This is a genomic window from Bradyrhizobium sp. 149 (assembly GCF_023073915.1).
GTDB lineage: Bacteria > Pseudomonadota > Alphaproteobacteria > Rhizobiales > Xanthobacteraceae > Bradyrhizobium.
The window spans coordinates 114,752-206,378 of the sequence record NZ_JADPKK010000004.1 but is presented as its reverse complement, the minus strand read 5'-3'; the positions used below and the strand labels follow the sequence as shown (position 1 = coordinate 206,378).

75 protein-coding genes and 3 pseudogenes (1 of these 78 only partly in view) are annotated in these 91,627 nt (G+C 64.1%); 41 read left to right on the top strand and 37 right to left on the bottom strand.

What is annotated here, in order from left to right; all coding sequences use genetic code 11:
• Positions 1-154: 154 nt before the first annotated feature.
• From IVA88_RS01235 to ugpB, 10 genes and pseudogenes are all read right to left on the bottom strand, one after another.
• The gene (locus IVA88_RS01235; protein WP_247495481.1) at positions 155-877 is read right to left on the bottom strand and encodes a GntR family transcriptional regulator; all 723 of its coding nucleotides are present in this window, start codon (positions 875-877) and stop codon (positions 155-157) included.
• A 4-nt stretch (positions 878-881) separates the two neighbouring features.
• Complete coding sequence (gene hpxZ / locus IVA88_RS01230) at positions 882-1,274, bottom strand: oxalurate catabolism protein HpxZ (RefSeq protein ID WP_247495480.1); 393 nt, start codon at positions 1,272-1,274, stop codon at positions 882-884.
• A 1-nt stretch (position 1,275) separates the two neighbouring features.
• On the bottom strand, positions 1,276-2,670 hold the full coding sequence (locus IVA88_RS01225; RefSeq protein WP_247495479.1) for an AtzE family amidohydrolase: 1,395 nt from the start codon (positions 2,668-2,670) through the stop codon (positions 1,276-1,278).
• 7 nt (positions 2,671-2,677) lie between these two features.
• Positions 2,678-2,857: a DUF4089 domain-containing protein gene (locus tag IVA88_RS01220; protein WP_247495478.1), complete on the bottom strand. Its 180-nt coding sequence runs from the start codon at positions 2,855-2,857 to the stop codon at positions 2,678-2,680.
• Between the two features lie 19 nt (positions 2,858-2,876).
• Entirely contained in the window at positions 2,877-4,616 is a 1,740-nt protein-coding gene (locus tag IVA88_RS01215; RefSeq protein WP_247495477.1) for an ABC transporter ATP-binding protein, read from the bottom strand.
• Between the two features lie 94 nt (positions 4,617-4,710).
• On the bottom strand, positions 4,711-5,610 hold the full coding sequence (locus IVA88_RS01210) for an ABC transporter permease (protein WP_247495475.1): 900 nt from the start codon (positions 5,608-5,610) through the stop codon (positions 4,711-4,713).
• A gap of 62 nt (positions 5,611-5,672) precedes the next feature.
• Positions 5,673-6,686: an ABC transporter permease gene (locus IVA88_RS01205; RefSeq protein WP_247495474.1), complete on the bottom strand. Its 1,014-nt coding sequence runs from the start codon at positions 6,684-6,686 to the stop codon at positions 5,673-5,675.
• A 209-nt stretch (positions 6,687-6,895) separates the two neighbouring features.
• On the bottom strand, positions 6,896-8,518 hold the full coding sequence (locus IVA88_RS01200; RefSeq protein ID WP_247495473.1) for an ABC transporter substrate-binding protein: 1,623 nt from the start codon (positions 8,516-8,518) through the stop codon (positions 6,896-6,898).
• A 205-nt stretch (positions 8,519-8,723) separates the two neighbouring features.
• Positions 8,724-9,143 (bottom strand): annotated as a pseudogene (locus IVA88_RS01195) (aminoglycoside 3'-phosphotransferase/choline kinase family protein); the annotation flags it as partial.
• A 154-nt stretch (positions 9,144-9,297) separates the two neighbouring features.
• Positions 9,298-10,638 carry a sn-glycerol-3-phosphate ABC transporter substrate-binding protein UgpB gene (gene ugpB, locus IVA88_RS01190; protein WP_247495472.1) on the bottom strand — a complete coding sequence of 447 codons (1,341 nt, stop codon included), beginning with the start codon at positions 10,636-10,638 and terminating at the stop codon, positions 9,298-9,300.
• Between the two features lie 185 nt (positions 10,639-10,823).
• On the opposite strand from ugpB, the gene IVA88_RS01185 reads away from it, so the two are divergent.
• The 10 genes from IVA88_RS01185 (at position 10,824) to IVA88_RS01140 (ending at position 22,019) form a co-directional block, all read left to right on the top strand.
• A complete protein-coding gene (locus IVA88_RS01185; RefSeq protein ID WP_247495470.1) occupies positions 10,824-11,819 on the top strand; it encodes a TRAP transporter substrate-binding protein in 996 nt (331 codons plus the stop codon).
• Between the two features lie 54 nt (positions 11,820-11,873).
• Positions 11,874-13,904, top strand: a complete 2,031-nt coding sequence (locus IVA88_RS01180) for an ATP-binding protein (RefSeq protein WP_247495469.1) — start codon at positions 11,874-11,876, stop codon at positions 13,902-13,904.
• Positions 13,874-15,619, top strand: a complete 1,746-nt coding sequence (locus tag IVA88_RS01175) for a DUF3369 domain-containing protein (RefSeq protein WP_247495468.1) — start codon at positions 13,874-13,876, stop codon at positions 15,617-15,619. The genes IVA88_RS01180 and IVA88_RS01175 overlap by 31 nt, the downstream gene beginning before the upstream one ends.
• 10 nt (positions 15,620-15,629) lie before the next feature.
• Positions 15,630-16,367, top strand: a complete 738-nt coding sequence (locus IVA88_RS01170; protein ID WP_247495467.1) for a response regulator — start codon at positions 15,630-15,632, stop codon at positions 16,365-16,367.
• 280 nt (positions 16,368-16,647) lie between these two features.
• Positions 16,648-17,259, top strand: coding sequence for a sigma-70 family RNA polymerase sigma factor (locus tag IVA88_RS01165; RefSeq protein WP_247495466.1), 612 nt, complete (start codon positions 16,648-16,650; stop codon positions 17,257-17,259).
• 445 nt (positions 17,260-17,704) lie between these two features.
• Positions 17,705-18,403, top strand: coding sequence for a cytochrome c biogenesis CcdA family protein (locus IVA88_RS01160; protein ID WP_247495465.1), 699 nt, complete (start codon positions 17,705-17,707; stop codon positions 18,401-18,403).
• Positions 18,404-18,434: 31 nt separating this feature from the next.
• The gene (locus IVA88_RS01155; RefSeq protein ID WP_247495464.1) at positions 18,435-19,001 is read left to right on the top strand and encodes a thioredoxin family protein; all 567 of its coding nucleotides are present in this window, start codon (positions 18,435-18,437) and stop codon (positions 18,999-19,001) included.
• Between the two features lie 85 nt (positions 19,002-19,086).
• Positions 19,087-20,061 (top strand): hypothetical protein, encoded by a 975-nt coding sequence (locus tag IVA88_RS01150; protein WP_247495463.1) that lies wholly within the window; start codon positions 19,087-19,089, stop codon positions 20,059-20,061.
• Positions 20,062-20,327: 266 nt separating this feature from the next.
• On the top strand, positions 20,328-20,921 hold the full coding sequence (locus IVA88_RS01145; protein WP_247495462.1) for a L,D-transpeptidase: 594 nt from the start codon (positions 20,328-20,330) through the stop codon (positions 20,919-20,921).
• A gap of 60 nt (positions 20,922-20,981) precedes the next feature.
• On the top strand, positions 20,982-22,019 hold the full coding sequence (locus tag IVA88_RS01140) for an amino acid ABC transporter substrate-binding protein (RefSeq protein WP_247495488.1): 1,038 nt from the start codon (positions 20,982-20,984) through the stop codon (positions 22,017-22,019).
• Between the two features lie 261 nt (positions 22,020-22,280).
• Here the strand turns inward: IVA88_RS01140 and IVA88_RS01135 are convergent, their stop codons facing one another.
• Complete coding sequence (locus IVA88_RS01135; RefSeq protein ID WP_247495461.1) at positions 22,281-23,420, bottom strand: acyl-CoA dehydrogenase family protein; 1,140 nt, start codon at positions 23,418-23,420, stop codon at positions 22,281-22,283.
• Between the two features lie 126 nt (positions 23,421-23,546).
• Positions 23,547-24,749, bottom strand: coding sequence for an acyl-CoA dehydrogenase family protein (locus tag IVA88_RS01130; RefSeq protein ID WP_247495487.1), 1,203 nt, complete (start codon positions 24,747-24,749; stop codon positions 23,547-23,549).
• A 147-nt stretch (positions 24,750-24,896) separates the two neighbouring features.
• Here IVA88_RS01130 and IVA88_RS01125 point away from each other — a divergent pair, with 147 nt between their 5' ends.
• Positions 24,897-25,439 carry a carboxymuconolactone decarboxylase family protein gene (locus tag IVA88_RS01125; RefSeq protein ID WP_247495460.1) on the top strand — a complete coding sequence of 181 codons (543 nt, stop codon included), beginning with the start codon at positions 24,897-24,899 and terminating at the stop codon, positions 25,437-25,439.
• 93 nt (positions 25,440-25,532) lie between these two features.
• Positions 25,533-26,027, top strand: a complete 495-nt coding sequence (locus IVA88_RS01120; RefSeq protein ID WP_247495459.1) for a VOC family protein — start codon at positions 25,533-25,535, stop codon at positions 26,025-26,027.
• A gap of 87 nt (positions 26,028-26,114) precedes the next feature.
• Here IVA88_RS01120 and IVA88_RS01115 read toward each other — a convergent pair whose 3' ends face one another.
• On the bottom strand, positions 26,115-27,362 hold the full coding sequence (locus tag IVA88_RS01115; protein ID WP_247495458.1) for an MFS transporter: 1,248 nt from the start codon (positions 27,360-27,362) through the stop codon (positions 26,115-26,117).
• Between the two features lie 141 nt (positions 27,363-27,503).
• On the bottom strand, positions 27,504-28,751 hold the full coding sequence (locus IVA88_RS01110; protein ID WP_247495457.1) for an MFS transporter: 1,248 nt from the start codon (positions 28,749-28,751) through the stop codon (positions 27,504-27,506).
• 218 nt (positions 28,752-28,969) lie between these two features.
• Between IVA88_RS01110 and IVA88_RS01105 the strand changes: the two genes are divergently transcribed.
• Positions 28,970-31,036 (top strand): prolyl oligopeptidase family serine peptidase, encoded by a 2,067-nt coding sequence (locus tag IVA88_RS01105; RefSeq protein WP_247495456.1) that lies wholly within the window; start codon positions 28,970-28,972, stop codon positions 31,034-31,036.
• Between the two features lie 114 nt (positions 31,037-31,150).
• On the opposite strand, the gene IVA88_RS01100 is transcribed toward IVA88_RS01105, so the two are convergent.
• Complete coding sequence (locus IVA88_RS01100) at positions 31,151-31,822, bottom strand: DUF938 domain-containing protein (protein WP_247495455.1); 672 nt, start codon at positions 31,820-31,822, stop codon at positions 31,151-31,153.
• A 272-nt stretch (positions 31,823-32,094) separates the two neighbouring features.
• On the opposite strand from IVA88_RS01100, the gene soxX reads away from it, so the two are divergent.
• The 10 genes from soxX to IVA88_RS01050 all read left to right on the top strand — a co-directional run bounded on the left by soxX (position 32,095) and on the right by IVA88_RS01050 (position 39,691).
• Positions 32,095-32,448: a sulfur oxidation c-type cytochrome SoxX gene (soxX, locus tag IVA88_RS01095; RefSeq protein ID WP_247495454.1), complete on the top strand. Its 354-nt coding sequence runs from the start codon at positions 32,095-32,097 to the stop codon at positions 32,446-32,448.
• Between the two features lie 37 nt (positions 32,449-32,485).
• Positions 32,486-32,971 (top strand): thiosulfate oxidation carrier protein SoxY, encoded by a 486-nt coding sequence (gene soxY / locus IVA88_RS01090; protein ID WP_247495453.1) that lies wholly within the window; start codon positions 32,486-32,488, stop codon positions 32,969-32,971.
• A gap of 15 nt (positions 32,972-32,986) precedes the next feature.
• Positions 32,987-33,298, top strand: coding sequence for a thiosulfate oxidation carrier complex protein SoxZ (gene soxZ, locus IVA88_RS01085; RefSeq protein ID WP_247495452.1), 312 nt, complete (start codon positions 32,987-32,989; stop codon positions 33,296-33,298).
• Positions 33,298-34,161, top strand: a complete 864-nt coding sequence (gene soxA, locus IVA88_RS01080; protein ID WP_247495451.1) for a sulfur oxidation c-type cytochrome SoxA — start codon at positions 33,298-33,300, stop codon at positions 34,159-34,161. Before soxZ ends, soxA begins: the two co-directional genes overlap by 1 nt.
• Positions 34,158-34,463, top strand: a complete 306-nt coding sequence (locus IVA88_RS01075) for a hypothetical protein (protein WP_247495450.1) — start codon at positions 34,158-34,160, stop codon at positions 34,461-34,463. The genes soxA and IVA88_RS01075 overlap by 4 nt, the downstream gene beginning before the upstream one ends.
• Before the next feature lie 55 nt (positions 34,464-34,518).
• Entirely contained in the window at positions 34,519-36,270 is a 1,752-nt protein-coding gene (gene soxB / locus IVA88_RS01070) for a thiosulfohydrolase SoxB (protein ID WP_247495449.1), read from the top strand.
• A complete protein-coding gene (locus IVA88_RS01065) occupies positions 36,267-36,725 on the top strand; it encodes a hypothetical protein (protein ID WP_247495448.1) in 459 nt (152 codons plus the stop codon). The genes soxB and IVA88_RS01065 overlap by 4 nt, the downstream gene beginning before the upstream one ends.
• Before the next feature lie 272 nt (positions 36,726-36,997).
• Positions 36,998-38,035, top strand: coding sequence for an MBL fold metallo-hydrolase (locus IVA88_RS01060; RefSeq protein ID WP_247495447.1), 1,038 nt, complete (start codon positions 36,998-37,000; stop codon positions 38,033-38,035).
• 88 nt (positions 38,036-38,123) lie between these two features.
• The gene (locus IVA88_RS01055; protein WP_247495446.1) at positions 38,124-38,294 is read left to right on the top strand and encodes a hypothetical protein; all 171 of its coding nucleotides are present in this window, start codon (positions 38,124-38,126) and stop codon (positions 38,292-38,294) included.
• 188 nt (positions 38,295-38,482) lie between these two features.
• Complete coding sequence (locus IVA88_RS01050) at positions 38,483-39,691, top strand: MFS transporter (protein ID WP_247495445.1); 1,209 nt, start codon at positions 38,483-38,485, stop codon at positions 39,689-39,691.
• A gap of 80 nt (positions 39,692-39,771) precedes the next feature.
• Here the strand turns inward: IVA88_RS01050 and IVA88_RS01045 are convergent, their stop codons facing one another.
• Positions 39,772-41,082, bottom strand: a complete 1,311-nt coding sequence (locus tag IVA88_RS01045; protein WP_247495444.1) for an MFS transporter — start codon at positions 41,080-41,082, stop codon at positions 39,772-39,774.
• A gap of 180 nt (positions 41,083-41,262) precedes the next feature.
• On the opposite strand from IVA88_RS01045, the gene IVA88_RS01040 reads away from it, so the two are divergent.
• The 4 genes from IVA88_RS01040 to IVA88_RS01025 are packed head-to-tail and all read left to right on the top strand — an operon-like array spanning position 41,263 to position 45,861.
• A complete protein-coding gene (locus IVA88_RS01040) occupies positions 41,263-41,916 on the top strand; it encodes an ABC transporter ATP-binding protein (protein WP_247495443.1) in 654 nt (217 codons plus the stop codon).
• A complete protein-coding gene (locus tag IVA88_RS01035) occupies positions 41,913-44,375 on the top strand; it encodes an ABC transporter permease (protein WP_247495442.1) in 2,463 nt (820 codons plus the stop codon). The genes IVA88_RS01040 and IVA88_RS01035 overlap by 4 nt, the downstream gene beginning before the upstream one ends.
• Entirely contained in the window at positions 44,365-45,447 is a 1,083-nt protein-coding gene (locus IVA88_RS01030) for a lipocalin-like domain-containing protein (RefSeq protein ID WP_247495441.1), read from the top strand. The genes IVA88_RS01035 and IVA88_RS01030 overlap by 11 nt, the downstream gene beginning before the upstream one ends.
• A gap of 27 nt (positions 45,448-45,474) precedes the next feature.
• Positions 45,475-45,861 carry an MAPEG family protein gene (locus IVA88_RS01025; protein WP_247495440.1) on the top strand — a complete coding sequence of 129 codons (387 nt, stop codon included), beginning with the start codon at positions 45,475-45,477 and terminating at the stop codon, positions 45,859-45,861.
• 86 nt (positions 45,862-45,947) lie between these two features.
• Here IVA88_RS01025 and IVA88_RS01020 read toward each other — a convergent pair whose 3' ends face one another.
• From IVA88_RS01020 to IVA88_RS01010, 3 genes are all read right to left on the bottom strand, one after another.
• On the bottom strand, positions 45,948-47,141 hold the full coding sequence (locus IVA88_RS01020) for an ABC transporter substrate-binding protein (RefSeq protein WP_247495439.1): 1,194 nt from the start codon (positions 47,139-47,141) through the stop codon (positions 45,948-45,950).
• A 167-nt stretch (positions 47,142-47,308) separates the two neighbouring features.
• Positions 47,309-50,473, bottom strand: a complete 3,165-nt coding sequence (locus IVA88_RS01015) for a multidrug efflux RND transporter permease subunit (protein ID WP_247495438.1) — start codon at positions 50,471-50,473, stop codon at positions 47,309-47,311.
• On the bottom strand, positions 50,470-51,687 hold the full coding sequence (locus tag IVA88_RS01010; protein WP_247495437.1) for an efflux RND transporter periplasmic adaptor subunit: 1,218 nt from the start codon (positions 51,685-51,687) through the stop codon (positions 50,470-50,472). The genes IVA88_RS01015 and IVA88_RS01010 overlap by 4 nt, the downstream gene beginning before the upstream one ends.
• A 281-nt stretch (positions 51,688-51,968) precedes the next feature.
• Between IVA88_RS01010 and IVA88_RS01005 the strand changes: the two genes are divergently transcribed.
• The 7 genes from IVA88_RS01005 (at position 51,969) to IVA88_RS00975 (ending at position 60,345) form a co-directional block, all read left to right on the top strand.
• Positions 51,969-53,123, top strand: coding sequence for an iron-containing alcohol dehydrogenase (locus IVA88_RS01005; RefSeq protein ID WP_247495436.1), 1,155 nt, complete (start codon positions 51,969-51,971; stop codon positions 53,121-53,123).
• A gap of 18 nt (positions 53,124-53,141) precedes the next feature.
• Positions 53,142-54,692 carry an AMP-binding protein gene (locus IVA88_RS01000; RefSeq protein ID WP_247495435.1) on the top strand — a complete coding sequence of 517 codons (1,551 nt, stop codon included), beginning with the start codon at positions 53,142-53,144 and terminating at the stop codon, positions 54,690-54,692.
• Between the two features lie 169 nt (positions 54,693-54,861).
• Entirely contained in the window at positions 54,862-56,460 is a 1,599-nt protein-coding gene (locus tag IVA88_RS00995) for an ABC transporter substrate-binding protein (protein WP_247495434.1), read from the top strand.
• A 35-nt stretch (positions 56,461-56,495) separates the two neighbouring features.
• Positions 56,496-57,443, top strand: a complete 948-nt coding sequence (locus IVA88_RS00990; RefSeq protein WP_247495433.1) for an ABC transporter permease — start codon at positions 56,496-56,498, stop codon at positions 57,441-57,443.
• 9 nt (positions 57,444-57,452) lie between these two features.
• A complete protein-coding gene (locus tag IVA88_RS00985; RefSeq protein WP_247495432.1) occupies positions 57,453-58,346 on the top strand; it encodes an ABC transporter permease in 894 nt (297 codons plus the stop codon).
• On the top strand, positions 58,346-59,353 hold the full coding sequence (locus tag IVA88_RS00980; RefSeq protein WP_247495431.1) for an ABC transporter ATP-binding protein: 1,008 nt from the start codon (positions 58,346-58,348) through the stop codon (positions 59,351-59,353). Before IVA88_RS00985 ends, IVA88_RS00980 begins: the two co-directional genes overlap by 1 nt.
• Entirely contained in the window at positions 59,350-60,345 is a 996-nt protein-coding gene (locus IVA88_RS00975; RefSeq protein ID WP_247495430.1) for a dipeptide ABC transporter ATP-binding protein, read from the top strand. The genes IVA88_RS00980 and IVA88_RS00975 overlap by 4 nt, the downstream gene beginning before the upstream one ends.
• Before the next feature lie 20 nt (positions 60,346-60,365).
• Here IVA88_RS00975 and IVA88_RS00970 read toward each other — a convergent pair whose 3' ends face one another.
• The 7 genes and pseudogenes from IVA88_RS00970 to IVA88_RS00940 all read right to left on the bottom strand — a co-directional run bounded on the left by IVA88_RS00970 (position 60,366) and on the right by IVA88_RS00940 (position 68,477).
• Complete coding sequence (locus tag IVA88_RS00970) at positions 60,366-62,342, bottom strand: acetyl-CoA carboxylase biotin carboxylase subunit (protein WP_247495429.1); 1,977 nt, start codon at positions 62,340-62,342, stop codon at positions 60,366-60,368.
• Positions 62,339-63,955: a carboxyl transferase domain-containing protein gene (locus IVA88_RS00965; protein ID WP_247495428.1), complete on the bottom strand. Its 1,617-nt coding sequence runs from the start codon at positions 63,953-63,955 to the stop codon at positions 62,339-62,341. Before IVA88_RS00965 ends, IVA88_RS00970 begins: the two co-directional genes overlap by 4 nt.
• A gap of 107 nt (positions 63,956-64,062) precedes the next feature.
• Positions 64,063-64,929 (bottom strand): 3-keto-5-aminohexanoate cleavage protein, encoded by an 867-nt coding sequence (locus IVA88_RS00960; RefSeq protein ID WP_247495427.1) that lies wholly within the window; start codon positions 64,927-64,929, stop codon positions 64,063-64,065.
• A gap of 108 nt (positions 64,930-65,037) precedes the next feature.
• Entirely contained in the window at positions 65,038-65,838 is an 801-nt protein-coding gene (locus tag IVA88_RS00955; RefSeq protein ID WP_247495426.1) for an AraC family transcriptional regulator, read from the bottom strand.
• Positions 65,839-65,965: 127 nt separating this feature from the next.
• Entirely contained in the window at positions 65,966-66,622 is a 657-nt protein-coding gene (locus tag IVA88_RS00950; protein ID WP_247495425.1) for a glutathione S-transferase family protein, read from the bottom strand.
• Positions 66,623-66,684: 62 nt separating this feature from the next.
• Positions 66,685-67,223 (bottom strand): annotated as a pseudogene (locus IVA88_RS00945) (acyl-CoA dehydrogenase family protein).
• Between the two features lie 117 nt (positions 67,224-67,340).
• Positions 67,341-68,477 carry an acyl-CoA dehydrogenase family protein gene (locus IVA88_RS00940; protein WP_247495424.1) on the bottom strand — a complete coding sequence of 379 codons (1,137 nt, stop codon included), beginning with the start codon at positions 68,475-68,477 and terminating at the stop codon, positions 67,341-67,343.
• 264 nt (positions 68,478-68,741) lie between these two features.
• Between IVA88_RS00940 and IVA88_RS00935 the strand changes: the two genes are divergently transcribed.
• Both IVA88_RS00935 and IVA88_RS00930 read left to right on the top strand, forming a co-directional pair.
• Positions 68,742-70,274, top strand: coding sequence for a long-chain fatty acid--CoA ligase (locus tag IVA88_RS00935; RefSeq protein WP_247495423.1), 1,533 nt, complete (start codon positions 68,742-68,744; stop codon positions 70,272-70,274).
• Positions 70,275-70,319: 45 nt separating this feature from the next.
• Positions 70,320-70,602, top strand: a pseudogene (locus tag IVA88_RS00930) (ABC transporter substrate-binding protein); the annotation flags it as partial.
• Positions 70,603-70,619: 17 nt separating this feature from the next.
• On the opposite strand, the gene IVA88_RS00925 reads toward IVA88_RS00930, so the two are convergent.
• Complete coding sequence (locus IVA88_RS00925) at positions 70,620-72,134, bottom strand: hypothetical protein (protein WP_247495422.1); 1,515 nt, start codon at positions 72,132-72,134, stop codon at positions 70,620-70,622.
• A gap of 47 nt (positions 72,135-72,181) precedes the next feature.
• Complete coding sequence (locus IVA88_RS00920; RefSeq protein ID WP_247495421.1) at positions 72,182-72,952, bottom strand: helix-turn-helix transcriptional regulator; 771 nt, start codon at positions 72,950-72,952, stop codon at positions 72,182-72,184.
• Between the two features lie 183 nt (positions 72,953-73,135).
• Here IVA88_RS00920 and IVA88_RS00915 point away from each other — a divergent pair, with 183 nt between their 5' ends.
• The 5 genes from IVA88_RS00915 to IVA88_RS00895 all read left to right on the top strand — a co-directional run bounded on the left by IVA88_RS00915 (position 73,136) and on the right by IVA88_RS00895 (position 80,582).
• Positions 73,136-75,397: a marine proteobacterial sortase target protein gene (locus IVA88_RS00915; protein ID WP_247495420.1), complete on the top strand. Its 2,262-nt coding sequence runs from the start codon at positions 73,136-73,138 to the stop codon at positions 75,395-75,397.
• Between the two features lie 119 nt (positions 75,398-75,516).
• A complete protein-coding gene (locus IVA88_RS00910) occupies positions 75,517-76,086 on the top strand; it encodes a class GN sortase (protein ID WP_247495419.1) in 570 nt (189 codons plus the stop codon).
• A 148-nt stretch (positions 76,087-76,234) separates the two neighbouring features.
• Entirely contained in the window at positions 76,235-77,215 is a 981-nt protein-coding gene (locus IVA88_RS00905; RefSeq protein ID WP_247495418.1) for a glycosyltransferase family 2 protein, read from the top strand.
• A 159-nt stretch (positions 77,216-77,374) separates the two neighbouring features.
• Complete coding sequence (locus tag IVA88_RS00900) at positions 77,375-79,594, top strand: acetate--CoA ligase family protein (protein WP_247495417.1); 2,220 nt, start codon at positions 77,375-77,377, stop codon at positions 79,592-79,594.
• A gap of 157 nt (positions 79,595-79,751) precedes the next feature.
• Positions 79,752-80,582 (top strand): MlaD family protein, encoded by an 831-nt coding sequence (locus IVA88_RS00895; RefSeq protein ID WP_247495416.1) that lies wholly within the window; start codon positions 79,752-79,754, stop codon positions 80,580-80,582.
• Between the two features lie 4 nt (positions 80,583-80,586).
• Here IVA88_RS00895 and IVA88_RS00890 read toward each other — a convergent pair whose 3' ends face one another.
• The 9 genes from IVA88_RS00890 to urtA form a co-directional block, all read right to left on the bottom strand.
• Positions 80,587-83,658, bottom strand: a complete 3,072-nt coding sequence (locus IVA88_RS00890; protein WP_247495415.1) for an autotransporter domain-containing protein — start codon at positions 83,656-83,658, stop codon at positions 80,587-80,589.
• A gap of 326 nt (positions 83,659-83,984) precedes the next feature.
• Complete coding sequence (locus IVA88_RS00885) at positions 83,985-85,025, bottom strand: aliphatic amidase (RefSeq protein ID WP_247495414.1); 1,041 nt, start codon at positions 85,023-85,025, stop codon at positions 83,985-83,987.
• A gap of 41 nt (positions 85,026-85,066) precedes the next feature.
• Positions 85,067-85,441 (bottom strand): zinc ribbon domain-containing protein, encoded by a 375-nt coding sequence (locus IVA88_RS00880; RefSeq protein WP_247495413.1) that lies wholly within the window; start codon positions 85,439-85,441, stop codon positions 85,067-85,069.
• An 88-nt stretch (positions 85,442-85,529) separates the two neighbouring features.
• Complete coding sequence (gene fmdA, locus IVA88_RS00875; RefSeq protein ID WP_247495412.1) at positions 85,530-86,759, bottom strand: formamidase; 1,230 nt, start codon at positions 86,757-86,759, stop codon at positions 85,530-85,532.
• Between the two features lie 27 nt (positions 86,760-86,786).
• Positions 86,787-87,476, bottom strand: a complete 690-nt coding sequence (gene urtE, locus IVA88_RS00870; protein WP_247495411.1) for an urea ABC transporter ATP-binding subunit UrtE — start codon at positions 87,474-87,476, stop codon at positions 86,787-86,789.
• 11 nt (positions 87,477-87,487) lie between these two features.
• On the bottom strand, positions 87,488-88,243 hold the full coding sequence (gene urtD, locus IVA88_RS00865) for an urea ABC transporter ATP-binding protein UrtD (protein WP_247495410.1): 756 nt from the start codon (positions 88,241-88,243) through the stop codon (positions 87,488-87,490).
• 10 nt (positions 88,244-88,253) lie between these two features.
• Positions 88,254-89,396 (bottom strand): urea ABC transporter permease subunit UrtC, encoded by a 1,143-nt coding sequence (gene urtC, locus IVA88_RS00860; RefSeq protein ID WP_247495409.1) that lies wholly within the window; start codon positions 89,394-89,396, stop codon positions 88,254-88,256.
• A gap of 18 nt (positions 89,397-89,414) precedes the next feature.
• Positions 89,415-90,341, bottom strand: a complete 927-nt coding sequence (urtB, locus tag IVA88_RS00855) for an urea ABC transporter permease subunit UrtB (RefSeq protein ID WP_247495408.1) — start codon at positions 90,339-90,341, stop codon at positions 89,415-89,417.
• 149 nt (positions 90,342-90,490) lie between these two features.
• Positions 90,491-91,627: the 3' portion of an urea ABC transporter substrate-binding protein gene (gene urtA / locus IVA88_RS00850; protein WP_247495407.1), read on the bottom strand. 123 nt of this gene lie beyond the right edge of the window; 1,137 of the gene's 1,260 nt are visible here — the last part of the coding sequence; its start codon lies beyond the right edge, outside the window — the gene reads right to left on this strand; it ends in the stop codon at positions 90,491-90,493.

The following is a 91,627-nucleotide window of genomic DNA, read 5'->3' as shown; positions in this document are numbered from 1 at the left end:
GTCTCATGGCAAAGGGCAAAGCCCACAACGCAGCACTGATCGCCTGCGCCCGTAAGCTCCTGATCTATGCCAATACTGTCGTACAACGCGGCACGCCCTGGACCGAAAAAGCAGCCTAGCTCTTAATGGTTGCTACGGCATAGAATGCGTCATCCTACACCGAAACCGCGTAGATCTCGTACTCTCCGCGGACCAGCTCGATATGGGCGCGCATCGCGGCGGCGGCGCCCTGCTTGTCGCCGCGCATGATGGCGACGACGACGCGGTCGTGCTCGGCTTGCGATTTGGCGAGGCGACCGAGATTGCGGAACTGGGCGCGGCGGAACGGCTGCACGCGCACGCGCGTCGCCAGCGTGATCTCGGCGATGTAACCGTTTTGCGAGCCGGCATAGATCGCGTTGTGGAAGCGCTCGTTGACCTCGTGGAAGCGATCCGGATTACCGGCGTAGCTCAAGACCCGCAGCTCTTCATGGATCGCTTCGAGGCCGTGGCGCTCGGTGGCGGTCATGCGCTCGGCGGCGAGGGCGGCGCACATCGCCTCGAGCTCCGCCATCGCCTCGAACATGCTTGTCAGCCGCTCGATCGAGGGCTGCGCCACCACCGCGCCGCGATGGGCGCGCGCTTCGACGAGGCCGCTTGCCACGAGCTGGCGCAGCGCTTCCCGCACCGGCGTGCGGGAGACGTTGAAGCGGCGCGCGATATCGGTCTCGTCAAGCGGCGCGCCGGGCGCCAGAGCTCCGCGCACGATCTCGTCGGCGAGTTGGAGGCGCAGCTCCTCGGCACGCGTGACTTTGTGCACGCTGGGTTGCGCCCGATCGACGCGCGGTACCATCGGCTCGGCCGGCAGTGTTCCGGACGGAAAATCGTCAAGCGTCATACGATCAGGTCTCTTTCGACTCGTCGATGATGCTGACATGGGCCGCGACGACGCGCCAGCCCTCCGGGAATTTTACCCAAGTTTGCATCTGCCGGCCGACCCTACCCGGCATCGTGTCGCGATAGAACAAGGTGGAGGCCACCGCGGTGTCGCGGCCATAGCTGGTGATGACGGTTTTCGCCCTGCGGCGGTTGAGGCCGATCGGCGAGCGCCCGGCACGAAAGCCGGCGATCGCCTCATAGCCGTAGAGGTTCTCGCCAATGCCATAGCGCAGCGTACGGGCATCGTTGCGGAAGAGCTCGCCGAGCACGGCGACGTTGTTGGTGATCAGCGCCTGCTCATAGCGCTCGAACGCGGCTTTGACTTCCGCGATCACGTCGGGGAGATCGATCTCCATCTCAAAATCCTCTTGGGCTGGGCACGGCGACGACGCCCATCTTCTCCAACGCGTATGCAACGCGTAGCGCGATGTCCTCGCGCCATGGCGCGGCGATGATCTGCACGCCGATCGGCAGCGGCTCGAGCGGCACCGGCACGGCGACCACAGGCAGGCCGATAAAGGAGATCGGCTGGGTGTGGATACCGATATTGGCGCGCACCGGCAGCTCGACGCCGTCAAGATTGAAATTGACCTGGCCGAGCTTGGGCGCGGTGCATGGCGTCGCGGGCGCAAGCAACACGTCGACAGACTTGAACATCTCGGCAAGTTGCGCGCGGTACCAGCGGCGGAATTTTTGCGCGCGGTCGACCAGCGGCGCGGGCACCATGGCGCCGGCGATCAGCCGGTCGCGCACGGCCGGGTCGAAATCGTTCGGCCGCTTGCGCAGCCGATCGAGATGCAGCGAGGCGCCTTCGGTGGTGGTGATGACATAGGCCGCCGCGCGGGCGCGCGCGGCTTCAGGCACGTCCACCACCCGCGTCGCGCCCAGCGCCTTGGCGACGCGGCCGACGGCTTCGACCGCTTCCGGAAACAAATTGGTCTGGAAGTAGCCGCCGGCGATCGCGATGCGCAGGTCCGAAACCGGATTCGCAAGCAGCGGCGTCGTCGGCTCGAGGCCACGCGTGGTGCAGGCGGCATCGTCGGCATCCGATCCCTGCATGGCGTCATAGGCCAGCGCGAGATCGGTGGCGGAGCGCGCGAACGGACCGAGATGATCGAGGCTCGCGACGAACGGAAACGACCGCGCGCGCGACAGCCGGCCATAGGTCGGCTTCAGGCCAAAGATGCCGCAGAACGAGGACGGCACGCGGATCGAACCATTGGTGTCGGAGCCGAGCGCGATGGGCACCAGCGCGCCGCCGACGGCGCTGCCCGAGCCGCCGGAGGAGCCGCCGCTCATCCGCGTCGTGTCATGCGGATTGCGCGAGGGACCGTCATGGACGTTCTCTCCGGTGAAGTCATAGGCGTATTCGCCCATGTTCAGCGCGCCGACCAGCACGGCGCCGGCGGCTTCCATCCGCTCGATCAGCGTGGCATCGCGGCTGGCCGGTGCGCGGTCGCGGTTGATTTTCGAGCCGGCGCGCGTGGCGAGGCCCGCGACGTCGAACAAATTCTTCACCGCGAAGGGCACGCCGGCGAGCGGGCCGACCGTCTTGCCGGCGGCGATATCGGCATCGATCGCGCGCGCTTTGGCACGGGCGCGATCGGCGGTGATGTCGGTGAAGGCGTTGAGGATGGTGTCGTGCTGCTTGATGCGCGCGAGGGCCGCCTCGGTCGCATCGAGCGCGGACATCTTGCGGCCGGCAACCGCGCTTGCGATCTCGGAGGCCGTCATCTCTGGCTTGGTCGTCATGGCGGCGTCAGACAGTGTACACGGGCGCCGGCTCGGTCTCGTCCGGCAGCGCGAATTCGTCGACGAGACGGCCGAGCCGCAGCGAGACCTCGAGATTGGCGCGAATGGACGACCTCCAGGCCTCCTCGACGGGCAACGCCAACGCTTTGGTGACAGCGTCGATATAATCGTCCAGCGGTTCGGCCATCACGCTCCCAAACAATCTTTCAGTGCGCTCTTTGTGTCTGCAACGGCGGATGCGGGATCGCCGTCAGCAGCTCCTTGGTGTAGTCGTCCTGCGGATCGCTCAGAACCTGCTCGGAAGAGCCTTCCTCGACGATTCGACCCGACCGCATGACAATGACACGATCGCACAACAAGCGCACTACGTTCAAATCATGCGAGACGAACAGATAACTCATACCTAACCGCGCCTTGAGGTCCTGGAGCAGATTGAGGACCACGGCCTGGACCGAGACGTCGAGCGCCGCGGTCGGCTCGTCCAGGATGACGAGTTTCGGGTGCAGGGCGATGGCGCGGGCGATGCCGACGCGGGCCTTCTGGCCGCCCGACAATTGGTGCGGGAAGCGATCCAGCAGATTGTGCGGCAGGCCCACCATGGTGGCCAGCTCCTCGCAGCGGGTGCGGAGCGCGTCGCGTCCCCTGATGTCGCCGAGCTGCATGATGGGATCGGCGATGGCGCGCACAGCAGTGAAGCGCGGATTGAGGCTGTCGGTCGGATCCTGGAACACCATCTGGATGCGGCTGCGCTGCGGCAGCCGGGCAAAACCGGCCGGCGCGATGGCGCCGATGTCTTCGCCGTCGAACTGGATCAGGCCCGAAGTCTGGTCCAACAGCCGCATCACCATCATCGACGTGGTCGATTTGCCGCAGCCGGACTCGCCGACCAGGCCAACGCTCTCGCCATGACCGACCGAGAAGCTGATGCCGTCGACGGCGCGGAACACGTCCGGCTCGACCGGCGGCTTGCGGCCGAACAATTTGCCGAGCGTGGCCGTGGCGCCCTGGCGGGGATATTCCTTGACCAGCTTGTCGATGAGGAGAAGGGGCTGCTTGCGGCTAGCGGGGACAGCAAGGCTCTCCGCTGGGGCGCTGCTTGACGCCGTCGATGGACCCGCCTCCTCCTCCGGCAACAGATCCCGCAAGCTCACGCCGAGCCGCGGCGTCGCGCGCATCAGCTTCTTCGTGTAGGGGTGCTGCGGGTTGGCGAAGATGTCGGCGGCCTTTGCGGTCTCGACCACCCTGCCCTTTTCCATCACCACGACGCGGTCGCAATAGGCTGCGGCGAGGCCGAGGTCGTGCGTGATCAGGATGGTGGACATCGCCTTGCGCTTGGTCAGCTCGACGATCAGGTCCATCACCGCCTTCTGCGTGGTGACGTCCAATCCAGTCGTCGGCTCGTCCGCGATCAAAAGCTGCGGATTGCAGGCGAGCGCGAGCGCGATGACGACGCGCTGGCACATGCCGCCGGACAGTTCGAACGGATAGACGTGGTAGCGCTCGCGCGGGCGGGCGATCTTGACCTGCTCCAGCGCCTCGATCGCCTTCTCGCCGCGGTCCGAAACCATGGCCTGCTGCACATGGGTGCGGAGCACGTCCTCGATCTGGTCGCCGACTTTCCGGATCGGGTTCAGCGCGGCGCGCGGGTTCTGGAAGATCATCGAGACTTCGCGGCCGCGCAAATCGCGCATCTGGTCTTCGCTCGCCGCCTTGACGTCGATGCCCGAGAACATCACCGAGCCCTCGGCGATCCGCCCCGCACGGTCGAGGATGCGCATCACCGCATAGGACGTCACCGACTTGCCGGAGCCGGACTCGCCGACGATCGCCAGCGTCTCGCCCTTGGCGACCGAGATGTTGACGTGCTGCACCGCCTTGACGATGCCGCGGCGGGTGGTGAATTCGACGGTGAGGTCCTGGACGTCGAGCAGGGGCTGGGCGGTCATGGCTGCCTCCCGTCACTCAAAGGGTCGAAAACAACCCCATGCACAGTAGAAAGGGGCTTGAAATCATTGGATAATTTTAGCGGGACATTTGCCATCACGTCCTCCGCTGGGGATCGACGATGTCGCGCAGGCCGTCGCCAAGGAGGTTGAAGCAGAACACGGCGATCATCAAAGCGAGGCCCGGGAATAGCGCGATCCACCATTCGCCGGAGACCATGAAGCCCGCGCCTTCGGCGACCATGATGCCCCATTCGGCCGTCGGCGGACGGACGCCGAGGCCGATGAAGGACAGGCCGGCGGCATTGAGGATGGCGTAGCCCATGGTCAGCGACATCTGCACGATCATGATCGGCATGATGTTGGGCAGAATATGCACGAGAAGAATGCGGAATTCGCCGTTGCCCGACAGCCGCGCCGCCTGAACGAAGCCGGCATTGCGGCGCACATTGGCTTCGGCGCGCGCGACGCGGGCATAGAGCGGGAAATTCACGATGGCTGTCGCCAGGATGATGTTCTGCACGGTATTGCCGAGCGCTGCGACGATGCCCATCGCCAGCACGAACAGCGGAAACGCCATGATGGTGTCGGCGATCCGGCCGACGATGCGGTCGGTCCAGCCGCCGAAATAGCCGGCCGCGATGCCGGCGAGCCCGCCCATCAGGAACACCAGCGCGACGGAGGCGACCGCGATGAACGTATCGAGCCGCGTCGCCACCACGACCCGGCTGAAGATGTCGCGGCCGAGCTGGTCGGTGCCGAACCAGTGCGCGGCCGAGGGCGGCTTCAGCGATGCCGCAGTGTCGGACGCCAGCGGATCATACGGCACCACATAGGGACCGAAGACCGCGGCAAGGAGGATCACGATCAGCAACGCGAACGCAAAACCCGTGACCTTGTTCTCGCCAAGCACGTAGCGGGTCTGGTCGAGCAACGCGACGAACCCTGACGTCCGCGCGGGACCGACAGGTTCAACAGCAGGCGCAACAGAACTCATGACTCTATCCTTTTGAGCATGATCTGATCGGAAAACCGGTGCCCACTTTTCCGGATCATGCTCTACCCTTCCAGCCGCACGCGCGGATCGATCACGCCATAGAGAATGTCGATCACGAGATTGAGCAGCACGTACATCACGGCCATGGTGAGCACGAAACCCTGCACGGGCGCGAAGTCCGACGAGATCAGCGCCTCGACCGCATAGGAGCCAATGCCGGGCCAGGCGAACACTTTCTCCACCAACACGTTGGCCCCTAACAGGAACGAGAACACCATGCTGAGCGTGGTGATGACGGGGAGCATTGCGTTGCGGAACGCGTAGGTGACGATGACGGTCGCCGGCGACAGGCCGCTGGCGCGCGCGGTGCGCACGAACTCCGACGACAGCACCGCCAGCATCGAGGCGCGCGTCATGCGCGCGATCGGCGCCAGCGAGAAGATCGCAAGCGTCGTCGCCGGCAGGATGAGCTGGCTGCACGCCGAACGGAACGCCTCGAAATCGCGCGCGATCAGGGTGTCGATCAGATAGAAGCCGGTCACCGCCGGGGGCGCGCTGTAGAACACATCGAGCCGGCCGAGCGGCGCGGGCGACCAGCCGAGCCGGAAATAGAAGACATAGACCAGCACGAGGCCGGTGAAGAACACCGGCAGCGAGACGCCGGCCGTCGTCGTGACCCGACAGAGATGATCGACCCACGATCCCGGCCGGGTCGCCGCCAGCACGCCGAGAGGGATGGCGATGACGACCGAGACGATGAGGCCGAGCAGCGTCAATTCGGCGGAGGCCGGCAGGCGGTTGCGGATCTCGGCCGCGACCGGCTGTCCCGTCGTGAGCGAGTTGCCGAAATCGCCATGGGCGAGATCGTTGGTGTAGCGGAAGAACTGCTCGATCAGCGGCTTGTCGAGGCCGAGCTTTTTGCGGATCTGCTCGACGGCTTCTTTCGTCGCGGCGGGGCCGGCGAAATATGCGGCGGGATCGCCAGGCAGCGCGCGGGTGAGCAGGAAGGTGACGATGACGACCCCGATCAGCGAGGGAATCGCGAACATCAGGCGCTTGCCGATCATAGTCAGCATCGGACGACGCTCCTGGATGACGTACGAATCTCGCGAGCGGACAAAAGCGTCGCCGCGCGCTCCGCTGCGTTCCCTCCCCCCTTGTGGGGGAGGGCTAGGGAGGGGGGTGGCTCCGGGAGAGGTCGGAGTTCGTGGCTACCGCTCTCCCCAACCCTCCCCCACAAGGGGGAAGGGAGCCTGAAGAGCGTGCTCACCTCACCCATCCCCCCTCACACCTTCGCCATCGCGCGATAATCCAGGCGGCGGTGGAACCAGTATTGATAGCCGCTGATGTTCTTCTGCATCGCGACGTTGACGAAGGGCTGGTACAGCGGGATGCGCGGGATATCGCTGTAGGCGAGATCGACGAACCCTTTCACGTCAGTGTCGTAGGTCGCGGTGTCGCCGGTCGCGGCAGCTGCGCGTGCGCCGTCGATCAGCTTGTCCATCTCCGCCGACTTGTAGCTCATGGTGTTGAAGACGGAATTGTTGCCGTGATAGCACCAGTAGAAGAAGTACTCGGGGTAATCGAGCCAGCCCGAGAAAACGTTGGTGAAGAGCGGCATCTCCTTCTTGTTCAATTCGGTGCGCCAGTTGGCGCCGGGCACTTTGTTGATGGTGGTCTTGATGCCGATCTGGGCCAGGCTCTCCTGCACCAGCACGCAGAGCGGCTCATTGACGCCCGCGAAGTTGAGGTCGAACGAGATCGTGGTCTCGAAGCCGTTGGCGTAGCCGGCCTCGGCCATCAGCGCCTTCGCCTTCTCCATGTCGGTGTTGTATTTGTGCGGCTGCGGCCAGGCGACTTCGGTCGGCTTGTCCTTGGGTGCGCCGAACATCGGGTTTGCCAGCCCGAACATCACCGCGTCCATGATCTTCTGATAGGGAATCGCGTAGGCGACCGCCTGACGCACCTTGGGATTGTCGAACGGCGGCTTGGTCACGTTCATGCCGATGTACTGGATGCCGTTGGAGAACGGCAGCGACACCACGTTGAGCTTGCCGCTCGCCTTCATCTCCTGGAAGTCCTTGAACGGCAGCTCGTAGGAGATATCGGCGTCGCCGCGCTCAAGCAGCGCGCGGCGGTTGCCGGCCTGCGGCACCATGCGCCAGATCACGCGCTTGATCTTCGGCAGCGGGCCGCCGACCCAATCCTCGTTACGCTCCATGACGACTTCGGTGCCGGCGGTCCACTTCGTCACCTTGTAGGCGCCGGAGCCCGCGGTCTGCTGCTTCGTGAATTCGAGACCCCAGGGATCCTTCTCGCTGGCGTTCTTCTTCACCAGTTCGGAATTGATGATGCAGGGCACGATCACCGCGAGATCGGGGATCGTCAGCTTGTCCTTCTTCAGGAAGTCGACACGCACAGTGTAGTCGTCGATCACGACGAACTGCTCGGGTTTCGTGAGCGAGCCCGCGCTCATCTGGAAGGTGGGGAAGCCGCCGACGCTGACGGCGCGGTCGAGCGACCACTTCACGTCCTTGGCCGTAACAGGCGCGCCGTCGTGGAATTTGGCGTTCTTCTTCAGCTTGAAGGTGACCGACATGTCGTCGATCTTGAAGTCCTCGGCGAGTTCGCCCTTGAACTTGTCGCGGTCGTAATACGGCACGCCGCCGGGGCCGGTCTTCATCTCGTGGCTGATCAGGCGGTCGTAGCAATTCCAGGACACCTCATAGCCGGGCACGTTGGTGCCGACGCCGTGGATGTCGAGGTTGTTGGGGCCGCCTTCCGAGACGATCAGCAGCGTCTCCGAGCGTGCGTCGGCATAGGCAGACGAAATCACCGACGGCATGGCCGGAAGCGCCGCGCCTGCGGCCAATCCGGAAACGGACTTGAGGAAATCGCGGCGCTTCATAAAATGGCTCCAACACAAAAGTTTCTGGTTGGAACTGGATTCGCAAGGTTCGTGCCAAGGCTTAACGACGGTTAAAACTACAACAAGTGACTGAAATCATTCCATGAAATTGCTGCCGGCCAAGCTGCCGATCAGACGCCGAGCCACATGGCATTGCATACAAAGAAGAAGACTTGCCTATAAAATAGGCATAAGAGATGCGCGCGGACGCGATGGTCTCGCCGATCTGGCGCAGCACGCGCTCCTTCTGTGCTTCCGCCAATTGCGGCCAGACTTCCGAGCCGAGCGTGCCGGCAAGGCGCGTGATGATCAGATACGGCCAGCCGTCGCGGATCCCTTCCGCGACGATCTCGGGGATCGGCAAATGAAGACGGCCGGCAAGCTGCGTCAGCGAGCCGCGCTCGGAGACGAACTGCGCGCGGAGCAGCGGCGGGAAGATTTTCAGGATCAGCCGGTCATCCAGACCGACGACGAGATTGGTGCCGGTCGCAAACACCTGCGGCGAGCCGACATCGAGACCATGACCGCGCGCAATGTCGAGCGCGATCGGCAGCCATCGCGAGGAAGCGGAGCGCCAGGCGCGAAAGCCTTCCGCGTCGGCGAAGTGAGGTAGTGTCATCGACATCGCGCCCTCGATGCATTTGAGTTCGTCATGCCCGGGCTTGTCCCGGGCATCCACGTTCTTCGTGCTGCGATCAAGGCGTGGATGGCCGGGACAAGCCCGGCCATGACGCTGTGGAACGGTCTTGCGGCCCAACGCCGAGCTACCATCCCGCCCGCTACCTCTCCGGGCTGGCGCGCTCAAACTGGCGCAGCAGCTTGTTGCCGCGTTCGACTGCGGAATCGAGCGCTCCTTGTGCGCTCTTGCGGCCGGCAAAGGCCTGCTCCAGTTCGTCCTCGATCGCGCCGCGGATCAGCACGAAGGAGCCGAGCCGGATGCCCTTCGAATTCTCCGTCGGCGGATGCAGCGTGATCTCTTCGAACGAGATCGCCGAGCCCGGATTGCGCTCGTAAAAGCCTTGCGCGCGCGTCAGCTCGAAGGCAGCGCGGGTAACAGGCAGATAGCCGGTGTTCTGGTGCCACGCCGCCTGCACCCCGGGCTGCGACAGATAGGCGAAGAACCGCGCCACGCCTTTGTATTCCTCGCGCGGGCGATCACGCAGCACCCACAACGTGGCGCCGCCGATGATCGAGTTCTGCGGTGCGCCCTTCACGTCGGGCCAATACGGCATCATGCCGTAGCCGATCTCGAACTTCGAGTTCGCCTTGATGTCGGCGCGCGTCGCCGAGGAGCCGATGAAGATACCGCATTCGCCGTTCTGGAAGCGCGGCTCGGCCGACTGGCCGCGGCCGCTATAGTCGAACACTTTGGTCTTCTGCCACTCGCTCAGCTCGGCGACGTGATTCACAACGACAGGGTTGTTGATGGTCAACACCGCATCGAGCGCGGAGAAGCCGTTCGCCCGCGTTGCCAGCGGCAGATTGTGAAAGGCGGAAAAATTCTCGACATGGATCCATGACGGCCAGGACGTGGTGAAGCCGCACGCCGCGCCGCGATCGCGCAGGCGTTTTGCAGCAGCGCCAAGCTCCGGCCAGGTCTTCGGCGGCGTCTCCGGATCGAGGCCCGCGTCGCGGAACATGGTCTTGTTGTAATAGAGGATCGGCGTCGACGAATTGAACGGGAACGACAACAGATTGCCGGCCGCATCGGTGTAGTAGCCGGAGACCGCGGGAAGGTAGTCATTGAGCGAGAACGGCTCGTTCATGTCCCGCATCAGGCTGAACACCGGATAGATCGCGCCCTTGGCCGCGGTCATGGTGGCGGTGGCGACCTCGTTGACCTGGACGATCGCGGGCTGGCTGCGCGAGCGGAAGGCGAAGATCGCGGCGGTCACCGTCTCGGTGTAACTGCCTTTGTAAGTCGGCACGACGCGATAATCCGGCTGTGAGGCGTTGAAGTCGGAGGCGAGCTTCTCGAGCTGCCGGCCGAGTTCGCCGGACATGGCGTGCCACCACGCGATGTCGGTCGCGGCCCGCACCGGCGCGGCCAAGGAGAGAGCCGCAAGGGCGGCGGCGAGCTGCAAAAGGCGCGGTGCTGAAGTCACGATGGCTCTTTCCATGCCGCACGACGAAGGCGGCTGTCCCTGCTTAAGGCGCGGCATTTGCGGTTTCAACCGGGAATGAGCGCCGGCCGCGCCTCACAATCACGCCGCGGGCCCCCGCGGGATGGCCTTCCCACGACCATCTGCTAGATTGCATTGAACCTTTTGCTCCCGCCATAGACTCCACCACTGAGGGGTTGAGTGTGCCAGTGTTGAACCGTGCCGAACGCTCGCGGACCGGGGTGGTTTTTGTCGCGCTTCTGATCGCCATCTGCGCGACGGGAGCCGTTGCGCGCGAATTCCGCGCCGCCGACACCCAGACCGAGGATTATCCGACCGTGCAGGCGCTGCGCTACATGGGCGCCCTGATCGCCGAACGCAGCGGCGGCCGGCACGAGATCAAGGTGTTCCACTCCCGCCAGCTCGGCGAAGAGAAGGAGACCATCGAACAGACCCGTATCGGCGCGATCGATCTCAACCGGACCAATGTGGCGCTGATCGGCAACTTCGTTCCGGCGATGAACGTGCTTGCGATGCCGTTCCTGTTCCGGTCCATCGAACACATGCAGAAGGTGCTGGACGGGCCTGTCGGCAACGAGATTCTCGGCAGCTTCGAGCCCTACGGCTTCGTTGGCCTCGCCTTCTACGATTCCGGCGCGCGGTCGATCTACAATGGCGCCCGCCCGGTCAGAGACGTCGCGGACCTCAAGGGGTTGCGGATCCGGGTGCAGCAGTCGGAGTTGATGAGCCAGATGATCCGCTCGCTCGGGGCGGAGCCGGTCGAGATGCCCTATGGGCAGGTGCTTGCCGGGCTTGCAAACCACCTGATCGACGGCGCCGAGAACAACTGGCCATCTTTCGTGACGACGGACCATTACAAGCATGCCGGCTATCTCGCGCTCACGGAGCACACGATGAGCCCCGAAGTGCTGGTGATCTCGCTGAAGGCCTGGAAAAGCCTGTCGGCCGAAGACCAGACCATCTTCAGGGAAGCCGCGCAGCGCTCCAGCCACTTCATGCGCGAAAAATGGCGCGACCTCGAGGAGCAGTCGCAGCGCAAGGCGGAAGAAGCGGGCGTCACCATCGTCAGGGACATCGACCGCAAGCCGTTTGAGGACGCGATGGTCGCGATCTACGCCAAGGCCGGGCAAGATCCGGCAGCGGCCGCGCTGATCGAACGCATTCGCAAGGTGGAGTGAGGCCTCTTGCCCGGACTTGGACACAGCGAGCATGCAGACAGGTCGCCCGGCCCAATGGGGCGGCTGCGCGCGCGGCTCGTCGGCGTGCTCCGGGCGGTGCCGATCCGCTGGCGCATCCTGTCGATCGCGGCGCTGAACTCCGCCGTGGTCATCGTTCTGGTCGGGCTGATCTGGAACGGCTCGCAGGTGCTCGGCTCGGCCTGGGACGACGTGCGCCAGGTGCGCGAGTCGGACCGGATCCTGGCGCTGCTCGAGAGCGAAACCGGGCGGCTGCACAATCTGATCCACCGCTACATCAACCAGCCGAGCCCCGATTTGTTCGCCGAGATCCTGCTGCTGCGCGAGGCGGTGCTGGGGACGCTGGCCAACCGCGCCGCCAAGGACCCGATGCTGTCGGGCTCGGTCGAGGAGCTGGAGCGCACCACCGAGCGCTTCCTCAACGGCTTTGGCGAGCTGCGCGGCGTGCAGGCCACCATCGCCATGACCTATGAGGATCAGGTGCAGGGACCGGCCAGGGACATGGCCGGCCTCTACTCCATCATCGAAGGCGCCACCGGCCATCGCGACGCGCTGATCTGGCCTTCGCTGGGCAAGTCGCGCGAGGCCTTCACCGCGATGCTGGTCGCGGCCAATTCCTACTATCTGTCGCTATCATCGGGTGCGGCCGACGACGCCCGCCGCAATACCGAGACGATCGAGAAGACCATCCCCGTGATGATCGATCTCGCCGACAACGACCTCCAGCGCATGGCGCTGCGACGACTCGCGGCCCGCACCGCCGCGCTGCGCGAGGGCTTTGCAAAGCTCTCCGAGCAGCTCACGAACCGTACCGAGCTGCTGCGCAACACCATCGACGCCAACCAGGCGGAGGCGATCGGCGCCATCGACGACCTCTCCACCAAGATGCGCCAGCGCGAGCAGAAGGCGCAGGAGACGTTCGACCGCACGCTGGCGGACATCTCCCGTCGCGTTTTTTCCATCGCCGTAATCTTCCTCGGCATCATCCTCACCGCCGGCGTGCTGATCGCGCTGTCGATCCGGCTGCCGCTGCAGCAGATCATGGCGGCAATGCGCGCGATCACCCTCGGCGACCTCGGCCGCGAGGTGCAGGGCACGCGCGCGCGTGACGAAGTCGGCGCCATGGCGCGCGCGGTGGAAGTGTTCCGCGAAAACGCGATTGCGAAGCGTGAGACCGAGGACGAGCTGCGCGCGTCCAAGGAGAAGGCCGAGAGCGCGCTGCTCGAGCTCAACGCCGCGCAGCAGAATCTGATCGATGCCGAGAGGCTCGCGGCCCTCGGCGGCCTCGTCGCCGGCGTCGCGCACGAGGTCAACAATCCCATCGGCATCAGCCTCACCGTCGCGTCCAGCTTGGCCCGGCGCACCGAGATTTTCGAGGCCCAGCTCAAGGGCGAAGGCGGCCTGCGCCGCTCGCAGCTGGAAGAGTTCGTGCAGTCCTCGCGCGACGCCTCGCAGCAGCTCGTCGCCAACCTCCAGCGCGCCGGCGAACTGATCCAGTCGTTCAAGCAGGTCGCGGTCGACCGCTCCCATGCCGAGCGGCGGCAATTCTCGCTGAGCGAAGCCACCGACCAGATCATCGCGAGCCTGCGCCCGGTCCTGAAGCGGTCGCCGATCACGCTCCATGTCGACATGCCCGAGGGGCTGCTGCTCGACGGCTATCCCGGCTCCTACGGCCAGATCCTGACCAACCTGTTCCTCAACGCCGCCAACCACGCCTTTGCCGACGGCCGCGCCGGCACGATCACGATCTCGGCGCGGCCCCGCGGGGCCGACGACGTCGAGATCATCTTCACCGATGACGGGGCCGGCATGACCTCCGACGTGCAGCGCCAGGCCTTTGACCCATTCTTTACCACGAGGCGCAATGAAGGTGGCACGGGACTCGGCCTCCATATCGTCTATAACCTCGTCACCCAGCAGCTCGGTGGTCGCATGATGCTGGAATCCAAGCTGGGACAAGGCACTACTTTTCGCATTATCATGCCCCGGGTCGCCAAGGGCGGCGGGCAAAGCACAGAGACTGACGGGACTTCTCAATGGCCGAACAGGACGATGTCCTCCACCTGATCGACGACACCGGTACCGCGTCGGAGGATGTTGACGCCCGGAAATGGAAGATCGCCGTCATCGACGACGATCAGGCCGTGCATGACGGCACGCGCTTCGCGCTGTCCGACTACAACCTCAACGGCCAGGGCCTGGAGATTCTCTCCGCCCATTCCGCGGCGGAAGGTCGCAAGCTGATGGCCGCGCACAGCGACATCGCCGCCGTGCTGCTCGACGTCATCATGGAGACGGACGTCGCCGGCCTCGAGCTGGTCGAATACATCCGCAACGAGCTCAAGAACGAGACCGTGCGTATCATCCTGCGCACCGGGCAGCCGGGCCAGGCGCCCGAGCGGCGCGTGATCGTGCAGTACGACATCAACGACTACAAGGCCAAGACCGAGCTCACCGCCGACAAGCTGTTCACCTCGCTGACCGCGGCGCTGCGCTCCTACCAGCAGCTCGAGCGCATGCTGCAGACCCGGCGCGGGCTCGAGATCATTATCGACGCCGCCTCGACGCTATACGACTTCAAGTCGATGCAGCGGCTCGCCGAGGGCGTGCTGACCCAGCTCGCCTCGCTGCTCAACGTCGATTGCGCCGGTATACTGGTTTTGCGCGACAATGGCGGCATCGATCCCGAGCTCTCGGTGCTTGCCGGCAGCGGCTGTTACAGCCGCTTCATCGGCACGACCTCGTCGAAGGCGCTCGACCCCGATCTGCGCGCGATGGTGGAAGCCGCCTTCCAGGGCCGCAAGAACGAATTCGCCGACCATCGCAGCGTGATCTATTTGCGCACCGGAAGCGGCCGCGAGGTCGTGGTGCTGCTCCAGGCCGAGCGCGAACTGTCGGAAACCGACCGCTCGCTGGTCGAGATCTTCTCCAGCCGGCTCTCGATCGCCTTCGACAACGTCATCCTCTACCAGCAGCTCCAGGCCGCCAACACCCAGCTGGAAGACCGCGTCGCCCAGCGTACCCGCGCGTTGATGCAGGCCAACCGCCGGCTCTCGGCGCAATGGCTGCGGCTGCAGCGCGCCAACGGCTTCAAGAACGAGATCCTTGGCACCGTCGCGCATGATCTGAAGAACCCGCTCGGCGTCATCCTCGGCCGCACCGAGATGCTGAAGGAGCTGATCTCGACCGGCGCGTCGTCAATCGGCGTGGTCGCCCAGGTCGATCACATCCGCGATGCCACCAAGCGGCTGACCACGATGGTCGATCACCTGATCTCGGACGCGATGGCCGATGCCTTCGACATCACCATCCGCCGCGAGCCGGTCGACGTCGCGGCCCTGGTCAAGGAGGTCGCCGAAGCCAACCAGCCGCTCGCGATCAACAAGCAGCAGGCGATCAGCGTCAGCGCGCCCCTCAACGTCGTCACCATGTGCGACACTGACCGCATCCGCGAGGCGATCGACAATCTCATCAGCAACGCCATCAAATACTCACCGATCGGCGGCAAGATCGGCGTCATGGTCAGCCATGAGGGCGGCGACACCATCGTCCGCGTCAGCGACGAGGGCGCCGGCCTGTCGCCGGAAGATCTCGGCCGCCTGTTCGGCCGATTCCAGCGGCTGTCGGCAAAACCGACCGCCGGCGAGAGCTCGACGGGGCTTGGGCTGTCCATCGTCAAACGTATTATCGACATGCACGGCGGCGAGGTGACCGCCGAAAGCGAAGGCCCCGGCAAGGGCTCGACCTTCACCATCACCCTCCCCGCGACCGAAATCCCGTGATCTCGAGAACATGACCCAAAGCCAGCACATCATGATCGTCGACGACGAGGCCCCGGCCCGGGAGATGGTCGGCGATTACCTCAAGATGCACGGCTTCACCGTGACGCTGTGCGACGGCGGCAAGTCCTTGCGCACAGCGATCGCCGGCAGCATGCCCGATCTCGTCGTGCTCGACCTCAACATGCCCGAGGAAGACGGGCTCTCGATCATCCGCGACCTCAAGAGCCGCATCAACGTGCCGGTGATCATGCTCACTGCGACGGCGAGCCCGATCGACCGCGTCGTCGGCCTCGAGCTCGGCGCCGACGATTACGTAGCCAAGCCGTGCGAGCTGCGTGAGCTGATGGCGCGCATCCGCTCGGTGCTGCGCCGGAGCACGCCGGCGAAAACCGTGGCGGCGGAAACGGCGGCTGCGAAATCGGACAAGGATCAGCTGGTACGGTTCGGGACAAAGTGGCTCGATCTCGAAGCGCAGGCCTTGCGCGACGACGAGGGCAACGAGCACCCGCTGACCGCATCCGAGTTCGGGCTCCTGAAAGTGTTCGCGGCCAATCCGAAGCGCGTGCTGTCGCGTGAGCGCCTGCTGGAATTGGCCAACGCGCGCGACGCCGAAGCCTTCGACCGCGCCGTGGATCTGCGCATCATGCGCATCCGCCGCAAGATCGAGCCTGATCCGGCAAAACCCGCCGTGATCCGCACCATCCGCGGCGGCGGCTATCTGTTCTCGCCGGCCGGGGAAAAGGCGTAAGGGCCCATTGTCGTCCTGACGAAAGCTGAGATTCAGGCGACATCAAACGCAAAAGCCCGAAATACGTTCCCGGCGCCGCCTGACCCACCCGTATTTTCCGTACGTTGAAATTCCACGCCTTTTTGTCCCGAATGTTTCGTCGCGCCCTGTCCGACGAAACAATTTGGCGGCGCACGAAACCATTTTCCCCTTTTCGTGCAGACGTCCCGAAACGTTGGCTCATTAACACTTTGGTCGAAGGAAACGCCGCTCGGTTGCGGCGCTACGGGGAGCCAAGTCAATGCCGAACGTCATCGCCATCAACGCCCAGGCCAGTCAGAGCATCATTGCCGCTCAGGCGACTTCGGACGACATGCTTCTCGAAAGCATTGCCGACGGCAACCGGACGTCCATGCACATTCTCTATTGCCGGCACAATGTGCGCGTCTACCGCTTCATCCTGCGGATCGTGCGCGACGCCACCACGGCGGAAGACCTCGTCAGCCAGGTGTTTCTGGACGTGTGGCGGACCGCCGGCCAATTCCAGGGCCGCTCGCAGGTTTCGACCTGGCTGCTCTCGATCGCCCGCTTCAAGGCGCTGACCGCGATGCGCCAGCGTCGCTTCGAGGACATCGACCAGGAAGACGTGCGCCAGATCGCGGATGGTTGCGACACCCCGGAGACATCGCTCGACCGCAGCGACACCAGCGCAATTCTGCGCGCCTGCGTCCAGAAGCTGTCACCCGCACATCGCGAAATTATCAACCTCGTCTACTACCATGAGAAGTCGGTGGAGGAGGTCGGACAGATCATCGGCATCCCGCAGAGCACGGTGAAGACCCGGATGTTCTACGCCCGCAAGCAACTGGCCGAATTGCTTAAGGGCGCCGGCGTCGAGCGCTTTGCTGCCTAACCCAAGGATTTCAGGGAGATAGGACCGCCCATGCAGCCCTGTCTCCGGACACGGAAGTGTTACCGCCGACGAAACAATTGAAACAAAGCACAACATCAGGCGGAAAAACTTCCCTCCTATAAAGATCACATACGGTTTCGTTAAACCTCCCAAGACCTCCAACGACCCGGACGGGATGCCCCCCTCCGGGTCGTTTTGTATTTGGGGGCAGGCTCTCGCCGCGCGCTCCCGCCTCTCCCGCCTCTCCCGCGGCGGCCGGTGAGGTTTTTTCCTCTTGGGAGTGCCCCGTTGCGGAGACACCCTCTCCCCAACCCTCCCCCGCAAGCGGTGGAGGGAGCGCATCCTGGTCCTGAATAGCAGCCAATCCCGTCACGAACGTGTGACGGCGCGTAACGTCCGCCCCATCCCGCCCGAACTCCCCTCGTGACCGCATCACGAGTGCCCCATGCTCGAACTCACCTTCGCTGTCCTTGCCGGTATCCTCACCATCGCCGCACCCTGCACGCTGCCGATGCTGCCGATCCTGCTCGGCGCCTCGATCGGGCGCGCGGGACACTTACGGCCGGCGATGATCGCGCTCGGCTTCGTCATCTCGTTCTCCGCAACCGCGCTGTTGCTCGGCGCAATCACGCGGCTGTTCGATTTCGATCCGAGCGTGCTGCGCGAGGCGGCATCGATCCTGCTGCTCGGCTTCGGCCTGTTGATGCTGTGGCCGGCGCCGTTCGAATGGCTGTCGATCCGGCTCAACGGCTGGCTTGATCTCGGCAACTCCAGCGCCACGCAGCGCGAGGGCGCACTCGGCGGGCTCGTGCTTGGCACCACGCTTGGCCTGGTCTGGACGCCCTGCGCCGGTCCTGTGCTCGGCTCAATCCTGACGCTGGTCGCGACGGCTGAGAACGCGACCTGGGCCGGCGCGCTGCTGATTGCCTACGCGATCGGCGCGGCGCTTCCGATGCTGGCGATCGCCTATGGCGGGCAGGCGGCCACCACCCGCGTGCGCAGTCTCGCGCGCATCTCGCCGAGGCTGCAGCAGGGCTTTGGCGTCGTCGTGATCGGCTTCGCGCTGGCCGCCTATTTTCAATACGACACGCTGATCGTGGCGTGGCTCACCGGCTTCTATCCCACCGGCCAGATCGGCCTGTGATCATCCCTCATCTTCACCGGAGGACGTTTCCATGACTTTCAAACTGCTCGCCGTCTCCGCCGCACTGATCGGCATTGCCGTGACCGGCGCCGTCATCCCCGGCATCTGCGACGAGGCCGCGCGCGCCGTCCCTGTCGTCATCGCTGCGGCCGCCAGCCAGGAGGCCGCGCCCGATTTTGCCGGCATCAACAACTGGTTCAATTCGAAGCCGCTTGCTATCGCCGATCTCCGCGGCAAGGTCGTGCTGGTGGACTTCTGGACCTATGGCTGCGTCAACTGCGTCAACACGCTGCCGCACGTCACCGAGCTCTATGCGAAATACAAAGATAAGGGCCTCGTCGTGGTCGGCGTGCACACGCCGGAATTCCCGTTCGAGCGCTCGGCGTCCAACGTGCAGGCCGCACTGAAGCGCCACGGCATCACCTATCCGGTGGCACAGGACAATGAGTCCAAGACCTGGAACGCGTACCGCAACCGGTATTGGCCGGCGCAATACATCATCGACCAGAATGGGAAGATCGTGTTCCAGCACGATGGCGAAGGGCGTTACGACGAGATCGACCGCGCCGTCGGCCGGCTGCTGAACGCCAATAGCTGATGCCAGATCGCTGCGCCCGGCCTTGTTGCTTGACTCCACGGACCCGTCCGTGGAGTTTCGCGGGCCACGTAATCAGCCGCCTGCGATGGACGACGCCACCAACAGCACTGACATTCGCCTTCGTGAAGGCGCCTCGATCGCGCAGCGGCTGGTCATGTCCGGCTTTGCGGCCGCCGTTGCGCTTTGCTTCACGCCGGGCCTGTTCACGCACGACACCCTGGAGGTGATCATCTCCGTGGTCGCGCTGCTCGTGGGAGCAGCGTTCGTCGGCGTCATCATGCTCGCGCCGGCAGTGGTGTGGATCATCACGCCGGACCAGATCTTGATCGGGGAGCAGCGCCCGTTCGGAAAACTCCGCACCCGGGTCGTTGCCAAGGACGACATCAGCGGATTGCAGGTTCCCGGCAGCAAGAGGGCGAAAGCCCGCTTCCAGCTGGCCTTCACGCTGACCTCCGGAGAACGCCTGACGTCGCCGCCGATCGCCGATGTCACGCATGTGCGCGATACGGTGGCGCGGATCGCCGCGCAATTCGACGTTCCCGACGTCGAGTCTCCGGTCAATCCGCTCGATGCCAGCAATCCCGAAATGCGTCTCGGCGACCCCCTCGAGCCGTTTTCCGTAAGGGACATCAGGATCGTCGCACTGATCGTCGTCGCATTATGCGCCGTTCCCTACGCCTACAAGCTCTGGCGCGGCCTGTCGCCCGGGCCGGTCGACATCGTGCTGCTGCCGGTTGGCGCGCTCGCCGCATTCGGCGTTTACCGATATGCCAACCTTGTGACCGGCGCTTTCTGGATCATCCGCCAAGGCGATATCCGCGTCGAACGCCTGTGGGGCGACGGCACGTTGCGCGCCGACCATATCGAAGGGCGCGAGGTGAAGACGATCACGGTCGAGCGCCGCGGCCGCTCCGAGGACGAGCACTGCATCGTCGTGATCCGATTGCTCTCAGGACAACGGTTTCGCAGTCCGCGCATCGGTTCGCGGCCTGAGGCCCGGGCCGTGGGGACAGAGATCGTCCGGCGGCTCGGGATCGCGCCGGAGAACAACCATATCTGACATCGCGCTGCTTCCACATCGTCTTGGCCGGGCTTGTCCGGGCATGACGGCGTTTGTGAATGCAAGTTTGGTCGCCCCACACTAAGCGAGGCCATGGCTACTGCTTTTCGCGCCATCCCCCGTTTGTGGCATTGCGCGGGGTCCGTCAAAAAACCAAAGCATTCTCGTGACATATGGTCTAAGGGTGCCTTGAACTTGCCATGAAGAGGGCCCTCAGATTTGATGGTTCCAGATGATTTGGCCTTGGCCGTGGGGGAGAGCTTGAAATGACGGATTTTCGTCGCCTGACCGGGATGTTTGTGGCTGCGATCGGCTTGGTCCTGGCCATCCCGCATGCCTTCGCCCAGCAGCCCGACCGCGGCGACGAGCCGGGCCTGGTGGCCGACGACGCCTATGAGCTCGATCCGGAATGGCAGAAGCAGGTCGTCTACTTCCGCACCACCGAAGCACCCGGCACCCTCATCATCTCGACCGCCGAACGGCATCTCTATCTGGTGCAGCCCGGCGGCCGCGCTATCCGCTACGGCATCGGCGTCGGCCGCGATGGTTTTCAGTGGCAGGGGCTGGTGAACATCACCAACAAAAAGGAGTGGCCGGACTGGACGCCGCCGCCGGAGATGATCCAGCGCCAGCCCTATCTGCCGCGCTTCATGGCCGGCGGCCCCGGCAATCCGCTCGGCGCGCGCGCCATGTATTTGGGCACCACAGTCTATCGCATCCACGGCACCAATCGGCCCGACACGATCGGCACCAAGGTCTCCTCGGGTTGCTTCCGGCTCGTCAACCGCGATGTCGCCGATCTCTACGATCGCGTCCCTGTCGGCACCAAGGTGGTCATCCGGCAGAAGCCCGAGCTCTGATCTTCTCTTCCCACCTTCGTCCAGAATTCCTTTTCCCGATTATTTCGAGAGAGCAACATGATGCGCAGTTTTCGAGGCGGCCTGCTGATCGGGCTCGCGGTTGCCGTGCTGGTCGGCGCCCTGGCGGTGATCTACGAGTTCTACGACACCCGCACGCTGAAGCGCACCGTGCGCCGCGGCGAAGTGCTGTGCGGCGTCAACAAGGGCCTGCCGGGCTTCTCGATTCCCGACGACAAGGGCAACTGGACCGGCTTCGACGTCGATTTCTGCCGCGCGGTGGCCGCAGCGATCTTCAATGATCCGGCCAAGGCGAAATTCGTCGCGCTCGATGCCAACGAGCGCTTCAAGGAATTGCAGAGCCGGAAGGTGGACATCCTCTCGCGCAACTCGACCTGGAGCATGGCGCGCGAGCTCGACTACGATCTCTATTTCCCCGCGGTCGCCTATTACGATGGCGCAGGCTTCATGCTACCGCGCGCCCGCAACAAGGAAACCGCACTGGACCTGACTGGCAGCAAGGTCTGCGTCCAGACCGGGACCACCACGGCGCTCAACGTCGCGGATTACTTCCGTGCCAACAACATGAAGTATGAAGAGGTGAAGTTCGACAAGCTGGACGACGTCGTGAAAGCCTATGATGCCGGCAAATGCGACACGCTGAGCGCCGACGTCTCCCAGCTCTACGCGCTGCGGATCAACCTAGCGAAGCCCGGCGACCACATGATCCTGCCGGACATGATCTCCAAGGAGCCGCTCGCCCCCGTCGTGCGTCAGCGCGATGACGACTGGATGATGATCGTGAAGTGGACGCTCTACGCGATGATCAACGCCGAAGAGCTCGGCGTATCCTCGGAGAACATCGACGAGGCCCTGAAGTCGAAGAAACCGGAAGTGATGCGGCTGGTCGGCACCGAGGGCAATTACGGCGAGCAGCTCGGCCTCACCAAGGATTGGGTCGTCCGCATCATCCGCAACGTCGGCAATTACGGCGAGATGTACGAGCGCAATATCGGCGAGAAGTCGAAGCTGAAGATCCCGCGCGGGATGAATCAGCTGTGGAACGCGGGCGGCGTGCAGTACGCACCGCCGATGCGGTAGAGCAAGGTCTCTCTGCTGTCGTTGCGAGCGGAGCGAAGCAATCCAGGGTCTTTCCAAGACGAAAGTCTGGATTGCTTCGTCGCAAGTGCTCCTCGCAATGACGAGCTTGGGGCAGGCGCTGTCTGCCTGCTCCGCTGTCATCGCCCGGCCTTGACCGGGCGATCCAGTATTCCGAGACATCAATCGCATACTGAGGGGCTGCGGCGTACTGGATCGCCCGCATTCGCGGGCGATGACACCGAATGCGACGCAACGGTGCGCCTAATATCCCCGCGCCCTTGCCAGCTGCTCGGTGTGGTAATTGGCATCCCCGAACAATTCCTCGCACACACGCGCGCGCTTCATGAAGAAGCCGATGTCGAACTGGTCGGTCATGCCCATGCCGCCATGCATCTGCACGCCTTCCTGCACCGCGCGCGTGGCGGTGGTGCCGGCACGCGCTTTGGCCACCGCGACGGCTGAGGCGGCCTTGGCTATGTCCGTATCCAGCGCCTGAAGCGCCTTCATCACGGCGGCGCGGGTGATCTCGATGTCGACATAGAGTTCGGCAGCGCGGTGCTGCAGCGCCTGGAATTCGCCGATCAGCTTGCCGAACTGCTTGCGGCTCTTCAGGTATTCGACGGTTCGGTTGAATACCTCTTCGCTCAGGCCCACCATTTCGGAGGCGACCGCGCCGCGCCCGATATCGAGCACGCCGTCGAGCAGCGTTGCGCCCTGATCGACTTCGCCGAGCACGCTGTCGGCATTAACCTCGACATTGGCGAGCTCGATCCGCGCCGCATTGTGCGCGTCGACCATGATGGTGCGCTCGATCGCAACGCCCTTGGCCTTGGGATCGACAAGGAACAGCGTCAGCCCCTCGCGCTCGCCGGCCGAGCCCGCGGTGCGCGCGGCGACGATGAGGAGATCAGCGACGTGACCGTCGACCACCAGCGCCTTGGCGCCGGAGAGCCTGAAACCGTTGCCGGCGCGCACGGCCTGGAGGCTGGTCTGGAGCGGGCGATGCTTTGCGCCCTCGTCAATCGCGAGCGTCGCGAGCAGCGAGCCGTTGGAGATTTTTGGCAGATGCTCCGACTTCTGCCCGGCATTGCCGCCACGGTTCAGTGCCGAAGCCGCGACCACGCTGGTGGCGAGGAAAGGCGACGGCATCAGCGTGCGGCCGATCTCCTCCATCACCACGCCGGCCTCGACATAGCCGAGGCCGCTGCCGCCGAACTCTTCCGGCACCAGCAAGCCGGCAAAACCCATCTCGGCGAAGGAATGCCAAAACTCCCTAGAGAAGCCGGTGGGATCTTTGCTATCGCGCAAGCTGCGCAAATGCGACACCGGCGCCTTGTCGCTGATCAGCCCGCGCGCGCTGTCGCGGAGCATCGATTGTTCTTCGGTGAGGACGAGGGCCATGTGCAAGGTCTCTAACGTCTGACGGAATGCATTTTTGTCGCTGTCATTCCGGGGCGCGTCCAAGACGCGAACCCGGAATCTCGAGGTTCCGGGTTCGCGCTTCGCGCGCCCCGGAACGACGGTGAGTTAGGCCCCTGGCAGATCCAGAATGCGCTTGGCGACGATGCCGAGCATGACCTCGGTCGTGCCGCCCTCGATCGAGTTGGCCTTGGTGCGCAGCCAGGCGCGCGGACGAGCTCCTTGCTTCGAACGCTCGCTCTCCCATTCCAGCGCATCGAGGCCGCCGGCCGACATCAGAATCTCGTAACGGCGCTTGTTGAGCTCGGTGCCGTAATATTTCATCGCCGACGAGAATGCCGGATGGGCCTGGCCCGCCTTGGCGAGATCGACCGCGCGCTCGGCGCAAGCCGCAAGTGCGGCTTCGTCGACGTCGAAGCTGGCGATCCGGCCACGCAGCATCGCATCGTCGAGCCGTCCCAGCGCATCGGTACCGACGGAATCGGCCGCGATCTGGCCCAGCGGACGGCCGACGCCGCGCTCGCCCATGCCTGATATCATCGCACGCTCGTGCTGGAGCAGATATTTTGCGACGTCCCAGCCGCGGTTGACAGTGCCGACCACATGCGATTTCGGCACGCGAACATTGTCAAAAAAAGTCTCGCAGAACGGCGAATAGCCGGAGATCAGGAGGATCGGTTTGGTCGAGACGCCCTTCGAGGCCATGTCGAACAGGATGAAGCTGATGCCGTCGTGCTTCTTCGCGGCGGGATCGGTGCGTACCAGGCAGAAGATCCAGTCGGCGTAGTTGGCATAGGACGTCCAGATCTTCTGGCCGGTGATGACGAAATCATCGCCGTCGCTCTCGGCGCGGGTCTGGAGCGAGGCGAGATCAGAGCCGGCGTTCGGCTCGGAATAGCCCTGGCACCAGCGGATCAGGCCCGCCGCGATTTTCGGCAGGTGCTCCTTCTTCTGGGCGTCGTTGCCGTATTTGAGCAACGCCGGCCCGAGCATCCAGATGCCGAAGCTCGACAGCGGCGGACGCGCACCCATCCTGGCCATTTCGGCGCGCAGCACCTTGTGCTCGGCTGGGCTGAGGCCACCACCGCCGTATTCCTTCGGCCAGTCCGGCACGGTCCAGCCCTTGTCGCGCATGCGCTCGAACCAGATGCGCTGCGGCTCGGACGAGAATTTTGCGTTGCGTCCGCCCCAGAACACGTCGGCGTCGGAGCTCGCGGGCTTGCGCATTTCCGGCGGGCAGTTCGCCTCGAGCCAGACACGTGTTTCGCTGCGGAATGTTTCGAGATCGGCGGTCTCGGCATCGCCTGTCATGTCGCTCATGGATCGTTTCCATCAATCTAAATCGGCTTGTTGGCCGCGACTCTGGGCCAAGCTCCCGCGGAATTCAACCACTTCCGTGTCACGCATCCGCTATAGTCGCGGCGACGGCGAAGCTTGAAAAACAAAGAGGAAACAGCAATGCGCCTGAAGCTTCTTTCGCCTGGCGAAATGAACGAGAGCCAGCGGCAGACCTATGACGAGTCGATTGCCGGCAAACGCGGCAAGCCGCCGGCGCCGATGATGGCCTGGCTCAACAGCCCCGACATGGCGCGACACGCCACGCGGCTCGGCGAGGTCCTGCGCTACGACACGATTTTCCCCGCAAAACTTTCGGAGATCGCGATCCTGGTGACGGCGCGGCACTGGACCGCGCATTACGAATGGTACGCGCACAAACGCCTGGCGCTTGCCGGCGGCATGGATCCGGAAATCATCGACGCGATTCGCGATCGCCGCACGCCTGAATTCGACGATCCCAAGGGCAAGATGATCTACGACGTCGCGAAATCGCTGCATGAGGGTCATGGGGTCGAGAAGGGTCTCTACGACGAGGCGGTGCAATTGCTCGGCGAGCGCGGCGTGGTCGAGGTGATCGGGCTGTGCGGCTATTACGCGCTGGTGTCGATGACGCTGAACACATTCGAGTTCGGCCTGCCCGACGGCGAGATCTCGGAGCTCTGATAGTTTCGCATCTGGAAACGATGGGTTTCGGGATAGGGCAGTAGCACTGTTCCGAGGCTCGCCTTATGTGGACATTGTCAACGGAGCAGCCACATGTCGCAGAACCAAGCCGTCGCCGCCGGCACCCGGATCGGCCACGTTCACCTCAAGGTCGCCGATCTCGATCGCGCGCTCGGCTTCTATTGCGGCGTGCTGGGCTTCGAACTGATGCAGCGCATGGGCTCCGGCGCGGCCTTCATCTCGGCCGGCGGCTACCATCACCACATCGGGCTCAACACCTGGGAGAGCAAGGGCGGCTCGCCGCCGCCACCGGGAACGACCGGACTCTATCACACTGCAATCCTCTATCCGACGCGGCCCGCGCTGGCGGATGCGCTGCACCGCGTGCTCTCGGCCGGCATTGCGCTGGATGGGGCCAGCGACCATGGCGTGTCCGAAGCGCTCTATTTGCGCGATCCGGACCAGAATGGCGTGGAGCTGTATCGGGACCGGCCGAGAGAGCAATGGCCGTTCGGGCCGGACGGCAAGCTCGCGATGTTCACGAAGCGGCTGGATGTGGAGGAACTGCTGAAGCAGCGCGAGGCGTGAGCCTCGCTCCCTCCCCTCGTCATTGCGAGGAGCCTTCGCGACGAAGCAATCCAGACTGCGCCTGCGGAATGACTCTGGATTGCTTCACTACGCTCGCAATGACGGCACATGGTGCGGCGTCCCGCGCACCATGATCAACGCCGCCGCCACCACCTCCAGCGCGATGCAGAGATAGAACGGCAGAGAATAGCCGCCTGAAAAGTCGCGCAGGAAGCCGACCACGCCGGGGCCGAACGCATACGTCACCTGGTTGATCGCGGTGTTGAGGCTGATCAGCACGCCGAACGAGGCGGAATCGAATTCCTGCTGCACGATCAGCGACGGCAGCGTGATGAGATTGCCGACCGAGAAGCCGAATAATGCGCAGGCGGCGATCAGCACGTAATCATTGTGCAGATTGATGACCACGAGAAGCGCCGCGGCCTGGCTCAGGAACGACAGCGCCGAGGCGAGCCGCTGGTTGATGCGGTCGATCACCAGCGAGAACAGCACCCGGCCGATCACCGCCATCGCGGTCAGCACGGCAACTGCGACGGCCGCGCGCTCGCGCCCGATCACGGGATCGAGGAACGAGATCAGGTGCACGATGAAGCCGACCTGCGCGAACAGCACCAAAGCAAAGGCAATGGTCACTGTGAGGAAGCCGACATCGCGTAACGCCTGGCTGCGGATCTGCGCCGACGATTGCGGCTTCGCCTTCGTCGCTGCGCGCCGACCATGGAGATCAGGCGGACGGCCGACGACAATCAGGATCACCGGCACGAGCAGCGCCAGCATGGCGCCTGCGACGACAAACATCGCGCTGGCGAAGCCGATATGACCGATCAAGGTCACCAGCAGAGGCACGCCGACAATGCCGCCGAAGCTTGCGCCGTTCAGCGCGAGGCTGATCGCCATGCCGCGCTTCTGGTCGAACCACAGGCTGATCGTGTTGGTGATCATGGCCAAACTCGTGCCGGCCCAGCCGAGGGCGAGCACGGCGTTGGCCAGATAAAGCTGCCACGGCTCGCGCACCGCGCCGATCGCGACCGCTGCAGCCGACATCGCCAGCGTGCCCGCGATCAGGCCGAGGCGCGGGCCGTATTTGTTGACGGCCTCGCCGACGAAGACGACGAGCAGCGCACCGAACAGATAGAAGAACGTCGTGCCGGATGAGATCAGCGAGGCCGACCAGCCGTGCGCACGCTGAAGCTCCGCGACATAGACGCTCTGGCCGTAGAAGCCGAGCCCCCAGCCGAAGGTCGCGAGCAGGAAGCAGACCGCAACGATGCGCCAGCCTTCGTAGCGGAGCGAGGATTCGTCGATCGATGCGTCGTGCCGGGGATTGTCGAGCATTTGCGCTTGTCCTTCTTTTCCCCCGCGAGCGCCTTGCTTCACGCTCGCCTGTCCATGACGAGCATCATGTAACGACCCAGGCCCCGGAAATCACTTCGGCCTGGATCGAAGTATCAACGTTGCTGACAGCCTCCTGCCACCTCAGATCGCATCCGGGAACTCGCCCATGGCCTCGTCCAGCCGCGCTTTGCGGCGGCGAGCCCAGGACGCGAGCGAGAGCACGGCGAGGCCGAGCACGACAGGCGGAAACACCACCATATTCACCGCGGACCAGCCGTAACTGGCGAGCAATTGGCCGGACGAGAACGAGCCGATCGCCATCATGCCGAACACCAGGAAGTCGTTGAAGGCCTGCACCTTGTTGCGCTCCTGCGGCCGGTGCGTCTCCAGCACCAGCGCGGAGGCGCCGATGAAGGAGAAATTCCAGCCGATGCCGAGCACGATCAGCGTGGCCCAGAAATGCACCGCGGTGATGCCTGATAGCCCGATGCCAACTCCGCCGGCCTCGAGCAGCAGGCCGACGGCAACGATCCTCCGTGCGCCGAAGCGAGCGATCAGCGCACCCGTGAAGAAGCTCGGCCCGTACATGGCCACGATGTGCCATTGGATCCCGAAATTGGAATCGGAAACGCTTAGGCCGCACAGCTTCATCGCAAGCGGCGCCGAGGTCATCACCAGATTCATTATGGGGTAGGAGATGACGCCGCACAGCGCCGCCGCGATGAACCGCGGCTGGGTCACGATCTCGAGCAGCGGCCGCCCGCCGTGAAGATCGGCCGGTGCCGGTCTCGGCATGTCGACCCCGGCGACGATGCCCATCGCGACCAGCGCGACAGCAGCCTGGACCAGGAAGCTGAAGGCGAACAGATAAGGCTGCCAGACATCCATGGTCCATTGCACGAGCTGCGGACCGAGCACGCCGGCGAACACGCCGCCCGCCATCACCCAGGACACGGCTTTCGGCCGATAGGCCGCACTGGCGCCGTCGGCAGCAGCGAAGCGATAGGACTGCGCCACCGCGCCGTAGAGGCCGCCAAGAAAGGTCGCCAGACAGAAAAATGGAAACGAAGCGTGCAGGATCGCGAAGCAGCCGAGCAGGCCGGTCAGCGCGCCCACACCGGTGCCGACGACGAAAGCCACGCGGCGGCCGAAGCGGCGCGATATCGCGCCGGTCGGCAACGTGCCGGCGGCGAGCCCGAGCACATACATCGAGATTGGCACGGTCGCGAACGAGACGTCGGGTGCAAGCGTCGCACCGACGATCGAGCCCGTCGCGAAGATCACCGCCGAGTTGGCGCCGGTCAGCGCCTGCGCGGCGGCAAGGCGCACCACATTGGCGCGCACGCGGGCGTCGGCGGCGATCTCATCGGCTGCAGTCACATCCAGCATCGGCATTTCCGCCCCAACGGGCTTTCGAGGGGCTTTCAAAGGCCTTCAAGGGCTCGCTTGATCCCCGGCACTATGGCGGGGCACGGGAGGGCGGGCAACCGGCGCAAACGGGCGCAGGCCATGCCTCTGACGCAATCGGGCGGATGATAATGGGCCGCGCACTTGACGGCTTGCGCTCCATCAAATCCTATCCGCCGCGATCTTCCGGAGTTTCGTTCATGTCCGTCGACGACAGGCCTACGCTCAGCGCTCCCGACGACGATCCCTGGCTCTGGCTGGAGGAGATCGAAGGCAAGCTGGCGCTCGATTTCGTCGCGCGGCAGAACAGCCTGACGCTCGACGCGTTTGGTGGAAAAGCGTTCGAGCGCGATCGCGACATCCTCGCGGCGATCTACGATCGTCCCGACAACATCCCCTATGTCAGCCGGCGCGGCGACGACCTGCACAATCTCTGGAAGGACGCGACCAACCCGCGCGGCCTGTGGCGGAAGACTTCGCTCGCGGAGTTTCGCAAGCCGCATCCGGCGTGGGAGATCATGCTGGATGTCGACCAGCTCGCGGCGCGTGAGGGCGAGGACTGGCTGCTGAGTGGCATCACCACACAGCCGGGAAGCTCGCGAGCGATTTTGAGCCTGTCGCGCGGCGGCAGCGACGCCGTCACGTTGCGGGAGTTCGACCTCGATACCAAGAATTTCGTTGAGGACGGATTTGCGCTGTCGGAGGCCAAGGGCGGCGCCGATTGGCTCGATGCCGACACGTTGCTGCTGTCGAGCGCCTATGGCGAAGGCATGGCGACGAGTTCGGGATATTCGCGCACCGTTCGGCTGTGGCGGCGCGGCCAGCCTGTCGATCAGGCGCAGAGGATCATCGAGACCACGGCGGATCATATCGCGATCTCCGGCATGGTCGACGACACCGCAGCGGCCCCGCGCAGCTGGATCATCGACCAGATCGACTTCTTCAATCATGCGATCTGGCTGCGCGATGCCGACGGCACGACGACGAAGCTCGATCTGCCGACCGGCGTCTGGATGCAGGCACATGGCAACTGGTTCGCGATGAAGCTGCGCGAAGCCTGGTCAATCCAGGGGAGAATTTATGCCGCCGACACCGTGCTTGGCATGTCGCTCTCGGCATTCCTCGCCGGCAGCCGCGATTTCGCGATCCTGTTCGCGCCGGAACCTCGCCGCGCCCTACAGGGTCTGTTCTGGGCCGGGGCCAAGCTGGTGCTGTCGATCCTCCACGAGCTCCGGCCGCGATTCGAGATCTGCACGCCATCGGCCACGAGCTGGAGCCGCGAGACACTCGGCGGGCTGCCGCAGATCGGCGTCGTCGATGTCTGGCCGCTGGACCGCCATCCCTCCGAGAGCAATGGCGACCTGCTGGCCAATGTGCAGGATCCGCTGACGCCGCCGGCGCTGCTGCTGATGGAGCGCGGCGTCGCGAGCCCGACCGTGTTGAAACAGGCGCCGAAAACGTTCAACGCCGACGGACTCGTGGTCACCCAGCACGAGGCGATCTCGATCGACGGCGAGCGCATTCCCTATATCCAGACCGGCCCCGCTGGCGAGAGCGGCGATGCGCCGGTCTATATGAGCGCCTATGGCGGCTTCGCCCATTCGGTGAAGCCGTACTACAATCCGTCGCTCGGCAAGCTGTGGCTGGAGCGCGGTGGCACCACGGTGCAGGCGAATCTGCGCGGCGGCGGGGAGTTCGGCACGCGCTGGCACGATGCCGGCCGGCTCGCCGGCAAGAAGCTGTCGCATGATGATTTCGCCGCGGTCGCCGCCGATCTCGTTCGCCGCGGTGTGACCACAGCAAAGCGCATCGCCGCGCAGGGTGGATCGAACGGCGGCATCCTCATCACCAACATGCTGGTGCGATACCCCGAACGTTTCGGCGCGCTGTTCTGTACCATCCCGCTGATCGACATGCGCCGTTACACAAAGCTGCTCGCCGGCGCGAGCTGGATCGCGGAATATGGCGATCCCGACAAGCCTGAGGAGTGGGACTGGCTGAAGACCTATTCCGCCTATCACAACGTCAAAGCCGGCCAGCCCTATCCGCCGATCCTGATCGCCACCACGCGGCGCGACGACCGTGTCCATCCCGGCCATGCGCGCAAGATGGCAGCAAAGCTCCAGGCCATGGGCTACGAGGCCTGGTTCTACGAGCCGGAAGCGGGCGGCCACGGCTACGGCAAGGACAACAAGGAGCGCGCCGGCTTCGAGGTGCTTGGCTTTCGGTTCTTGAAGGACAAGATCGGCTGGCTGGATGAAGGCTAGCGCTTGGGCGCAGATGCCTCCGCGTCGTCATGGCCGGGCATGTCCCGGCCTCCACGCCTCGGCCTAGTGCATGAAGAACGTGGATGCCCGGGACAAGCCCGGGCATGACAACCTCTATCGCGCAAACACCAACGTGAAATTATTCGCCGGCATGTCGACCGTATCGACGAGGCGGAGGCCCACCCCGCGCGCGAGCGTCTCGACATCGCTGATGTCGCGCACGCCCCAGTCGGGATTGCCTTCACGCAAGGACGTGTCGAACACGGCGTTGCTGAGCGCCGTGTGCTTGCCATCGCGCTTGAAGGGGCCGTAGAGGAACAGCTTGCCGTCAGCCCGCAAATAGCGGCCGGCACCGGCGAATAAGCCCTCGGCTACCTCCCATGGCGCGATGTGGATGACATTGGCGCAGAACACGGCGGCAAGACTTGTCGGCGCCTGCCCATTCTTCATCTCCGGACACCAGTCGGGATCGGTGAGATCGATCCGCAGCGGGCTGCGGATGTTTTGCAGGCCGGCATGAACGCGCCAGGCCTCAATGCTCTTGAGGTGGCGCTGGTTGAGATCGCTGGGCCACCAGATCAGGCCGGGCGTGTGACGGGCGAAGTGGACCACATGCTGGCCGGTTCCGCTGCCGAGCTCGACCACGTTGCCGGTGCAGCCGGCGAGATACTTTTCCAGTGCCGCCCAGAGCGCCTCGTGATTGCGATGAAATGCCGGCGCATCGAGCCGCCCGTCCGACTCGACCCGACCGCCATCCCTGCCGAATTCGACGACATATTCAGCCAAGTGAGGTCCCCTTGAAAAAACGAGAACGCGATGAAAACAGGATGAGCGCCCAAACGCCCTGGAAACAGCCGGCCGACGCCTTGGCCCTTAACTTCTAGGCCAAACTCGTGGGCCAAATCGGCTGAACAAATAATCTCTTTAGTTGCAATGCGGAAGACATTAACTCCATTTTGTCGCGTGCATAGTCTTGATTGTCAGGCGATGCCCTTTGTGCTTTGGAAACACTATATTGCGCCAACGAGATCATCGATATAACGCCTTGGAATGATGCCTTGACCGCCCTTTCCCGGAAGCCTCTGTTCCTCATGCTGGCCATCGTCGCCAGCCTCGCCGCGAGCCCGGCGCGGGCGCAGTCCGCCGTGGCGGACGGCCAGAAACTCGCTTTCGACCGCGGCAAGGGCAATTGCCTGACCTGCCACGTCATCAAGGGCGGCGACCTGCCGGGAACGATCGGGCCGGAACTGAAGGACCTCAAGGCCAAATACCCCGATCGCAACGAGCTCACCGCGATCATCTTCGACGAGACCAAGCGCAATCCGCAGACCATGATGCCGCCATTCGGCCGGAACCGGATTTTGACCGAACAGGAGATCAGCGCGATCGTTGATTTCCTGCAGACCCTGTGACCGCCGGCACGCCAAGAGATTGGTTAGGAGACCTTTGATGACCGCCTTCACCGGCCCTTTCGCGACGCGGCGCCTGATCCTTCAGGGCGCAGCCTCGGTCGCGCTGCTCGGCCTCGGCAACCTGCCGTTCACACCCGCGCGCGCCGCAGCCAACGACAAATATCCGGAAGAGGCCTTCAAGCAGAAGAGCGAGGCGGATGCCGTCAAGGCACTCTACGGCAAGACCGCCGAGCCCTCCGACAAGGTCAAGCTGGATGCCCCCGAGATCGCCGAGAACGGCGGCGTCGTGCCGATCTCGGTGACGACGACGCTCGACAAGGTCACCTCCATCTCGTTCTTCGTGGCCGAGAACCCGAGCGCGCTGGCTGCGAGTTACAAGATTCCCGACGGCACGATCCCGAGCATTGCCAACCGGCTGAAGATGGCCAAGACCACCAACGTGGTCGCGATCGTGGAAGCCGACGGCAAGCTCTACAGCGCGACCAAAGAGGTCAAGGTCACCGTCGGCGGCTGCGGCGGCTAAGCGAGGAAGATCGAGATGGCATCCAGCATTCGCGTCCGCGCCACCGCCAACGGCGACATCACCGAAGTGCAGGCGCTGATCCAGCATCCCATGGATACCGGCTTGGTCAAGGACGCCAAAGGCGAGCTGATCCCGGCGCATTACATCCAGCAGCTGAAATTCGAATGTAACGGCAAGGACGTCTTCGTTGCCGATTGGGGCACCGCGGTCTCGAAGGACCCCTACGTCAAGTTCAGCTTCAAGGGGGCCAAGAAGGGCGACGACCTCAAGGTCTCCTGGACCGATAACAAGGGTGGGTCGGACACGACCACCGCGAAGATCTCGTGATGAAGGCCCGCTCTTCCATCCTGCTTGGCTCGTTGAGCGCCGCGCTTGTCGCGTTCGCCCTCACCTCTGCGCGCGTGGTTGCGGCCGACAAGATCGATCCCGTTGCCGATGCGAAAGCGTTCCAGAACTTCTTCTTCCAGAAATTCCCGACCGTGAAGCACGAGGATTTCGTCAACGGCCCCTATTCGATGAACGAGGACATGAAGCGGCAGTGGCAGGAGAAGGAGGAATTCCCGCCCTACGAGTTCGCGCTCGACGCCGGCAAGGAGATGTTCGCCACCCCGTTCAAGAACGGCAAGACCTATGCCGACTGCTTCCCGAACGGCGGCATCGGCATCCGCCAGAACTATCCTTATTTCGACGAGAAGGAAGGCAAGGTCGTCACGCTGGAGCTGGCGCTCAACCGCTGCCGCGAGGCCAATGGCGAGGCGCCCTATTCCTATGTCAAGGACGAGATGGCCTCGCTCACCGCCTACATGGCCTTCACCTCGCGCGGCAAGCCGATGGACATCAAGATTCCCGACGATCCCCGCGCGCTCGCGGCGTTCGAGAACGGCAAGCGCTATTTCTACACGCGCCGCGGCCAGATGAATTTCTCCTGCGCGAGCTGCCATGTGCAGAGCCCGGGCGAGCGCATCCGCGCCGAGATCCTGGCGCCGGCGCTCGGCATTTTGAACGCGATGCCGATCTACCGCTCCGAATGGAGCGGCATGGGCACGACCAGCCGCCGTTTCGTCACCTGCAACAGCCAGACCCGCGCGGTTCCGCTGGACCCGCAGGCGGATGAATATCGCGACGTCGAATATTTCCTGTCCTACGTCGCCAACGGCCTGCCGATATCAGGACCTGGAGCGCGGCCATGAAGCTGTCACTTCCTCTCGCCATGCTGCTTGCCCTAAGCCTCGCGCCGGCGGCGCGCGCGGCAAATGAGGCGGATTACAAGTCGGCCTATTCCGCCGCCGAAGCCGCATCGAAGGAGGCTGCCAGCTTGCGCCACCAATGGACCGTGACCGTCTCGGCGCTGGCCGCAGCGAAGAAGGCGGGCGATGGCGGCGATTTCAACCGCGCCGTGGCCGCAGCCAAGGAGGCCGAGGCGCTGGCCAAGGCCTCGATCTTCCAGGCGATTTCCGAAAAAGAAGCCTGGAAGGCGATGGAAATCCGCTAGACTGTCCGCTCTTGCAACAGCCTTGCGACCATGAGAGGGCGCGGAGAATTTCTGGATGGCGATCCGCCGCCGCGATTTCCTGAAGAGTGCAGGTCTTGCTGCCGCATCGCTCAGCCTGCCGCGGCCTGCGCGCGGCACTGAGGCCGCGAGCATTTACGACATCGAACGGTTCGGCAATGCGCGCATCCTTCACCTCACCGACACGCACGCACAACTCAATCCGGTCTATTTTCGCGAGCCCAGCGTCAATATCGGGATCGGCGAGATGGCGGGACGGCCGCCGCATCTGGTCGGCCGCGCCTTTCTCGACCATTTCGGCATCAGGCCCGACAGCGCGGATGCCTATGCCTTCAGCTGCTCCGAGTTCGAGAAGTCCGCAGGCCGCTTCGGCAAGCTCGGCGGCTTCGCCCATCTGAAGACCCTGATCGACCGCTTGCGCGGCGACGTCGGCGAATCACGTTCGCTCCTCGTCGACGGCGGCGATCTCTGGCAGGGCACAGGACTCGCCAACATGCTGCAGGGCCGCGACATGGTCGAGGCCGCAAACCTGCTCGGCATCGAAGCGATGACCGGGCATTGGGAATTCACCTATGGCGAGCAGGCGCTGCGCGACAATCTCGAGCGCTTCAGGGGTGAGTTTCTGGCGCAGAACGTTTTTCTCACCGAGGAAGCCGCATTCAACGACGCCGCCGCGTTCGACAAGGCGACGGGGCGCGTGTTCAAGCCCTCGGTGATCAAGGAGCTCGGCGGCCATCGCGTCGCGATCGTCGGTCAGGCCTTCCCTTACGTGCCGATCGCGCATCCCAAGCGGTTCACGCCGGACTGGTCCTTCGGCATCCGCGAGAAAGAGCTCCAGAAGCATGTCGACGGCTTGCGCGGCACCGACAAGGTCGATGCGGTCATCCTGCTGTCGCACAACGGCATGGACGTCGATCTCAAGCTCGCAAGCCGCGTCACCGGCATCGACGTCATCCTCGGCGGCCATACCCATGATGCGATCCCGCAGCCGATCGCCGTGAAGAACGCGAGCGGCACGACACTCGTCACCAATGCCGGCTCCAACGGAAAATTCCTGGCCGTGCTCGACCTCGCGCTCGACAAGGGCAAGGTCAGCGACGTCAAATATCATCTGCTGCCGGTCTATTCCGAGCTGTTGAAACCCGATCCTGGGATGGCCGAACTGATCGGCCGGTTGCGGGCGCCCTTCGTCACCGACTGGTCGGAGAAGATCGCAACGCCCGATCGCCTGCTGTATCGCCGCGACAATTTCGCCGGCCCGGTCGACGAGCTGATCTGCACCGCGCTGCGCACCGAGCTCGACGCCGAGGTCGCGCTGTCGCCGGGCTTCCGCTGGGGCGTCACCGCGCTGTCCGGCCAGGCGGTGACGATGGAGGATTTGCTCGCGGAAACCGCGATCAGCTATCCCGAGACCTACGTGCAGGAGATGACCGGCGCGCAGATCAAGGACGTGCTGGAAGACATCTGCGACAATCTCTTCAACGCCGATCCTTATTACCAGCAGGGCGGCGACATGGTGCGCGCCGGCGGGCTCAGCTACACCTGCACGCCGACGGCTGCGATCGGCAACCGCATTTCGGAGCTGCGATTCAATGGCGGTAAGGCGCTCAGCGCCAGCCACCGCTACAAGATCGCGGGCTGGGCCTCGGTCAACGGGCAGCAAGGCGCGCCGGTGTGGGATGTGGTGGCCAAATATCTGCGCTCGGGCCGGATGTTTCAGGAGCGGCTCGGCTCCGGCGTCACGCTGAAAGGCGTCGAGGGCAATCCGGGCATTGCAGGACAGGGATGATGCGGTCGCAAATCCTGGCCACGACGCTGGTCGCGCTGCTCGCCTTCGTTGCCACGCCGCTCGCTTATGCGCAGCAGGTGCCGCTCCAGGACAAGCCGTTCGCCGAGCACAAGATCGTGCTGCAGCTCTCGGATGGCGATGCCAGGAAGCAGGCGCTGGTTCTCAGCGTCGCCAACAATTTGCTGAAGGCCTACGACCCCGACAAGGTCGCGATCGAGGTAGTGGCGTTCGGTCTCGGCATCGATCTTCTGTTCACCGGCAGCGAGCGTCGCAAGCAGGTGGAGAGCCTGATCGCGCAAGGCGTCCGCTTCGACATCTGCCTCAACACCATCGACACGATCGAGCGGGAGACAGGCAAGCGGCCGGAGTTCATCCCTGCCGCCACGCCGGTGCAGGTCGGGGTCGGGCAGATCCTGTTTCTGGCCGAGAACGGGTACACATTGGTGCGGCCCTGAGCCTTTGCCGGGGCAAAGCGTCGCGGCACACTCGGTGTCATCGCCCGCGAAGGCGGGCGATCCAGTACTCCGAGACGGCGAGGGGTACGGAAAGGCCGCGGCGTACTGGATTCCCCGCCTTCGCGAGGAATGACAGCGGTGGCCAAGGTGACGCCCATCCGCCCATCACGGGAATAAAAATCTTCTAAATTTTACTGCCAATACAGTGAATTGCTTCTCTTCCCGGCCCGAAGCGTAGTAGAATTTCGGAGTAATTCACGCCGGGCCTTGCCATGATCTTCCGCCAGCTCTTCGACAGTGCTTCGGGCACCTACAGCTATCTCCTGGCGAGCCGCCCCGGCGGCGAGGCGCTGATCCTCGATCCCGTGCTGGAGAAGGTCGACCGCTACTGTCAGCTGCTGCGCGAGCTCGACCTCAAGCTGGTCAAGGCGGTGGACACGCATCTCCACGCCGACCACGTCACCGGCCTCGGCGAGCTACGCGACCGCACCCATTGCATGACCGTGATGGGCGACCAGACCAAGGCCGACGTGGTGGCGATGCGGGTCGCCGACGGCGACAAGGTGACGATCGAGGGCCTCTCGCTCGACGTGATGTACACGCCCGGCCACACCGACGATTCCTATTCCTATCTGATGGGCGACCGCGTCTTCACCGGCGACACGCTGCTGATCCGCGGCACCGGCCGCACCGATTTCCAGAACGGCTCGTCGCGCGCGCAGTACGATTCGATCTTCAACCGCCTGCTCAAGCTGCCGGACGAGACGATGGTGTTTCCGGCACATGACTACAAGGGCGACACCGTCTCCACCATCGGCGAGGAAAAGCGTTACAATCCGCGGCTCCAGGTGCGCTCGGTCGACGACTATATCGAACTGATGGCCAATCTGAAGCTGCCCAATCCCAAGATGATGGACGTCGCGGTGCCCGCCAACATGCATGTCGGCCTGCATCAGGAGGAGCTCGAGAAGGAGGGCCGCGCGCTCAGCGCCGTCGAGGCAATCCGCTCGCTCGGCCGTCCTGATATCCTGCTGGTCGATTTGCGCGAAACCAATGAGCGGATGAAGCACGGCATGCTGGAAGGCGCGCTGCATACGCCCTATCCGTCCGTTGAAGAGAGCCTCAAGCCGGGCGGCATGCTGCGCGAGGTCGCGGCCGCCACCCGCCGCCGCGTCGTGTTCTTCTGCGCCTTCGGCGAGCGCTCGGCGATGGCGGTGGCCGCCGCCAAGGAGGCCGGGCTGACCAACACCGCGCATATTGCCGGCGGCATCGACGCCTGGAAGAAGGCCGGCGGGCCGGTGGTGCGCTGACGAGCTTGCCGACGGCTTGAGATAAGTCAGGAACCGCACATATCTTCCGGATAGGATCGGGTGCAGCATCACCATCCCGGGACCAGCCATGGCCAAGATCGGCAAGCCGAGCGAGCCGCCCAAAATTGCGAACGACAAGCAAGCGGAAGACAAGGCGAAGAAGCCGCCGCCTCCGCCTGACACTGAGGACGATTACGAAGACGGCGACATCGCGACACCGAAGCGTGACCGCTACGGCCCGGATGACGAGCCGGTGTGAGTAGCGGCAAGCGGCGCGCGTTTTCATCGGCCTCGCTCCTCATCTCTGCCGTCGTCTTGACCAGGCGAAAGCCAGAACGACGCGAGGGGAATCGCCTTGCCCGCGCTACTGCCATGCGCTTGCGTTCATGGACAAATAACCGCTCTCCCCGATAATTTGCGCTCCCTCGGGGAGGAAACGGAACTGCAATGGTCGACGTTCTCGCCGCACCGCAGCAAGGCAAGGCCGACAGTGCGCTGCGCACGCTGACGGGAATTTCGATCGCGCATTGGGTCAGCCATTTCCATCTGCTGGTCCTGCCGATGCTGTTTCCGTTCCTCAAGAATCAACTCGGCGTCGGCTATATCGAACTCGGCTTCGCGCTGACCGTGTCCGCCGTGATATCGGGGCTGACGCAGGCGCCAACCGGCTATCTCGTCGATCATTTTGGCGCGCGAAAGATTTTGCTGGGCGGCCTCACCCTCGGCGGCTTCGCGCTGATCCTGCTCGGCCTGCACCTGAGCTACACCTCGCTGATCGCCTGCGCCGTGCTGCTCGGGCTCGCCAACAGCGTCTACCATCCCGCCGATTACGCCATCCTCGCCGAACACATGGACGAAGCGCGGATGGGCCGCGCCTTCTCGATCCACACTTTTGCCGGCTATTTTGGCGGCGCGGTCGCACCCGCAATCGTCGCCGCGCTGGTCACTCTGTCCGGCGGCGCCGGTGCGCTGATCGCATCGGGCGCGATCGGCGTTCTGGTCGCGCTGTTGCTGGTGACCATGAACATTCCCGATGCCGGCGCGCACAAGACGAAGCCGGGCAACGAGAACGCACCCAAACAGGCCGTGATCACGCCGGCGCTGATCACGCTGACGGCGCTGTTCATGCTGCTCAGCCTGTCGGTCGCGGGCATCAATAATTTCGGCGTGGTGGCGCTGATGAGTGGCTATGGCGTGACCTATTCCGCGGCCAATGTCGCGCTTACCGCGTTCCTCGGCGCAAGCGCCGCCGGCGTGCTCGCGGGCGGCTTCCTTGCCGACCATACCGAGCGCCACGGCTATGTCGCCGCCGCCTGCTTTGCCGCGAACGCGGCGATCGTGCTGCTGATCGCGCTGGTCACGCTGCCGGGATGGGCGCTGACCGCCACGATGGCGAGCGCGGGATTCCTCTCCGGCGTGATCGCGCCCTCGCGCGACATGCTGGTGCGCAATGCAGCGCCTCCCGGCGCGGCCGGCCGCGCCTTCGGCATCGTCTCCACCGGCTTCAATCTCGGCGGCATCGTCAGCCCGCTGCTGTTCGGCTGGATCATGGACCAGAGCGCGCCGCATTGGGTGTTCGGGGCGTCCGTGATCTTCATGGTCGCCACGGTGGTGCTGTCGCCGTTCACGGAGCGGAAGCCGCGGCCCCAAACCTAGTCGTGGTCCCGTGCCTGAAGCGCAATGGCGCATCAGGCACGGGACGCCGGTTGTTGATTGGATTCGCGGAGGTCGGCCCCTTACGTCGGCGACACCGCGCTCTTCAGCGGCGCGGCCTGGGGAGCAGCACCACCGGTCAGCCTGGCCTTTTCCGTGTTCGGCCAAAGCAGAAGCAGCCCGAGCAGACCGGAGCCGACCATGATCGCGGCGTTGATGGTGAAGCCGGTCAGGTAGCCGTCGAGCATGCTGCCGGCACGCTGGATCACGCTGCCCATCACGAGCGGCGCGATGATGCCCGAAAGCGTATAGAGCGCACCGTAGATCGCGAGAATCGCACCACGCTGCGACGTTGGCGTGAACTCGCCGAGCATGGGCGGGCAGACGACGTAGATCGCGCCGCACAGGCCGGAGCCGACCACGAGCAGGGCGATCTGGAGGCCCGCGCCTTGGACTTGCGGCATCATCGCGAGGATCAGGCCGCCGACGATCAGCGGCACCGAGCCGAGCACGCCGCGGGAGATCCGCGACGTGTAGCCGCGCGCCAACATCACCTGCGAGATCCAGCCCGTAAGAATGACGATGGTTGCCCCGAACACCCAGGGCAGGATCGAGACGAAGCCCGCCTGAGACTGCGAGAAGCCGAGGCCCTTGACGATGAAGGGCGTGAACCAGGTGAGCCCGAGCGACAGCGCCCAATAGGCGCCGAAGGTCGCGGTCACACAGCCAATGAAGGTGCGCGATGTCAGGAGTTGGAGATAGGGTATTTTCGGTTCGATCACGGCCGATGCGTGGGTGTCGAGCGGGCCTTCCTTGCCGAGTGTGAGCCACGCGGCTACCCAGATCAGGCCGACGATTCCGAGGGCGCCGAACGCATAATGCCAGGAATGATTGACGATGACCCAGTTCAGCGCTGGGACCGCCAGGATGACACCAAAGGCCGAACCCTGCGACAGGATCGCGGTCGGCATCGTGCGCTTCTCGTCGGGGAACCATTTGTAGATCGCGTGCATCGCCACCGCGGCCGCCGGGCCTTCGCCGGCGCCGAGCACGATGCGGCAGATCAGGAGCGTGGTGAAAGAAACGGTGCCGACCATCGGAAACTGCGTCAGCGCCCAGATCACCGCGAGCGTCAACAGCACCCAACGGGTCGGCACCTTGTTGACGATGAAGCCGACCACGATAGCCGAGATCGAGAACAGGAAGAAGAACGACGAGCCGAGCAGACCGAACTGCTCCGGCTCGAGCTTCAGCTCGGTCATGATCGGAACGCCGGCGAGACCGACGACGATCTTGTCGGCGAAGTTCACCAGCATGAAAAGGAACAGGAGAAATGTGACGGTCCAGGCACCCTTTGGCGTTTCCGCGGACGTTTCCTTGGACGTCCCTGTCATCTTGCCCGCCGCGGGCCCCGTTCCCTGAGCGCTCATCATTCTCCCCGTCGTCCTTTTTGGCACTTTTTTGATTTGGCCATCTTGGGAGCTAACAACGGCTTCGAGACCAACGCAACCCGGCATTTCCGCAGCAAGTGTGCTACGCAGCAATTCCGCTAATTCCGTCCGGCGCCATCCATCGTGCTGAGCATCCGAAACCTCTCCAAGACGTTCTCTTCGGCCGGTGAACCGGTCCATGTGCTGCGCGGCGTCGACCTCGACCTCAAGGCCGGCGAACGCGTCGCACTGACCGGCGAGTCCGGCAGCGGCAAGAGCACGCTGTTGCACCTGATCGCAGGGCTCGATGCCGCCGATGGCGGCACGATCCGACTGGAGGACACCGAGGTCACCAAGCTGTCTGATGCGGGGCGCGCGAGCCTGCGGCGCGACCGCATCGGCCTGGTGTTTCAGCAGTTCAACCTGATCCCGAGCCTGTCGGTCGCGGATAATCTGATGTTTCAGGCGCGGATCGCCGGCCGCTACGACACAGCTTGGTATAAAGAGCTGATCGAGCGGCTCGGGCTCGGCAGCCTGCTCAAGCGTTATCCAGAACAATTATCAGGCGGACAACAGCAACGCGTCGCGATCGGCCGGGCTCTGGCGACAAAGCCATCTTTGCTGCTGGCGGACGAGCCGACAGGCAATCTCGACGAGGCCACCGCCGAGGACGTGCTGGCCCTGACGCGTGACCTCGTCAGGCGCACCGGCTGTGGCTTCCTGATGGTGACGCACAGCCTGCACCTGGCCGCGACGCTCGATCGCCACGTCAACTTGCACGCGGGGCGCATCGCATGAGGCGCGCGCTGTGGGTCCTCGCCGTGTTGCTCAGCCATTGGCGGCGCCACAAGATGCAGTTCGCGACGCTCCTGATCGGGCTGATCGCGGCGACCGCATTGTGGAGCGGCGTGCAGGCAATCAACCAGCAGGCCCGCAACGCCTATGACCGCGCCGCGGCAACCTTCGGCGGCGCGCGCACGCCGATGCTGGTCGCGCCTGATAACGCGACCTTTCCGCAGGACCTGTTCGTCAAGCTGCGGCGTGCGGGCTGGCCGGTCTCGCCGGTGCTGGAGGGACGGGTCCAGGTCAACGGGCGCTCGGTCCGGCTGCTCGGCATCGAGCCGGTGACGCTGCCGGTCGATGTCGGCAATGCACCGCGCCTCGGCGCCGCCGATTTGAGCAGCTTCGTCGCGCCACCGGGCCAGACGCTGGTGGCACGGGAAACTCTGACCGATTTGCAGGAGCAGGAGGGCGCGGCACCGCCGACCAGCAGCGGCGCAAAACTGCCGCCGCTGCGCGTACTTCCGCAGCTCGTGCCCGACGTGCTGGTGGTCGATATCGGCGTGGCGCAGCAGCTGCTGAACAAGCCGGACCAGATCTCGCGGCTGCTGATCGGCAAAGCGAAGGGCAAGCCCGCGCCATTGGCGAGTGTCGTCGGCGACCAGCTGCAACGGGTCGAGCCGAATGCGGAGACCGAGCTGGAGCGACTCACCGATAGCTTTCATCTCAACCTCACCGCGTTCGGCCTGCTGTCGTTCTTCGTCGGTCTTTTCATCGTCAATTCAGCCGTCGGCCTCGCCTTCGAGCAGCGGCTGCCGATGCTGCGCACGCTGCGGGCCTGCGGGGCCTCGGCGCGACTGGTCAACACGGTGCTGGTGATCGAGCTGGTGGCGCTGGCGCTGATCGCAGGCCTGATCGGGCTTGCCTGCGGCTATTTCATTGCGGCCGCGCTCCTGCCCGACGTCGCGGCGTCGCTGCGTGGACTCTATGGCGCGCAGATCCCGGGACAGCTCAGCTTGCGACCTGAATGGTGGCTCGCCGGGATCGGCATCAGCATTGCCGGCGCGCTGGTGGCCGCGGCGACCAGCCTGATGAAGGCTGTCAGGATGCCGGTGCTGGCGACCGCGCAGCGGCGCGCCTGGCAGCAGCGGCAGCGCCGCTGGCTGATCTTGCAAAGCCTGGCCGCCTGCGCCGTGTTCGCGGTCGCGCTGTTGCTGCTTCAGTACGGACAATCGCTCATCGCGGGCTTTGGCGTGCTGGCAGCACTGATGTTTGGCGCGGCGCTGATTCTGCCGGCCTTCCTCGAACTCATCCTGCTCATCGGGCAGCGTTTCGCGCGAAGGCCGCTCGCGCTCTGGTTCTGGGCGGACAGCCGGCAGCAGCTCTCGGGTTTGTCGCTGGCGCTGATGGCGCTCCTGCTCGCGCTCGCCGTCAATGTCGGCGTCTCAACCATGGTGGAAACGTTCAGCCGCACCTTCATCGGCTGGCTCAACGGGCGGCTCGCCGCCGACGTCTACATCAGCGCCTCCGACAATGCGAAAGGCGTCGCGATCCGCAACTGGCTGAAGGAGCGCGGCGATGTCCAGGCGATCCTGTCGGGCGGACGTGCCGAGGCGCAGGTGCAGGGCCAGCCGGTGGAATTGCTCGGCCTGCCCGATCACGCGCTCTATCGCGAGCGCTGGCCGCTGCTCGAAGCCGCGCCCCGTGCCTGGACCCAGCTCATACCCGGCAATGCCGCCTTCATCAGCGAGCAGCTGAGCCGCCGCCTCAACGTCCGCGTTGGCGATGTCGTCGAAGTCCCCGCGCCGGGCGGGACCTGGGAGCTCGATATCGTCGGTATCTATGCCGATTACGGCAACCCCAAGGGCCAGCTTGCCGTGAACGTCGCGGCGCTGATCCGGCAGTTCCCGCAGACGCCGCAGACGCGCATCGGTCTCATCGTTGCGAAGGAAAATATCCACGGCCTGATCGCGGCGCTGCAGAAACAGTTTGCGCTCGACGATCGCAGCGTCGCCGACCAGGCGACGGTGAAAGCGGAGTCGATTCGCATTTTCAACCGCACCTTTGCGGTGACGTCGGCACTGAACGCGTTCACGCTCGGCGTCGCCGGAATTGCGCTTCTGACCAGCTTGCTGACATTGGCGAACTCGCGCCTGCCGCAGCTCGCCCCACTGTGGGCGATCGGCATCACGCGGCCGCGCCTTGCCGCGATCGAATTGACCAAGACGCTGTCGGTTGCGCTGTTCACGTCGCTGTTGGCCGTGCCGCTCGGGCTGCTGGTGGCGTGGTGCCTGATCGCAATCGTCAATGTGAAGGCGTTCGGCTGGCGGCTGCCTTTCCACGTGTTTCCGTTGCAACTGGTCGAGTTGGTCGCAGTCGCGCTGTTCGCCTCGTTGCTTGCCGCGCTGCTGCCGATGATCCGGCTGGCCCGAATGCAGCCGGCGAGCCTCGTCAAGGTGTTTGCCAATGAGCGCTGACGGGATCTCGCGGCGTGCCTTCGCCGGCGGCATCGCCGCGCTCGCGGCTGTCCGCCGCGCGGACGCGCAAGGCTATGCCGGGCTCGGCGAGACGGCCGATGGGTTTGCGAAGGTAACGCCGGGGAAGACGTTCGCCTTCCCGAGTGATCACGGGCCGCATCCGGAGTTTCGTATCGAGTGGTGGTATCTCACGGCGAACCTCGTCGATGCCAACGGCGCGGCTTGCGGCCTGCAATGGACCCTATTCCGCCAGGCGACACAGCCGGGCCCGCAAGGCGAGGGCTGGGCCAATCAACAGGTGTGGATGGCGCATGCCGCGGTGACGCGCGCCGACACTCATCGCTTCAACGAGCTGTTTTCACGCGGCGGTGTAGGGCAGGCCGGCCTCACCGCGAAACCGTTCGCAGCCTGGATCGACGACTGGGAGATGAACGGATCCGAGCGCACCGACGATCGCGCTTTGGCCCCACTGACGCTGAAGGCCTCGGGCACCGACTTCAGCTACGCGCTGACGCTGGAGGCCGATCGTCCATTGGTTTTGCAGGGCGATGGCGGCTACAGCCGCAAGTCGGAGCGCGGGCAGGCCTCCTACTATTACAGCCAGCCGTTCTATCGCGCCCGCGGCACGCTCACCATCGACGACAGGCCGGTGGAGGTTTCCGGCCAAGCCTGGATGGACCGCGAATGGAGCAGCCAGCCGCTCGACACCGACCAGACCGGCTGGGACTGGCTGTCGCTGCATCTCGCGTCCGGTGACAAGCTGATGCTGTACCGGCTGCGGCAGAAGGACGGCAGAGATTATCCATTCGGCAACTGGATCACCGCCGCTGGCGAGACGCAGATGATTACGGGCAACGACATCCAGATGAGTCCGCGGGCAACCGCTGAGGTCGCGGGACACAAGCTGCCGGTGGAATGGCAGATCGCGATCCCCTCGCGGTCGTTCTCGATCCTGTGCAAGCCGCTCAATCCCAAGGCGTGGATGGGGACCGGTTTTTCCTATTGGGAAGGACCGATCAGCTTTGCCGGCACGCATGACGGCGTTGGCTATCTCGAGCTGACCGGCTATTGAACCGGGACCTCTTCAAAGGGACTGCCGATGTATCACCTCACCGCTCTCGTCACGCTGCTGGCGATCCTGTTCTACTTCTTCACAGCCATGAACGTGTCACGCTCGCGCACCAGAACCGGCGTGAAGGTGCCGGCAATGACTGGCCATCCGGACTTCGAGCGCGCCTTCCGCATTCAGATGAACACACTGGAATGGATGCCCATCTTCCTGCCAGCGCTCTGGCTGTTCGCGGTCTATGTCGGCGACGCCATCGCAGCCGGGATCGGCACGGTCTGGATCATCGGCCGCATTGTCTATTTCATCGGCTATTCCAAAGCGACGGCCAAGCGCGGTCCGGGTTTCGCGATTCAAGGCATCGCCGCCATCGCGCTGTGGGCGGGGGCGCTGGGAGCGTTGGTGCTGCGGCTGGTGTAGCAAGGCACGATGTCACGCGCGCTCCGCGTTCCGGTTCAGCGGTGCACCGCCAAGAAGCGCTGCACCGCGTCCCGGACATGAGAAGCCTACTTGGTCAGCGGGCAGCCGCTGTCCTTGGCCGTGAAGAACGCCTTGTCGCCGGGAACGACCGCGAGCTGCTTGTAATAGTCCCAGGGCTTCTTCGATTCCGAGGGCTTCTTGACCTCGAATAGATACATGTCGTGGATCATGCGGCCGTTCTCGAGCACCTTGCCGCCTTGCGCGAAATCGTCGTCGACCGGCAGCTCCTTCAGCTTCTTGGCGACCGCATCCGGATCCTTGGTGCCGGCGGCCTTGACCGCCTTGAGATAACTCAGCGTCGCCGAATAGGTGCCGGCCTGGATCATGTTCGGCATCCGTCCGGTGCGCTTGAGAAACCGTTCGCCGAGGTTGCGCGTACGGTCGTTGATATCCCAGTAATAGCCCTCGGTCAGCACCAGGCCTTGCGCGGCCTGGAGGCCGAGGCCGTTCACTTCGGCGAGCGTCATCAAGAGGCCCGCGAGCTTCTGGCCACTGGCGACGATGCCGAACTCGGATGCCTGCTTGATCGAGTTGGTGGTATCGAGGCCGGCATTGGCAAGGCCGACGATCTTCGCCTTCGAGCTCTGCGCCTGGAGCAGGAAGGAGGAGAAGTCCGAAGAGTTGAGCGGCACGCGCACCGAACCGAGCACCTTGCCGCCATTGGCGGTGACGATCTCGCTGGTGTCCTTCTCCAGGGCGTAGCCGAAGGCGTAGTCCGCGGTGAGGAAGAACCAGGTGTCGCCGCCCGCCTTGGTCAGCGAGCCGCCGGTGCCAACACCGAGCGCGCGGGTGTCATAGGCCCAGTGGAAACCATAGGGCTGGCAGGCATCGCCGGTGAGGCGCGAGGTCGCGGCGCCAACGACGATGTCGATCTTCTTCTTTTCCTTGGAGAGCTCGTGGATCGCGAGCGCGACTGATGAGGTCGTCAGCTCGGTGATCATGTCGACGTTCTCGACGTCGTACCAGCGCCGCGCGATCGAGGTCGCGAGATCCGGCTTGTTCTGGTGGTCGGCGGTGACGAGCTCGATCTTCTGGCCGAGCACCTCGCCGCCAAAATCCTCGATCGCCATCCGGGCTGCCTCGACGGACCATTTGCCGCCGTAATCGGCGTAGACGCCGGACTGGTCGTTGAGGATGCCGATCTTGACGCCTTGCGCAAAGGCCGGCGCGGCCAGCAGCAAAGCCGACGTTGCGACAGCGGCCAAAAGTACCGATTTCATAGGTTAGCTCCCAGCAGTTTTCTGTTTTGAAATCGCGCGGATACTAGTGAAGAACCCCGCCCCTGCCCATCCGTTGCATGTTGGACGTTAGTATGGGCGCGAGGCCTCAAAAAATGCCGTCGTCCTGGACTAGCGCAGTGCAGAGCCAGGACGACGTTGGGGAGGCACTACGCCGCGACCTTCGGCTTCCCCTCGTTCCGCCCCTCGGCGAGATTCCGCACCACGACATAGAAGATCGGCGTGAACAACAGCCCGAACAGGGTGACGCCGATCATGCCGAAGAACACGGCGACGCCGACGGCCTGTCGCATCTCCGAGCCCGAGCCGGACGATATCACCAGCGGCAGCACGCCGAGGATGAAGGCGAAGGACGTCATCAGGATCGGCCGCAGGCGCAGGCGGCAGGCTTCGATCACGGCTTCCAGCCGCGGCTTGCCTTCGTTCTCGATGTCGCGGGCGAACTCGACGATCAGGATCGCGTTCTTCGCCGCCAATCCCACCAGCACGACAAAGCCGATCTGGGTGAGGATGTTGACGTCCTGCCCCATGATGCGCACGCCGATCGTGGCCGCCAACAGGCACATCGGCACGATCAGGATCACCGCGAACGGCAAGGTCCAGCTGCCATATTGCGCAGCAAGCACGAGATAGACGAACAGCACGCAGATCGGGAACACGTAGAGACCCGCATTGCCGCCGGTTATCTGCTGGTAGGACAGGTCCGTCCACTCGAAGGTGAAGCCGCTCGGCAAGGTGTCGTCGGCGAGCTTCTTGATGGCGTTGAGCGCGGTGGTCGAGCTGGTGCCCGGCGCCGGCTCCCCCTGGAGTTCGGACGCCGCATAGAGATTGTAGCGCGCGACGCGGTCGGGGCCGGAGACGTCCTTGAACTCGACCACGCTGCCGAGCATCACCATGTCGCCGGAGGCGTTGCGCGTGCGCAGCCGCGAGAGGTCGCTCGGCTCTTTGCGGAACGGGAAATCGGCTTGCGCGGTGACGTGGTAGGTGCGACCGAACAGGTTGAAGTCGTTGACGTAGGTCGATCCGAAATAGGACTGGATCGTGTCGTTGATGTTGGCGATGGGTACGCCGAGCTTCTGCGCCTTGGTGCGGTCGATGTCGACGAAGAGCTGCGGCGTGTTGGCTGAGAACGGCGAGAACACTGAGGGAGCGAGCAGCGAGGGCGATTTGCGCGCCGCAGCGACGAGCTCGTCGGTGGCAGAGGCGAGCAGCTCAGGCCCGCGACCCTGGCGGTCCTGGATGCGGATGGTGAAGCCGCCGCCGGTGCCGATGCCGGGTACGGCCGGCGGTGGAATGACGATGATGAAGGCACCCTGAATCGCGGCCAGACGCTTGCGCAGCTCGACCGTGATGGCATTCGCAGACAATCCCTTCTTCATCCGCGCCTCCGGCTCGTCGAACACCGGGAAGAGCGCCGCCGCGTTGCCGGCCTGCGTGCGCGTCGCGCCGGAGAAGCCGGCGAAAGCGGCGACGCGGACGATGCCGGGCGTATCCAGCGATATCCGCTCGATCTCGCGCACGACCTCGGTGGTACGTGCCAGCGAGGCCGCGCCCGGCAATTGCACGGAGATAATGACGTAGCCGCGATCCTGCGCCGGAATGAAGCCCTGCGACGTGGTCGCGATCAGCCAGCCGGCGCTGCCGATCAGCACGACGTAGACCAGGATCATCACCACCGAATGCCGGATCACCAAATTGGCGAGGCCGGCATAGCCATGCGCGAGACGGTCGAACACGCGGTTAAAGACGCCCGTGAAAGCGTTCCAGCCGCGTGCGACAAGATTCCAGCGCGCCGGCGGCCGCTTCTCCTCGTGCGGGACGAGGAGAAGCGAGGCCAGCGCCGGCGACAGCGTCAATGAGCAGAAGCAGGAGATTGCGGTCGCGACCGCAATGGTGACGGCGAATTGCTGAAAGAATTGTCCGGAAATGCCGCCCAAAAACGCAGTCGGAACGAACACCGCGCAGAGCACAAGCGCGATCGACACCAGTGCGCCGCCGACCTCCTCCATGGTCTTCAGCGCGGCGTCGCGCCGGCTCATGCCGTGCTCGAGATGTCGCTCGACATTCTCGACCACCACGATAGCGTCGTCGACCACGATGCCGACGGCGAGAACGAGACCGAACAGCGTGAGATTGTTGATGGAGAAGCCGAGCGCTGCCATCACCGCGAAGGTGCCGACCAGCGAAACCGGGATCGCGATGATCGGAATGATCGCAGGCCGCCATCCTTGCAGGAACACCAGCACCACGACGACCACGAGCAGCATGGCCTCGTAGATGGTCTTGATCAGCTCGTGGACGGACTGCGCAATGAACTCGGTCGGGTTGTAGCCGATATTGAAGTCGAGCCCCTTCGGAAAGCTCTCCTTGAGCTTCGTCATCGTGTCCGAGATGTTTTTTGCCGTTGCGAGCGCGTTCGATCCCGGCCGCTGCGTCACCAGCATGGCGACCGCCGATTTGCGCAGCAGGAAGCTGTTGGTGGAGTAGGCCAGCGCACCGAGCTCGATACGGGCGACGTCGCGCAGACGCACCGTGCGGCCGTCGGAGCCGGCCTTGATCAGGATGTCCTCGAACTGCTTCTGGTCCTTCAGGCGGCCGGTGAAGGTGAGGTTCGGCTGGAAGGCGCGGTCGGAGATCGGCGGTTCGGCGATCTGACCGCCCGCGATCTGCACGTTTTGCGCACGGATCGCGGCGAGCACTTCGGCCGAGGTCAGGCCCAGATTGGCGATTCTATCCGGGTCGAGCCAAAGCCGCATCGAATAGTCGCGTGCGCCGAAGATCTGGATGTCGCCGACGCCGTCGATCCGCAGCAGCTGGTCGCGGACCTGGAGCAATGCGTAGTTGGAGATGTAGAGCTGGTCGAAGGTGTCGTCGGGCGACAGCATGAACACGACCATCAGGATGTCGGGCGAGTTCTTGCGCGTGGTGACACCGTTGCGCTGAACCTCTTCAGGCAAACGCGGCTGTGCGATCGCGACGCGGTTCTGCACCAGCACCTGAGCCTTGTCGAGATCGGTGCCGAGCTTGAAAGTGACAGTGATGGTGAGCTGGCCGTTCGAGGTTGCCTGGCTGTAGAGATACAGCATGTCCTCGACGCCATTGATCTCCTGCTCGATGGGAGCTGCGACCGTGTCGGATACGGTCTGCGCGGAGGCGCCGGGATATTGCGTGGTGACGACGACGGTCGGCGGCACCACTTGCGGATATTCGGAGACAGGCAGCGTGGTATAGGCCAGCGCCCCGACGATCAGCAGCACGATCGACAGCACCATCGCCAGGATGGGCTGGTTGATGGAGAGGCGGCCGAGATTCATGACTTGTCACCGGGCTTGCCACCGGCCGGCGCTGGCGCAGTCTGCGGGGCGACCTTGGCGCCGACACGGGCGCGCTGGATGCCATTGACGATGACGCGGTCCTCCGCCTTCAGTCCCTCGCGGATCACGCGCAGGCCGTCATCGAGCGGCCCGAGCGTCACGGGACGGGCCTCGACGGTGTCGTCCGGCTTCACCACGAACACGATCTTGCGCGATTGGTCGGTCGCGACCGCGACGTCCGGAATCAGCAGGGCCTCATAAGGCGCGCTGCCGATCAGCCTGATACGGCCGAACTGGCCGGGCAGGATCGAGAGATCGGTATTCTTGACCACGGCGCGGCTGCGCAGCGTGCCGGTCGAGACATCGAGGCGGTTGTCGAGGAAATTGACGGTGCCCTCACGCGAGGCCTTCGTCTCGCCCGCCAGCGTCACCTGGACCGGGTTCGCGGTATCGCGCGAGCTCGGGCGGCGGCCTTCGAACCACAGCTTGCTGTATTTGATGAAGGTCGCCTCATCCATGTCGAAATAGACGTAGATCGGGTCGAGCGTCACGATCGAGGTCAGCAGCGTCGACGAGCCGTTGTCGCTGCCCTGCACGAGATTGCCGGGGCTGACGAGATGGCGGCTGACGCGGCCGGTGATCGGCGCGGTCACATGCGTAAATTCGATATTGAGCCGGGCGGCCTTAAGCGCACCTGCAGCCTGCGTTTCCGCGGCGTGAGCGGCCTGCAAGGCCTGGCGGCGCTGGTCGACCGCCTGCTCGGAGACCGCGCTGGTCTGGACCAGGCTCAAGCCACGGTCGAGCTCGCGCTTGGCAAGCTCCACCTTGGCGCGCGCATCGGACAACTGGCCGTCCGCCTGCTCGGCCACCGCCTCGAACGGACGCGGATCGATGACGTACAGCAGATCGCCCTGATGCACGATGGCGCCGTCCTGGAACTCGACGGAATTGACGAAGCCGCCGACGCGGGGGCGGACCTGCACCTCCTCCGTGGCCTCGAAGCGGCCGGTGAATTCGTCCCAATCGGTGACGGTGCGCTTGATCGGCTGGGCAACGGTCACCGGCGCCGGCGGCGGAGCGCCCGCTTGCGAGCTCGGCTGGCCGCAACCTGCGAGGGCGAATGCCGCGGCGAGAAGCCCGACGATCACGCGAGGGCGAGGCGAAACGAAATCGTGCTTTTTGACAAACTGCTCGCTTTCGTCCGGTCCACTCATCCCAGGTCCTCGCATAAAAACCGCAGAAATAGCAGGGTACGCCTGTACCCGCGGGCGCCACAAGATGGATTTCAATCGTGAACTCTTCAAGACCACCGCAAGCGCAATGCTCGGAAGAATGCCCCGGCCGGATGGCGGGTTGACAGGGCTTGTTCGCCTCTCCCCGCAAGAACGGGGAGAGGCGAGCTGAGAGAGCGTCAGCGTCTTCGCACATGACGAGCGGAGCCGGCTCGGCTAGATTACCCTAATAAAACAGGACGAATTGTCCGGGGAGGACAGGCGTGCACCAGGGACGTGTCGTCTACGGCGCGATCGAGGAGGTTGTGTTCGGCCACCCCGCGGCCGAGGCCGTGGTCGCGCAGATGGACCGGCTGGGGACGCGGCGCGCCTTCCTGATGGTCTCCGGCACGCTCAACCGGCAGACCGACGAAATCGCGAAGATCAGGGAGGCGCTGGGCGCGCGCTGTGTCGGCCTGTTCGACGCCATGCCGGCGCACACGCCGCGTGAGGCGGTGATCACGGCCGCCAATGCGGCACGCGAGGCCGGCGCCGACCTGATCGTCACCGTCGGCGGCGGCTCGATCACCGATGGCGCCAAGGCGGTGCAGCTCTGCCTCGCCCACGGCATCGACGATGTCGACGGCATCGAGCGTGTCCGCGTGCACAAGGGCGTCGCGCCGGACATGACAGCGCCGACCGTGCGTCAGATCAGCGTCCCGACCACGATCGCCGGCGGTGAGTTCAGCTCGATTGCCGGCGTCACCGACCGCACCAGTCATGTGAAACAGATGCTGCGGCATCCGCTCAGCGTCCCGCGTGCGACCATCCTCGATCCCGCCATCACCGTGCACACGCCGGAATGGCTGTTCCTGTCGACCGGCGTCCGCGCCATCGATCATTGCGTGGAGGCGATCTGCTCGCGCGAGACGCACCCCTATGCCGACGCGCAGTCGGTGAAGGGCCTCGCGATGCTCGCCGACGCGCTGCCGCGGGTGAAGGCAGACCCTGCTGACCTCGACGCACGGATGGATGCGCAGATCGGCACCTGGCTGTCGATGGGCGCGCTCGCCGCCGGCGTGCCCATGGGGGCAAGCCACGGCATCGGTTACGTGCTGGGCGCGGCCTTCGACGTACCGCACGGCTACACCTCCTGCATCATGCTGCCGGCCGTGATGCGCTGGAATGCGCGCGACAATGCCGAGCGCCAGATGATCGTCGCGGCCGCGATGGGCTTTCCCGGGCACAAGGCGGCCGATGTGCTCGATGCCTTCATCCGCTCGCTCGGCATGCCGCGCAGCCTCGCCGATGTGCGCGTCTCGCCGGAACATTTCGACGCCATTGCGGAAGCTGCGATGCGCACGAACTGGATCCCGCGCAACCCGCGCAAGATCGACGGCCCCGCGCAGGTGCGCGAAATCCTGCTTCTTGCCGCATGATCCAAACCCGGAGGACTGATGTACCCAGGTCAGCATGCCCGCCTGCGCCCACTCCAGCCCGCCTTCATCATGGCGGCGACGGGCGAGGCCGTCAGCTATCGCGAGCTCGACGCGCGCAGCAATCGGCTGGCGCACCTGTTCCGCGAGCAAGGCCTGAAGCGGCTCGACCACTACTCGATCTTCATGGAAAACAATTCCCGCTACCTCGAAGCCTGCGGCGCGGGTGAGCGCTCCGGGCTGTATTACACCTGCATCAACTCGTTCCTGACGCCGGGCGAACTCGCTTATCTCCTGGTCAACAGCCAGTCCAAAATCCTGATCACGTCGGTTGCGAAGCTCGATATCGCCCGCGAGGCGATCAAGGTCTGCCCCGACATCAAGCTGTGCATTGTCGCCGACGGTCCCGGCGAGAGCGAGCGCATCGTCGGCCTCACTGAGGTGACCGCCGATCTGCCGAAGAGTCCGATCCCGGATGAATGGCTCGGCACCGCCATGCTGTATTCATCGGGCACGACGGGACGGCCGAAGGGCATTATCCGGCCGCTGCCGGAGGAGCCGCCGAAGCATAACCTGCCGCTGTTCGATTTCCTGACAAAACTCTGGCAATACCGCGAGGGCATGGTCTACCTCTCGCCGGCGCCACTCTATCATTCGGCGCCGCAGGCCGCCGTGAACCTCACGATCCGCATGGGCGGCACCGTGATCATCATGGAAGCGTTCGATCCCGAGCGTTATCTGCAGCTCGTCGAGCGGTGGGGCATCACCCACACCCAGCTGGTGCCGACGATGTTCTCGCGCATGCTCAAGCTGCCGGAGGAGGTGCGCACGCGCTATGACCTGTCGTCGCTCGAAATCGCGATCCATGCCGCCGCGCCCTGCCCGGCCCAGGTCAAGGACGACATCATCAAATGGTGGGGACCGATCATCCACGAATATTACGGCGCCACCGAAGGCCTTGGCTTCACCGCCTGCAACAGCGCGGAATGGCTGGCTCATCGCGGCACCGTCGGCAAGGTGCTGCTTGGCGATCTCCATGTTCTCGACGAGAACATGAAGCCATGCCCCACCGGCACGCCAGGACAAGTCTGGTTCAAGACCGCCTCACCGTTCGAATATTTCAACGACCCGGAGAAGACCAAGGAAGCGCGATCGGCCGACGGCAGCATGAGCACGGTCGGCGACGTCGGCTATGTCGACGAGGATCGCTTCCTGTACCTGACTGACCGCGCGACCTTCATGATCATCTCCGGCGGGGTGAACATCTACCCGCAGGAGTGCGAGAATTTGTTGATCACCCATCCGAAGGTCGCGGACGCCGCGGTGTTCGGCGTGCCCAATCCCGACCTCGGCGAAGAGGTCAAGGCGGTGGTGCAGCCGATGCCCGGCATCGTGCCGGGCGAGGCGCTCGCCGAAGAGCTGATCGCCTTCTGCGGGGCGTCGCTGTCTCGGCAAAAGGTGCCGCGCTCGGTCGATTTCGAGAAGGAGTTGCCGCGGCTGCCGACGGGGAAGCTCTACAAGCGGCTGCTAAGGGACCGGTATTGGGGGAACAAGGCGTCCAGGATCGTGTGAAGTCGCAACACCCGGGGAACTCTCTCATATTGTGAGAAGAGCCACGTGCGGCCTTACGTCATCCAAAGTGCCAAGGCCGTGACGAGGGTTGGCCGTTGCCTCCCTCCCCTCGCGTCGCTATCGTCGCTTCAAACAGGCCGCAAAAGGCCGATGTCCAGGGAGGACGAGGATGCGGAGCGTACGGGCGCTCGCCGCAACGGCGGCGCTATCTTTGCTTGCGGTTTCGACCATTGCACTCGCCGCCGAGCCCAAGCAGGGCGGCATTTTGCGGATGTATCACCGCGACAGTCCCGGCAATGCCTCGATCCACGAGGGCGCAACCTACTCGCTCAACGTTCCCTTCATGCCGGTGTTCAACAACCTCGTCATCTACAAGCAGGACGTGGCGCAGAACAGCATGGACACCATCGTGCCCGAACTCGCCGAGAGCTGGGCCTGGGTTAATGACAACAAGACACTGACCTTCAAGCTCCGCCAGGGCGTGAAGTGGCACGACGGCAAGCCGTTCACCTCGGCGGACGTCAAATGCACCTTCGACATGCTGATGGGCAAGTCGCAACAGAAGTTCCGACAGAACCCGCGCAAGACCTGGTACGAACAGGTCAACGACGTCTCCACCAACGGCGATATCGAGGTCTCCTTCAACCTGAAGCGGCCGCAGCCTTCGCTGCTGGCGCTGCTGGCCTCGGGCTACACGCCGGTCTATCCCTGCCACGTCTCGCCCGGCGACATGCGCACGCACCCGATCGGCACCGGCCCGTTCAAATTCGTCGAGTTCAAGGCCAATGAATCGATCAAGCTGACCCGCAATCCCGACTATTGGCGCAAGGGCCGGCCCTATCTCGACGGCATCGAGTTCACCATCATCCCGAACCGCTCGACCGCCATCCTCGCCTTCGTCGCCGGCAAGTTCGACATGGCCTTTCCGACCGAAGTGAGCATCCCGCTCCTGAAGGACGTCAAATCGCAGGCGCCGAACGCGGTCTGCGTGGTCGAACCCAACAATGTCGCCACCAACATCATCGTCAATTCGTCCGCGCCGCCGTTCGACAATATCGACATCCGCCGCGCCATGGCGCTGTCGCTCGACCGCAAGGCCTTCATCTCGATCTTGTTCGAGGGCCAGGGCGACATCGGCGGCACCCTGCTGCCGCCGCCGAACGGGCTGTGGGGCATGCCGAAAGAGATGCTCGAAACCATTCCGGGCTACGGCCTCGACATCAACGCCAACCGCGAGGAAGCAAAAAAACTGATGCAGAAGGCCGGTTATGGGCCGGACAAGCATCTCGCGGTCAAGGTCTCGACCCGCAACATTCCGGTCTACCGCGATCCCGCGGTGATCCTGATCGACCAGCTCAAGAGCATCTATATCGACGGCGAGCTCGACGTGGTCGAGACCGCGAACTGGTTTCCGAAGATCGCGCGCAAGGACTACATGCTCGGGCTCAATCTGACCGGCAACGCCGTCGACGATCCTGACCAGTCCTTCTACGAGAACTATTCCTGCGGCTCCGAGCGCAACTATACCAATTACTGCAACAAGGAGATCGAAAAGCTGTTCGACGTGCAGTCCCAGGAGACCGACGTCAACAAGCGCAAGAAGCTGGTATGGGACATCGACAAGAAGTTGCAGGAGGACGTCGCCCGCCCGATCATCTTCCACGCACGCACCGGCAGCTGCTGGCAGCCTTACGTCAAGGGCGTGACGGTGATGTCCAACAGCTCCTATAATGGCTATCGTTACGAGGATGTCTGGATCGACAAGTAGCGCTAGCCGCTGACGGGTTCGACGGGAGGCGATGCATGTTTGCCTATCTGGTGCGGCGCCTGTTCCTGATGCTCGTGACCCTGTTCGGAATCTCGATCGTCATCTTCTTCCTGCTGCGCATCGTCCCCGGCAACATCGTCGACATCCTGTTCGCTGCGGCCGGCTATGTCGATCCCGCCGACAAGGCCAATCTGGAAAGGGAGCTCGGCATCGACCAGCCGCTGGTGGTGCAATATTGGCACTGGATCAGCGGCTTCCTGCGCGGCGATTTCGGCTACTCCTATGTCTCCGAGAAGCCCGCGCTTCAGGAGATCCTGCCACGGATCCCGATCACCGCGCGGCTCGCCGGCCTGGCGCTGTTGTTCTCGGCGTCGATCGGCATTCCCTTGGGCGTCATCAGCGCGGTGAAACAGGGAACGAGGCTCGATTACGCGTTGCGTGTAGTGAGCCTGAGCGGATTGTCGCTGCCTTCGTTCTGGCTGGGCCTGCTCATCCTCACCGCATCGGTGGCGATGTTCAACCAGATGCCGATCTTCAATCCCAATCCACAGACCTGGCTGGAGGCGTTCGCAACCTACGCCGTGCCCGCCGCCGCCGTCGGCTTCCGCAGCGCGGCACTGACCATGCGCATCACCCGCTCCTCGATGCTGGAGGTGCTGCGGCAGGACTATATTCGTACCGCCCGCGCCAAGGGCGCATCGGAAGCCGCCGTGAACTATCAGCACGCGCTGAAGAATGCGATTTTGCCCGTCATCACCGTGATCGGCATCGAGGCGGCGTTCCTGATCGGCGGCCTCATTGTCACCGAGACCGTGTTCAACATTCCCGGCGTCGCGCGCTTCCTGGTCGAGGCGATTCGCTGGCGCGATTACCCGATCGTGCAGAACCTGGTGATGCTGATTGCCATCGTCGTGGTGAGCGCGAATTTCATCGTGGACATGCTGTACGCCGTGTTCGACCCGCGTATCCGATATACGGATTAGGAGAGCTTGTTGGCCGCGATCGACTATGACGTTGAACTGAGACGCGCCGGGGCGCACGCGACCGGCGGTTGGCGACGCGTGCTGTTTTTGGCGCAGCGGCATGTTCTGGGTGCGGCCGGTCTAATCATCATGACCCTGTTCGTGTTCACCGCGATATTCGCCGATCTCATCGCGCGTTATGATCCCCTGACGATCGACGCCGCCCGGGCGCTGGCGCGCCCAAGCCTGGCACACTGGATGGGCACTGATTCCTTCGGCCGCGATGTCTTCAGCCGCATCATCCACGGGGCGCGGATCTCGCTGGCGGTCGGGATCGGCTCGACGGCGCTCGGCGGCAGCATCGGCGTGATCGTCGGGTTGACCTCGGGCTATCTCTCCGGCTGGGTCGATCTCGTATTCCAGCGCGTCTCCGACGTCCTGCAGGCGCTGCCGTTGCTGGTGCTGGCCCTGATCATGACCGCCGCGCTTGGGCCGTCCCTGCCGAACGTCATCATTGCGATCGCCATTCCGCTGATTCCGACGGTGTCACGCGTCATCCGCGCCAACACGCTGGCGTTGCGTGAACTGCCATTCGTCGAGGCCGCCAAATCGATCGGCATGAGCGAGGTCCGCATCGCGCTGCGCCACGTGCTGCCGAACACGCTGGCGCCGCTGATCGTGCTTGCGACCGCCCAGCTCGGCTCGACCATCCTCACTGAAGCCTCGCTTTCCTTCCTCGGCCTCGGCATTCCCGAGCCTTATCCGTCGTGGGGCCGCATGCTCTCTGAATCCGCCGCCGAGTATGTCCGCACGGCGCCTTGGCTGGTGATCTTCCCGGGCATCGCCATCAGCCTTGCGGTGTTCGGCGCCAATCTGTTCGGTGACGCCTTGCGCGACATCCTCGATCCCCGGCAGCGCGGCTGATGGCAGAAAAATCCGATCTCGTGCTCGATGTGAAGAACCTGAAAACGGTGTTCTTCACCAATTCCGGCCTGTTCAAGGCGGTTGACGACATCTCTTTCACCGTCAGCCGCGGCGAGACGCTGGCCATCGTCGGCGAATCCGGCTGCGGCAAGAGCGTCACGGCCCTCTCCCTGATGCGGCTGGTGCCAGATCCGCCCGGCCGCGTCGTCGGCGGCTCCGTGACGCTCGAAGGCACTGATCTACTGACGCTGGACGAAGCAGAGATGCGCGCTGTCAGGGGCAACCGCATCTCCATGATCTTCCAGGAGCCGATGACCTCGCTCAATCCGGTGATGCGGATCGGCGACCAGATCGCCGAGGCAGTACAGCTGCACCGGGTCATGTCGAACCGAGAGGCTCAGGATGTCGCAGTCGAGATGCTGCGCCTGGTGCGCATTCCCGAACCGGCGCGGCGCGCGCGGGAGTATCCGCATCAGCTGTCCGGCGGCATGCGCCAACGCGCCATGATCGCAATGGCGCTGGCGTGCCGGCCGGCGCTGCTGATCGCGGACGAACCCACGACCGCGCTCGACGTCACCATCCAGGCGCAGATCCTGGCGCTGATCCTGGACCTTCAGAAAGAGCTCGGCACCGGGCTCGTGCTGATCACGCATGATCTCGGTGTCGTCGCGCAGACCGCGCAGCGTGTCATCGTGATGTATGCGGGACGGAAGGTTGAGGAAGCGAGCGTCGAGGCGTTGTTCGCTGCGCCAAAGCATCCCTACACGCGCGGATTGATGGCATCGATCCCGGCGGTGCCGGCGGCGGACGTCGCCACGCAGGCACGCCTGAACGAAATTCCCGGCACGGTCCCGTCGCTGGTGCGGCTGCCCAAGGGCTGCGCCTTCGCGCCGCGCTGCACGCTCGCGATCAAGCGCTGCGAGGCCGAATATCCGCCGCTCACCGATTGGGGCGGCGGCCATCTCGCGGCCTGCTGGCGCGCGGCCGAGATTGCGGAGGTGGCATGACCGAGGCACTGCTCGAAGTCACCGACCTCAAGAAACACTATCCAGTGCGCGCCGGCGTGTTGCGCCGGCAAATCGGCACAGTGCATGCGGTCGACGGCGTCTCGTTTTCGGTTGCCAGCGGTGAGACGCTCGGCCTTGTCGGCGAATCCGGCTGCGGCAAGTCGACGGTGGCGCGGAGCGTGCTGCGGCTGGTCGAGCCGACCTCCGGCCAGATCCGCCTCGAAGGCGAGGACATCACGCATCTCTCCAAGTCCGCGCTGCGTCCGCATCGCCGCTCGATGCAGATCGTGTTCCAGGATCCGTTCGCCTCTCTAAATCCGCGCATGACTGCCGGAGACATCGTCGGCGAGCCGCTGTTCGTGCACGGACTCGCGACCGGCAAGGCACTGGAGACGCGCACCGCAAAGCTGTTCGAGCAGGTGGGCTTGCGGCCCGACCAGATGCACAACTTCCCGCACCAATTCTCCGGCGGCCAGCGCCAGCGCATCTGCATCGCGCGCGCGCTGGCGCTCGGACCGCGTCTGATCGTCTGCGACGAGCCGGTCTCCGCGCTCGACGTCTCCATCCAGGCGCAGGTGATCAACCTGTTGATTGATCTGCAACGCGAGCACGGCTTTTCCTATCTCTTCATCGCGCATGACCTCGCCGTGGTGGCCCATATCAGCCATCGCGTCGCCGTGATGTATCTCGGCCGCATCGTCGAGATTGCCGACAAGGACGAGCTGTTTCGCAATCCGCGCCATCCCTACACGCAGGCCCTGCTGGCTTCGGTACCGGTTGCGAACCCGCTTGCGAAGAAGCTCGTGCCGCTTGTGGACGGCGATGTGCCGAGCCCGGTCAATCCGCCGTCCGGATGCGCGTTTCACACCCGCTGCCGGTTTGCGATGGAGCGGTGCAGGACGGAACGGCCGGCGCTGGTGGCCGCGGGCGAGCGGCACCAGGTGGCGTGTTTGCTCAATGAGGGGACGGGGCGGAGCAATGCGATCTCGTAGCGTATAGCTGCCTTGCCGCCCTACGATGCCCCGATCTTCACCACGATCCGCCCCGTGGTCACCTGCTCGCCCTCGGCGACGTCGATCGCTGCGACCACCCCGTCGATGCCGGCCTTGTGGACGTGCTCCATCTTCATCGCTTCGAGCGTCAATACCGGCTGGCCCGCGGCGACGCGGTCGCCTGGTTTGACCAGGACGGCGACAACGCGGCCGTTCATCGCGGCGCGCACTTTGCCGTCGCCGCCGTTGCTTGCGGCGGCCTTCGGCGCGGCGAGCGTGAGATCGGTGACCGCGAGCGGGACGCCTCGGTGCTGGAGGTAGAGCCGGTCGCCGTCGCGCAGGAATTTGGCGGTGTCCATCACGCCGTCATGGCGGAACCGAATGGCGCCAGCCTGGAGCTGATCGATCTCGAACGTGTCCTGCCGGCCGTCGATGGCAACGGTGTAACTGCCATCGCGCTCGCGCGTGACTTCGAGCTCATGTGTGTGACCAGCGATATCGACTTTCGCAGGCAGCGGGAATGTTGTCGACAGGCTCCGGCCGCCCTGCCATGATCGCGCACGCGGGTTCGTGACGTAGAGCAGCAGGCCTGCCAGGGACGTATCGAATGCGGCGTCCGAACGCGGCGCCAGCAACTCGTCGCGATGCCCGCCGATGAACGCCGTCGTCGCCTCGCCTTTGGCGAAGCCGGGATGACGCAGGCAGGACATCAGGAACGCCTGGTTGGTGGTCACGCCGAAGCCGGTCAGTTGCTCCAGGGCGACGATCAGACGCCCCCTCGCCTCCTCGCGTGTCGCGCCATGACTGACCACCTTGGCGATCATGGAATCGTAGAACGGCGGAATCTCGGAGCCCGATTGCAGCGCATGCTCGACGCGGATGCCATCAGGCACCTGCCAGCGCGCCATGCGCCCGGACTGCGGCATGAAATCATGCGCGGCGTCCTCGGAGCACAGCCGGACCTCGATGGCGTGGCCGGTGAAGCGAATGTCCTGCTGCTTCACCGGCAATGGCTCGCCGCGCGCGACGCGCAGCTGCAATTCGACGAGATCAAGCCCGGTGATCGCCTCGGTCACGGGATGCTCGACCTGGAGGCGCGTGTTCATTTCCATGAAGTAGAACTCGCCGCTCGTATCGAGCAGGAACTCGAGCGTGCCGGCGCCCTCGTAACGCAGCGCCTTCACCGCGGCGGCCGCGACCTCACCCATCTTTCCGCGCAACTCGGGCGTGACCGCGGGCGACGGCGCCTCCTCGATCAGTTTCTGATGCCGCCGCTGCACAGAGCAATCGCGCTCGCCGAGATGGATGGCGTTGCCATGGCTGTCGCCAAACACCTGAATCTCGATGTGACGGGGATTCTGGATAGCGCGTTCGAGGATCACCGTCGGATCGCCAAAGGCCGCCTTCGCCTCGGACCGCGCGCTACGCAGTGCATAGGGGAATGAATTGGCATCCGTCACGAGCCGCATGCCGCGGCCACCGCCGCCGGCGACCGCCTTGATCATCACGGGGAAGCCGATCTTTCTGGCCTCCGCGAGCATGACCTCATCGCCCTGATCGGCCCCCTGATAGCCGGGCACGACGGGCACGCCGGCCTTTTTCATGATCTCCTTGGCATCGGCCTTGTTGCCCATTGCCGCGATCGCCTGCGGCGACGGGCCAATGAAAACGAGGCCGGCATCCTTGCAGGCCTGCGCGAAATCCTCGTTCTCGGCGAGAAAGCCATAGCCGGGATGCACGGCATCCGCGCCACTGGCCTTGGCGGCCGCGATGATCGCGGGGATGTTGAGGTAGGATTGCGCCGGCAGCGCTTCGCCGATGCACACCGCCTGGTCGGCCTGTCGCACATGAAGCGCGTCGCGATCCGCATCCGAGTAGACCGCGACGACGCCGAGGCCGAGCTCCCGCGCGCTGCGCATCACGCGCAGCGCGATCTCGCCGCGATTGGCGATCAAGACCTTGAAGAACGGTCGGTGCTGCACTGATCCGTTCCTCATGGGCGAGCCACTGAAAACTGCATGCGCTGGGGCGTACGCGCATCGCCCTCGCGGCAGATTGCGAGCACTTCCGACAGCACCGCGCGGGTGTCGCGCGGATCGATCACGCCGTCGTCGAGCACGCGCGCGCTGGTCGAGAACACGTCCATCTGGCCGTCGAACACGCCGACGATCTGCGCCTTCATGGCGTCGAGCTTTTCTTTCTCGACCGGTTTGCCGCGCCGTGCTGCGGCGGCTTCGGTCACGATCGCCATGGTCTCGGCGGCCTGCTCGCCGCCCATCACGGCAGTCTTGGCGTTGGGCCAGGAGAAGCAGAAGCGTGGGTGGAAGCCGCGCCCGCACATGCCGTAATTGCCGGCGCCGAACGAGGCGCCGCAATAGATGGTGATTTGCGGCACTGTCGCCGAGGTCACCGCCTGGATCATCTTCGAGCCATGCTTGATCATGCCGGCTTCTTCGTAGGATTTGCCGACCATGTAGCCGGTGGTGTTGTTGAGATAGAGCAGCGGTGTGCGGGTTTGACAGCAAGCCTGGATGAGGTGCGTCGCCTTGTTGGCGCCCGCCGGATCCAGCGGACCGTTGTTGGTGACGATGCCGATCGCCTGGCCTTCGATGCGGGCATGGCCGCAGACGGTCGCCGGGCCATAGTTCGGCGCCATCTCGGTGAAATCGGAATCGTCCACGATGCGCGCGATGACCTGCTTCATGTCCACTGCGCGTTTGTGGTCCATTGGCATGATGCCGAGCAGCTCGTCCTGATCGTAGCGCGGCGGCTTGTATTGCGCACCTCCCTTGTCCGGCCGCTCCCATTCCAGCGCCGCCATGATCTCGCGCGCGATGCGCAGGGCGTCGCGATCATCCTCGGCGAGATAGTCGCCGAGACCGGAAACCTGCGTGTGCATCTCGGCGCCGCCAAGTTCCTCCTCGGTCGCGATCTCGCCGGTGGCAGCCTTGAGCAGCGGCGGCCCCGCGAGGAAGGCGCGAGTGCGGCCACGGACCATGACGATGTAGTCGGACAGGCCAGTCTGATAGGCCCCGCCGGCGGTCGAAGAGCCATGAGTCACGGTGACGACGGGCAGCCCTGCCGCCGAAAGCCGCGCTAGATTGCGGAAGATATTGCCGCCGCGGACAAAGTCTTCGACGCGGTAACGCAGGAGATTGGCGCCGGCGCTTTCGACCAGCTGGACATAGGGCAGTTTGTTCTCCAGCGCGAGCTCCTGCACGCGTATTGTCTTGTCCAGACCGTAAGGTTGGAGCGCGCCGGCATCGATGCCGGAATCATTGGCGCTGATCATGCAGCGGATGCCCGAGACGAAGCCGATGCCGGCGATGACGCCACCGCCGGGGACGCTCTTGTCCGGATCTGATACGTCGAACATGTAGCCGGCGAGGGTGGACAGCTCGATGAAGGGCGCACCGGGATCGAGCACCAGCGCGACGCGCTCGCGCGGCAACAGCTGCCCGCGCTTGTGGAAGCGATCTTTCGCCGCGGCGGACGCCGCACGCGTGCGCTCTTCCAGCGCGCGCATGCGGTCGATCAGGCCAAGCATGCCGTCGCGGTTGGCATGGTAGGCTGTGCTGCCGGGTGAGATGGTGTTTTCGAGAATGGACATAAATTCATCCTGCTCGTCAGGCGCGGAGCGACGAAGCAATCCAGACCGCCTCAGCAGAAAGATTCTGGATTGCTTCGCTTCGCTCGCAATGACGGTGGGGCGATACCTTACCTATTGGTCCCAAAAATCTTTCGCGCTTCCGCCGGGCTCGCGATCTCGCGGCCGGCACGGCGGGCGCAGGCGGCGATGGCCTCGATCAGCTGGCCGTTCGACGTCACCTTCTTGCCGTCGGCGAGATAGAAGGCATCTTCGAGACCGGTGCGCAGATGACCGCCGAGCTCGGCGCAGCGCTGATGCAGCGGCCAGATTTCTTCGCGGCCGATCGCGGTGACCTGAAAATGCGCCTCGGGACGCTTCAGCTTGATCAGGATTGGCAGCAGATCGGGATCGGACGGCATGCCGGAGGCGACGCCCATCACGAAATTATATTCGAGCGGGCCCTTGTACATGCCGACCTGGCGGTACATGCCGACGCAGCGGACGATGCCAACGTCAAAACATTCGAATTCGGGAATCGTGCCGACCGCGTTCATGACGTCGAGATAGTCCTTCACCTTCTCGACCGCGTTGTCGAACATCATCGGCGGCCAGGCCCAGCTGTTGTCGGCCTTCACCTTCAAATAGTTCAGCGAGCCGGCATTGCAGGCTGCGACCTCCGGCCTGGTCTCGCGGATGCAATCCAGCGCACCGCTGTAGTTCGGCCCGGAGACGCCGGAGGTGTGGTTGATGATCACGCCGGGGCAGGCCTCGCGGATCGCCTGCTGGATCTCCTTGCTGACGCTGACCTCCCAGGACGGGAGGTGCCCCTTGTCCGGCGCCTGCTGGCGCAGATGGATGTGCATGATGGACGCGCCCGCATCGAACGCCGCCTTGGCCTCGCGCGCCATCTGCTCGGGCGTCACAGGCACGTTGTGCTGCCTGGGGTCAGTGAGCACGCCGTTCAGCGCGCAAGTGATGACGGCCTTGTCGCTCATGCCTTGAATGTCTCGCACGTTGATAATTCAACGTTTGCGATCATGTGATGGGCGGCGTGCGGCTTCTTGCGCGGAGAAGCTGGGAAAAAGCGAGAAATCGTAGGTCGATTAGCTCGCCTCCGCCAGCCTCACCGTCTCGCTGCTGCGATAAATCGCAAGATCACGCGATCCGACGAAGATCGCGCGCGGCTTCAATCCGTAGAAGCGGCGGATCGAGTGGCTGAAATGGGTGGAATCGGGATAGCCGATGTCCTGCGCGAGATGGGCGAGGTTGAGGTCCTGGTTGGCGAAGTGCAGCAGATGCCGCGCGCGCTTCCAGGCGCGGAAGGAGCGGAACGAGATGCCGGTCTCTTCCTTGAACAGATGCAGGAAGCGCGAAGCCGAAAGTCCGGCGTCCGCTGCACAAATGTCTGCTGTCACGGGCTCACCTGTGAAGCGGCCGATGCGGGCGACCGCGCGCGCCACACGCGGGTCGAGCACGCGGCGCGGCAGCGCTTCGCCAAAGCACATCTCGTCGAATTCGGCAGTGGTGATGTTCGCATAGCGACGCTGACGCAACAGCGTGTAGGCGGCGAGGATCTTGCGAGCATAGGCGGCGCTGTCGGGTCCGGTGAGTCGCTCGGCCAAGGCCTCGATCACGCCGTCAGGCATGCTCTCCGGCTCCAGCGTCACGCTGATCGCGGTGCGATAGTCGCTGGCAATGGAATGCCGCTGGTTCGGCAGGGTGACGAAAAGTTCGCCCGTGGCGAGGGCGTCGTCGATGGTCAGATGCAGACTACCCCTCACCGCGACATAGACGTGGCAGCAGCCGGGGGTCCGCTTGCGGGGGCGACCGAGCAGGCCGGCGTAGAATACCCGCTCCGGCGTGATCAGCATCAAATGGTCGGATTCGCGACCGTTATCTTCCATTGGGATCCTCCTCGCGCGGCTCTTTGGCCGCTGCGGACGGAGATCACCTTAGCGGAAATTTGGGCGCTGTCACGGCGGGATAGCGCTATCATGGAGCGCAAAACGGCGGCACTCCGGGAGGGTGGGCTTACGCCCTCACCCTTGGCGCCACGTTCTGCTCGGCACCGGCCTTTTGCTCCGCAGCAACCGCGCGCTTGAAGCCATCCCGCTGCTGCAAGCGCGCCCAATAGGCTGCGACATTTGGCCCAAAATCCTTGGCAAGTCCGATATTGTCCGCGAGGCGGAGCGCGTAGCCGATGACAATGTCAGCGGCGGTGAAGCGGCCGGCGCACAAGGCCTCGGTCTTTGCGGTGGCTGCCTCGACGGCGCGCAGCCGGCCCAGGAACCATTTGGCGTAATCGCCGGCGACTTGCGGATTGCGGCGCTCTTCCGGCTCGAGCTGGGTGTATCGGAGCACCAGCGTTTGCGGGAAGGTTAACGTGGCGTCGCTGAAATACATCCAGTTCAGGAACGCGCCATAGGCGGGATCTTCCGGCCCGACCATCAGCGGCGTCGGTCCATGCTTGATGCCGAGGTAATGGCAGATGCCAGACGATTCCGTCATCTTGGTCTCGCCGTCGACCAAGAAGGGAATCGTGCCCAGCGGATTGAGCGCGAGATACTCTTTGGCGAAGACCCGCGGCGGGAACGGCAGCATCTTCAATTCGTACGGAAGCCCCATCTCCTCCAGCATCCAGAGCGGACGGAACGAGCGCGCGGCGTCGCAGTGATAGAGCGTGATCATCAGGCATTCCCCCTAGAGCATGATTTGGAAAAGTGTGCAGCGGTTTTCCGAAAAGATCATGCTCAAACCTTAATGCTGCCGGGCAGCGTACCCATCATCTTGCACAGGACCATCAGCATGACCTCGTCGGCGCCGCCGCCAATTGATGTCAGGCGGCTGTCGCGATAGGCACGGCTGACCGGTGTCTCGTTGGTAAAGCCCATTCCGCCCCAATATTGCAAGCAGGCATCGGTAAGTTCGCGGCCGAGCCGGCCAGCCTTCAGCTTGGCCATGGTCGCAAGCTTTGTGACATCCTCGCCGGCCACCAGCGCCTCGCCGCCCGGTAGATCAGCGCGCGCAGCAGCTCGACCTCGGTCTGCATCTCCGCGAGCTTGCCGAGCTCCTCGGCCATCATCAGCGCGTAGGAATAGTCGAGGCCGGAGCCGCCGAATGCGACCGGCTTGTTCAGCCCGAGAAAGCCGAGGCTGCCCATCTTCCTGAACAGCTCGTGCGCCGGGAAGATCTCGGCCTTCTCCCATTCATCGACATGAGGATTGATCTCGTTGGCGATGAATTTTTGCAAGGAGCGGCGGATCTCGTCGTGCTCGGCGGTGAACAGCATTCTCTTTTCCTGGTCATTCCGGGGGCGACGCGCAGCGTCGAACCCGGAATCTCGACATCAGACTCATCTCTGGATTCCGGGTTCGCGCTTACGCGCGCCCCGGAATGACGGTATCAATCACAACCCCATCTGCCGCGACGCCAGATCCTTCATGATCTCCTCGGTGCCGCCGCCGATGGCGTTGACCTTGACCTCGCGGTAGATGCGCTCGGCCTTGATGCCGCGCATGAATCCTGCGCCGCCAAAAATCTGCACGGCTTCAGAGGCGCAGAATGCCATTGTCTGGGTCGCTTGGTTCTTCATCATGCAGATTTCGGCGACCGGGCTTTCGCCCTGCTCCAGCCGCCAGGCCAGCATCTCCAGCATCGCCTGCGATGCGGCGACCTTCTGCGCCATGTCGACGATCTTGTGACGGATCACCTGGTGCTGCGCGAGCGGCTTGCCAAAGGTCTTGCGCTCCTTGGCGTAGGCAATCGCCTCGTCGAGGCAGACGCGCGCGAACGCGGTGCAGCCCGCCGCCATGCCCATGCGTTCGCTGTTGAAATTCCGCATGATGATCTTGAAGCCATGGCCTTCCTCGCCGATCAGGTTTTCGGCCGGTACGCGGCACTCATCGAAATGCAGCGTTGCGGTGTCAGAGGCCCACCAGCCCATCTTCTTCAGCTTTGTCCGCGAAAGGCCGGGCGTATTCCCCTCGATCAGGAGCAGGCTGACACCGCCGGCGCCCTCGCCGCCGGTGCGCACCGCAACGGTCAGATAGTCGGCGCGCATGCCCGAGGTGATAAAGGTCTTCTCCCCGCTCACGACGTAGTGATCGCCATCGCGCCGCGCCTTGGTCTGGAGGCCCGCGACATCAGAGCCGCCAGCCGGCTCGGTGATCGCGAGCGCGGAGATCTTCTCGCCAGCGAGCACCTGAGGCAGCACGCGTGCCCTAACCTCGGGGCGCGCCGCCCGCGCAATTGGCGGCGAACCGATCGTATGGCTCATCAGGCTGGCGCTGACGCCCCCGGCGCCCGCCCGCGCCAGCTCCTGGCTGGCGACGATCTTCATGAACTGGTCGGCGGCGATCCCGCCATACTCCTCGGGGAATCCGAGCCCCAGGAGCCCGATCCCGGCCGCCTTGCGATAGAGCGCGCGGGGGAATTCGCCAGCCTCGTCCCATTCATGGGCGAACGGCGCGATCTCCTTGTCGACGAACCGGCGCATCATTTCGCGAAAAGCGTCATGCTCGGCGGTATAAAACGGGCTCTTCATCGCACTCTCGCCTTGCTGGCGGATTCGTCTCGTCCACCATGGCCGGAACCTTGGCGGCTCACTTGCGCGGAGTGGCTGGCCGGGGGACCACTGCGCGCAGTCCATGCCCTAGCAACTCAACGCAAGACGATTTTCGTCCCCCGCAGGCCAACTCTGAAACAAAAAAACGTCGATGCACAAACTCCGGCTGGCCCCAAGGCCACGCTGGGCATGGTGCCAGCAATAGGGACGCAGGCGGTACCAGGACCGCCGGGGGAGGAATTTGTGGCCGTTCGTTACTACGACTGGATCGTCCATCATGGCCGCCGCACGCCGAACAAGGTTGCGGTGATCGATCTCGCGAGCGAGCGCCGCTTCACTTATGTGCAGCTGGACGCGAGGATCTCACGTCTTGCCTCCTTCCTGCGTCACACGCTGAAGGTCTCGCGCGGCGACCGCGTCGCGGTGCTGGCCCTGAACACGACCGATGCGCTGGAGGTGCAGTTCGCCTGCGGGCGGCTCGGCGCGATCTTCGTGCCGCTGAACACCCGCCTCACCGTTCCCGAGCTCCAGTTCATCACGGCTGACTGCGCGCCGAAAGTGATGATCCATGACGCCGATCTTGCCGAGACGGCCCTCGCGGTCGCAAAGCTCTGCGGCATTGCTTCACACCTGCTGCTAGGCCCGGGCGCCACTTACGAGGCCGGCATCGCCGCAGCAAAGCAGCTGGACCGGGCCGAGGAGGTCACGCTCGATGATGTCTCGACCATCATGTACACGTCGGGCACGACGGGTCATCCCAAGGGCGCCACCATCACGCATGGCATGACCTTCTGGAATTGCGTCAATCTCGGCGGCCCTGCTTGCATCGGGCCATCCTCGGTGCTGCTCACCGTGCTGCCGCTGTTCCACACCGGCGGTCTGAATTGCTACACCAACCCGGTGCTGCATGCCGGCGGCACCGTGCTGATCATGCGCGCCTTCGATCCCGGCGCGGCGCTCGGCCTGATCAACGATCCCGCGCAGGGCATCAACGTGTTCTTCGGCGTGCCGGCGATCTACCAGTTCATGGCCCAGCATCCGGCGTTCGCGACCACCGACCTCGGCCGGCTGATCGTCGGCGGTGTCGGCGGCGCTCCCATGCCGGTGCCGCTGCTGAAAGTGTGGGAGGCGCGCGGCGTCGCGCTCCAGCAGGGCTACGGCATGACCGAGACCTCGCCGGCCGTGCTGGTGCTCGACCGCGAGGATGCGGCACGCAAAGCCGGCTCCGCCGGCAAGCCGGTGCTGCACACGGAAGTGCGCATCGTGCGTCCTGACGGCAGCGACGCCGACGTCGGCGAGCTCGGCGAACTCTGGGTCAAGGGACCGAACATCACGCCGGGCTACTGGAACAGGCCGGAGGCGAACAAAACGTCGTTCACCGACGGATGGCTACACACGGGCGACGCGGCGCGCGTCGATGAGGAAGGTTTTTACTACATCGTGGACCGCTGGAAGGACATGTACATCTCGGGAGGTGAGAACGTCTATCCGGCCGAGGTCGAGAACGTCCTGCACCAACTCGACGCCATCGCGGAAGCCGCCGTGATCGGCATTCCCGATGCGCAATGGGGCGAGGTGGGCCTCGCCATCGTCGCGACCAAGCCCGGCCAGCGGCTGACCGAAGCCGATGTCTTCGCGCACTGCGCGGCGAATCTCGCGCGATTCAAATGCCCGCGCCAGGTCTGCTTCGTCGATGCGTTACCCCGCAACGCCACCGGCAAGATCCACAAGCCGACCTTGCGCAAGGAATTCTCGGTCGCCACGGAAGCCGACTAGAAAGCCGCCAACGCCTGATCAAAGCGCCCTCTCGCGGGCGCTTTCCAAACCGCGTATGCGCAAAAAGCGTACGACACCGGCGTGACCGACACCGAGATCAAGATCGGCAATGTCGAGGCCTATTCCGGCCCGGCTTCGGCCTACGGCGTCAATCGGCAAGACCGAGGAAGCCTATTTCAAGATGATCAACGACCAGGGCGGCATCAATGGACGCAAGATCAACCGGATCTCCTACGATGACGGCTACTCGCCGCCGAAGACCGTCGAGCAGATCCGCAAGCTGATCGAGAGCGACGAGGTCTTCCTGGTGTTCAACGCGCTGGGCACATAGCGGCCAAAGGGCCGCTATTCTTTTTCGCCGAACGGCGATGCTCGCCCGGCACGTTCACCCTCGAGCATGTCCTGACCGACGTCGATCGCCACGATCGACAGTCCGAGACGGCGTGAATCGCCGACGCCCCTGAACACAGGACATGCCCAAGCGAGGATGGCAATGCCTGACGGCGGCAGATCGAGGCTCAGCGTGTAGCCGTCACAACCGGTCACGACCGCGTCGCAATCGACAGGCGCGCCCTCGACATAGAAGCGCGTGCCGATGGTGTCCAGCGGCGCACGAAGTGCGGGGCTTCGAATGCGGACGACGTTGCGGCCGGGCATTCCCTTGATCCGCACGGCAGCCTCCGGCTCGCTCCAACGGAACGTGTGACCGGCGGAGAATTCCTCGGCATGGAATCCAATCTGCGCGATAACGTGCTCACCAAGAAGCCCACCAACAGACCTTGCATCTCGTCCGAGACGATGAATGCAGCCGAGTCTCTGGAGCCTGATCAGCGACGCGATGTAGCGCCTCATCCATCGTGCGATGGCTCCGCTCGGCCTGGCCACCGTAACAGCGGCCAGGACCGCATACGCATGCGCGACCGCCAACTGCGCCGCCGCACGCGCGGGAAGGTCGCCGAACAGCGCGGGCGCCGCCCAGCGGCAGAAGGCACGCAGTTTCTCGTCGGGCCGCTTCCAGCCTCGGCCCGAAAGGCTGTAGCGCACGAGCGCGTTCAATGCATTGCGGGCAAGCGGGCCGTCGAATTCGTCCCGCTGGCTCCACTCGATCGGAATGTCGAGCAGTTCGGCGCCGGGATCGCTATGCGCCTCGCTGAGATAGCGAATCTCGCCTTGCACGAAGTCGAGCGTGAACTCCTTCAGCTCACCAATCTGACCGACGTAGTAGTGATGGAAGCGCGCCTCCTCCAGATAGCCGATGGAATAGCCTCTCGCGTGATAGGCGGCGGCAAGCACCCATTCCGCGAAATGACCGAGCTCCTCACGCAGGCCGCCGCATTCCCAGTAGACGTCGCGCCGCGTCACGAAACACTGATCCAGCACCTTGCGCCAGGGATGCTGCTTCATGCCGAAGTCGATGTCGGTTTGGTACATGGCGGCCTCTGCCACGGATAACCGGTTATGGCAGATCGGGATCGAACGGCAGGAAAAGCCGGCCCAGTCCGGATGAGCATCGATGGCGCGAGTGCAGAGTTCGATCACGTCGGGTTCGGGCCGGCAGTGCGATTCCGTGAAGAACAGATGGCTACCGCGCGCCTTTGTCGCGCCAAATGCGCAGAGCCCGACGTCGTGGTCGGAATCGGTGAATTCGAGGCGGGCCTTGTCGCCGGCCAGCGCCTTCAGCTGCTCGCGTGCCGTGAAATCCGGCGGCACGACCAAAATGATCTCGTAGAGCGATTTGTCGGCAGTCTGAGACGTCCAGCCGAGCCAGGACAGCTCCCACCGCCCGCGGTGATATTCGAGCGGGATAATGATCGAGAACAGCGGAGATTCGCCGCCGTATAGTGCGGGCTTGTCCTGCATGCCCCCTTATAGCCGCCTGCAGCGTCGTCCCAGACCATTCTCGCGGACTATACCGACAGAAACAGCGCGAACGATTCTTCCACCGTTCGGCGCAGATGCCTCTGATACAATTCATGGTTGGCGTCGTCGGGCGCGACTCGCCCCAGCGAGGGCTTCGCGAAGTTCCGTGCCGGTACATAGGCGATCGGCGCCGCGATCGGCGTCAGCTGCGAGCCGGGGCCGGCGCGGAGCGTCGAGATGATCCCGTACATCTCGCCGGCCACCGTCGGCCGCGACACCGTGATCACGCGATGCTGGCCGTGCTTGATGATGACGAGATAGATAAAGCCGGACTGATGCGGCACCGCAACCTCGCCGGTGTGCTCATAGGCGGCATCGGTCCGCTCACCCTCGCGGAACACCAGTGAGCAGACCTTCGGCTCCCAGACGATCTCGGTGCGGTAGGCAAAGATCGCGTTCTTGTCGCCGAACGATGGTCGCAGCGTGATGTAGACGTCCTCGAGCCAGGTCACCGCGCGGTGCGCATAGGAACCGAGGCTGTCGGGTGCGACATCGCTTGCGGCCGGAGGCGTCACCACGACGAGACTCTTGCGCAAGGAGACGCCCAGAGCCTGCTCCAGCCGCACCGTGGTCGCCAGCGTGAACGGCCGTCGGCCGCCGAGCACCTTCTCCAGAGTCGACAGGCTGAGCTTGGCCTGCTCGGCCAGCGCCTGCCGGGAGATCCGGCGCCTGGCGAGCTCCTCGCGGATGGTCTCCGCGACCTCGCGGCTCTGCTCGTCCGAAAGCTGCTTGTCGGTGAACTTGTCCTGCGGCTGCATCGTGTCCCTGCTCCAGGACGGCATTCTAGCAGGGCGGACAAGTCAGCACAAAACCGCACTTGGCCACCCGGCGGCGGCTCGCGCGGGCCGGCCGCGGCGGATCATTGCCGATCATTCTGCTCGCGAAATCGGGCTGTCCCGGCGGATGCTCAGGGCCAGCGAACATCCTCGGGAGCAGGGCACATGGACACCAACGACACGACAGATAGCGACGAACACCCCATGCTGGGGCGGCTGATCAGGCTCGGATTGTTTCTTCTGGTGCAGGGCGTCGCGGTGATGCTGGTCGCCGTCGTGGCCCTGCTGGTGAGCTTTGCGCCGAGCTGGTCGGCGACGACGGAGCAGGCCAGCCTGCTCCAGCCCGGCGATGCCAAATCCGGGTCTCTCCTCCTCAAGGAGGACGGCGCCTACACTGAAGCGATCCGCCTCGGCATCGACGTCGACATCACGGTATCAGGCCCGACGCTGCGCGCCCGCGTCACCCAGATATTCCGCAATCCGACCAAGGACTGGGTCGAGGCGACCTATGTCTATCCGCTCCCCGCCGGCGGTGCCGTCGATACGCTGAAGATGGTGGTCGGTAACCGCGTCATCGTCGGCGATATCAAGGAGCGGCAGCAGGCCCGCGTGATCTACGACGAGGCTCGCCGCGGCGGCCAGAAGGCCGCGCTCACCGAACAGGAGCGGCCGAACATCTTCACCAACTCGGTCGCCAATATCGGTCCCGGCGAAACCGTGCTGGTGCAGATCGAATATCAGGAGCCGGTGCATCAATCCGGCGACGAATATTCGCTGCGCCTGCCGCTGGTTGTGGGGCCGCGCTACAATCCGGCGCCGATCGTCCAGAGCGTCGACTTCCGCAACGACGGCTCCGGCTGGGGCGCGACGAATTCGGACCCGGTGCCGGATCGCGACCGCATCTCGCCGTCCGTGCTGGATCCCGCCAGGAATGCGCCGGTCAATCCAACCAGCATCACGGTACACCTGAGCGCCGGCTTTGCGCTCGGCGAGGTTAAGAGCCCCCACCATAACACCAAGGTCGAGAGCCCGGACAACACGACGCGAATCGTCACGCTTGCCGACGGTGCCGTGCCTGCCGACCGCGATTTCGAACTGACCTGGAAGCCGGCCGCTGTGAAGGCGCCGTCGGTCGGTCTCTTCCGCGAACGCGTCGGCGACGCCGATTATCTGCTCGCCTTTGTCACCCCGCCCACCGCCGAGCAGGCGACGCAGAAGCCATTGCCGCGCGAGGTGGTGTTCGTGATCGACAATTCTGGCTCGATGGGTGGCACGTCGATCGTTCAGGCCAAGGCAGGCCTCATTTACGCGCTCTCCCGCCTCCAGCCGACCGACCGTTTCAACATCATCCGTTTCGACGACACCATGGACGTTCTGTTTCCGGCCTCCGTGACGGCGGATGCCGCCCACGTCGGTGAAGCCACCTCGTTCATCGGCGCGCTGCAGGCGCGTGGCGGCACCGAGATGGCGCCGGCGATGCGGGCCGCGCTGACCGACAGGCTCGGCGACGCCGGCGCGGTTCGCCAGGTCGTATTCCTGACCGACGGCGCGATCGGCAACGAGCGGCAATTATTCGAAACGATCACGGCGATGCGCGGCCGCTCGCGCGTGTTCATGGTCGGCATCGGGTCGGCGCCCAACACGTATCTGATGACGCGCGCCGCCGAGCTCGGCCGCGGTGCCTTCACCCATATTGGCTCCGTCGAGCAGGTCGAGGAGCGCATGCGCGGCCTGTTTGCCAAGCTTGAGAACCCGGCCGTGACCGGCCTGAACGCAAAGTTCTCCGAAGCCAAGGCCGACGCCACGCCGACGATCATTCCCGACGTCTATCGCGACGAGCCGCTGGTGCTGGCGGCAAAGCTCGACAAGCTCGCGGGTTCGGTCGAGATCAAGGGCCGCGTCGGCGACCGCCCATGGTCGGTGACGCTGCCGCTGCAACATGCGGCCGAAGGCAAAGGCCTGTCGAAACTTTGGGCCAAGCGCAAGATCGACGATGCCGAAGTGGCGCGCACCCTGCGCGAGATGACGCCCGAAGACTCAGATAAGGCGATCCTGGCACTGGCGCTCGACCACCGAATTGTCACGCGGCTCACCAGCCTGGTCGCAGTCGACAAGACGCCGAGCCGTCCCGAGGGTGAGCCGCTCAAGCTCAGCGAATTGCCGATCAACCTGCCGGCCGGTTGGGATTTCGCGAAGGTCTTTGGCGAACGACGGCAGGCCCCGCCGCAACTCCGCGAGCGTCACGCCGATGCGCGCAACCAACCGGCCACGAGGCGGCCGACGCCTGGCGCACCCGATTCGATCCGCCTGCCCAAGACCGCGACCTCGGCCGAGCTGAAGATGATCGCAGGCCTGATCCTGATCGCGCTCGCCCTGATCCTGTTCGTGTTCAACCGCCGTCAGTCCTTGCTCACTGACGCCGCTTGAGAGAGGAGCCCCCCGATCTCCTCTGTTAGCGCGCGCGGCTGCCCGTCCCACACCAACGGCCGCGCGCGCCTTTTTACTGTCCTTGCTTCGCTTCGCTCGCAACGACGATTGTGGCACCAATGCCCCGCTTCATTCCTCCCCTGGTTCTCGCCCTGATCGGCGCCATCCTGTTCGGCGACGGCGTCTACATCCATGCCAAAGCGTGGCTCGCGCAGGTGCTGCTGGAGCGCGCGTTCGACCGGAGCGTTGCGACCGGCGAGGTGGTCAGGCCATGGTCATGGGCCGACACCTGGCCGGTCGCGCGGATCGAGGTGAGGCGGATTGGCGCCAGCGCGATCGTGCTGGAAGGCACCAGCGGCCAGGCGCTTGCTTTCGGGCCCGGCCATATCCACCAAACGGCTGATGCGGGCGCGCGCGGGGTTGCCGTATATGCAGCCCATCGGGACACACATTTCCGCTTCTTGCGGGATGTTGTCATTGGTGACGTGATCGAGGTCACACGCAGTGACGGCAAGCACTTCCGCTATCGCACGGATTCCTCCGCTGTGGTTCGTTTCGATGCATCGGGTATCGGTCCCGCAACTCAGGGGTTCGAACTCGTGCTCGCGACCTGCTGGCCGTTCGAGGCCATCGCGTCCGGCCCTGAGCGCTACATCCTGCATGCCACCCTGATTGGAGCCGATGAATAGCGGTTCGCAATCGGTCACCCTTCTTGGGGCCGCGCCTGACTTTTGGGCGATCACGCCTGATGGAACCGCTGAACTGGCGTCGTCGGCCGGAGACCTATTAGAATGGCCCATTGAGTATTTTGCGCTGCAATTTGCGAGAAAAACGGTGATGGACGAGGAGTTCAGGCAGCGTCTCGAACAGCTTGAAAATCGCGTCGCGCTCCTGGAGAGGAACCAGGATCTCATTGCCGCCGGGCAAAGACGCTCCTCGCTTCGGAGCCTCTGGCGCCGCCCGCCGATGTGGACCTTCGAGCAATATCCGCCGCGCCTGCTCAACCTAGTGGCCTTCCCTCCGGCGCCTGCAATCGATGCGAGTGCGCCCCGGATCGCGATGGTCACGCCGAGCTACAACCATGCGCAATATCTCGGCGCCACGATCGACAGCATCGTCGGCCAGAACTATCCGAACCTTTATTATCACGTGCAGGACGGCGCCTCGATCGACGGCACGCTCGATTTTCTGAAGAGCCGCGGCGAAAGTCTGAGCTGGAAGAGCGAACCGGACAAGGGACAGTCCAGCGCCATCAATCTCGGCTTCGCCGGCGTCGAGAGCGAGATCATGGCCTATCTCAACAGCGATGACATGCTGCTGCCCGGGACACTTGCCTATGTCGCAAATTACTTCATCGCCCATCCGCATGTCGACATCGTCTACGGCCATCGCGTCTTCGTCGATCACGAGGGACTCGAGGTAGGCCGCGCCGTGCTGCCGCCCCATGACGCCAAGGCGTTGCAATATGCCGACTACATTCCGCAAGAGACGATGTTCTGGCGGAAGCGCGTGTGGGACAAGATCGGGCCGATCGACGAGAGCTTCCACTACGCGATGGATTGGGACTTCATCCTGCGGGCGCAAGCAGCAGGATTCAAATTCGCACGCTTGCCGCGATTTCTCGCCTGCTTCCGAATCCATGACGCACAAAAGACGGCATCCACCTATGCGGTAGGCGTCAGGGAGATGGGGATCCTGCGGCGCCGCTTTCTCGGCTTCGATCCGACACAGATGCAGATCCGGCGCGCCATCGCTCCCTATCTGGCGAAGCAGCTGGCTTATCACTGCGCCTACAAGCTCGGGATCCTGAGATACTGAACGACAACGCGGCCCGTGATCCGAACGCGTCGGTCGCCTGTGCCTGGTGCGTGCTCATTCCATCGCACGGTATACCCACCCGCGTGGTTGCCACTCCGAAGAACTCGCCATAGAACAGAGTGACGCGCCACCAACAAGAACAACAGGTGAGGTCACGCCATGGAAGCTCGCGTATCTGCTGCGTCCGTTTCTCCGCGCTCATGGTCTCCACCGCCCGATGCGAACGACATCGTCAAGGGCATCCACGCCATGCTGCATCCGCACAACATCGTGCTGGTGGGCGCGACCGACAAGCCCGGCAACTATGCCGAGCGCATCTGGAACAACCTGGTCAAATATGGCTATGAGGGCGGGCTCTATCCGGTCAATGCCAAACGCGACACCATCTGGGGTGTCCCTTGCTACAAGGACTTTGCAGGCCTCCCGGAAAAGCCCGATCACGTGCTGGTGCTGGTGCCAGCGCGCTTCGCCGTGCAGGTGATCCGCGATGCCGCCGCGGCCGGCGCGCGCTCGGCCACCATTGTCACCTCGGGCTTCAGCGAGTTGCAGGACGCGGAAAGCCAGAGGCTCGCCGCCGAACTGCAAACCGCCGTACGCGAGACGGGATTGGCGGTCACCGGTCCGAACTGCCTGGGCAATTTGAGCGCCGGCGAAAAGCTCTTCACCAATATCGACGACCGTATCGTCACCATGGAGCAGGGTGCGGTGGCGATTGCCGGGCAATCCGGCGCCATCGTCATGGCGATCCGCCAGGCGCTGGAAGATCGCGGCGTCGGGGTCGGCTACATGGTGACGACCGGCAACGAGGCCGGGCTCGAGACGCCGGACCTGATGCGCTATTTTGCCGAGGATCCGAGCATCAAGGTGATTGTGGTCTACCTCGAAGGCGTGCGCAACACCAAGGCATTCCGGGACGCCTGTAAGGCGGCGCGCGCCGCGAGCAAACCGGTGATCGCGTTCAAGCTCGGGGCGTCCGAGGGGGGCCGCGCGGCGGCGATGGCACACACCGGCGCTCTCGCGGGCTCGATCGAGACATTCGACGCCGTTGCAACCCGCGAAGGAGTCATCAGGGTCGGCGGGCTCGACGAGCTGATCGAGACCACCGAATGCTTCGTCCACGCCGCTGTGCCCAAGGGCGACCGGCTCGCTGCAGTGACGCTGTCCGGCGGCAAGCGCGGCATGCTGATCGACGCCTTCGATGCAGAAGGCCTGAATTTTGCGCCACTCAGCCCGCATGTCGGCTCGGAGCTGGCAAAAATGCTCGGCCCAGGTTCGATCGTCGGCAATCCGCTCGACGCCGGCTTTGCCGCGGTGGTCGATCCCTCCGTCTACATGAAATCGATCGAGCTGATGATCGACGACCCCGATATCGACATCGTCATCGTCGATTCCGAGCTGCCAAAGGCGCCGCACGAGCTGCGCGAGCGCAATCTGCGCATCGTCGACGAGATGGCGAGCCGGGCCTCGAAGCCGGTGATCTATATCAGCGCGATGTCGATCGGCTTCACCGAGTTCACCAAGTCCTTGCGCAAATCGCTGCCGCATCTCGCGGTCATGCAGGGCATGGATCGCGCGGTGACCGCGATCAAGTCGCTGCTCGACTACGCCAAGCTGCGCAAGGAAGTGCCCGATATGGTCTCGAGCTCGACGCCTGCCGCGCGTGCCGTGCTGGAGAAGGCGCTGAAATCGGCAACCGGCCCCGCGCTCGACGAGGTCGCCTCGAAGAAGCTCCTGAAGGCCTATGGCATCCCGATCTCGAAGGAGGCCATCGCACAGACCGCAGCCGAGGCCGTGAAGATCGCGAAGCAGATCGGTTTCCCGGTCGTGGCAAAAGTCGTCAGCGCCGAAATCCTGCACAAATCCGACATCGGCGGCGTGGTGCTGAATCTCACCAGCGCGGCCGAGGTGAAGAAGGCGTTCGCCGACATCACCGCGCGGGTGAACAAGCTGAAGGGTAAACCGAAGCTCGACGGCATCCTGATCGCGCAACAGGTCAAGGCTGACCTCGAGCTCGTGGTCGGCGCCTCGCTCGACGCCGAAATGGGTCCGGTCGTGCTGTTCGGCACCGGCGGCGTCGACATCGAGCTGATGAAGGACGTGGCGCTCGCCGGCGCGCCGCTGGACGAGGCGGAGGCGCGGCTCCTGATCGGCCGCACCAAGGCCGGCATCAAGATGCGCGGCTATCGCGGCAAGCCGGCCTTGCACGAGGCTTCGGCGGTGAAGGCGCTGGTCGGCCTGTCCAACCTGATCGCGGACGCCGGCGACCGGATCGCCTCGATCGACGTCAATCCGTTCCTGATCAATGCCAGGACCGGCGTCGCCGTCGATGCCCTCATCGTCCTGAACAATGCTGCGGCTAAACGCGCCGCCGGGCATTGACGTCGCGCAGGGCGGATCAGCACAGCGCAATCCGCCAATCCCTGCGACAAACGCGAGAGGCAGTGGCGGGTTACGCTTCGCTAACCCGTCCCACTTAGGATTGCGGCCACAGCATCATCCTTCCAACTTCCCCGCTTTGGCCGTAAAATCGCCCCGCATGGCACGCGCGAGCAATCTGGTGATCGGAACGGCGACCCTGGCGGTGATCGCCGTGGCATTCGGCGGCCTGCTCGGCGTGCAGAAATGGCGCACCATCCAGAGCCGCAGCCAGTTGCGCGTGGTGTTCGAGGGCGGCTCGGCCAGCGGACTTCGCCGCGGCGGGCCGGTCAATTTCGACGGTGTTCCCGCCGGCCAGATCCTGTCGATCAAGCTCGACAACCCCCGCAAGGTCGTGGCGCTGGTGTCGCTCGATAATGCTGCGCCGATCCGCAAGGACACCGTGGCCGGCATCGAATTCCAAGGCCTCACCGGCGTCGCCGCGGTGTCGCTGATCGGCGGTGCCCCCTCCGCTCCGCCGGTGCCGCTCGACTCGGACGGCGTCCCCGTGCTGACCGCCGATCTCAGCGACGCCGAATCCATCGTCGACACCCTGCATAGTGTCGATCGCAGCATCGTCAGCAACGCCCCGGCAATCAAGGAGGGCCTGCGCACGTTCGAGAACTACACCGCCGATCTCAGGAGCAAGGGCGGCGAAATCGATTCCGTCATGGCCAAGGTCGACAGCGCCTTCGCGGGGTTTGACAAGGCGGTCACAAAGATCGAGGGCGTGGTGCCCGGCTTTGCCGACGGCAAGGCGGATGAGCTGTTCGAAAAGATACAGGGATTGCACGAGCTCGCCGATACCATGAGGAAGAAATCGGCGAACTTCCTCGAGGACATCCGTCGCTCGCTGCTCGACGTCAGCGAGGCCGCCAACAAGATGAGCGGAACGTCCAGCCCCGCCGCCGCCCCGCGCCCGCCGCGCAAGCCTCCGCAGCAGAAGAGGTAGAAGCTTACCAGGCGTAGCGGACGACGCCCTTGCCGGCGTAGGAGCGGGTGACGTTCGAGAACTCGCCCTCGAAGGTCGCTGACGCGGACCAGCCGTTCATCCAGTTCATCTGCACCGCCGCCGTGGTCAGCGCGGAATCGCGCGCCTGGGCGGCCCCGTTCACGACGAACGCCGATCCCGGCAACGTCTGGAACACCGCGCCGACGGTGCGGTCCGGATTGTAGTCATGCGCCCAGGCGACGCGTCCGCGCAGGGTCATCAGGCCGCCGGCCGCGGCGAATGACCTATCCGCGCGCAGGCCGAGCTCGGTGCGCGTGCTGGTCACGTCCTTGGCGGCATAATTCAGCGCGAAGACATTGCTGCCGACGACCGCGAACTCTGAATAGCTCGGAAGGCTGAACATGGTGGCCTGGACCGCCGCATAGGGCGTGAGGCCGATCCACTGCATGGCATGGCGATAGCCGCCCTCGAGGCGGCCCGAGAACGCGTTGGCGTTGAACTGTGCACGCAACTGATCGACGCCGGCGGCGGTGACGATGCGATTGGTCGTGACGTCCTGCCAGCCATAGGCCAGCGCGGCCGTGACATAGGCAGCTCCCGCTGTGTGACGCACGAAGGCACCCGCCTGGAACAGGTCGGAGCGGCCCCAGCCGAGCCCGTTGGTGTTGAAGCCAGTGCCGCCGCCCGCAAGCGCAAAGCCGGCGATCGTCGCCGGCGAGAAGCGGTAATCGAGGCCGACGGCGGTGCCATAGACGCTGCTGCTGGTGTTGTTGGAGCCGAGGCCGGCGTTGCCGTCGGTGGTCTGCGATCCACCATAGCCGGCCGCCCACACGTCCCAACGCTGCTCGAAGGTGGCAACCGGTGCCTTGCGGTAGATTGAAGCCAACGCGTCCCGTCCGCCCTTGTCACGCGCGGCCTTGCCGGTGGCCGCATACGCGTTCGCGCTCGTCTCGTCGGCATATGGCGTCGCACCCGGCGTGCCGCTGCGTCCCGAGCCGAACACGTCGGTGAGCAAGCCGAGGAACAGGTTCATCGCGTTGAACGTCGTCTGCTGCGTAACCGTCGCCGGCTCGCCGGAAGCCTGCGCCAGGCCGGCCGGGGCCAGGCCCGCGAATTCCGCTTGCAGAAAGCCGTTCGCGTTGAAGAAATTCTGAAGCGTCGTGGCGACGTTCTTCTGATTGACGTTGAGGGCGTACTTCGCGCCATAGTCCAGTGTGAAATTGAGATAGACAGTGCCGGCAGGATCTACGGTCGTCGTGCCAATCAGGCCGCCGGGAGCGGCGACACCGGCAAAGTTATCCGTGGCAGAGCCGGAAAACTGCATGATCTTGTATTGCGGCAAGATCGTGCTGCCGGCGTAAAGCGAGACGCCGACCGTGCCATTCAGGCCGACATTGCCGAGAACGTTGGCAAAGCTCGCGGTGGCTCCGCTGCCGACCTGCACGAGGTAGACCGCGCCGGATTGAAGGGCGAGGTCCCCCAAAACCAGCATGCTCGAGCCCGGCCCGCCGTCGCCGGGCGCGAAGATGCCGCCGGCAGCAATGGTGGTATTGCCGACGATCCCGGCGCCGAACAGCGCGCCGCCGGCATTCACGGTGGTCAGGCTCGATTGGGAAATGTCGCCGTCGACCCGCAGGATGCCGCCATTCACCGTCGTGGTGCCGGTGTAGGTATTGGTGCCCGAAAGGATCAGCGTTCCGCTGCCTACTTTTTCAAGAGAGCCGGAACCGATGAAACCGCACCCGCAGGGGTCGTAGTCGCCGATGACACCGTCGACCAGCATCGAGCGATTGTTGCTGCCGACGACGAGCGTGTTGCCACCGCCGACATAGTAGGTGCCATTGCCTTCGATCGAACCGGCCGTGATGCGGCCGTCACCGTGCGGGCCGAGGCTGCTGCCAAAGTCAACGATGCCTGTGCCTGTGGTGATGAAGCGCGCGTCGCCGCCTGTGGAATTGTCGTAGAACTTGGTCGCGCCGCCATCCTTGGTGATGATGGTGGCATTGGCGGCCGTCGACAAAGCGCCGAAGGCGGTCTGGCCGTCGACATCGTTGATGATTGTTGCGTTGTCGGCGCTCGCGGTGCTTGCCGGCACGGCGCCGAAGCTCGTGCCGCCAAAGTCCTTGTTGATGATGATCGCCGAGCCCGCCGAGGCTTGATCGACGAATGCGGTGGTGCCGCCGTTCTGGTTGGTGATGTTGGCCAAACCTGCATTGGTCCGGCCAAAGAAGCCGATCAAGCCATCATTGGTAATGGTCGCCCGGCCGGCCGTGGCGGTGTCGGTCCCGGTCCCGAACGGATCGCCAAAGTAAAGCTGGCCGCTGTTGGTGATGACCATAGAGCTGGCGGAGGTCGCGTTGAGGAACGTCGTCACGCCGGAAAAATTATTCAGGAGCGACGTAATGCCCGACGTGTCGGCGTTGACGATGTTGAAGAGACCGTCGTTGGTGACGGCGCCGATGATCCTCGCGGTGTGGGTCGCGTCGCCGAGTTGCAACGCCGTGCATGAACAGATGAAAGTATCGCCGGTATAGGTGTTGGCGCCGAGCAGCGCCAGAATCCCGGGTCCCTGAACGTTGATCCCGCCGCTGCCGGCGATCCGCGAGGCGATCACGGCCGACGGATCCGCCGTGCCGGTGACATCGTTGGTGAAGAACGTGGTGCCGCCCGAGGCCAGCCGGAGGTCGCCGCCCTGGATGGTGTAGACCGAACTGTCGGCGGTGACATCGAAGCCCACGAGACCGGTGAGCTGGACGCCACTCGGCGCGACCGTGACGGTGCCGGCCGTGGCCGGCGTCGAGACTCCCGAGTAGCCAAATACGGTGCCGACCGATGCGGAATCGTAGGTGCTGCTGGTGGAACCGAAGACGTCGGTCCAATTCGTGGTGGTGGTGTCCCACACCCCACCGCCGCCGTTGATGATACCGTTCGGCGTGGTCTGCGATCCGTTGAAGACCTGCTGCGCTCCGGCGATGTTCGTCGGCAGGCAGAGGCCGAACAGCACTGCAACGACGGACGACGCGGCCGCACCAAGGCGCAGCCGGCTCTGTCCGCTCGATCGCGATCGAAACTCCACCCCAGCGCCCCCGTCAGCGGCGCCTCAGCCGCGCGTCGGCAAACTAGGCGACGAGTTCCCTCCGTCAAACTACGGAATCCGCGGAATCGGCTGTCCGAGCCACAACTTGGGTTGATTCAACAGCTGATGTTGCAACCGCGCCACGGTTCTGCATGGCAAATTCGTATTCAACGCACGATCCTGCGTCAGAATGTCCACGCGCATGTACGGCCGTTCACATCGATGGCTGGCAGCCCAGAGCGACGTTCGTCGCCAGCCACAGCGTCTTCAACTTCAACGCGGAAAATGGGCACGCATACGCGCCTATCTTCCGTGACGGCAATGGCTCAGTAATTGGTGGGCGCTGCTTCATTCGGGATGCCGTCGATCGGGCATTCCGCGGTCCCGGGCGTCGAGCGCGTCATGGCCTCGACCATGTCCCGCGTGCCTTCGGGATCAGCGATCCAGTTCTTGTAGAAATCATAGGGGCAGGCCGCGACGCCGCGCGGACTTTCGCCGGAATTGATCATGCCGGTGTAGCCGCGATGGACCAGCTTGTAGAGATGGTTCTGCGACTGACCGTTGCGACGGGCATCGCGGATCAGATGTTTCGACAGCTGGGCATATTGGATGCCGTAGTCCTCCTCGCCGCACTCACCCAGCGTGCGGCCGTCGAAGCCGATGATCGCGGAGTGGCCGAAATAGGAATAGACGCCGTCGAAGCCGGCTGCATTGGCGACGGCGACATAGACGTTGTTGGCCCACGCCATCGCCTTGGAGATCAGGATCTGCTGTTCCTTGGCCGGATACATGTAGCCCTGGCAGCGCACGATCAGCTCGGCCCCCTTCATGGCGCAGTCGCGCCAGATCTCCGGGAAATTGCCGTCGTCGCAAATGATCAGGCTGACCTTCATCCCTTTCGGGCCGTCGGAGACATAGGTGCAATTGCCGGGATACCAACCCTCGATCGGCACCCAGGGCATGATCTTGCGGTACTTCTGCACGATCTCACCCTTGTCGTTCATCAGGATCAGGGTGTTATAGGGCGCCTTGTTCGGATGCTCTTCGTGACGCTCGCCGGTCAGCGAGAACACGCCCCAGACTTTGGCCTTGCGGCAGGCCTCCGCAAAAATCGCGGTCTCTTCACCGGGCACCGCGCAAGCGGTCTCATACATCTCCTTGGAATCGTACATGATGCCCTGGGTGGAATACTCCGGGAAGATCACGAGGTCCATGCCGGGAAGGCCGACCTTCATGCCCACCACCATGTCGGCGATCTTGCGGGCGTTATCGAGCACCTCGGCCTTGGTGTGCAGGCGTGGCATCTTGTAGTTGACCACTGCGACGCCGACGGTGTCGTTGCTGCTGGAGATGTCACCGTGAAGCATCTGAATTGCTCCTCTACCCTGTTTGAGATTGCCCGCGCGAATTAGTGGCTGATCATCCAGGGCCGCGCAGTCGGGAAGCCCTTGGCGCCGCTCCTGGTCTTGGTCACCAGCCGCGCAGGCTTCTTCTTGTCCGGCGCGTTCTTGGACGAATTCTTGCCCGTGGAGCAGCAGCCGCAACCGGGGCCGTGCGCGGCCTTGTATTGCGCCAGCGTCTGCGGCGCGTGCGTGCTGCGCTCGTTGAGGGCGTGAGCCTTGCGCGTCTCCGACGGCATGCAGAAGAAATTCGGGGCGGTCAGGATGACGCGCGGCGCCATGATTTCACATTGCGGACAGCCTTGCGGATCGTCGCATTCGGCCATCGGGCGCATATCCTTGAACGGACCGCAATCGTTACAGAGATATTCATAGACCGGCATCGCATCATCCCTACGCTGTTGTCTGTGAGAACTACCGCGGCGGATGCGGGGCGGCAGATACGCCGTCCCGCATCCCGTCGCGCAGGGACTATTTGTCCGGCGAGATCGGCATCTGGATATCGCCCTTGATGTGCTTGATCGGTCCGGCCGACGACGGCATCACGTCGAAGTCGAAGATTTCCGTCGGCAGCCATAGCGTGGCACATGCATTGGGCACGTCGACCACGCCGGAGATGTGACCCTGAACCGGTGCCGTGCCAAGGATCGAATAGGCCTGGGCGCCGGAGTAGCCGAACTTCTTCAGATATTCGATCGCATTCAGGCAAGCCTGGCGATAGGCAATGGTGACGTCGAGATAATGCTGCTTGCCGGCTTCGTCGACCGAGATGCCTTCGAAGATCAGATAGTCCTTGTAGTTCGGCGTGATCGGTGACGGCTTGAAGATCGGATTCTTGACACCGTACTTCGCCATGCCGTCCTTGATCACCTTGACCTTCAGATGCAGCCAGCCGGCCATCTCGATTGCGCCGCAGAAGGTGATCTCACCGTCGCCCTGGCTGAAGTGCAGATCGCCCATCGAGAGCCCGGCGCCGGGCACGTAGACCGGAAAGTAGATCTTCGAGCCGCGCGAGAGATCCTTGATGTCGCAATTGCCGCCGTGCTCACGCGGCGGCACGGTGCGCGCGCCTTCCGCGCCGATCTTGTCTTTGACGTCGCCCTTGGCGCGGCCGCCATGAGCGGTCGGCGCGAATGGCGGATTGGCAAGGCCGGGCACACGGGTCGGATTGGTCGCGATCAGCTCGGCCTCGCGCTTGTTCCAGGTCTCCAGCATTTTCGGATCAGGCAGACAACCGATCAGGCCGGGATGGATCAAGCCGGCGAAATTGACGCCCGGAATATGCCGCGACGAGGTGTAGAGGCCCTTGATGTCCCAGATCGACTTCTGCGCCAGCGGAAAGTGATCCGTCAGGAATCCGCCGCCGTTCTGCTTGGAGAAGAAGCCGTTGAAGCCCCACATGCTCTCCTTCATCGGACCGACGTCGAGCAGGTCGACGACGAGGAGGTCGCCGGGCTCGGCGCCCTTGACGCCGATCGGGCCGGAGAGGAAGTGCACGATCGAGAGATCGATGTCGCGGACGTCGTCAGCGGAGTCATTGTTCTTGATGAAGCCGCCGGTCCAGTCATAGGTCTCGATGATGAAATCGTCGCCGGGATTGACCCAGGCCACGATCGGGATGTCGGGGTGCCAGCGATTATGCACCATGTCATTTTCGTAAGCGGACTTGGTGAGATCGACCTTGATCAGTGTCTCTGGCATCGAGAAGCTCTCCTTTTACACGGTTGATTAGACAGACAGATATTTCGAGACCTGCGCGGCATCGACGGCGTCGCGCGGATCGTCACGGACGATCTCGCCGTTCTCGATCACCAGCACACGGTCGGCGATATCGAGCGCGAAGCTCAGGACCTGCTCGGACACGACGATCGACAATCCCTTTTCATCGCGGATGCGCTTGAGCGTGCGCGCCATCTCCTTGATGATCGACGGCTGGATGCCTTCGGTCGGCTCGTCCAGCAGCAGCACCTTTGGCTTGGTCGCCAGCGCGCGAGCGATCGCGAGCTGCTGCTGCTGACCGCCGGAGAGATTGCCGCCACGGCGGTCCTTCATCTCCAGCAGCACCGGAAACAGTTCGTAGATGTCGCCGGGCACCTCGGTCCTGCCTGAGACCACGAGGCCGGTCTCGATGTTCTCCTTCACGGTCATGGTGGAGAAGATCATGCGGCCCTGCGGTACATAGGCGAGGCCCTTGGCCACCCGCTCGTAGCTCGGTAGGCTGCCAAGCTCGGCGCCATCCATGGTCACCGAGCCGCTCTTGGTCGGCAGGATGCCCATCAGCGACTTCATCAGCGTGGTCTTGCCCATGCCGTTGCGGCCCATGATCGCCACGATCTCGTTGGGCGCGACCTTGACGTTGAGCCCGTGCAGCACCTCGCTCTGGCCGTAGGCGACGTGAAGATCGGAAATAGCCAGCATCGAGATTCTCCTCAGTGACCCAAATAGACTTCGACAACCTTGGGGTCGTTCTTCACCTTCTCCATGGTCCCTTCCGAGAGGATCTGGCCCTGGTGAAGCACGGTGACCTTGTGCGCGATGTCCTCGACGAACTTCATGTCGTGCTCGATCACCAGCACCGAGCGATTCTTGATGATGCGGTTGAGGAGTTCGGCGGTCTTCGCGCGCTCGGACACGCTCATGCCGGCGACGGGCTCGTCGAGCATCAGCAGGTCCGGGTCCTGGATCAGCAGCATGCCGATCTCGAGCCATTGTTTCTGGCCATGACTGAGCAGATCGGCATTCACGTTCAGCCGGTCCTTCAGGAAGATCATTTCGGCGACTTCATGCACCCGGTCGCGCACCGCCGCGTCGCGCGTGAAGGTCAGCGCCCCGAACACCGAGCGTCCGCGCGGGTAGGAAATCTCCAGATTCTCGAACACTGTGAGATCGTCATAGATCGACGGGTTCTGGAACTTGCGGCCGACCCCGGTCTTGACGATCTCGTTTTCCTTCATCCGCGTCAGCTCCTTGCCGCGGAATTGAATCGAGCCAGACGTTGCTTTGGTCTTGCCGCAGATCAGGTCGAGCACGGTGGTCTTGCCGGCGCCGTTGGGACCGATGATGACGCGGATCTCGTTCTCGTCGACGTAGAATGAGAGACCGTTGACCGCCTTGAACCCGTCGAACGACACGGTCAGCGCTTCGACGGCGAGCAGGAATTCCTTGGGCTGGTGACCTATGAGCATGACGATCTCCTCACTCCGCCGGGGCGCCGTCGGCGACCGAGCTGTCGGTCCAACCTGCGGGTTTCGGTTTGCCCGAATAGATCAGGCGGTCGATGCGCGGCTGCACATAATCGCCCCAGATCCCGGCAAGGCCGTTCGGGAAGGCCAGGACCACGGCGATGAACAGCCCACCCAGTCCGAACAGCCACAATTCGGGAAAGGTTTCCGACAGACTGGTCTTGGCAAAGTTGACCAGAAGCGTGCCGTAGACCGCGCCGAGAATCGAGAGCCGGCCGCCGACCGCCGTGTAGATCACCATTTCGATCGACGGCACGATGCCGACGAAGGACGGCGACATGAAGCCGACATTGAGCGCGAACATGGCACCACCGATCGCGGCGAACACGGCGGCGACGCAGAAGGCAAAGATCTTGAAGTTGGCGACGCTGTAGCCGGAGAAGCGGACGCGGTCTTCCTTCTCGCGCATCGCGACCAGGATGCGTCCGAGCTTGGAGTGCCGGACGAACTGCGCGATCATGATGCAGGCGAACAGGCACCCGACCTCGAAGAAGTACAGCACGATCTTGGCGTGGTCGGGACGGATATCCCATCCTTTCAGCGTGCGCAGATCGGTCATGCCGTTGATACCGCCGGTGTAGCCCTGCTGGCCCACGATCAGGATGGTGAGAATGGCCGCGACCGCCTGGGTGATGATGGCGAAGTAAGTGCCGCCGACCCGGCGCTTGAACATCGCGGTGCCGATGATGAGGGCGAAGATGCCGGGTACGAGAATAATGGCGGCGATCGTGAAGCTGAGGCTGCTGAAGGGCTTCCAGAACAGCGGCAGCGCGGTGATCTGATTCCAGTCCATGAAATCCGGAATGCCGGGGGTCGACTGGATCTTGGTGTTCTCCACGCTCGACGCCTCGAGCTTGAGGAACATCGCCATGCAGTAGCCGCCGAGCCCGAAGAACACGCCCTGGCCGAGGCTGAGAATGCCGCCATAGCCCCAGCAGACCACCAGCCCCAGCGCGACGAAGGCGTAAGTCAGATATTTTGCGACCAGGTTGAGCCTGAAGACATCGAGCGTGAGCGGCAGAACCACCACAAGGAAGACGGCGAGCACCAGAATTCCGATGAACTCCGATCGATTGAAGAAGCGATTGTCGGTCATTGCATCAGCCCCAGTTTCTCACTTGCGGACCTTGAGGGCGAACAGCCCTTGCGGCCGCAGCATCAGGATTCCGACAACGGCGAGCAGCGTCAGCACCTTGGCCATCGAGCCCGACATGAAAAACTCGAGGGTGGATTGGGTCTGCGAGATCGAGAAAGCCGAGGCGATGGTCCCGAGCAGGCTCGCAGCACCGCCGAACACGACCACCAGGAACGTATCGACGATGTAGAGCTGTCCGGAGGTCGGTCCGGTCGACCCGATCATGGTGAAGGCACTCCCGGCGACACCGGCAATGCCGCAGCCGAGGCCGTAGGTGTAACGATCGACCTTCTCGGTGTTGATGCCGACGGCCCCGGCCATGATGCGGTTCTGCACCACGGCGCGCACCTGCCGGCCCCAGCGCGATTTGTACATCACGTAGGCGACGCCGACGGTGATGAGGACGGTGAGGCACATCACGAAGACACCGTTGATCGGCACTTCGATGCTGTCGCTTACATGCAGGGAGCCGAGCATCCATTGCGGCAGCTCGACGCCGACCTCGCGTGCGCCGAACACGGAGCGATAGGCCTGCTGCAGGATCAGACTGAGGCCCCAGGTCGCGAGCAGCGTATCGAGCGGGCGCCTATAGAGATGCCGTATCAGCACCCATTCCACCAGCATTCCCAGCGCACCGGATGCCACAAAGGCCAGGATCATCGCGAGGAAGAAGTAACCGCTGAACAGGCTCGGCAAATAGGACTGGAAGAAACTCGAGGTCATCCAGGTGACGTAGGCCCCAAGGATCATGAACTCGCCATGAGCCATGTTGATGACGCCCATCTGGCCGAAGATGATCGCAAGACCCAGCGCCATCAGGACGTAGACCGAGAACAGGATCAGTCCTGCAAAGCCCTGCATGACGAAGATCGAGCCAAGGTCACCAAGCGAATAGTCGCCGAACATCGATGTCCTCCGTCGGGGAAAGGGTCCCGCGTCGCGAGCAGGTTCGCGACGCGGGGGTCTTGGGCGTGGATTTGCGGTCCACGCCAGGGAGAGGTTTTGCCTGAAAGGGAAACGACGACGAACGCCGTGTCTTACTGGTAGCTCTCGTCTTACTGGTAGCCCTTGGGGAACGGATCCGGCTCGACGAGATCGGCGGTCTCGAAGATCAGTTCGAACTGGCCGTCGAGCTTGGCGCGCCCCACCCGGGTCTTCGACCAGAGGTGATGATTTTCGTGGATACGCACATAGCCTTCCGGCGCACCCTTGAACTCGACGCCGGGCGACGCCGCCGCGATCTTGTCCACGTCGAAGGAGCCGGCCTTCTCGACGGTCAACTTCCACAGCCACGGGCCGAGATAGGCAGCCTGGGTGACGTCTCCGATCACCGTTTTCTCGCCCCACATCTTCTTGAACGCCGGGACGAAGGTCTTGTTGTTGGGATTGTCGAGCGACTGGAAGTACTTCATGCAGGCATAGGCGCCCGCGATGTTCTCGCCGCCAATGCCGTCGATCTCATCTTCGGTCACCGAGATCGTCAGCAGCGCCTGCTTGGAGAGGTCGATGCCGGCGGCCTTGAGCTGCTTGTAGAACGCGACGTTCGAGCCGCCGACGACGTCGGTGAAGATCACGTCGGGCTTGGTCAGCTTGATCTTGTTGATGACCGAATTGAACTGAGTGTTGCCGAGCGGATAATACTCTTCGCCGACGACCTTGCCCTTCAGCACGTTTTCGACGTGCTTGCGCGCGATCTTGTTCGAGGTGCGCGGCCAGATGTAGTCGGAGCCGATGAAGAAGAACGACTTCGCGCCCTTCTCCTTGGCAATCCAGTTCAGGCCCGCGAGGATCTGCTGCGTAGCTTCTTGGCCGGTGTAGATCACGTTCTTGGACTGCTCGAGACCTTCGTAGAAGGTCGGGTAATAGAGCATGCCGTTATACTGCTCCATGACCGGCAGCACGGCCTTGCGGGATGCCGAGGTCCAGCAGCCCATGATCGCCGCGACCTTGTCGTTGACCAGCAGCTTCTTGGCCTTTTCGGCAAAGGTCGGCCAGTCGCTGGCGCCGTCTTCCTGGATGAACTTGATCTTGCGCCCGAGCACGCCGCCCATGGCGTTGATCTGCTCGATCGCAAGCTTTTCGGCTTCGATCGAGCCGGTTTCGGAGATCGCCATGGTGCCGGTCGCCGAATGCAGGATGCCGACCGTCACCTCGGTGTCGGTGACCGCGAGGCCCGTGGTATTGACCGCCGA

What these genes read in the sequence shown, in the direction of transcription:
- soxY (WP_247495453.1), top strand. Translation starts at nt 32,486, where the DNA reads ATGACCGCCTTCACCGGCCCTTTCGCGACGCGGCGCCTGATCCTTCAG.
- IVA88_RS01160 (WP_247495465.1), top strand. Translation starts at nt 17,705, where the DNA reads ATGCTCGAACTCACCTTCGCTGTCCTTGCCGGTATCCTCACCATCGCC.
- IVA88_RS00885 (WP_247495414.1), bottom strand. Translation starts at nt 85,025, where the DNA reads ATGCTTCACGGTGACATCTCCAGCAGCAACGACACCGTCGGCGTCGCA.
- IVA88_RS00975 (WP_247495430.1), top strand. Translation starts at nt 59,350, where the DNA reads ATGACCGAGGCACTGCTCGAAGTCACCGACCTCAAGAAACACTATCCA.
- urtB (WP_247495408.1), bottom strand. Translation starts at nt 90,341, where the DNA reads ATGTTCGGCGACTATTCGCTTGGTGACCTTGGCTCGATCTTCGTCATG.
- IVA88_RS01065 (WP_247495448.1), top strand. Translation starts at nt 36,267, where the DNA reads ATGATGCGGTCGCAAATCCTGGCCACGACGCTGGTCGCGCTGCTCGCC.
- IVA88_RS01035 (WP_247495442.1), top strand. Translation starts at nt 41,913, where the DNA reads ATGAGGCGCGCGCTGTGGGTCCTCGCCGTGTTGCTCAGCCATTGGCGG.
- IVA88_RS01145 (WP_247495462.1), top strand. Translation starts at nt 20,328, where the DNA reads ATGACGGATTTTCGTCGCCTGACCGGGATGTTTGTGGCTGCGATCGGC.
- urtD (WP_247495410.1), bottom strand. Translation starts at nt 88,243, where the DNA reads ATGCTCATAGGTCACCAGCCCAAGGAATTCCTGCTCGCCGTCGAAGCG.
- IVA88_RS01180 (WP_247495469.1), top strand. Translation starts at nt 11,874, where the DNA reads ATGGGGCGGCTGCGCGCGCGGCTCGTCGGCGTGCTCCGGGCGGTGCCG.
- IVA88_RS01105 (WP_247495456.1), top strand. Translation starts at nt 28,970, where the DNA reads ATGTCCGTCGACGACAGGCCTACGCTCAGCGCTCCCGACGACGATCCC.
- IVA88_RS01200 (WP_247495473.1), bottom strand. Translation starts at nt 8,518, where the DNA reads ATGAAGCGCCGCGATTTCCTCAAGTCCGTTTCCGGATTGGCCGCAGGC.
- IVA88_RS01215 (WP_247495477.1), bottom strand. Translation starts at nt 4,616, where the DNA reads ATGACCGCCCAGCCCCTGCTCGACGTCCAGGACCTCACCGTCGAATTC.
- IVA88_RS00965 (WP_247495428.1), bottom strand. Translation starts at nt 63,955, where the DNA reads ATGTCCATTCTCGAAAACACCATCTCACCCGGCAGCACAGCCTACCAT.
- IVA88_RS01010 (WP_247495437.1), bottom strand. Translation starts at nt 51,687, where the DNA reads ATGAGTGGACCGGACGAAAGCGAGCAGTTTGTCAAAAAGCACGATTTC.
- soxB (WP_247495449.1), top strand. Translation starts at nt 34,519, where the DNA reads ATGGCGATCCGCCGCCGCGATTTCCTGAAGAGTGCAGGTCTTGCTGCC.
- soxA (WP_247495451.1), top strand. Translation starts at nt 33,298, where the DNA reads ATGAAGGCCCGCTCTTCCATCCTGCTTGGCTCGTTGAGCGCCGCGCTT.
- IVA88_RS01225 (WP_247495479.1), bottom strand. Translation starts at nt 2,670, where the DNA reads ATGACGACCAAGCCAGAGATGACGGCCTCCGAGATCGCAAGCGCGGTT.
- IVA88_RS00940 (WP_247495424.1), bottom strand. Translation starts at nt 68,477, where the DNA reads ATGAAGAGCCCGTTTTATACCGCCGAGCATGACGCTTTTCGCGAAATG.
- IVA88_RS01155 (WP_247495464.1), top strand. Translation starts at nt 18,435, where the DNA reads ATGACTTTCAAACTGCTCGCCGTCTCCGCCGCACTGATCGGCATTGCC.
- IVA88_RS00990 (WP_247495433.1), top strand. Translation starts at nt 56,496, where the DNA reads ATGTTTGCCTATCTGGTGCGGCGCCTGTTCCTGATGCTCGTGACCCTG.
- IVA88_RS01220 (WP_247495478.1), bottom strand. Translation starts at nt 2,857, where the DNA reads ATGGCCGAACCGCTGGACGATTATATCGACGCTGTCACCAAAGCGTTG.
- IVA88_RS00900 (WP_247495417.1), top strand. Translation starts at nt 77,375, where the DNA reads ATGGAAGCTCGCGTATCTGCTGCGTCCGTTTCTCCGCGCTCATGGTCT.
- IVA88_RS01135 (WP_247495461.1), bottom strand. Translation starts at nt 23,420, where the DNA reads ATGGCCCTCGTCCTCACCGAAGAACAATCGATGCTCCGCGACAGCGCG.
- IVA88_RS00925 (WP_247495422.1), bottom strand. Translation starts at nt 72,134, where the DNA reads ATGCAGGACAAGCCCGCACTATACGGCGGCGAATCTCCGCTGTTCTCG.
- IVA88_RS01210 (WP_247495475.1), bottom strand. Translation starts at nt 5,610, where the DNA reads ATGAGTTCTGTTGCGCCTGCTGTTGAACCTGTCGGTCCCGCGCGGACG.
- IVA88_RS01060 (WP_247495447.1), top strand. Translation starts at nt 36,998, where the DNA reads ATGATCTTCCGCCAGCTCTTCGACAGTGCTTCGGGCACCTACAGCTAT.
- IVA88_RS00895 (WP_247495416.1), top strand. Translation starts at nt 79,752, where the DNA reads ATGGCACGCGCGAGCAATCTGGTGATCGGAACGGCGACCCTGGCGGTG.
- IVA88_RS01015 (WP_247495438.1), bottom strand. Translation starts at nt 50,473, where the DNA reads ATGAATCTCGGCCGCCTCTCCATCAACCAGCCCATCCTGGCGATGGTG.
- IVA88_RS01125 (WP_247495460.1), top strand. Translation starts at nt 24,897, where the DNA reads ATGCGCCTGAAGCTTCTTTCGCCTGGCGAAATGAACGAGAGCCAGCGG.
- IVA88_RS00980 (WP_247495431.1), top strand. Translation starts at nt 58,346, where the DNA reads ATGGCAGAAAAATCCGATCTCGTGCTCGATGTGAAGAACCTGAAAACG.
- IVA88_RS01205 (WP_247495474.1), bottom strand. Translation starts at nt 6,686, where the DNA reads ATGCTGACTATGATCGGCAAGCGCCTGATGTTCGCGATTCCCTCGCTG.
- IVA88_RS00920 (WP_247495421.1), bottom strand. Translation starts at nt 72,952, where the DNA reads ATGCAGCCGCAGGACAAGTTCACCGACAAGCAGCTTTCGGACGAGCAG.
- IVA88_RS01120 (WP_247495459.1), top strand. Translation starts at nt 25,533, where the DNA reads ATGTCGCAGAACCAAGCCGTCGCCGCCGGCACCCGGATCGGCCACGTT.
- IVA88_RS01110 (WP_247495457.1), bottom strand. Translation starts at nt 28,751, where the DNA reads ATGCTGGATGTGACTGCAGCCGATGAGATCGCCGCCGACGCCCGCGTG.
- IVA88_RS00995 (WP_247495434.1), top strand. Translation starts at nt 54,862, where the DNA reads ATGCGGAGCGTACGGGCGCTCGCCGCAACGGCGGCGCTATCTTTGCTT.
- IVA88_RS00960 (WP_247495427.1), bottom strand. Translation starts at nt 64,929, where the DNA reads ATGAGCGACAAGGCCGTCATCACTTGCGCGCTGAACGGCGTGCTCACT.
- IVA88_RS01115 (WP_247495458.1), bottom strand. Translation starts at nt 27,362, where the DNA reads ATGCTCGACAATCCCCGGCACGACGCATCGATCGACGAATCCTCGCTC.
- fmdA (WP_247495412.1), bottom strand. Translation starts at nt 86,759, where the DNA reads ATGCCAGAGACACTGATCAAGGTCGATCTCACCAAGTCCGCTTACGAA.
- IVA88_RS01140 (WP_247495488.1), top strand. Translation starts at nt 20,982, where the DNA reads ATGCGCAGTTTTCGAGGCGGCCTGCTGATCGGGCTCGCGGTTGCCGTG.
- IVA88_RS01170 (WP_247495467.1), top strand. Translation starts at nt 15,630, where the DNA reads ATGACCCAAAGCCAGCACATCATGATCGTCGACGACGAGGCCCCGGCC.
- IVA88_RS00950 (WP_247495425.1), bottom strand. Translation starts at nt 66,622, where the DNA reads ATGATCACGCTCTATCACTGCGACGCCGCGCGCTCGTTCCGTCCGCTC.
- IVA88_RS01045 (WP_247495444.1), bottom strand. Translation starts at nt 41,082, where the DNA reads ATGACAGGGACGTCCAAGGAAACGTCCGCGGAAACGCCAAAGGGTGCC.
- IVA88_RS01130 (WP_247495487.1), bottom strand. Translation starts at nt 24,749, where the DNA reads ATGACAGGCGATGCCGAGACCGCCGATCTCGAAACATTCCGCAGCGAA.
- ugpB (WP_247495472.1), bottom strand. Translation starts at nt 10,638, where the DNA reads ATGGAAAGAGCCATCGTGACTTCAGCACCGCGCCTTTTGCAGCTCGCC.
- IVA88_RS01165 (WP_247495466.1), top strand. Translation starts at nt 16,648, where the DNA reads ATGCCGAACGTCATCGCCATCAACGCCCAGGCCAGTCAGAGCATCATT.
- hpxZ (WP_247495480.1), bottom strand. Translation starts at nt 1,274, where the DNA reads ATGGAGATCGATCTCCCCGACGTGATCGCGGAAGTCAAAGCCGCGTTC.
- IVA88_RS01050 (WP_247495445.1), top strand. Translation starts at nt 38,483, where the DNA reads ATGGTCGACGTTCTCGCCGCACCGCAGCAAGGCAAGGCCGACAGTGCG.
- soxZ (WP_247495452.1), top strand. Translation starts at nt 32,987, where the DNA reads ATGGCATCCAGCATTCGCGTCCGCGCCACCGCCAACGGCGACATCACC.
- urtE (WP_247495411.1), bottom strand. Translation starts at nt 87,476, where the DNA reads ATGCTGGCTATTTCCGATCTTCACGTCGCCTACGGCCAGAGCGAGGTG.
- IVA88_RS01055 (WP_247495446.1), top strand. Translation starts at nt 38,124, where the DNA reads ATGGCCAAGATCGGCAAGCCGAGCGAGCCGCCCAAAATTGCGAACGAC.
- IVA88_RS01030 (WP_247495441.1), top strand. Translation starts at nt 44,365, where the DNA reads ATGAGCGCTGACGGGATCTCGCGGCGTGCCTTCGCCGGCGGCATCGCC.
- IVA88_RS00910 (WP_247495419.1), top strand. Translation starts at nt 75,517, where the DNA reads ATGCCCCGCTTCATTCCTCCCCTGGTTCTCGCCCTGATCGGCGCCATC.
- IVA88_RS01025 (WP_247495440.1), top strand. Translation starts at nt 45,475, where the DNA reads ATGTATCACCTCACCGCTCTCGTCACGCTGCTGGCGATCCTGTTCTAC.
- IVA88_RS01235 (WP_247495481.1), bottom strand. Translation starts at nt 877, where the DNA reads ATGACGCTTGACGATTTTCCGTCCGGAACACTGCCGGCCGAGCCGATG.
- IVA88_RS01175 (WP_247495468.1), top strand. Translation starts at nt 13,874, where the DNA reads ATGGCCGAACAGGACGATGTCCTCCACCTGATCGACGACACCGGTACC.
- urtC (WP_247495409.1), bottom strand. Translation starts at nt 89,396, where the DNA reads ATGACCGACAATCGCTTCTTCAATCGATCGGAGTTCATCGGAATTCTG.
- IVA88_RS00915 (WP_247495420.1), top strand. Translation starts at nt 73,136, where the DNA reads ATGGACACCAACGACACGACAGATAGCGACGAACACCCCATGCTGGGG.
- IVA88_RS00955 (WP_247495426.1), bottom strand. Translation starts at nt 65,838, where the DNA reads ATGGAAGATAACGGTCGCGAATCCGACCATTTGATGCTGATCACGCCG.
- IVA88_RS01075 (WP_247495450.1), top strand. Translation starts at nt 34,158, where the DNA reads ATGAAGCTGTCACTTCCTCTCGCCATGCTGCTTGCCCTAAGCCTCGCG.
- IVA88_RS00905 (WP_247495418.1), top strand. Translation starts at nt 76,235, where the DNA reads ATGGACGAGGAGTTCAGGCAGCGTCTCGAACAGCTTGAAAATCGCGTC.
- IVA88_RS00880 (WP_247495413.1), bottom strand. Translation starts at nt 85,441, where the DNA reads ATGCCGGTCTATGAATATCTCTGTAACGATTGCGGTCCGTTCAAGGAT.
- IVA88_RS01020 (WP_247495439.1), bottom strand. Translation starts at nt 47,141, where the DNA reads ATGAAATCGGTACTTTTGGCCGCTGTCGCAACGTCGGCTTTGCTGCTG.
- IVA88_RS01000 (WP_247495435.1), top strand. Translation starts at nt 53,142, where the DNA reads ATGTACCCAGGTCAGCATGCCCGCCTGCGCCCACTCCAGCCCGCCTTC.
- IVA88_RS01150 (WP_247495463.1), top strand. Translation starts at nt 19,087, where the DNA reads ATGGACGACGCCACCAACAGCACTGACATTCGCCTTCGTGAAGGCGCC.
- IVA88_RS00970 (WP_247495429.1), bottom strand. Translation starts at nt 62,342, where the DNA reads ATGAGGAACGGATCAGTGCAGCACCGACCGTTCTTCAAGGTCTTGATC.